The following is a 99697-nucleotide window of genomic DNA, read 5'->3' on the forward strand; positions in this document are numbered from 1 at the left end:
AAATATATATAGGGAAGCAGCTACTATCGTTACTATATGTTTTGCCCAATATAGGCCGGCCACATCTTCCCATACATATATATTAGATATTACAAATATAAGTGTATATAAATTCAAAATATTTAAGCTCGGGAACTGAATGCCTTTTTGAGCCGGCAGAATTTCCCCAACTTCGCTTATTCGGTTATACTCAAGTCTATCGTTAAGCAACGCAAATACTCCTGATATAAACGAATAAGCTATCGCGAGCACTGCAAGTTATGGCGCGCAAACGCATGGCTAGACGTCATGCAGATTGACGAATTTTACGTTTGGAAGCGTAATGTATCTTTCCACACTGCTGTCGTGGTGGTATACATCTATTTCGCGATACAAACCGGCCAAATTGATTAATAGCAATTCGGCCGGGATGGTGGATGGCACCAATATACTATCCGAGTCTAAAAAACTTGTATCGCACTCCCTTATATGCGGATGCAACTTAATGTATCGCAAACTATATCGACTTAGAGCTTCAATCGCATCTTGATAGACCTTCCAGCTAGATAGATAAACCACGCAGCTTACATTGCTATCTTTAGCTAAATTCTTTTTGCCTATAAAATATTTATCGCAGAAAATCTCTTCTAGCAACGCTGCGTATTCGCATATGAATTCTGCAAGCCCTTTTTCTACTCTATGAACCTTACCGCGTGTAGCAGGAAATTTATGATTGTATTCCTCTGGTTCGTAAACCCATATCGAACTGACGTACCGAGAACCACCGAGTCGGTCGCCTACACCTAATAGACGCAAAATGGCGGCCTTGAATTTTGAATAATAATCGTCTTGATAGGTACCGCAGCCCTCTTCGTAAATGGCAAATCTGACATTCGGCCTCGTACGCCGTACGTTATATAACGAATGGCATATACGGACACCCACATCCGAGTCGATGAAAATCGTATCGAAAGCCTCCCTCTGACATGCATTCAAGGCTTCCTTACGACTTTCATAAGAGCGCACGCATGACCAATGCCGATCGTTTTGTTTTATTCGCTCAAAAACCTCATCAGCTCCACTAAAGTCTTTGACCAGCAACAATTGCGCTTCATCCTGTATTCTTAGCTGGTCTCTTAATGTCATCGCGACCATAAGCTGCAGGGGTTTGGTTACAATAAACGCGGCCTTATCGACTTTTGCCATAGTTTCCTCTGCGACACGCAGGGTTAAGCTGACAGTATTTTTATTTTCGCATGCCCAACCCTGCATACGAATAATTGTAATAGCCGTAACCATAGGCTGTGGCCGCTTTACGTTCCATTGCATTGAGTACCGCGCCCTTGACAACTACCCCCCCCGTTTCGAGCCGCCTTATGGCTAGCTTTACCTCTTTTGGTGGGTTTAGTTGAAAGCGTGCCACTAGTAGTGAAGTACCAACATTCTTTCCGATAATAGTAGCATCGGTGACGGCTAGCACAGGAGGGGAATCAACGATGACCAAGTCGTATTGATTGCTGGCGTCTTCCAGCAAGTCCTTAAATGTTTTAGTGACCAATAACTCAGAGGGATTGGGTGGCGCGACGCCTCTTGATAGATAATACAGGTTTTCAATGCTTTCGACTGGACGTATGGAATCCTCTAACATTATTCTTCCTGCCAGCACTTCACTTAAGCCTCCCTCCGAGGACTCCCCAAAAACAGTGTGGATATGCCCTTTGCGCATATCCCCATCGATAATAAGCACCCGCTGTCCTGCCTGCGCACATACGGCTGCCAAGTTTACGCAAATAAAGCTTTTGCCAATCGCAGGACTTGGCCCGGTTATCATTAACCGGTTATCGTTACCTTCCAGCATGGCGAAATGTAGACTGGTACGTAGCCCTCGCAACGCCTCAATAGAAGTATCAGCCGGATTCCGCTCAGCCAAGAGGCCCGTCGCAATGGAATGTGCACGCCCATTGGTACGCTTGACGCGACGATTTAATTTAGCTTGTTCTTCGGATAGCGGCACCGTAGCGTAGACAGGCAAACCGAGCTGCTCGAGTTGATCTGGCGCCTCGACGCCACGATTGAAAGCCGCACGCAACAATACTAGCCCAACAGCCAGCATCGCACCGAACAGAGCTGCCAGGACGACTATCAGCTTCTTGTTGGGCTTCACTGGATTCGGAAGAACCTTGGCTTCATCCAGTATGCGAACATTGCCGACAGTACTGGCTTCAGCAATTTGCATTTCCTGTACTTTGTTACGAAGCTGCACATAGATTTGTTGGTTAACCGCGACATCTCTCTGCAGGCGCAGCACTTCTTGCTGAGTCTCCGGCAATTTTTTTATCTGGCTTTCAAGCTTTTCACGTTCGCTTTGTAGCTGTCGTTTCTTCTCGAGAAGCGCAGCGTAGGTTGGATGACTCGGAGTAAAACGACGAGATATTTCAGCTTCGGAAAATTCCAATTCATTGAGTTGGGACTCTAAATTAACCAAGCGCTCGAGTATGGATTCTGTTTCCAACGACAGATCGACGCTGTCTTTATCCGTGCGATACGTATTGAGGCTATCTTCTGCGCGGCGCAATTCATCCCGCACGGCTGGCACCTGGCTATCTAGAAAATTCAGGCTATTGCGCGCTTCCTGCGATTGGCGCTGAATATTCTGTGAAACGTATATGTCAGCGATCGTTGCCAGAGTTTTCTCCGCAAGCAACGGATCAGGGCTGGTTAAACCCCAGTTGAGTATCCCAGTCTCTTGGCCTTGTTCATTGATAGTCAGTTTTTTTCTCAAATCGTTAATGGCCATCAAACGTGGTATATGGGTAAGTTCATAGGTGGCTCCTGGAGGAGCGTTTATTGAACCAATCAGAACACTTATGTCGCCATCGAGAAAATCGCTTGAAACGCCAACCTTGCCTTCACCTAGAACTCTATCTTCATAACTTAAAATATAATTACTTTCATCACGCACTTTAACGGTGAAGGTTTCATTCAAGTACGCATCCGCTACTGGCATCGATTTGACATCAATTGTTTCGCCTGCCCAAGTATATTTCCAACCTTCTGTGGCCGAATTGGATTGATAAAGCCCCACATCACTCAGCAAATTGGTAACGAATGAGTCCGGCCTTTCAACGCCTATGCGCGTCAAGAAATCGCCGATGACTGGAAATCGTACCGGTTCAACCAAGAGGTCGAGATTAAGTATATCTACTGCCCGCCCTAACACCATACGCGAGCGAATAATTTCAATCTCCGATTCCGAGGGTGGTTCTTGGCCTAACAGACTAGTCACATCGGATAATGGATTAGTAGATGAGGCATTTTCAATCTGTACTAAGGCATCCGCTCGGTAGATAGGATCCGTCAATAGTGCATAGCCCGCCCCCGCAATGGCAAATATCGCTGTAATACTGGCGATTGTCCCTTTATGGTCTACGAGAATTCCATACAGACGACCCAAGTCGATCTCGTCATTGTCTTGTATAGCGCGGGAAGAGTGTGAATTTTGAGACATCGCTAGTTACCTGCAGCAGTGGGCAAGCTCACCGGTCAATTTCAGCCTAGTTTCTTTTGCCAAGCATCGGCGGCGCGTACCAATTGTCCATGTACATATTCGAAAACTTCGTGGCTTTTACGATAAGGGTCAGGGATTTCCTGACCCTTGTCGCTTGTACCCGACCAGCGCCCCAGCAAGAAGGTCTTGCCGATCGATGCAGGGTCCAGCTTGCCGATGGCGAGCCGTTGGCTCTCGCTCATCACCAGAACCAGGTCGGCCCACTGAATCATTTCCTGGGTCACTTGGCGGGCTCGATGTGACTCGACATTCAACCCTTCCCTTTCAGCCAATTCACGAGACGTCGGCTCGACGCCGTGTCCCACTAGGGCCCCCAGCCCAGCAGATTCGATCGTCAGAGCCGGTAGACGAGCCCGGAGCAGCGCTGCTGCCACCGGGCTGCGGCAGGTATTGCCCGTACAAACCACGAGGAGGCGGGAGAATTGGATCATTCTAAGTTTTCTTTGATTTCCGTGGCTTGATAAAGCGTCGTGAGCGACGGAAGAATCTGGTTGAGCACACGGTTCCAGAGTGAGACCGGTGCGGCCGTGACATAGACCACATCGGCGGGCTGGAGCATGAACTGCGCGCCGAGTACCAATGCGGCTGCATTCTTGGCATTCAATTGATAGACAGTCGCGAAAGTATCGCTTGACTCCGGATTGCCACGAATGACGAATATCCCCGAAGCGTCGGCACTCTCTTCTCGAATACCGCCCGCCCTTGCAATGGCGTTGGTCAATGAGAACTGGCCGTTGGCCATGGGGAAGGCGGCCGGTTCATTGACCTCGCCCATGACGTATATCTGCTGATTGCCAATATCCGGCACATGCAGGACATCGCCATCGCGGAGCTGAACGTTCTGGGTTATATCGCCATTCGACAACATATCGAATACTGAAATATGCGTGTCGCCACCATCGCGGCTCAGTATGACGTCATGCCAGTTGGCCGTAGAGGTCAGGCCTCCCGCCTCGCTGAGCACATCGAGCACACGCAAGGGCACGTTGGTCACCGGAAATACCCCAGGCTCGGTAACCTGTCCGGTTACGTAGACTTTTTGGGCGTTAAACGCGGCGACTTTGACATCGACCTGTGGCTCGGCGATATAGCCCGACAGACGACGCTGTATCTCCGAACGCACCTCTTTTACAGTGCGCCCCGCAACCTTGATCTGACCGACATAGGGATAAAAGATGGTGCCGTCGGAATGAACCACGTTGCCCGACTCTTCGGCGCTCCGCTCGCTACCGGCAGGAATGGTCAGTTCAGGGTGGTCGTAGACGATCACGTTCAGCACATCGCCGCGGCCGATACGATAATCGTACTCGACCGGCACGCTCGGGCTATCTTCGGCAAGCGCCGTCAGCGAAGCGACGTCAGGCCTGGCAGTCGGACGCATCGCCTTGACCAGATCGATAGTGATTGGCTCCACGCTGACGGCGTCGTGAAGCGGATCCACTTCCGCGTCGTAAGGGATTTTGCCACCGGGGGCCATGGCGCATGCGGAAAGCCACATCACAACTGCTATGCTTAGCAGCGGCATCCCCCACTGCCTTGGCAGGCGCTTTTTTGTCGAAACCATTTTTGTACTCCTGCTGATTATCTACAGTTAAGGCTCATTCGGGCATTGGCTGCTTGACTGTGCATCCGGATTTACAACCAATGCATAGAGGAATGCGGCGCAACCAGGCACATCAATCCACCGCAGCACACCGGTGGGCGTAACAAGTGAAAAAAGAAGATATTTTGACCACGCTACCGCCCTGGCGGTCACAAAGCTCTCCTGCCATCGTTTTTTCTTTTAATTTTCAATAAGCTGAGTGCAGAAATCCTGTGTTATGCAAGATTTCCGTTGTGTAAAGAAACGTATACTCACGCTTTCAATGTAGGCCATGCTAGTTTTTTTTAAAGACAATTACAGGGTTATTTTGCTTATAACGATCTTTTACGAGATTCTTAATGCAAGGCTTTAAACAACCATAGGCGCCGACTTATAAAACAATATTACCGTTTCTAAAAACCATGACTGGACGGCTAATAAAAACACTCATGTTAAATATTAAATAAGTCATTACAGGACAGCTCATGGCGACCTAATACCCTAGGCGCGGGTATAAAAATCGTAATGAAGATAGGGTGTTGCGGATAAAGTGCAGGCGGAAGCTTGGCCGCTACAAAGAAAAAGGGCGCCCGATGGGCGCCCTTGCTACTTGCGGAAGGCCAGGCTTACCAGCCGGTGGCTTCCTTGAGTGCGTCGCCAATTTCGGCCAGCGAACGCACGGTCTTGACGCCTGCGGCCTCGAGCGCCGCGAACTTCTCGTCCGCCGTACCCTTGCCACCGGCAATGATCGCCCCTGCGTGCCCCATGCGCTTGCCTGGAGGCGCCGTCACACCGGCAATATAGGCCACGACCGGCTTGCTGACGTTGGCCTTGATATACGTCGCGGCCTCTTCTTCGGCAGTGCCACCGATCTCGCCGATCATGACGATCGCTTCGGTCTGAGGATCCTTCTCGAACAGCTCGAGAATGTCGATGAAGTTGGAGCCCGGGATCGGGTCGCCGCCGATACCCACGCAGCTGGACTGACCGAAGCCATGATCGGTCGTCTGCTTGACCGCTTCGTACGTCAAGGTGCCGGAGCGCGACACGATGCCCACCCGACCCGGCTGGTGGATGTGCCCCGGCATGATGCCGATCTTGGACTCGCCCGGCGTGATCACACCGGGGCAGTTCGGCCCGATCAGGCGCACGCCCAGCTCGTCGCACTTGACCTTGACGTCGAGCATGTCGAGCGTGGGAATGCCTTCGGTGATGCATACGATCAACTTGATGCCGGCATTGGCAGCCTCGAGGATCGAGTCCTTGCAGAACGGTGCCGGGACGTAGATGACCGAGGCTTCGGCACCGGTCTTGTCGACGGCTTCCTTGACGGTATTGAACACCGGCAGGCCCAGATGCTCCTGGCCGCCCTTGCCCGGCGTCACGCCGCCGACCATCTGCGTGCCGTAGGCGATCGCCTGTTCGGAGTGGAAGGTCCCCTGGCCACCGGTAAAGCCCTGGCAGATGACCTTGGTGTTCTTGTCGATCAGAATACTCATTACTTGCCCTCCGCTGCTTTGACGACTTGCTGGGCCGCGTCGGTCAGGCTTTTAGCAGCGATGATGTTCAGTCCGCTGGAGGCCAGTTTCTCGGCACCCAACTCGGCGTTGTTACCTTCGAGACGCACGACGACAGGCACGTTGACCCCGACCTGCTCGACGGCTCCGATGATGCCTTCGGCAATCATGTCGCAGCGCACGATCCCGCCGAAGATGTTGACCAGAACGGCCTTCACGGAGGTATCGGAGAGGATGATCTTGAACGCTTCGGCAACGCGCTCCTTGGTCGCACCACCGCCAACATCCAGGAAGTTCGCCGGCTGCCCGCCGCTGAGCTTGATGATGTCCATGGTGCCCATGGCCAGGCCGGCACCGTTGACCATACAGCCGATGTTGCCTTCCAGGGCTACGTAGTTGAGTTCCCATTTCTGGGCATTGGCTTCGCGCTCGTCTTCCTGTGAAGGATCGCGCATCGCCTGCAGATCGGGGTGACGGTAGAGGGCGTTGCCATCGAGGTTGATCTTGGCATCCAGGCAGTGCAGGTTGCCTTCCTCGGTGATCACCAGGGGGTTGATCTCGAGCAGTGCCAGATCCTTGTCATGGAACAGCTTGGATAGGCCCAGGAAGATCTTGGTGAACTGCTTGATCTGGTCGCCCTTGAGACCCAGCGCAAAAGCCAGTTCGCGCGCCTGGTACGGCTGCGCGCCGACCAGCGGATCGATCTCGGCCTTGAGGATCTTCTCGGGCGTTTCCTCGGCGACCTTCTCGATCTCGACGCCGCCCTCGGTCGAGGCCATGAACACCACGCGCTGGGTGCCACGGTCGACGACAGCACCCAGGTACAGTTCGGTGGCGATGTCGGTGAGGTTCTCGACCAGGATCTTGGCGACCGGCTGGCCTTTCTCGTCGGTCTGGTAGGTCACCAGGTTCTTGCCCAGCCACTGCTCGGCGAAGGCCTGGGCCTCTTCCGGGCTCTTGATCAGCTTGACACCACCGGCCTTACCGCGGCCACCGGCATGGACCTGGGCCTTGACGACCCATTTGTCGCCGCCGATCTTCTTGCACGCCTCAGCAGCTTCCTTGGGGGTGTCCACGGCGAAGCCCTTGGACACCGGCAAACCGTAATCGGCAAACAGCTGTTTGCCCTGATATTCATGAAGGTTCATCGTGTCATGCCATTGGTTGCATGTGACTCGAACGGTGACCCGGTCGCTCATAAGGAGCTACCGGACCACCCCTTTTCGCCCGACGATTGCCGGAGCGACGCGCCTTTGGATACTCGCCAGACGCCTGCGGCAGTACGCGATCTGCTTACTTGCGCTTCTTGCGGTTGGCCATGTGAATCGCGTGGCCATCCACCGCCAGGGCGGCTTCGTGGATCGCCTCCGAGGTGGTCGGGTGCGCATAGCAGGTCAATGCCAGGTCTTCGGCGCTGGAGCCGAATTCCATGGCGATCACACCCTGAGCGATCAGCTCGCCGGCGTGCTGGCTGACGATATGCACGCCGAGGATGCGATCGGTTTCGGCATCCGCAATGACCTTGGCCATGCCTTCGGAAGCGTTGTTGGCGAGTGCCCGGCCATTGGCCGAGAACGGGAAGGAACCCGTCTTGACCTCGATGCCTTCGGCCTTGGCCTGCTGCTCGTTCATGCCGACCCAGGCGACTTCCGGAGAGGTGTAGATGACGGACGGGATGGCGTCGTAGTTCATCTCGGCCTTATGGCCGGCGATGATGTCGGCCACCATGACACCCTCTTCGGAAGCCTTGTGGGCGAGCATCTGGCCGCGTACGCAGTCACCGATCGCGTAGACGTTGGGCACGCTGGTACGGCACTGATCGTCGACGAAGATGAAGCCCCGCTCATCGAGCTTGACTCCGGCGTCGTCGTCGAGAATGCCCTGGGTGTACGGGCGGCGGCCGACACAGACGATCACCTTGTCGAAGGTCTGCTCCTGCTCGCCTTCGCTGTCGGTGTACTTGATGACGACTTCGTCATCCTTGATCTCGGAGCCGGTGACGCGTGCGCTCAGCTTGATGTCCAGCCCCTGCTTGACGAGCAGCTTCTGGGTCTCCTTGGCGATCGCCTGATCGACCATCGGCAGGAAACTGTCCATCGCCTCGAGCATGGTGACTTCGCTGCCCATGCGGCTCCACACGCTGCCCAGCTCGAGCCCGATGACACCGGCCCCGATCACGCCCAGACGCTTGGGCGCCTCGGTGAATTCCAGCGCACCGGCGGAATCGACGATCAACCCTTCGGTCAGCGGCGTCGGCGGAATCTCGACCGGCACGGAGCCGGAAGCGATGACGATATTGTCGGCCTCATAGGTCGACTTCTCGCCATCTTGGCCGGTCACTTCGACCTTGCTGTTGGAAAGCACCTTGCCGGTGCCTTCCAGGGCCGTCACGCCATTGGCCTTGAACAGCGCACTGATGCCGCCGACGTTCTTGGCGATGACGCTTTCCTTGAACTCGAGCATCTTGGTGATGTTGGCGGAAACATCGCCCACTTCGATGCCGATTTCGGCGTAATGGTCGCGGGCCTCGACGAACTTGTGCGAAGTCTCGAGCAGCGCCTTGGAAGGAATGCAGCCCACATTCAGGCAGGTACCGCCGTGCACGGTCTTGCCTTGCTTGTTGACCCACTTCTCGACACAGGCGGTCTTGAGGCCCAGTTGGGCGGCACGGATGGCGGCCACGTAGCCCCCGGGGCCCGCACCGATGACGATCACATCAAATTTATCGGCCATGTACTCTTCCTGTTCGGTCTACGGTTTTCTGAAATCTGGCTGAACAGCGCGCACCGTCCGTCAGATAAACCTGTTGGCTTGGCGGCGAATCACACGTCCAATAGCAGGCGTGCCGGATCCTCGAGCAGTTCCTTGATGGTCACCAGGAACTGCACCGCATCCTTGCCGTCGATCATACGGTGGTCGTAGGACACGGCCAGGTACATCATCGGACGTATCTCGACCTTGCCATTGACCGCCATGGGGCGCTCCTGGATCTTGTGCATGCCCAGGATCGCGGTCTGCGGCGGATTGATGATTGGCGTCGACATCAGTGAGCCGAAGATACCGCCGTTGGTGATGGTGAACGTACCACCCTGCATTTCATCGATGCCGAGCTTGCCAGCCCGCGCACGCTTGCCGAAGTCGACGATGGTCTTCTCGACGTCGGCGATCTTCATGCTGTCGGTGTCGCGCAGCACCGGCACTACCAGGCCGCGGTCGGTGGATACCGCCACGCCGATGTCCTGATAGCCGTGATAGACGATGTCGGTTCCGTCGATCGAGGCATTGACGTCCGGGAAGCGCTTGAGCGCTTCGCTCGCCGCTTTGACGAAGAAGCCCATGAAGCCGAGCTTGGTGTCATGTGCCTTGAGGAAGGTGTCCTTGTACTGGGCGCGCAGAGCCATCACCGCGCTCATGTCCACCTCGTTGTAGGTGGTCAGCATGGCCGCCGTCTGCTGGGCCTGGACCAGACGCTTGGCGATGGTCTGACGCAGCCGGCTCATCGGTACGCGCTTCTCGGGGCGCTCGCCTTCCACGGCCGGAGCCGCAGCGGTCGCCGCTGCCTTGGTGGTGTCACCGCCGGCCGGCTTGTCGGCGGCCTTCTTGGCGCTGCCTTCCTTGACGGCCTTCTGAACGTCTTCCTTGAGGATGCGTCCGCCCTTGCCGGTGCCTTCGATCTTGTTGGCGTCGAGATCGTGCTCGGCGACCAGCTTGCGCGCCGCCGGGGCTAGAATCTTGTCGCCGACCTTCTCGTCGCTGTCCGTCTCGTCCTTCGACTCGCTCGACTCGGTCTTGGCTTCGCCGCCGTTGTCTCCCTCGCCGCCGGCGCCTTCGGCAAAGATCGCCAGCAGGGCCTCGGATTCGACCTGCTCGCCTTCCTCGGCCTTGATTTCGGAAAGCGCGCCATCGGCCGGAGCGACCACTTCGAGCACCACCTTGTCGGTCTCGATGTCGACCAGCACCTCGTCACGCTTGACCGCTTCGCCGACCTTCTTGTGCCAGGTCGCCACGGTGCCTTCCTGTACGGACTCGGGGAAGGACGGGGCCTTGACGTCATGCTTCTTGCCCGAGGCGGCCGGCTTGTCGGCCTTCTTCTCGGACTTGCCCTCGTCCTGCTTCTCTGCCTTGGCGTCCGCCTGCTTCTCCTCGGACTTGGCATCCGCCTTGTCGTCGGCGGCTTTTTCCTGAGCCTCGCCGAGCATGCCCAGAACCTGCTCGGAATCGCAGGTCTCGCCTTCTTCGACCTTGATCTCTGACAGCGTGCCGGCTTCCGGCGCCACCACCTCGAGGACGACCTTGTCGGTCTCGATTTCGACGATCAGTTCGTCACGCTCGACACTGTCGCCGGGCTTCTTGTGCCAGGTGGCAACCGTGCCTTCGGCAACGGATTCCGGAAAACTGGGCGCTTTGATCTCGGTAGCCATTTGGTTTCCTTAGTGTGTTCTCTCTCGTCCCGGTGACGATGCCTCAGGCATTGAAGGCGTCGTTCACCAGCTGGCGCTGTTGTTCAACGTGCACGGACATGTAGCCGGCAGCCGGGGCGGCGGATGCCGGCCGTCCGGCAAACTTGAGCTCGCGCCCCAGCCCTTCACCGATCATGTCGGCGACCACGCGCATGTGATGCTGGCTCTGGTACCAGGCGCCCTGGTTGAGCGGCTCTTCCTGGCACCAGATGACCTGCTCGAGGTTGCCGTAGCCCTTGAGTGCCTCGTAGAGCTCCTCCTTGGGGAAGGGATAGAGCTGTTCGATGCGCACGACGGCCGTATCTTCGCGCTCGTTCTCGCTGCGATAGGCGGCCAGATCGTAGTAGACCTTGCCGGCACACAGCACCACTCGCTTGACCTTGTCGGCCTCGAGCTTGCCCTGGTCGGCCAGCACCATGTTGAAGCGTCCGTTGGCCAGTTCCTCCAGCGTAGAAGTCGCTTCCTTGTGGCGCAGCAGACTCTTCGGTGACATCACGATCAACGGCTTGCGCAGCGGACGAATAACCTGGCGACGCAGCAGGTGGAAGATCTGCGCCGGCGTGGTCGGCACGCAGACCTGCATGTTGTGCTCGGCACACAGCTGCAGGAAGCGCTCGAGGCGAGCGGAGGAGTGCTCCGGGCCCTGGCCCTCGTAGCCGTGCGGCAGCAGCATGGTCAACCCGCACAACCGGCCCCACTTCGATTCGCCCGACGAGATGAACTGGTCGACCACGACCTGCGCACCGTTGAAGAAGTCGCCGAACTGGGCTTCCCAGATCACCAGCGCATTGGGCATGGTCGTGGCGTAGCCGTACTCGAAGGCCACCACCGCCTCTTCCGAGAGATAGGAATCGCGGATGGTGAAACGTGGCTGCCCGTCGCGAATATGCTCGAGCGGCACATAGGTGGTGCCATCCTTCTGGTTGTGCACCACCGCATGGCGGTGTGAGAAGGTGCCGCGTCCACTGTCCTGACCGGTCAGACGTACCGGATGGCCCTGATCAAGCAGCGTGGCATAAGCCAGCGTCTCGGCGAAGCCCCAGTTGAGCGCCATGCCGCCGGCCAGCATCTTGCGCCGGTCCTCGTATATCTTCGCCACCTGGCGCTGCATCTGCACGCCATCGGGCACTTCGCACATGCGCGCGGCAAGTTGCTGCATGTGCTTCATGTCCATCGAGGTGTCGGCATCGCCGGTCCACTCGTGGCCCAGGTACGGCGTCCAGTCGACGAACAGCTCCTTGTTGGGCTGCTTGACCAGCGCGTTGGCCACATGGTTGCCGGCCGCCAGATCCTCGCGATATTTCTCGGAAAGCGCCTTGGCCTGGTCCTCGTCGAGCAGCCCCTCCTCGATCAAGCGCTGCGCGTAGAGCGCCCGCGATGTCTTATGCGACTTGATCTTGTGATACATCATCGGCTGGGTACCGGACGGCTCGTCGGCCTCGTTGTGGCCGCGGCGGCGATAGCAGACCAGATCGATGACGACATCCTTGTGGAACTGCTGACGATAGTCGAGCGCCACCTGGGTGGCGTGAATGACCGCGTCGGCGTCGTCGCCGTTGACGTGGAAGATCGGCGCCTGAACCATCTTGGCGATATCGGTGCAGTACTCGGTCGAACGCGTGTCCTGCGGATGCGAGGTCGTGAAGCCAACCTGGTTGTTGATCACGATGTGCAGCGTGCCACCGGTCTTGTAGGCACGGGTCTGCGACATCTGGAAGGTTTCCATGACCACGCCCTGCCCGGCCATGGCCGCATCGCCGTGGACGTTGATCGGCAGCACCTTGTCGCCCTCAACATCGTTGCGACGGTCTTGGCGGGCGCGTACCGAGCCCTCGACCACCGGCGCGACGATCTCCAGGTGCGACGGGTTGAAAGCCAGTGCCAGATGCACCTCGCCGCCCGGGGTCATCACGTTGGAACTGAAGCCCTGATGATACTTGACGTCGCCGGAGCCCTTCTCGATGACCTTCTTGCCGTCAAATTCGTCGATCAGCTCCGAGGGACTCTTGCCGAGGATATTGACCAACAGGTTGAGGCGGCCACGGTGGGCCATGCCGATGACCATTTCCTTGGTACCGTAACCACCGCCACGCTGAATGATCTCGTCCATCATCGGGATGAACGTCTCGCCCCCCTCCAGGCCGAAGCGCTTGGTGCCCGGGTACTTGGACGCCAGGTAGTTTTCCAGTCCTTCGGCGGCGGTCAGGCGCTCGAGCATGTGCATGCGTACGTCGTCGCTGAACTTCGGCTTGGAGCGTACCGACTCGAAACGCTGCTGCAGCCAGCGCTTCTCTTCCGTGTCGACGATGTGCATGAACTCGCAGCCGATGCTGCGGCAGTAGGTCTTCTCCAGCGCATCGACGATTTCCTTGAGCGGCGCCGTATCCTTGCCCAGAAACAGCGACCCGGTCTGGAACTCGGTGTCCATGTCGGCCTGGGACAGCTGATGGAAGGACAGCTCGAGATCGGGCACCGGGGTAGGATTGCGCAGTCCGAGCGGATCGATATCGGCTTTCTGATGACCGCGAAAGCGATAGGCGTTGATCAACTGCAGGACCTTGACCTGCTTCTTGTTCTCGCCACTGTCGACGGCGGCGACAGGCGCTGCGCCGCGTCGGCTTTGCGCCAACTGGTAGAACTGGTCGCGGATCGGACTGAGGGGAATATCTTGAGAGGGACTGCCTTCCGGGCGCGGTAACTTGTCGAAGTAGTTACGCCATTCATCCGGAACTGCATTGGGATCGACGAGGTACTGTTCGTAGAGCGCTTCAACATAGTGAGCGTTGCCGCCGCTCACATGCGAAGTGCGCCACATCAACTCCATAATGCCTTCTTGCATCTCTAGGTCACCCTGCGCTGATGGGGTGTTGTCGGCGCCGCATGCGATAACGCTCCGGCGTCACTCATTGCTCACTACTCATTACTTAGGGTAGCCGGGGCGGCGCCCACGCAATTCGGCGGCCGTGATCGTCAAGAGCCGGTGCCCCAGGGCACCGGCTCTTGACGCTTGGGCCGGCTCTACCCGCGGCACGCAACCCCGGGTAGGAACGGGGACCAATGATAACAAGTCACCCGTTCCGATTTAAGTGGCATTCGCCAACAGCAGCTCGCGAATCTTGCCGATCGCCCGGGTCGGATTGAGTCCCTTGGGACACACCGCGACGCAGTTCATGATGCCGCGGCAGCGGAACACGCTGAACGGATCCTCGAGCTCGGACAGCCGCTCGCGGGTCGCGGTGTCACGCGAATCGGCGAGGAAGCGGTAGGCCTGCAGCAGACCCGCCGGGCCGACGAACTTGTCCGGGTTCCACCAGAACGACGGGCACGAGGTCGAACAGCAGGCGCACAGAATGCACTCGTAGAGGCCGTCGAGCTTGTCGCGCTCTTCCGGCGACTGCAGGCGTTCGATGGCCGGCGCGGTATTCTCGTTTTGCAGGTACGGCTGAATACGCTCGTACTGCTTGTAGAAAATCCCCATGTCGACCACCAGGTCGCGGATGACCGGCAGCCCCGGCAGCGGGCGCAACACCAGCTTGCCGTTCTTGATGACGTCGGAAATCGCCGTGACGCAGGCCAGGCCGTTGGTGCCGTTCATGTTCATCCCGTCGGAGCCGCACACACCCTCGCGGCAGCTACGACGATAGGCCATCGAGCTGTCCTGCTGCTTGATGATCTCGAGGACGTTCAGGACCATTAAGTCGCGGCCCTGGGTGTCCACCTGGAACTCCTGCATGTACGGCGCGGAGTCGGCTTCCGGGTTGTAGCGGTAGACGGATACCTGAAGCATGGACATCGTGGTCCCCCTCAATAAGTACGGACTTTCGGCTCGAAGGTATCGAGCGTCTTCGGCTGGAAATTCACATCACGCTTGCCCAGCTTCTTGTCGAGCGGGTGGTAGATGGAATGCTTCAGCCAGTTGACGTCGTCCCGGTCCGGGTAGTCGTAACGGGAATGGGCGCCGCGGCTTTCCTTGCGCTCCAGCGCGGAAATGGCGGTGGCTTCGGCCACTTCCAGCAGGTTATCGAGCTCCAGGGCTTCGACGCGCGCGGTGTTGAAGGCGTTGGACTTGTCGCCCAGATGCGCGTTGGCGATCCGCTCGCGCAGGTCGGCCAGCTTCTTGACCCCTTCCTGCATGTGGTCTTCCTGGCGGAACACGCCGAACGAGGTCTGCATGGTTTCCTGCAATTCGGCACGCAGTGCCGGTATCGCCTCGCCACCGCTGGTGTCGTTCCAGCGGTTCATGCGTGCCAGCGCGCTGTCGATGTCCGACTGCGTCGCATCCAGGTATTCGACGCCTTCGTTGAGCGCGCTCTCGATGAAGATACCTGCGGCACGGCCGAACACCACCAGGTCGAGCAAGGAGTTGCCACCCAGGCGGTTGGCGCCGTGCACCGAGACGCAGGCCGCTTCGCCGCAGGCGAACAGGCCATTGATGATCTGGTCGTTGCCGTCGGCGTCCTGCATCAGCGCCTGACCGTGCACGTTGGTAGGCAGGCCACCCATCATGTAGTGGCAGGTCGGCACGACCGGAATCGGCTCCTTGGCCGGGTCCACCGAGGCGAAGGTCTTGGCCAGCTCGACGATGCCCGGCAAGCGCTTATGCAGCACCTCCTCGCCCAGGTGATCGAGCTTGAGCATCACGTGATCGCCGTTCTCGCCGCAACCGCGTCCTTCGAGGATCTCCATGACCATCGAACGGGCGACGACGTCGCGACCCGCCAGGTCCTTGGCGTTGGGCGCATAGCGCTCCATGAAGCGCTCGCCATCCTTGTTGACCAGGTAGCCGCCCTCGCCACGACAGCCTTCGGTGACCAGTACGCCGGCGCCGTAGATGCCGGTCGGGTGGAACTGCCACATCTCGATGTCCTGAACCGGGAAACCCGCACGCAGGGCCATGCCGATGCCATCGCCGGTATTGATCAGGGCATTGGTGGTCGACGAGAAGATGCGCCCGGCCCCGCCGGTCGCCAGCACCGTGGCCTTGGCCTTGATGTGCACGACTTCACCGGTCTCGATGCACAGCGCGATACAGCCGACCACGTCGCCGCTGGCGTTCTTGACCAGGTCCACCGCATACCACTCGTTGAGGAACACCGTGTCATTCTTCAGGTTGTTCTGATAGAGAGTATGAAGCAGGGCGTGGCCGGTACGGTCGGCCGCCGCGCAAGTGCGCGCCGCCTGGCCGCCCTTGCCGAAATCCTTGGACTGGCCGCCGAACGGACGCTGATAGATGCGCCCGTTGTCGAAACGCGAGAACGGCAGCCCCATGTGCTCGAGCTCGAAGACCGCCTTGGGGCCCTCGGAGCACATGTACTCGATCGCTTCCTGGTCGCCGATATAATCCGACCCCTTGACGGTGTCGTACATGTGCCAGCGCCAATCGTCGTTGGGGTCGGCTGAAGCGATGGCACAGGTAATCCCGCCCTGCGCGGACACGGTGTGCGAACGTGTCGGAAAGACCTTCGAGAGTACCGCGGTCTTCTTGCCGGACTTGGCCAGCTCGAGCGCGGCACGCAGGCCGGAGCCGCCGCCACCGATGATGATTGCATCGAACGTCAGGCTACGCATATTGGACATGGATCAGGCTCCCCAGAGAACTTGTACGCCCCACACCAGAAAGATGAAGATGGCGAGAATGATGGCGATTTGGACGACAAAGCGGATACCGGTCGGCTTGATGTAGTCGGTGATCACGATCCACAGGCCGATCCAGGCATGAGCCGCCAGCGACACGAAGGCCAGCAGGGAGAAGATTCGCATCCAGGTCTGCGCGAACAAGCCGTTCCAGGTCGCGTAGTCGAGTCCCGGATGGAGCAGCAGGTAGCCGACCATAAACAGCGTATACAGGGCGAGGATAATCGCCGACACTCGCTGAATCAGCCAGTCGGACAGGCCGCTACGGCCGAAATTGGTGATGTTGGTTACCATACCCATACTCCTGCCAGTACCACGAGCACCGCGCTTGCCACGATGGTGATTTGCGCCTTCCGGTAGGCTTTTTCCAACTCGATGCCGTAGCCCATGTCCATGAACAGGTGGTTGACGCCGGCAACGAAGTGAATGGCTAGCGCCGACAGCAGCCCCCAGGCCACCAGCTTGGCCAGGAAGTTATGCTCGAGGGCATTGCGAACGGCTTCGAATCCTTCGGGAGACGACAGCGAGGCATCGAGCGCCCAGAAGCCGAAGATCAGGCCAATGAACAGAATGACGCCGGTAATACGATGAGTAATCGAGGTTAATGCAGGTAGTGGAAAGGATATGGTCGAAAGATCTAGGTTTACGGGTCTTTTGCTATTCACGGCTCTCTACACACTCTCTTGGCCCGCTCATGCTCCGGTCAGGCTCGGTGGAACGGGCGGTGGTTTGAGGATCAGGCAATGGCGGCCGGCAAAACCACGCTTATCGCCTGCTCCCGCCAATCGCGCGGGTTAAGATTATAGGGACTGGCCACAGGCATGACAAATCGTTACCGCTGAATTGCGACCTCGGTGTTACCCTTGGTAACAAGTGACATTAGTCATGAATGCCGCTCCGGCAGCAGCCACGCGGCTTCCGGGGCTTTTGCAGGCTTTCGGACCCGCCGCATGCGCACTATCGGCGAATTGACATCGGCTTGGACATTTCTATAGTGGGCAAACATTTTTTTGCCCGCCCGCCAAGCAGGACAACGAGTTACGTTCCGTATCGAGAATACTGAGAGGAGGCCGTCATGGCTGACAGGAAAGCGCAGTTGACAGTGGATGGGCTGGACAAGCCCCTCGAACTCCCGATCTATTCAGGCACTGCCGGGCCCGATGTCGTCGACGTCCGCGGCCTCACCGCCGAAGGCCTCTTTACCTACGATCCGGGTTTCGTGGCGACCGCCGCCACCGAATCCGCCATCACTTATATCGACGGCGCGGAGGGCGTGCTGCTGCATCGCGGTTATCCGATCGGCGAACTGGCCCAGCACTCGAATCACGTCGAGATGTGCTACCTGCTGCTGTTCGGCGAACTGCCCACGGACGAGGAGTACGAGGAGTTCGCGAAGACCATCCGCAACCACACCATGGTCCATGAGCAGTTGGCCAACTTCTACAAGGGCTTCCGGCGCGACGCCCACCCGATGGCCATTCTGTGTGGCGTGGTCGGCGGCTTGGCGGCCTTCTATCACGACAACCTGGACATCACCAAGGAAGAGGAACGCCGCGTCAGCGCCGTACGCCTGATCGCCAAGATGCCGACGCTGGCGGCAATGTGCCACAAGTACAACATCGGCCAACCGTTCAACTATCCGCGCAACGATCTGGATTACGCCGAGAACTTCCTCTACATGATGTTCGGCAATCCATGCGAGCCCTACGAAACCAATCCGGTATTCGCCAAGGCCATGGACCGCATCTTCATGCTGCATGCCGACCATGAGCAGAATGCCTCGACGTCGACGGTGCGCCTGGCCGGCTCGACCGGCGCCAATCCATTCGCCTGCATCAGTGCCGGCATCGCCGCGCTATGGGGCCCGGCACATGGGGGCGCCAACGAAGCGGTACTCAACATGCTCGACGAGATCGGCGACGAGTCCGAGGAAAACATCCAGCGCTACATCGATCGCGCCAAGGACAAGGACGACCCGTTCAAGCTGATGGGCTTCGGTCACCGCGTCTACCGCAACTTCGACCCGCGCGCCAAGGTCATGAAGGAAACTTGTGATGAAGTGCTCGCGGAGCTGGGCATGGCCGATGACCCCAAGCTCAAGATCGCCAAACGCCTCGAGCAGATCGCCCTGGAAGACGAGTACTTCATCGAGCGCAAGCTCTACCCCAATGTCGACTTCTATTCCGGCATCATCCTCAAGGCCATCGGCATCCCCACCAACATGTTCACGGTGATCTTTGCCGTGTCGCGGACCATCGGCTGGATTTCGCACTGGAACGAGATGATCACCAACGGCTACCGCATCGGCCGCCCGCGTCAGCTCTATACCGGCTACACGCAACGCAACTACCCCACCAAGTGATCGAAAGGCCGCCGCAAGGCGGCCTTTCTCTTTCCATGCCAACTGTGCAAATAACGACTCCGTGTAAATAGAGCGGCTCACTTGGCCTAGGCTGGAAACGTGACACCACGCCGCCACCGCTCACCTGCCTGAGGAGCTTGATCATGAGCCAGCAGATTCGTACCGCCGCCTTCATCGGACTGGGCGTCATGGGCTATCCCATGGCCGGCCACCTGGCCCGCGCCGGTATCGACGTACGCGTCTATAACCGCACCGCCGCCAAGGCCGAAACCTGGGTCGCCGAATATGGCGGCAGCCACCATCCGACCCCCGGCGAGGCCGCCCAGGGCGCCGATCTGGTACTGGTCTGCGTGGGCAACGACGACGACGTGCGCGAAGTCGTCACCGGCCCCGAGGGGGTCATGACCGGCATAAACGAGGCAGCGGTGCTGATCGATCACACCACCGCCTCCGCCGATCTGGCCCAGGAACTCGCCGTGGCCTGCCGCGAGCATGGCTGCCAGTTCATCGATGCGCCGGTGTCGGGCGGCCAACAGGGCGCCGAGAACGGCGCCCTGACCATCATGTGCGGGGGCGAGGAAGCCGCCTTCCAGCGCATACGCCCCGCCCTCGCCCAATATGGCCGTGCCGTGACCCTGATGGGCGAGGCCGGAGCGGGCCAGATGACCAAGATGGTCAATCAAATCTGTATTGCCGGACTGGTGCAGGGGCTCGCCGAAGGCTTGCACTTCGCCGAACGAGCCGGCCTCGATCGCGAACGCGTCGTCGAAGTGATCTCTCAGGGTGCAGCCGGTTCCTGGCAGATGGCCAATCGCCATCGGACGATGATTGCCGGCGAATACGAACATGGCTTTGCGGTCAATTGGATGCGCAAGGACCTGAACATATGCCTGAGCGAGGCTCGCAAGCTCAGTGCCCGTCTTCCGGTGACCGCACTAGTCGATCAATTCTACGGCGACGTCCAGGCGATGGGCGGTGGACGCTGGGACACCTCGTCATTGCTCAAGCGCCTGGAGCAGGCCGGCTAGCCATTCCCTTCAGATCCCGGTTGTTCCTGTCGGGCTTGAGTCCTTTCGAGCTCGCCAGGAGCATCCTTCTACAGCCATCGTTTCGCAACTTTTGCACCCTTTTCGCTTTTCCACACTTTCTGTGGATAAGCTTGTTTATAAGCTCTAGAAAAGGTCTCGCAATCGCCATGACATGCGGGTTGCCTACAAATCGGCTATTTTTTAACCATCCATAACTTGCTGTTTAATAAAGGATTTTACAATCAGAAGCACAACCATGGGCCTGAGCGACAAACTGTGCACAAGCTAACATGGAGCAATAGGCGATGGGGAAAACTCGGTCGGCTTGTCAAGCCTTCGCGCGTTAAAAGTCAGTCGTGGGGGTGAACGCGCTCATATTGACATGCCCAGCGAATAGTCCCTTTTGATGGGCTGGCTAAACGGATGGGGAACAGCAAAAGAAGTGGCGTCCCATAGGGGGTTCGAACCCCTGTTACCGCCGTGAAAGGGCGGTGTCCTGGACCACTAGACGAATGGGACGCAAAGAGGACGTTTCGCGAAATGGTGGAGCCTAGCGGGATCGAACCGCTGACCTCGACACTGCCAGTGTCGCGCTCTCCCAGCTGAGCTAAGGCCCCTGAACCAACTGCTTAGTTCGCGAGAACGGGGCGTATATTACTGATCAGCCCCGGATTAGTCAACCCTCGTGCTTCGCACGAAGCTTTAAGCTTTAAGCTGTAAGCCTGAAGCTGGAAGATAAAGACCGCCCATATCGCTACTCCCAGCACGCTTCGGCAATCCCGGTACCGCAGGTCCTGCCGAGGTCTTCTTAAAGCTTACAGCTTATGGCTTACAGCTCCCGATACTCCTTCTCGAGTTTCTTGGCCTGCTTCTTGGAGACACCGCCCAGCACCTCGATGGCATGACGCAACCGGGCCCGGGTCATGTCGGACCCCAGAATCGCCATGGCGTCCATTACCGAGGTCGAGGTCGACGAGCCGGTAATGGCGATGAACACCGGTGCCAGGAGAACCTTCATCTTGAGATCGAAGTGCTCGCACAGGCGCTTGACCTCGGCCAGCAGGCTTTCCTTGTCCCAACGCGATACCCCTTCGAGGCGCCACACCAACAGCTGCAGCAAGCGCAGGAGATCCTCCCTCTCGAGCTTGACCTCGTCAAAGCTGCGCGCGTCGATCGCCGGCAGCCCCGCAAAGAAATGACCGGCCAACGGCATGACATCAGATAGCGTCTCGATGCGTGGACGCACCTGCGGCAATATCTGCCCCGCGTACTCATCATTGAAGGCCCATTCGCGCAGCGCCTGGAGCAAAGCCGCATCGTCAAGGTCCTCGCGGATATATACGCCATTCAGCCAAGTCAGCTTCTGCAGATCAAACACCGGCCCGCCCAGCGACACACGCTGGATGTCGAAGTGCGCCATCATCTCGTCGAGGGTGAACTTTTCACGATCATCGGGCATCGACCAGCCCATCCGCCCGAGGTAGTTGGTCACCGCCTGGGCGAGAAACCCCATGCGCCGATAGTAGTTGATCGAGGTGGGATTCTTGCGTTTGGAAAGCTTCGACTTGTCCGGATTGCGCAACAGCGGCATATGGCAGAGCCGGGGCATTTCCCAACCGAAGTATTCGTAAAGCAACTGATGCTTGGGCGCCGAGTTGATCCACTCCTCACCGCGCAGCACGTGGGTGATCCCCATCAGATGATCATCGACGACGTTGGCCAGATGATAGGTCGGCATGCCATCGGACTTGAGCAGGATCTGGGCATCGACCTGCGCCCAATCGACTTCGATGCGCCCGCGTAGCATGTCCTCGACGACGCAGGTACCGGATTCGGGCACCTGCATGCGCACCACATAGGGCCACCCTTCGTTCTCGCGCCGCTTGGCCTCGTCGCCCGGCAGAGCCAGGTCAGCGGGCTTGAGCGCCAACTGCAGGCCTTGCGCCTTGCGCGACTCGCGCAATTCGTCGAGTTCTTCGCTGGTCCGATAACACTTGAAGGCGTGCCCCTTGTCCAGCAACTGACGGGCCATCTCGGCATAGATGTCGCCACGCTCGCTCTGGCGATAGGGCCCGTGCGGCCCACCGACATCCGGCCCTTCGTCCCACTCCAGGCCCAGCCAGCGCAGCGAATCGAGGATCATCTGTTCCGATTCGGGGGTCGAGCGCTGACGGTCGGTGTCCTCGATGCGCAGTATGAATTGGCCACCGTGCTGGCGGGCGAAGCATAAGTTGAACAGCGCAATATAGGCGGTACCCACGTGCGGGTCGCCGGTGGGAGACGGGGCAATGCGTGTGCGTACGGTGGTCATCTCGTCCGTTTCCGTTGGCTCGGGTTGATGGCGGCATTATACGCACCTGGTATCCCTCCATCAGCCATGGATGAAACGAGCACCGGAAGAGGCACTCAAGGCGCCGCATGCCGGCCTTAGCTAAAGCGCCAAGTGCTCGCGAAACCAGTCGGTGATGAAGTCGAGATAGGCGCGGGTCTTGTCGGGCAGATACTTGCGTGAGCGAAACAGCACCAGCATGCTGCCATGCTCGTTCCAGTAGGGCTGAAGCAACGGTACCAGTTCGCCGTCGGCAACCGCCGCCCGTGCCGCGAAAGTCGGAAGATAAGCGAGTCCGAATCCGGCCTTGGCCGCTTCCACGACCCCCAGCAGATTGTTGATGACCAGCCGCGAGTTAGGCTCGATGTCGAGTGGTTGACCGTTGAGCGAAAAGCGCCAGTGCGCGCCAAGGTCGTAGTTGCCGTAGAAGATGCTGTCGTGCTGCTCGATATCGCGCGGATGCATCGGCCGCTCGGCGCGCGCCAAGTACTCGGGCGCGGCATAAAGCCCATAGACCACCTTGCACAATGGACGCGAGACCAGGCTCGACGGCGGCATCGGGCCCATGCGTATGGCCAGGTCGACGGAGTCGTCGATCGGCTCGAAGCGCTGGTCCTCGAGCAGAATCTCCACCGCCACGTCGGGATAACGGCGCATGAAAGCCGTCGTCGGTGGTGCCAGATACATGAAGCCGAAGCTGACCTGGGCGCTGACCTTGAGTTGGCCGCGAGGACGCGACGTCACCGATTGAACCTGGGCTTCGGCCGCGGCCAATTCCTCGCGAATACGCAGGCCATGCTCGAAGTAGATCTGGCCGGCCTCGGTCAGGTGCAACGAACGCGTCGAGCGGTTCAGCAGGCTAACGCCCAGCTCTTCTTCCAGTGCCGCTATTCGCTTGGAAGCCAGTGACTTGGAAATACCCAGGCGACGCGCCGCCGCCGTGAAGCTCCCGGCCCTCACGACTTCAACGAAGACTTTCAATGCATCGAGAGTGGCCAAACCGGGTCCTTGAAAGCGTGACGAAGCCTAAAGTTTCCATTTCGGAAACACTGGATTTCGATTGTACCCACTTATTCCGCAAACGACGACTCCGTATACTGCCCGCTCCGATCGTAGCCGCGATCGGAGCACCAGCGGCTCGCTCTGGGCGAGTGGCTGGAGCCTTCAGTGCAATACTTTCTGCGCCACCGGGCTGTCCGTTCGGGCAGCCGGCGCATTTTTCTCACCGCCCCTCCTGCTTGCTCATTAAGCCGAATGACTGGATATTTGGCGTCGATTACAGTGAATTACGGTGACGCTCCTTAGCACGCTCATCGCTGGAACACTGGCGCAGCATAGCGATCCAAGCCATAAATACTGAGGAAAAAGTCGTCGTTGCCCGCCTGTTCCAATATCTGAGACGGCGAATTGTCATGCGGCTAAGTGTCATGTTTTAACCCGAAACATACTTCGGTAGCGACTGGCTATGCTAGGCGTTCATGTCACGGTGAGATGCACTCGATGGTTGACCTGGGTTCCCATATAAAAGCACTAAGAATGAAGGCTAATCTGAGCAAGGCTGCCTTGGCCCGGCGGGTGGGTGTCTCGGACGTTACGATTTCCTATTGGGAATCAGGCACCATCAAGCAGATCGGTCATGAGCGACTAGTGGCCCTGGCTGAAGCCCTGGACTGCAATTTGAGCGACCTGCTGCAAGGTACGCCTGCGACGCAGATACCTTATGGCGTTCTGCCCCTTCGCGTTCTCCAGCCGCCGCCCTGGATGACCACCAGCGGTCAATTGGTGCCCTCGTCGATTGGCCTGCCCAGTTCGGAAATCACGGAAGGCTGCCATTTGGTGACGCCGGCGCCGGGGGAGCGATTCGACTTTCTGACCGAGGGTGATCTTGCCGCGATACGCCCGCTCGATACTTTCGACGATGATGGCCTATACCTGCTGGAGTGCGACGATGCGTTGCAGGTGCGCCATATATCGCGCAACGCGCAAGGCAAGTTGCGCATTCGCGACGAACGAAGCGAGCTCGACAATGTGCTGATCAGCGCACTGCCCTTTAGAGTGCTGGCCCAGGTACGTGTCCATTGGCGCCCCTACGCGATCACTGAAGAAAAACGCTGAAGCGCCCCCGGAGCAAGCGTGATTGCACGATGGCGACGAGCCATCTATGTTGCAGCAAAAGGCCAGACAAGGAGTCGATGATGGCGAGGCTTTTCGACAGCTACGAAGCAGCTAGCGAATGGTATTCCACCAGCGATTACAAGGATATGGCATGGTATGACGGGTTCGAGGAAGAGCAATTGATAGAGTTCGCCTACGCTCACGGCTCGGACCACGATGGCGAAGATGATCTGATAGCGGCCTTTCTTCGCGAACAGGGTGAAGATCCTGACGATTATGGGCTCTAGGCTCTCCCGATGAGGCTCGTCAATGACGCTGTCGGCAGCCCGTAACTGACAGCCACGACCGGCACAGGCCGGGCGTGGCTTGTCTGTGCTGGTTCATTCCCCAGCCTTGAGTACCCCGCGGCGAATCTGATCTTCTTCGATGGATTCGAAAAGCGCCTTGAAGTTGCCTTCGCCAAAGCCCTTGTTGCCCTTGCGCTGAATGATTTCGAAGAAGATCGGCCCGATCACCGTGTCGGTGAATATCTGCAGAAGAATCCCCTCCTCCGGCGCGCCATCGATCAACAGATTGAGCGACTGCAGTTCCTCGACCGATTCCTGGTGATCGGGTACCCGCTCGGCGATCTTTTCATAGTAGGTAGCCGGCGTGGACATGAAGGTCACGCCGTTGTCGCGCAACGCTCTGACAGTGGCATAGATATCGTCGGTAGCCAGCGCCAGGTGCTGGATACCCTCGCCGTTGTACTCGCGCAGGAATTCGGCGATCTGCGAAGTATCGTCGGCCGATTCATTGATCGGAATGTGCATCTTGCCGCAGGGCGCCGTCATCGCCTGGGAGTGCAGCCCGGTCATCTTGCCTTCGATGTCGAAATAGCGAATTTCGCGAAAATTGGCGATCCGCGTATAGAAGTCGGCCCAGACGTTCATCTGGCCGCGGTCGACATTGTGGGTCAGGTGATCGAGCACCTTGAGCCCCACACTCGCCGCGTTTCGATCGGCCCCCGGAATCGGTTCGAAATCGATGTCGTAAAGCGTGCGTCCCTGCTCGTCGGTACGTCCATCGACGAAATACAGCAGTGAGCCGCCGATCCCCTTGATCGCCGGTATTCCCACCTCACCGGGGCCGACCGGGTTATCCACCGCTTCGGCGCCATTCGCCACGGCGTGTTCCAGCGCCTGATGCGCATCGGCCACCCTCCAGGCCATCGCGCAAGCACTCGGGCCATGCTGACGGGCGAATTCCGCCGCATGCCCGCCCGGCTCGCCATTGATCACGAAATTGATGCCCTCCTGCTGGAAAAGCGTCACGTTCTTCGAGCGGTGCTTGCGCGTCCGAGTGAAGCCCATCCGCTCGAACAGGCGAGCCATGGCCTCGCGCTGCTCGGCATTCGGCGCGGTGAATTCGACGAACTCGAAACCATCGGTACCCAGAGGGTTGTACTGGTTATCGGAAACAGTCGCGGTTGCTGGTGCGGTCATGTCCCTCTCCTGCTGCGGCTAACGGATCATCGTCGAGGCGATGTTGCTTACAGCTTATAGCGCCGTCGCGGACTCGTGGATGCCTTCGCCGCCGGCATTGAGGGCCTCGCTTCCCGACTGCGCCCGCCAGTCTGGCAAGCATTCCTTACACAGTGCCCGCTCCGGCATGACAGCGAGCTGCCATGGTGCAGCATCCTGACACTGCGTAAATATATCCTTACAGTCACTGAAGCCCGGCGACCAGCCCCGCCGCCACCATCAACAGCACCACGCCGATAACACCGTCGATGACTCGCCACACCCAGCGACTCGCCAACTTCGGCGCCAGCCAACCGGCCGCAGCGACCAGCGAGAAGAACCATAGGCAGGAAGCCAGTATGGCGCCTGCGTAGAAAGCCGTCGGCTCGGCCTGCACGGCACCGATCGCGCCGAGCATGATCAGCGTGTCCAGGTAGACCTGCGGATTGAGCAGCGTCACTGCCAACGTCGTGGCTATCACGCCGCGACGCGAGGCCCCGCCACGCCCGGCCCGCAGGGCCTCGGGCGAAAAGACCCGGCGCCAGGCCAATCCGGCCTGCCACACCAGGAACAGCGCACCGCCGAGCCTGGCCAACATCATCAACGTTGCCTGGGAGGCGATCAATTGGCCGACGCCCAACCCGCCCAGGACGATCAGCAGTACGTCACACGCCGTGCAAATGAGCGCCACCAGCCAGGGGTGCTCGCGTCGCAGCCCCTGACCGAGGACGAAAGCATTCTGCGCGCCGATTGCGATGATCAGCCCGGCACCGGTTACCAGCCCCTGGGCGGCAGAACCCCACATGGCAATCTCCTGGCGTCTACATAAGGAAATCCAGGTTATACTCGGCGCTAAAATAAGTTAAATTAATTGAAAGAATGGATGATTAACTTGGCTGATGCTTGATTACAAACTTCTCCAGGCCCTGGCGGCGGTGGTCGACCAATCCGGCTTCGAGCGTGGCGCAAAGCACCTGGGACTGACCCAATCCGCGGTCTCCCAGCGCATCAAACTGCTCGAGGCCCGGCTCGGCCAGCCGGTGCTCGTGCGCACCCCCAAGCTGGCACCGACTCCGCTGGGCCGACGCCTGCTCAATCACGTCCAACAGGTGCGTCTGCTCGAGCACGACCTGCTCGATCAGATCCCGGCCCTAGGCGAGCGCGAGCAACGCCTGCGCCTGGCGATCAATGCCGATAGCCTGGCCACTTGGTGGACGCCGGTCACCGGCGGCTTCTGCCGCGAACATGATGTGCTGCTCGACCTGGTGGTGGAGGACCAGGACGTCGCTCTCAAGCGCATGCGCGACGGCGAGGTCGCCGGCTGCATATGCGCCACATCGCGCCCGGTGCAGGGTGCGCGCACCCATCCCCTGGGCAGCATGCGTTACCGCGCCCTGGCGAGTCCCGATTACGTGGCCCGGCATTTTCCCCGTGGGTTGAATCACGATGCCCTGCGCGAGGCCCCGGCGATCGTCTTCGGCCCCGACGATCGCCTGCAGCACCGCTATCTGGAAATGCGCGGTTATCAGGAACCCTTTCCACACCACCTGTGCCCCTCTTCCGAGGGATTCATTCAGCTAGCTCAGTCGGGCATGGGGTACGGCTTGATACCCGAGCGCCAGGTATCCCGGGAATTACAGGAAGGCAGCCTCGTCGATCTGGATAGCGACAGTTTCATCGACGTGCCGCTCTACTGGCACCATTGGCGGCATGGCGGCAGCACCCTCGACGCCCTGACCGCGCACCTGCTGGCCCAGTGCAATCGCTGGCTGACGCCGTTCGATGCCTCGCAGGAATTCTTCTGACGACTCGACGGCCGAGCGTCATGGCCGACTACAATGCAGACAGGCAACGAACGACGGCAATTCGACAAGGCCTAGAGACTCATCAACGATAGGGAGCCCGTAATGGCAGGCAGGCGGCGATCGCTCAATTTCACGGCCCTGGGAATGGCGCTGTGGCTGGCGGGCTGCGCCGGGTCATCGCCGCCACCGCAGCCACCGTTCCTGCGTCTGGAAGCCCATGGTGACACGCTCTCGGAGGCTCGCCAGGCTGCGATGCAGCACGCCGAAGAGCAATGCCAGGACGGCCATCCCGTGGTCATCGAAAGCCAGCAACACGATACGCCGCCACGCTTTCGTAGCGAATCCGCGCTACCCCTGGCGCAAAGCGAGCTCGGCACATATGCCGCCACCACCCATGAAGGCGAAGCGCCCTCGATCGTCTGGCGCTATCACTGTCGTGGCGATTGAACCCTCAACGCTGCAAGTGCGTGGCGACACTTGCCACCTTGTCATCCATGCTCTGTTCGCGATCGGTACGGGTGCCGACCTTGAGGGTCGTGGTGATACGCGGCGCGCCCATCTCATGGACACGCTCATGACACCGCCTCACCGTTTCGAAAACCGTTTCCCACGGTCCTTCGATGTTGGTGCCGTAGGCATGCATGCGATAGACCAGACCGGCGTCTTCGATCACCTCCTGGCACGCTGCCACGTAACGCGAAACCGAGACTCCGACGCCCAACGGCACGATGCAAAAATCGACGATGACCTGCATGAAGCACCCTCCTTCATTGGATTTTTCTCATCACTACGACGATAGACTATGCTGCAGTAACAGTCGTGGTCAGCACTCTTGCTAGCACTATCAATGCCATAGCCTGGAGCAGTTGCATCCCGCGGCTACAGTTAGCAAACTAAATAGAGTTTGGTTGTGGCAAGGGATTGCCTTGCCCGGACCGTATCGCATTCGCAACCTGCATACCGGAGTTCGGCATGACCAGTGATACCCGCATCGGCCCCGTCGCCCTACCCGATACCCGCTCACGACGCATCGTCGAAGACTTGCTCGAAGGTTCCGGAGTCAGCCTCAACGGTTCCACGCCGTGGGATATCCAAGTCCTGCATCCCGACTTCTTCTCGCGCATCTTGCGTCAGGGCACGCTGGGTCTCGGCGAAGCCTACATGGATGGCTGGTGGGACTGCGAACGGATCGACGAAATGGCCCATCGGCTGCTTCGTCACGGGCTCGGCGAACGCGCTCATACCTCTTCCGAGCGGCTGATGTACCGCCTCCAGGCGGGTTTCTTCAACCTCCAGAGCAAGACCCGGGCCTATATCGTCGGCGAGGCGCACTATGATCTCGGCAACGATCTTTTCGAGCGCATGCTCGATCCGACCATGTGCTACTCCTGTGGCTACTGGAAGGAAGCCCAAACGCTCCACGAGGCGCAGGTTGCCAAGCTCGACCTGGCGGCGCGCAAGCTGGGCATCGAGCCCGGCATGAAGGTGCTCGACATCGGCTGCGGCTGGGGCAGCTTCGCCGAACATGCCGCCCGCCGTTACGGCGCCGAAGTGACCGGCATCACTATCTCCAAGGAGCAGGCCGTACTGGCCCGTCAGCGCTGCGAGGGGCTGCCGGTTGAGATCCTGCTCGAGGATTATCGCGACCTGGAAGGCCGCTTCGACCGCATCGTCTCGATCGGCATGTTCGAGCACGTCGGCCATCGCAACTACCGCACCTATTTCGACACCGTCGAGCGACTGCTCGCCGATGACGGCCTGTTCGTGCTGCACACCATCGGCTCCAACAATTCCGAGATCAGTGCCGATCCCTGGATCAACAAGTACATCTTCCCCAACGGCATCCTGCCCTCCATCAAGCATATCGCGCAGGCCAGCGAAGGCAGATTGCTCATGGAAGACTGGCAGAATTTCGGCGCCGACTACGATCGTACCCTGATGGCCTGGAACGAAAACTTCGATACCCACTGGCATGAGGTCGCCCACAACTACAACGAGCGTACGCGCCGCATGTTCCGCTATTACCTCGGCGTTTGTGCCGGCGCCTTCCGTGCGCGGGACATCCAGTTATGGCAGGTCGTCTATTCCAAGGGGCGTCCCGGCCGTTATGACAGCCCCCGCTGAGCCAGCGACAGCGGCTCATTGATGGGTCCGCAGCGAGACGTGTAGGAAAATGGCTCGGTTTACTGTCGTAGATCACCTACGACTATACTTTTGTGACATTATGTTACTTTTGTTCGTATAGTGTTGCGCTTCGCGCTTACTGTCGTTTCCAGCGACGCATCCCTATCGAATGCCGGGAGCCAACGATGTCACTGCCTTCTGCCTCGCCGCCCGCCGGTGCATCGAACGGCGCACCGGACAGCACCCAAGGCGAGCCCCGGGACAGCGGCAGTGGGCAACTGGCCCTGCTCGGCGAGCGCATCCCCGGCCTGGTGTTTCAACTGCTTCGCGATACGCGCGGGCAGCTGCGCTTCCCGCTGCTGGCCGGCGACGAGCGCATGCTTCAGGGCGCCGACCGCCAGAAGCTGGCGCAAAGCGCCGAACCGGCCCTCGAGCGCATCGCCCGCAGTGATTACATCAAGCTGATGAGCGCCCTCGAACATTCGGCGCTGGCACTCACCACCCTGGCAATCCAGCTGCGCATCCTGCGCCTCGACGGTGCCACCCGCTGGGTCACGGTGCGCGCGCGCCCGGAAAGAACCAGCGATGGCAGCACCCTATGGCACGGCGTACTGATCGATGTCAGCGAACAGGTCGTGCAGCAGCGCCACCTGAGAAAGCTCTCGGATACCGATGAACTCACCGGCCTGGCCAATCGCCGCCGGCTGATGCAGCGGCTCAGGGAAGAGATGTCGAGCGCTAGACGCCATGCACGTCCATTATCCCTGCTGCTGCTCGATCTCGATCACTTCAAGCGCATCAACGATACCTGGGGCCATCTCAAGGGCGACCAGGTACTCAAACAGCTCGCCGAACTCTGCTGCAACGCCCTACGCGGCGAAGATCTGGTGGCGCGCCTGGGCGGCGAGGAATTGGCCATCCTGCTGCCATGCACACCGATCGAAGCCGCCGTGCAGCTGGCCGAGCGCTTGCGCGAGGCGATCGCCGGCCATGATTTCGGCATCACCCAAGGGCGGGTCACCGCCAGTCTCGGAGCCGCCGAGTATCAGGACAACGACACTATCGATGAGCTCATCGAACGCGCCGATCGCGGTCTCTACGCCGCCAAGCACGCGGGTCGCAACCGGGTCTTGCGCGCTTAAACAGAGGCGCGTTGCCTGCCAACGGTTGCGCAGCGCCATCAGGTGGCTGGCAAGCAGGTCGGCCGGACCCAGGCTCGGGTAGCTGGGGGCGCTGCTCCGGTATCTTCGCTCAAGCGGATGGACTAGCGGTCGGCGGGGCCCAGCCAGCGGCCGGCGTTGATCTCGATGCGCCGCAAGGCGCGTTGCAGCGTCTCGCGTTCGGCTTCGTCGAGCCCGGCGAGAAGCAGCGCCCGCGCCTCGTCGGCCCGAGCGTCCAGCGCGGCCAGTATTCGCACCCCTTCGGCGGTGAACGACACCTGGCGCACCCGGCGGTCGTCGGCACGGATGCGTCGCTTTATCAGCCCCTGACGCTCGAGTTGCGCGAGTGTGCGCGTCAGCGAGGGCAGTTCGATACCCAGCGTTTCGGCCAGTTGCTTCTGCGTGGCGCCGTCACCGAGATGGCGCAGCGCCACCAGGGCCGTCCAGCGCGGCTGGGTCAGTCCCAGCGGTGCCACCGTGCGCCCCACCACCGTGCACCACAGGCGATGAACGTGACCGAGCCGCATGCCGAGCGCGGCATCGCCTTGTGACAAGAAGTTAGTTCGCATGCGAGGTATGCTAGCATAAATTAGCAAGCAAACGAACTATTTGGACAGGGTAAGCGGGCCAGCCGCACCCTTGAGCGATTCAGCGGGTGCGGCACATCTCGGCGGGATGCCTCAACTGGGCCAGCAGATAGACCTTGAGCTCGGCCTCGACGCCCATCTCGTCGAGTGCCGTACGCATGCATAGCAGCCAGGCATCGCGCTCCTCGGGACCGATCGCCAAGTGGCGGTGCGCGGCGGGAATGGCGATCGGCCCGAAGCGCGCGCGGTAGCGGCTCGGTCCGCCCATCCAGCCGATCAGAAACGTCGCCAGCTTGTCCCGCGACAGGCTCAGCTCGGCGGGATGCAACGCCAGAATACCCTGCGCCTCGGGCAGGCGCTGCATGGCGGCATAGAAACGCTCGGCCAGTTCGTACACGGCAGTTTCGCCGCCCAGGGCCTGCAGGGTAGTATCGCCAATCCCGTAGACCGGCATCAGTGCTCCTCCTCGTCCATGCCCTTTATCAGCGTCAGCCAGGCCTCGGCCAGCGCATCATCGAGCGATCTGCCCCCTAGCTCAGCCATCACCGTATCGTCGAGCGCCTCCTGGTCGAGCCCCCGCGCCCAGCCAATCCCCGGGCGCTGGCCGTGCTTGCCGGTCAGCCGGTGCAGCGGATGGCCGCCTTCGCGCTCGAACCGCTCGATCATCGGCGCGTAGAGCGCCGAAAGGCGCAATGTCGGTACGCTCCGACGTAGCCGGCGGAAGATTCTCAGGCCCTCGGGGTCGAGATCGCCCCAGTAGTTTGCGCGCTCGAGTGTCAAAAGGTCGGCCAACGATTGCCGCGGATCGACGTCGCCGATCAGCCGCACCCGCTCGGGCGCCTTGAGCGCTTCGCTCAGCGACAGCCCGTAACCGAAGCTGCAGAGCAGAGCCAAGCGCTCGGCAAGGCCCGTGCGACGTGCCTGCTCGAAGCTCTGCGGATTCTCGATCAGCAGCACCCCCTGCGGTTCGGCCGGCACCGCCGCCAGCACCCAGACGCTTGGCATGCGAAAAGCCGCGCGTTCGATGCCGAAGGCACGCACCAGCTCACGCGGCAAGGCATCCAGCAACTTGCTGCTACCCAGCAGATAGCGTGCGCTGGCCTCGAACGAACTGAGCGCATGGGCGCCGGGCAGATCCGCGGCCAGCCGGTTGAGCCCCTCGACGAGACGCCGCTGATCGGCCAGGCTCCAGGCCTCGAGCACACCGTCCAGCGCATGGCGCCAGACGGCGGCCTGAGCGGCGTCCAGCGGCAGCGAGGCATCGACCCGGGCGAACTCGGATTCCAGCCGATGGCGCAGCGCCTCGGACAACTGCACGCGAACGTTGAGCCGCTGGTGCGCCGAAACCGGTTGCGCGGTCTCGATGAGCCCCGCCTCGGCCAGCTCGCGCAGCGCCTCCCAGCCATCCAGCTCGGTACCGCAATGCCCCGCCTGGCTCAGCATGTTCACCAGCGGCTGGCTGCGCCAGGCCTTGTAACGCCCTTTCAGGTGGTGCTTGCCCCACTCGCCTTCCAGATAGTGCTGCGCCACCTCGGCGCGCTCGCTGAGCAGTTTCATGGCGTCGGCTCCGTGACGTGAATGCCGAACAGGCTGGCCTCGCCCTGACCGCGACCGATCGCTTCGGGCTCGACCACCCGGCCGTCGCGGACCACCACGTGGCCGCCCTGGCCCTGGGCGCCGCCGATCACACTGCCCACCAGGTAGGTGGGGAAGATCGCCGCGTCATTCTCGTAGTTGGGATTATGGATCAAGCCGATCATCTGGAAACGTCCGCGGGTGTTGCGCAGCGACTCCAGCGAATCCTGGATCAGTCGCCGATGCGAGAGCTTGGAGAACAGCCCATCGAGCAGGATCACGCTCTCGCGACCGGCCCGGGCGCGGCGCTTGTGATGACCCGGCAGTTCGCGCAGCTCGCGCTCGATGGCGAATTCCGAGAGCTTGACCAGCCACATCAGCGACACCGCCTCGCGCTGGCCTTCCGACATGTCCTCGTTGAGCGAGAACAGCCGGCCATGGGGACGGATCGCGTCGTGCTTGAGGCGAATGGTCACGTCGCGGAACAGCCCGCGGTAGATGCGCCGGCGAATCTGGCGGGTCAACTCGTCGTCGCGGCGGCGCTGGTCGCCCTGCGCCGCCGCGCCGTCCTGCTGCAGCCGGCGCCGCTGGGCGAGCTGGTGCTCGTCGATATCGGCGAGCAACTGCTGGATCAATTCACGAACCGCCTCGTCGCCGATCAGCGCCGCCTTGACCTCGAAATAGGCCCCGCCCTCGCTGCCGCGTCGGGCGACGCGCTTCAGGCTGTCCAGGTTGCCGGCGGCATCGGTGATGATCGAGCCCAGCCGCTCGACCAGATTGCCCTCGATATGCTCGCGCGAGGCGTTGAGCGTGGCGACGCGCTGTCGATGCTCGTCGAGCTGGCCGGTCAACTGGCCATAGAGCGCGCGCAGCTCGTCGAGCGAAGCCGCGGTGGCGCCGTCCAGCGTCGCCAGCCGGGCACGCTCGGTATCGTTGAACAGGCGACTCTCGACGGCCTCGCGCAACGCCTGGCCGAGTTTCTGCTCGAAGCGCTCCGCCTCGCGCGCCTGACGCTCGCGGTCCCGCGAGCGCTCGCCGAGGTTGAGATCGCCCAGCGCCTCGAGCAATGCCTGCTGACAGCCCTGCAGCGACTGAAGGAAGCGCTGATGCGCCTCGTCCGACGCGCCCTCACCGGTCTCGCGGTCGCCGCCGGCCAGGCCTCGCCACTCGCCGAGCGTGGCGTCCAGCGCCTCGGCCCGCGGATCATCGAGCGGCCAACGGCTAGCCTCACGCAGATCGTCGAGCACCGCCAGGCGCTGCAGCCAACCGCCCGGCAGGCCGCGAACCCGCTCCAGCCAGGCGATGGCCAGTTGATCGGTGTCGAGCATCGCCTGATGGTTGCAGGCCAGGCGCGCCTCGACGCTGTCCTGCTCGCGGCGCTTGGCCTTGCCCGCGGCATGCGCCGCGTCGCGCTCGCGCTTGAGTCGGGCGATCTCGCGCTCGAGCTTCTGGCCGCCGCCGCTGTCGTCGCGCACCTCGAGAAAGGCACGGATGCGCGCGAAATCGAAATCCGCGCGCCGACTGGCGCTGGCCAACGCCACCTCGAGCTCGGCCTCCCGCGCCTCGGCGGCCGCCATGAAGTCGACCCCGCCCTCACGCTCGAAGGCGTCGAGGGTGCGCAGCCGTTCGCGCTCGCCATCGGCGAACAGCGCCCGCGAGCGGCCGTCCAGATCATCGCGCTGTCGGCGCAGCGCTTCGTGACGTTCGCTGGCCTGGGCCAGACGCTCGTCGGTCAACGCCTGGGTCTCGACCAGTTCGGCGAGACGCGCCTCAAGGGCTTCGAGCCGCTCGACGCCACCCGCCGCGGCGAACTTCTCCGCGGCCAGCCAGGTCGCGCCATGCCGCTCCAGCGCCCGTTCGGCGGCATCGACCTGTGGACCCAGCTCGGCCAGGCGGCGCTCGGCGTCGGCCAGCGTCTCGCTAGCCTCTTCGAGGGCCCTGTCGCCCCCTTCGAGCAGATAGCGCTGAAAGTCGTCGATGCATGTCAGCGCCGCATCGCTCAGCCGCGGCGCGAGCTCCTCGCGCCGCGCCGCGAGTTCGCGCTGGTCGCGTTCCAGGCCGTCGAGCGCCTCCTCGACCCGTGCCTCGACGGCATCGAGGGCCCGTAGCGCCAGGGCGAAGCGTTCGCCGTGCGGGTCGAGGCGCGCGATCTCGGCCGCCAGCGCGTCGCGGCGCTGACGATCGATGGCCAGGCGCTGCTGGGTCTCCTCGCGCAGCGCGATCAGGTACTGGGGATCGAGCGCCGCCTTAACCGCCAGGGTCTCGACGCCGCACACCGCGCCCAGCGGTGGCCGGCCGTCAGCGAGGCACGCCGCGAGCCGGCCGGCCTCGAACACCGGCACGCCCAGGCCATGTTCGATCAGCAGCGCGGCGGCCTCGCCGGCCCGCGACTCGCCGGCGACAACCGGGGCGAACAGCTGGCCGGCGGCCTGCGACAACCATTCACGGCGCGCCTCGAGGGCATGTTCGTCGTCCGCATTGAGCACGTCGTGCAACGCGGTCCAGGCGATCCCCGCCTGATCGAGCAGACGATGCGCCTCGCGCTCGGCGACCTGGCGCGCCAGCGGATCGCCGGCAAGGCTCTCGAGATAGCGCTCGCGGGCTTCGATCCGCTCGTCCAGGCCCTCGGCCTCGCTGAGCAGGCGCGGGTAGCGGAACTTGGCATCCTTGAGCCATTGCGCCGGCGACTGCTCGCTGATATCGCCAAAGCTCAGCCAGGCCTGGTGCAGCTCGCGCAGGCGTTGCTCTTCCCGTTCCAGCCGATGCGCCGCATCGTCGAGTTCGCGCGAGCGCCGATAGAGGCGATCGCGCAGGTGCACCGGATCGTCGTCGCCATGCACCTCGGCATAGCGCCGCGCCGACTCGGCCAGCGGCGTCAGGCGCTCACCACGCGCCTGCGCCTCCTGCTGACGCTGACGCTGTGCGCGCTGCGCCTGCTGCCAGTCGGCCAGCTCGGCCTTGCGCCGCGCCCAGAACTCCTCGACGGCGGCGTCGGGCCAGCCCTCGACGAAGGCCCGCCAGGCCTCCTGGCCGTGCTTGAGCGGGCCGCGCTCGCCCTCCAGGCGCGCGCGCTCGCCATTGAGCCGGTCGCGCGCGTCACGGGCCTCGTCACGCTGGGCGCCGACGTCGTCCAGTTCGGCCTCGACGGTTTCGCGTTCGAGATCCAGCGCCTCCTGCTGCGCGCTCTTCAGCGCCAGCCACTCGCCCGGTGAGGTATCCGGATGGGCCGCCTGGAACTCGGCGTGCCAGCGTGCACTGTCCTCGAGCTTGGCGACACGCCCGATATGCGCGTTGAGCGCCTGGCGAGCCGTGTCGGCGGCGGCGATGGCGGTCTCGCGGGTCGCCTCGGGCGCCTCGAGCTCGGCTTCGCTGAACAGCCCCTCGCCCAGCGCCTGGGTATAGAAGCTCTGGTTGTCGGTGAATTCGCGCTGGCGCGATTCGAGCTGTTCACGCTCGCGCTCGAGGCGCTCCCACTCGGCCTCGAAGCCCCCGGCGTCCGCCTTGAGCTCCTTCAGGTAACGGCGATCGGCGATCACCTCTTCGCGAAAGCGGTTGCCGTCGAGCGCCTCGAAGGTATCGGCGGCCTCGTCGAGCCGCGCGAGCGCCCGGTAGCGTGCGCTGTCGTCGGCGAAGCCATGGCTGTCGGCCAGCCAGTCGCGGGCCGAGGCGAATGCGACATGGTGGGCCTCGCGGGCGCTCGCCCAAGCCGCTTCGGGCAGATGAATCAGTTGGCGATGCGAGTCGACCCGCGCGCCACGCTCCGCCAGCGACTCACGCACGCTGCGCTCGGGCTGGCCGCCGAGCCGGGCGAGCAGCCAGACCGATACCCGCGGGCGCTCGCTGTCGCCCTTGCTCCAGGCCAGCCCGGTGACCTCGTCGGTCCCGGCCGCACCTGCTAGCGCATCCTCCGTCGCATCGGCCGCGGGCCGCCGCGGCAGGCCCGGCAGCGCCAGCAACGCCTGGCCGCCCAGCAGCCGTTCGCTGGCCGCCAGGCCCTCGTCGAGCTCGGCGAGACGCTCGCGCGCGCCGAGCAGCGCCTCGCCCTGCTCGTTGAGATCGGCGAGCCGGGCGACCTTGTCGTCGGCGCGCTTCTGGTCGGTCTCGGCCTCGCTCAGGCGGTGGCGCAGTTCGGTGACCTTGCTGCCCGAGTTGAGGATCACGTCCTCGATCAGCTCCTCGCCCTCGTCGGTCTCGCCTCGGGTCGCCCCGGAAAGAATCTGCGGCGCCAGTACCTCGAAGAAGAACGCTTGGTCGGCCTTCTCGCCGGCGCGCGGCTTGATGGCGTTGAATATCTGACTCTTGTCGGCGCCGCCCTCCTTCTGGAAGGCGGCCATCTGCGCCAGTTCCCGGCGCGAGATGTGCGAGCCCACCGCGTCCAGCCACTCCTCGCGGTTGGCGCTGCGGGTCACGCCGTGGCTGCGCATTGCCGCCTGGACATCGCTGTTGGCGTACAGCGCCAGCTTGGCGTCGCGAGTCAGGTGATGGACGGGGATATCCTCGAGACGTCCGGCATAGTGATAGAAGGACAGCCCGCTGCCGTCGCTGTAGCCATACAAGCCGAACACGAAGGTCTCGCCGGCGACCTCCTCGCCGGCGGCGGCGAGCATGTCGGATTGCCCCGCCGCGCCATCGCCGCTGCGAAATTCCACTCGCAGGTGCGACCAGCTGCGGCCCTGGCCGCCGACGCTGGCCGGCGAGCACTTGCGGCGGGTACGCGCCAGCAGGGTGCGATCGCGCGACAGCAGGCCGATCAACGCCTCGGCGAGCGTCGTCTTGCCGAAGCCGTTTTCCATGCTGATGGCGCTCGACTGGCCGCGCAGATCGAGCAGCAGATGACGCATTTTGGCGTCCCAGGGCGAGGCGATGTCGCCGTGCTTGTTGAGCAGGTTGGCGACTTCGATACGGTTGATCACGCTCATGAACGGTCTCCACTGTCCTGCGCCTGGCCGGCATCCGAGTCGGCGAACAGGTCGTCGGATCGTGCCGCCTCGTCGTCCTCGCGCTCGGCGGGCGCCGTTTCGGCCGCTTCGTCGGCCGCACGGGTAGGCGTCGCGGCCGGCGTCCCCAGATCGTCGCGCGCCTGGCCCGAGATCAGTTCGACCAGGTGCGAGAGGTGATGCACGCCGACCTGCTCGGCTTCCAGCGCGCCGAGCAGGGTCTGTTGCCAGATGTCGCCACCGTCGTCGGTGGTTTCGCGGGCCGCTTCGAGCTGACCGCCGCGCACCTGAAGGTCGATGAATGCCTTGGCCCGGCGGGCCAGGTCCTCGCCGCGCTCGTCGAGCAGGCTACGGCTGGTCTCGGGAATGGCCTCGCCGAGCGCGCGCAACTCCTCGAGCCGCTCGCGCAGCAGCTCGATCAGCTCGGCGCTGGCGAAGGTCGCCTCCTGGTAGCGGCTGACATCCGACAGTGCGCGATTGAGCCGGGTATACAGGAGCGCGTGCAGCAGCAGCCACAGCTGCAGGTACCACTGCGCCAGCTCGGCACGGCTCTCCTGACGCAGGCGCAGGGCATCGAAGACCGGATCGCGGGTGTAGAGCGGCGGCTGTTCGAGTTCGGGGTCGGGCAGCAGCGCGTAGAGTCGCGAACCCGGGGCGATGCCCGGATAGTCGCCGGGTTCGAAGACCCGCAGGCGCAGGCCCTGGCCGGCCAGGAAATCGCGCAACGCCTCGCGTTCGGTGTCCAGTGCATCGTCGATCAGCGCGCACACGTCGCGCTCGGCGAGCTGGCCTTCGCGGGCGGCGCGGCGCTTGCGCCCGCCACTCGGCTGGCGCTCGGCGGTGCGGTAGCGCAGCAGGTAGGCGACCACCTCGCCCATCTCGGTCATGTTCATGAGTCGTTATCCTGCACGGCAACGTCCGTAGCCGCGTTTGAAGGTTCGATAGCGGATTGCGGCGCGCGGGCCGCCGGCGCGTCCTCCGGCTCCCCCGAGGAAGACGCAGCCCCGGGGGTATCGGAGCGCCACAGCGAGGGCGTGACCGCGCCTTCGACCCGCCGCCCGTCGGCCAGGCGCACGGCGAACGGTTCGGCCTCGATGCCCACCGTCAGCCGGGCGTCGAGTAGCTGGGTGTCGACGAAGGTGTTGAGCAACTGGGCCAGGCAGTCGTCGTCCTCGAAACGATGCCAGCCCTCGTCCAGCGCCTCGGGCAGCGATAGCGGCGCTTGCCGCAGGCGTTCGCGCAATGCCGGGCCGCGCCGCTGGAGAAAGCGCGCCAGCAGCGGATCCTCAGGCGCCGCATCGTGCTGCTCGTCGAACACCAGGGCCGTGGCGCTGTGTTCGGCGCGGCGCGTCTCGAGCAGCGGTATCAGCGGCTCGACCCGTGGCATCGCGGCGGCCAGGCCGAACGGCATCATGCGCTTGACCAGCGCATCGCGCAGCGCGTCGGGCAACGGCTCGCCGAGCGTGCGCCGCGACAGGTCGGCGAAATCGATCACCCCCATCGACTGGATGCGCCCTTCGGCGATGTCCGAAAGCAGCTCCGAAAGCCGCCGCGAGAGGTTCTCGATGGCGTTGAGCACGCGACCGATGGCGCCGGTCAGCATGCGTAGGTCCCAGTCCTGTTGCTGAGTGTCGCGCCAGGCCTCGAAGCGCTGCATGAGTTCCGGCGTGACCAGCTGCGAGCGGGCGCTGAGCAGGGTGTTCTGAATCGTCGACAGGGCGTTGTGATAATGGCGTTCGTTGTCGAGAAAGGCGCTGAGCTTGCCCTCGCGGGTGGGGTTCTCGCGCACCCGGCGCAGCTCCTGGGTCAGCGCGCGGATCGCCATCAGGATCTGGTTGGTGATGTCGGGGATTCGCGAGAAATCGCTGCGCGCCAGGGCCGCGAGTATCTTGGCGGCATCGTATTCCGAATACAGCAGGTCCTCGACCTGGCTGGCCAGGGTCACCGCCTGGCGGCCGCTCGGCGTCAGCCGCACCTGGCCGGTCTGACCCTGCTTCTCGATCAGCGCGGTGCGCTTGGTGCTGCGCGCGCCCCGGCGATCGCTGGCCTGTGCGTCACCGATGTCCGCGGAACCAGCCGCATCTCGAAAATGCAGCTCGCTGGGCGTGGACAGCAGATTGATGACGAAGGCCAGATCGTCGGCCGACAGCGCCGGGTAGTCCTCGCGCAGCTGCGCCAGGCAGCGCCGTTGCGAGACGAAGGCGCTGTTGGTGGCAAAATCCAGCTCGAGCAGGTAATCGAGCAGCAGACAGCCCAGATCCAGCCAGTAACCGTCACGCAGGCCACGGCGCTGTTCCTGGCTGACCTGGACGAACGCCGAACCCGGCTCGTGAGCGCTGTCGTGAAGATCGATCAGCCGCGTGGTGGCGACGAGCAGCTTGCTCCAGGCGGTCATGGGTCATCCCCGATGGACAAAAGCCGCCATTATGCCAAGGGACTCGCCACACTCATACGCTTGTCGGCGCCTTGCCCTTGCCGTCAGGTCCGCCCGCGGCTTTCTCCGCTCGCCACGCCGCCGGCGATCAGGTGCGCGGTGCGCAGCGGTTCGGGAATGGCGCCGTTGATGGCGGTCTCGCGCAGCACGCGCTCGGCCTCCTGCCGACTGAGCCCCACGCGCTGCACGTGGACGCCCGCCAACGGCTCCATCGGCCCGAGGCGTTCGACCCTAGCCCACTTGGCAGCGCCACCGGGGACCCGCTCGAGCAGGGCGCGGCGCATCGCCTCCGGACGCGGCGCGTGACGGGCCACCACCAGCACCGGCACCCCCAGCGCCGCCTGCAACTTCACCGCATCGACGACGTTGAACCCGGCCAGGGCGACGCCCTGTAGCATGACGAGTTGCAGGTGAGCGCCGAACTTGCTGTCGCGCACCAGCTCGATCAGTACCCGCGTGCCGTTCGCGCCGTCGCGGCGCACCCGGCCCGAAACGACCCCCTCCAGGCGCAAGCCGGAATAGATCGCGCCGACGACGGTGACGTCGCCACGATGCGTGCGGGCGAAGGGACAGTCGTCGAAGCCGACGATATGCGAGAATGCGCGCAGCTGGCGCGTCGTCATCGATGGACCCCATACGTAGCGAACAAACGTTATCCCAGCCCCGCCACCCTACCGCTCAGGAGCGCGCATGATCGAGCAGACCCTGCAAAACGTCTTCGGCTATCCCGAGTTCCGCGCGGGCCAGCGCGCGGTGATCGAGGCGCTGGTCGAGGGCCGCTCGGCGGCGGCGATCTTCCCCACCGGTTCCGGCAAGTCGCTATGCTATCAACTACCGGCCCTGCATCTGCCGCACCTGACGCTGGTGGTCTCGCCGCTGCTGGCGCTGATGCAGGACCAGCTCGACTTCCTGGCCCGCCACGGGATCGCCGCGGCGAGCATCGACTCGCGCCAGAGCCGCGAGGAGGCCAGCGCGGTGATGGACGGCGTGCGTCGCGGCGAGATCCGCATCCTGATGATCTCGGTGGAGCGGCTCAAGAACGAGCGCTTTCGCGCCTTCCTGCGCCAGGTGCCGGTCTCGCTGCTGGTGGTCGACGAGGCCCATTGCCTCTCGGAATGGGGCCATAACTTTCGCCCCGACTACCTCAAGCTGCCCGACTACCAGCGCGAATTCGCCATTCCCCAGGCACTGCTGCTCACCGCCACCGCCACGCCGCGGGTGATCGAGGACATGCGCGCAAGCTTCGCCATCGAGGCCCGCGACGTCACGCTGACCGGCTTCTACCGCGCCAACCTCAACCTGCTGGTGCAGCCCGTCGAGGCCGAGCAGCGCGTCCGGGCGCTGCGCGATTGGCTGCGCCCGCGCCTTGCCGGGGCGACGCCCCAGCCGAGCATCGTCTACGTCACCCTGCAAAAGCGCGCCGAGCAGCTCGCCGCCTATCTCGACAAGGCGGGCATCCCCGCCCGCGCCTATCACGCCGGGCTCAAGAGCGACGCCCGCGACGCCCTGCAGCGCGCCTTCATGAGCGGCGAGGTCAACTGCATCGTCGCCACCATCGCCTTCGGCATGGGCATCGACAAGGCCGACATTCGCAACGTCGTCCACGTCGACCTGCCCAAGTCGATCGAGAACTACAGCCAGGAGATCGGCCGCGCCGGGCGCGACGGCCAGCCCGCGGACTGCCTGATGCTGGGTGGCCGCGACACCCTGGCCGCGCTGGAGAACTTCGTCTACGGCGACACCCCGGAGCGCGACGGCATCGAACGGGTGCTGCGGACGATTGGCGAGGCGGCGCCGCAGGGCCAGTGGGAACTGACGCTCAACACGCTCTCCCAGTACAGCAACATCCGTCCGCTACCGCTCAAGACGCTGCTGGTACAGCTCGAGTTGCGCGGCGTGATCGCGCCGCGTTACGCCTACTTCGCCGAGTACCGTTTCCAGTATCTGATCGAGCCCGAGGCGCTGGTCGATCGCTTTACCGGCGAGCGCGGCGATTTCGTCGCCGCCATCGTCGCCGCTTCGCCACGCGCCAAGACCTGGTGCACGCTGGATCTCGACGCGCTGGCGCGGCTGGGCGACGAGCGCGGCCTCGACGTTTCCCGCGCGCGGGTGATCCGCGCCCTGGAATACTTCAACGACCAGGGCTTGATAGCGCTGGAAAGCAAGCAGATGACCGAGGTCTATGCGATCCGCCAGCCGGATCTCGACGTCCAGGCCCTCGCCGACGACCTGCATGGCTACTTCAGGACCAAGGAACGCGCCGAGATCGCCCGTCTCGAGGCGATGCTGTCGCTGTTCGAGTCCGAGACCTGTCTCAGCCGCCGGCTGGCCGAGTACTTCGGCGACGCCAACGCCCCGCAGCGCTGCGGACACTGCTCGGTGTGCCGGGGCCAGGTGGCGCGGCTGCCCGCCGGCGAGTCGCTGCCCGCGCTCGAGGGCGAACGTGTCGGAGCGCTCTGCGAGCCGCTGCTCGTGCGGCTGAGCGAGACCGGCGACGTTCCGCCGCCCAGCGCCGACCTGCTGACACGTTTTCTGACCGGGCTGGCCACGCCGCTGCTGACCCGCCTGAAGGCCCGCCAGCTCGACGGCTACGCGGCCCTGGAGGCCTGGCCCTACGCCGAGGTGCGCGACGCCGTCGCGGCTCACCTGGAGCAGGATCGGTACTGAACGGGACTAGCCAGGCCGGCGGCCTGCCGCTCACTCCGCGCCGATGCCGTGACGCTTGAGCTTGTTGGCGATGGTGGTGTGCGAAACGCCGAGCCGGCGCCCCAGCAGCCGGCTGGAGGGGTACTCGGCATAGAGCGTGGCCAGTACGCGCTTTTCGACCTCGCCGAGAATGTCGCCCAGCGAGCCCTTGAGATCGACCCCGGCGAGCCCCGGCGCCGCGCCGACATCGGGCATGCGCAGATGGCTGGCCTGAAGCGCGCCGCCCTCGCACAGCGAGACCGCCTGGAACAGCACGTTCTCGAGCTGGCGCACGTTGCCCGGCCAGTGGTAATTGACCAACCGCGCCCGCGCGGCTTCGGAGAGCGCCGGCAGCGGACAGCCGATCTGGCGCGCGGCGCGGTCGATGAAATGTTCGGCGAGTTCGCCGATACCATCCAGGCATTCGCGCAGCGGCGGAATATGCACCGCCAGCACGTTGAGGCGATGATAGAGATCCTGACGAAACAGCCCATCGGCGCATAGCCGCGGCAGGTCCTGCTGGGTGGCACAGATCACTCGCACGTCGAGATAGGTCTCCTCGTCGCTGCCCACGCGGCGAAACCCGCCGTCCTGCAAAAAGCGCAGCAACTTGACCTGCAGCCGCGGGCTCATCTCGCCGACCTCGTCGAGGAAGATGGTGCCGCCGGCGGTCAGTTCGAGCAGCCCCAGCTTGCCCTCGGGGCGGGCGCCTTCGAAGGCGCCCGGCGCATAACCGAACAGCTCGGTCTCGGCCATCGACTCGGGCAGCCCGGCGCAGCTCAACGCCATGAACGGCGCCTGGCCACGCGGACTGGCCAGGTGGCAGGCGCGCGCCAGCAACTCCTTGCCGGTACCGGTCTCGCCCTCGATCAGCAGCGGCGCGTCGAGCGGTGCCATGCGCCGCGCTTCGCGCACCACGCCGGCCAGCCGCGGGCTGGCCTGGAAGATCGCCTCGAAACCGCGCAGCTCCTGGCGCTGGACGTGATAGATGCGCTCGCCGACGCGATCGGCGCGGTGCAGCGTCACCACCGCGCCGGCCAGCGAGGCGACGTCGTCCTTCTCGCCGTGCAGCGGCGCGATGTCGGCCAGGTAGATCGCCTCGTTGAGCTTGAGCCGCAAGCCGTTGACCCGCGCATTGTTGCGACGCACCAGCTCGGGCAGGTCGAGATCGTGGATGTAACGATCCAGCGACAGCCCCGGCACCTCGTCGACGCGCACCCCGAGCATCTGCCCGGCGGCACGGTTGGCGGCGACGATGCGCCCCTCCATGTCGATCGACATCACCGGGTCGGACAGCGACGACAGCAACGCGTCGAGTTCCAGGTGCCGGCGCTCGCTGGGCATCAGGCTGACCCGCTTGACGCTGAATACCCCGGGTACCGCCTCGAGCACCGGGCGCAGCGTGGCGAGTTGGGCATACAGCAGATTGGGTACGTGCAGATAGATGGCGTTGCCCTGGTCGCCGCCCACCTCGCCGCGGGCGACGTTGAGGCCGTAGTCGGCGAACGGCGAGACGATGTCGCGCAGTATGCCGATGCGGTTCTGGCAGTGGAGCTTGAGGCGCATGAGACGAATCCTGAACGGGCGATGAGCGATTCTCGTCACGGCGACGTGACTCGGCTGTAACGCTAGCCTGACAGCCGGAGCGCGCTCAATGCGTCCGATAGGGTCCATTGGTCGAGAACGGGCGCGTTCGATGGGTATCTGTAAATAAAATCTTACACCGCATCGCTCCATACCTCGCCGGCCACGCCCCAAAAGCACTCGCCACCAATGCCGCGCGCCCTATGCTGGAAGCACAACCATGACAACGACAAGCCCGACGGGAGCCCGCCATGGCCAAGCAAACCCAGTATCAGGCCCATCAGCCGAATGCCGACGGCTTCATCGACTACAGTGCAACCGAGCACCGCACCTGGCAGGCGCTGATGGAGCGCCAACTGGCAATCATCGAGGGCCGCGTCTGCCGGGAGTATCTCGATGGCCTCGAGCGCCTGGCATTGCCCAGCGACCGAATCCCCCAACTCGGCGACGTCGATCGGGTACTACAGGCGACGACCGGCTGGCAGACCGCCGCGGTGCCCGCGCTGATCCCGTTCGATACCTTCTTCGAGCTGCTCGCCAATCGTCGTTTCCCGGTCGCCACCTTCATTCGCACCCCCGAGGAGATGGACTATCTGCAGGAGCCGGACATCTTCCACGAGATCTTCGGCCATTGCCCGATGCTCACCAACCCGGATTTCGCCGAGTTCACCGAGACCTACGGCAAGCTCGGCCTGGCCGCCAGCAAGCAGGAGCGCGTCTATCTTGCCCGGCTGTACTGGATGACCGTCGAGTTCGGCCTGGTCGACACGCCCGAAGGCCGGCGCATCTATGGCGGTGGAATCATCTCCTCGCCCAAGGAAACCTTCCATGCGCTCTCGGACGTCCCGGCCCATCACCCCTTCGACCCGGTCGATGCCCTGCGCACGCCTTATCGCATCGATATCCTGCAACCGCTTTACTACGTGATTGACGATCTCGCCACGCTGCACGACCTTGCGGGACAGGACATCATGGCGCTGGTCCGCGAAGCCATGCGGCTGGGTCTCTACGCGCCGACCTTCGAGCCCAAGCCCAAGGCCGCCGAGGCCTGAGTGGCGCTCCCCGACAGACCGACACGCCCCTTAACAACCCCAAGGAGCCTCCATGAGCGAGTCATCCCAAGAACTGTCCCAGCAGCAATGCGAAGCCTGCAGTTTCGACGCTCCACGCGTCACCGACAGCGAGATCGATCGCTTCAAGGCCGCAATCCCCGACTGGCAGATCGTCGAGCGCGATGGCATCATGCAGTTGGAACGCCTTTTCAAGTTCCGCAACTTCAAGCAGGCCCTGGCGTTCACCAACCGCATCGGTGAGCTGGCCGAGGAAGCCGGCCATCACCCGGCGCTGCTCACCGAGTGGGGCAAGGTCACCGTGACCTGGTGGTCCCATGCGATCAAGGGTCTGCACAAGAACGACTTCATTCTGGCCGCCAGAACCGACGAGGTAGCAGAGTCCAATGTTCGAGCAGATTGAGCGGGTACCCGGGGACGCCATCCTCGGGCTGATCGAGGCCTTCAACAAGGACCCCAATCCGCAGAAGGTCGACCTGGGTGTCGGCGTCTATCGTGACGCCCAGGGCGTGACCCCGATCATGCGCGCGGTCAAGGAGGCCGAAGCGCTGCTGCTGAAGAACGAGACCACCAAGAGCTACATCGGCTCGCACGGCGATCCGCGCTACGCCAAGGTCGTGCTGCCGCTGGTACTCGGCGCCGAATCGCCGGTGCTCGCCGCCGACCGTGCCAGCGCCACTCAGTCGCCGGGCGGCACCGGGGCGCTGCGCCTGGCCGCCGACTTCATCAAGACCAACCTGCCCGGCAAGGGCATCTGGGTGTCGGATCCGACCTGGCCCAACCATCTGGGGATCTTCCATGCCGCCGGCATCGAGCTGCACAAGTACCCCTACGTCGACGCCGACAACCGTCTCGACTTCGACGGCATGCTGGCAGCCCTCAAGCAGATCCCCCACGGCGACGTGGTCGTGCTGCATGCCTGCTGTCACAACCCGTCGGGCTTCGACCTGAGCCGCGAGCAGTGGCTGCAGGTGCTCGAGACGGTGCGCGAACGCGACCTGCTGCCGCTGGTCGACTTCGCCTACCAGGGCTTCGGCGACGGCCTCGACGAAGATGCCTACGGCGCCCGGTTGATGGCCGAGAACCTCGACGAAGTGTTGATCACCAGTTCCTGCTCGAAGAACTTCGGCATCTACCGCGAGCGCACCGGCTGCCTGATCGCCATCGCCAAGAATCACGAGCAGATGCAGAACGTGCGCTCGCAGCTGGCCATCGTCGCCCGCGAGAACTATTCCAACCCGCCGGCGCATGGTGGATCGATCGTCTACGAGATCCTCGAATCCGCCGAACTGGCCGCCGTGTGGCGCGAGGAGCTCACCGAGATGCGCAACCGCATCAACGGTCTGCGCCGCGAATTCGTCGATTCGCTCAAGCCCTATGGCCTCGACGGACAGTTCGCCCACGTCGCCGAGCAGCGCGGCATGTTCTCGTATACCGGCCTCAAGCCCGAGCATGTCGACCAGTTGCGCGACGACTACGGCATCTACATGGTCCGTTCCGGACGCGCCAACGTCGCCGGGCTGGCCAGCGAGAACCTTCCCTACGTCGCCAAGGCGATCGCCGCCGTCGTCAAGTAATAACGCACTCGTTAAGCACGTTCGATCGACGCCCGGGCCCGCCCCGGGCGTTTTCAGTTGAAGGATGGCCATCATGAACCGAGCGCCCGTCACCGTCGTCGGCGCCGGCGTCACCGGGCTGACTACCGCACTGGCGCTGCATGAAGCCGGCTACCCGGTTCGCGTGGTCGACCCGGCCGAGCCCGGCAGCGGCACCAGCGCCGCCAACGGCGCGCAACTCTCGTGGGCGTTCGTCGCCCCACTCGCCGAGCCCGCGGTGTTGCCCAAGCTGCCCGGCTGGCTGCTCAGGACCGACAGTCCGATCCGCTGGATGCCGCGCCCCGATCCCGCCCTGCCCGGCTGGGGACTGGCGTTCCTGCGGGCCTGCACACGTCGGCGCGTCCGAGCCACCACCACGGCGCTGCTCGAGCTGGCCGCCTTGGGCCGCCCCCAGCTCGACGACTGGCGCAGGCGACACGCGCTCGATTTCGACTGGCGCGCCAACGGCAAGCTGCTGGTCTATCGCGACGACGAGGCACTGACCGGGGCCCGCCGCCAGGTCGACTTCCAGCGCCGACTGGGCGTCGAGCAGCGGCTCATCGACCGTGACGCCCTGCTCGAACGCGAGCCGGCGCTGAGCCATCTGCGCGATCGACTCGCCGGCGCGCTGTGGACGCCCAGCGAAGCGGTCGGCGACTGCCGACGCTTCTGCGAGGCCGTCGCCGCGCATCTCGACGACCAGGGCGTCGCCTTCTCAAGGCGTCGCGTCGAGCGCCTGGAAACCCGCCATGGCCGGCTCGTCGCCTGGCACGACGACCGGGGCGAGCGCCATGGCCAGGCCCCGGGCGAGACGCTGATCGTGGCCGCCGGGCTTGCCAGCCGCCGCTTGCTGGCACCGACGGGGATCCGGCTACCGCTCTACCCGCTCAAGGGCTACAGCCTGACCCTGCCGCTCGGTACCGACGACCCGGCGTTCGACGCCAGCATCACCGACACCGCCCACAAGATGGTCTATGCCCGCCTCGGCCAGGACGAATCACGTCGACTGCGCATCGCCGGGATCGCCGATCTCGACGGCTGGCAGACCAGCCCCCATGCCTCGCGAGTCGACCTGCTCAGACGTCGGGCACGCGAGTTCCTGCCGGCGCTGACCGGACGCATTGCCGCCGCCGAGGCCTGGACCGGCCTGCGCCCGGCGACACCCGACGGACGCCCACGGCTCGGCCCCACCGTCATCGACGGCTTGTGGGTCAACGCCGGCCAGGGTGCGCTCGGCTGGACCCTCGCCCCGGGCTCGGCGCTGGCCTTGCGCGCGGCACTCGACGGAGACGACACCGCCATCGCCCCCTTTCGCGGCAAGCCCAGGCGCTGATCGGTTCGGCCAGACCGGTTCGGCCGAGCCGCGCCGTCAGCGCAGCGAATCTGACTATACTCAGCGCTTTAGGCGCTCTCTTAGCACAGGTTAGATACGCACAGACCATCCGCGGCCTAGGCTGGACATAGGCGACCGGGAATTCTGACGGCTCCGGAAACGAAGGCGCTGACAAGGAAAGACACAGGAGAAACGGCAATGGAATTGCTCGAAAGCGTCAGTCAGTACCTGATCGACCATGAACTCAAGATAGCCACGGCGGAATCCTGCACGGCCGGGCTGATCATCTCCGAACTTACCCGCGTCCCGGGCAGCGGCCAGTCGGTCGATTGCGGCCTGGCGGTGTACTCGCCCGAGGCCAAGAATCGCTATCTGGGAGTCAGCTTCGAATTGATCGAGCAGCACGGCCTGACCAGCGAAGAGACCTCACGCGCCATGGCGCTGGGCGCGCTCGACAACAACGATGCCAATGTCGCCGTGGCCAATACCGGCATCGCCGGGCCCGAGCCGCATGACGGCATCCCCGTGGGCACGGTCTGCTTCGCCTGGGCCTTTCGCCATGAAGGCAAGGTTTATCTCTATACCGCGACCCGGCGTTTCTCGGGAGACCGCGAGCAGGTTCGCCTGGCCGCTGCGCATCATGCGCTCGAGCGCATCCCCACACACCACCGCGCGGTGCTCGAAGGCAAGGCACCGCCGCTATGAGGCTCGTCCCGACGGGCAGTGCAAGCACCACGCTTAAGCAAGGAGGCAGCTATGGCCACACCGAATCACACCGATAGCCAGCAACGCATCGCCGAAGCGCTTGAAGTGCAAGCGACGATCGATCCCCAGCGGGAAATCGAACGGCGTGTCGATTTCCTCTGCGATCAACTGCGCGAGACCGGTCAGCAGGCGCTGGTGCTGGGCATCAGCGGCGGTGTCGACTCCACCGTAGGCGGTCGACTGGCGCAGCTGGCCGTCGAGAAGGCCCGCGATCAGGGCCTCGAGGCGCGTTTTTACGCCATGCGACTGCCGTATGGCGAGCAGAAGGACGAAGACGAAGCGCAGAGCGCCCTTCGCTTCATCGCCCCCGACGAATCCCTGACGACCAACGTCAAGCCGGCCAGCGATGCCATGCTCGACGCCCTGGAACAGGGCGGACTGGTCTTCGACGATGCCGGTCATCGCGACTTCGTGCTCGGCAACATCAAGGCGCGCCAGCGCATGATCGCCCAGTATGCCGTCGCCGGCGCCAAGCGTGGCCTGGTCGTGGGCACCGATCAGGCAGCGGAGGCGCTGATGGGCTTCTTCACCAAGTATGGCGACGGTGCCTGCGATCTCGCTCCGCTGACCGGGCTGACCAAGGGCCAGGTGCGCGAACTCGGGCGCGCCCTGGATGCCCCGAGCCATCTCATCGAGAAGGCGCCCACGGCGGACCTGGAATCCCTCAAGCCGCAGCTTACCGACGAGGATGCGCTGGGTGTGACTTACCTGCAGATCGATGCCTTCCTCAGCGGAGAGTCGATCGACAAGCAGGCGCGCACGATCATTACCGACACCTACCGGCGTACCGAACACAAGCGTCAGTTGCCCAAGACGCCATAGCCGAATGCCCCATGCCGAACCGACGAGGCGCCCCCAGAGGCGCCTCGTCGGCTTCAAGGGCTGCTAGGCCGCCGCATAGCGGCGAATGTCCAGCCCCTGGGGGTCGATCGCCGGTGAGCGACCGCTCATCAGGTCGGCGAGCAGCTGAGCGCTACCGCAACTCATCGTCCAGCCCAGCGTGCCGTGGCCGGTGTTGAGCCACAGGTTGGCGTATTGGGTGGCGCCGATGATCGGCGTCGAGTCGGGGGTCATCGGGCGCAGCCCGGTCCAGAATTCGGCCTTCTCGACATCGCCGCCCTCGGGGAACACATCGCGCACCACCATGCTGATGGTGGCGCGACGCTTTTCCAGCAGGCTCAGGTCGTAGGAGGCGAGCTCGGCGGTACCGCCCACGCGGATCCGATCGTCGAAGCGCGAGATCGCCACCTTGAAGGTTTCGTCCATCACCGTCGACTGCGGCGCCCCGCCGTCATCGATGACCGGCACGGTGAGGCTGTAACCCTTGACCGGGTAGATCGGCAGGCGCAGGTCGAGATCCCTGACCAGAAACGGCGAGTAACTGCCCAGGCACACGACGTAACCATCCGCGCTCAGCTCGCCGGCCGAGGTCACGACGCCCTCGACCTGCCCGGCCCGGCGCCTGATGCGCTCGATGGTGGTATTGAAACGAAACTCGACGCCCAGCCGTTCGCGGCAATACTCGGCCAAGCGCTTGGTGAACAGGTGACAATCGCCGGTCTGGTCGTCGGGCAGATGCAGGCCACCCACGAACTTGCCCGGCACCCGCGCCAGGGCCGGCTCCACGGCGGCGATCTCGCGGGCCTCGAGCAACCGGTGGCGCACGCCGCACTGCTCGAGCACCTGCATGTCCTTGGCCACCGCCGCGACCTGACTGTCGTTACGGAACAGTTGCAGCAGGCCGCGCTGACGATCTTCGTAGCGAATGCCGGTCTCGTCGCGCAATGCGTTGATGCAGGTGCGGCTGTACTCGGCCACCCGTACCATGCGCTCCTTGTTGACGGCGTAGCGTTCGGCGCTGCAGTTGTTGAACATCTGCAGCATGAAACGCGCCATGGTCGGGTCCATTCTGGGCTGAATGCGCAGCGGGGCGTGTTCCTGGAACATCCACTTCAGCGCCTTCTGCGGTATGCCCGGAGCCGCCCAGGGCGACGAGAAACCGAACGACACCTGCCCGGCGTTGGCGTAGCTGGTTTCCATCGCCGCCGAGGGCTGGCGATCGACGACCGTAACCTCATGCCCTTGCCGGGCCAGGTAATAGGCGCTGGTCACCCCGACCACGCCACTGCCCAAGACCAGTACCTTCATAGCTCCCCCGAATCGCGCCTGTGCGCCTGATCGTGAAAACGGGAGTCTAACGGATACCTTCCAGACGATTATCTCGTATTGTTTGTCTTATGATTTCAAAACCAACGAAAAAACGACCAAAAATAGTGTCAATCAAATATAAAAACGCGGATATCAGGCGATTCCACTAGAATGCTTTCCACGCTCGACGATCGAGCGTCTGAACGTCAGGTAGGCCAGCCCACCGGCCAGGCCATTGCCGATCGCCGCACCCAGTGCCGTGCCGGCAATGCCGCCCCATTGCGTGCCCAGCCACAGGCAAGGCAGGTAACAGACGAATAGTCGCGCGCAGGACAGCAGCATGGCTCGCAGCGGCCAGCCCAGCGCATTCGAGGCCGAGACCACCAGCATGCACAGCCCCAGCAATGCATAGCTCGGCAACAGACCGCGTATCAATAGGCTCAGCTCGCCCCGCACCTCGAGATTGCCCGAAAGTACCATCGCCACCCACGGTGCCAGCAGCGCCAGCGCACAGCCCAGTGCTAGTTGCCAGAGCACGGCCACCTTGAACGCCAGGGTCGTCAAGCGGCGAATCTGCTGCCAATCGCCGGCGCCATAACAGCGTCCCAGCCAGGGCGGCAGCGACATGGTCAGCGCCAATACCACCATCAGCGAGACGGTTTCCAGGCGACTCGCCATGCCCCAGGCAGCCACGCTGGTCTCGCCCAGCGAGGCGACGATCGCCGTCGCCAGCATCGCCGCCAGCGGCGGCATCAGTTGGCTGACCATGGCCGGCCCGGCGATCGCCGCGAAAGGACCCAGCGAACGCCCGGCCTCCTCGGCCAACCCCTTCCGCGCCAGCCAATCGGTCTTGCCCAGTCGGCGCCCCAGGATCACCAGGCCGGCGCCGAATGCCAGCGTCGTGGCCCAGGCAGCACCGGGCAAGCCCAGCCCCGGCCAGCCGCCGATACCGAAGATCAGCAGTGGATCGAGCAGCAGGTTGATCAGGCTGGTGATCACCATCAGCTTGCCGGGCAACCGGGTGTCGCCATGCGCGCGGAACAGGCTGTAGCCGAAGTACAGCGCCGCTCCCAGCCAGGCGGCCAGCAGTTGCGGCGCCCAGTAGCTGCGGATCAGCGGCAATAGCGCCGGCTCGGCGCCGAGTTGGCGAAACAGCGGCTCCTGTATGGCGAGCAGCAGCAACGCCAAGAGCGCGATGAGCGCCCCGCCGCCCAGCAGCACCAGGCTGCCCAGACGTCGTGCGCGCGCGTTTTCCCGCGCCCCCAGGGCACGCGAGACCAGTGCGGCGATGGCGATGCCTAGCCCCACCTGCACGCCGATGATCAAGAACGACAAGGGGAAGGTGAACGACTGCGCGGCCAGCGGTGCCGTGCCCAGCCGGGCGATGAAGGCGCTGTCGACCAGTTGGAAGCCGAGCAGCGACAATACGCCCAACGCCATGGGCCAGGTCTGTTGCCAGAGTTGTCGGGGCAGAGTCGTGGCCACTGAAGCTCCTTGCGAGTGAAAGGACGCGCATTCTGGCACGGGAGCCAGGGCTTATCGATCTCGCTGCAATGACCACGCCTTCAGGCGGGCTGGCGCGAAAAAGCCAGCCGGCGTTCGCCGACCGGCCTCTTGCAGGCGGCTCCTGGCGCTAGTCGGGCGACGGGCCGATGCGTTTGGCCACGCTCGCCCGCTGCTGCCTCAGGCATCCCACTTGGGGGCGAAACCCGGATTGGCGATGCGCTCGCCTACGTCCAGGCGCTCGATGCGCGTCATCTCGTCCTCACTCAGGATCAGCTCGAGCGCCGCCAGGTTGGATCGCTGATGCTCGGGCTTGGTGGATGAGGGAATCACTGCTATATCGCGCGCCGCAACCCAGGCCAGCGCGACCTGGGCCGGCGTTGCGTCATGATCGTCGGCGATCTGCCGAAGCACCGGTTCGTTCATCACCTTGCCGACGGCGAGCGGCATGTAGCCGGTGACCTGCAGTCCCTGGGCCTGGCTATGCTCGACCAGTCGGCGATTGGCCAGGAACGGATGCACTTCGATCTGGTTGGTGATCAGGTGCTCGCCACCCGGCACCGACAGCGCCTCGTCGAGATGTGCCATGGTGAAGTTCGAGACGCCGATGTGCCGGGTCAGCCCCTTCTCGCGTGCCGCATTGAGTGCGCCGATGTATTCCGCCATGGGGACTTCATCGTTGGGCGACGGCCAATGGATCAATGCCAGATCGAGCCGATCGACACCGAGCTTGCGGCAGCTCTCCTCGAGGCTGGCAATCAGGTCGTCATGGCGAAAACGATCCCACCATACCTTGGTGGTCAGGAAAATCTCGTCACGCGGCACGCCGCTTTGCTTGATGGCCTCGCCGACCGGCTGCTCGTTGTCGTAGATCTGAGCGGTATCGATATGACGATAGCCCAGTTCGAGGGCCGATTTGACCGAGTCGATGACCTGTTGGTCCTTGAGGCGATAGGTACCCAGACCGATACGCGGAATGATGCTTGTCATGCTTGCCGCCCTCCTTGTTCGCCGAAGCATTCGCCGGCCACCAGGCCGGTGCTATCCCTACCTGAATAGGGACCTGAGGCTGACCGCCGGGCATTTCAAGGCCGTTAGGCCTCTAACGGACAGAATCCGACTCGGCAACCCACTGCCAACTCGCGCCCGGGGGCATTAGACTGGTTTTTCTTGTCTGGCGGGGGTGACGATGACCGAGACCACGAATGTCGTGTTGGTGGGTGCCGGGCATGCCCATCTGCACGTCGCTGCCCATGCCCAGCGTTTGATCGAGCACGGCGCGCACGTGACGCTGATATCCCCCGGCGACTTCTGGTACTCCGGCATGGCCACCGGCATGCTGGGCGGCGACTACGAGGCCAGCCAGGACCGGCTCGATCCGGCCTCCTTGATCGAGGCCCACGGCGGCGAGTTCGTCGCCGACCGGGTGATTGGCATCGACCGTCACCAGCGCCTGGTGCGGCTTGCCGATTCGCCGCCGCTCGCCTATGACCTGCTGTCGTTGAACCTCGGCAGCCGTGTCGACCCGTCATCGATCTTCGGCCTGTCGAGCGCTGACAACGTCTGGCCGGTGAAGCCGCTCTCGGGCCTGTGGCGGCTGCGCCAGCAACTGGAATCGGCACTCGCCGGCGACGCCGAGGCGCCGAGTCTGGCGGTCATCGGCGGCGGGCCCACCGGGGTCGAGCTGACCGCCAACCTGGTGGCGCTCTACGCCCGCTATGGGCGCGAACCGAACATCGCCCTGGTCAGCGCCAGCGAGCGGCTGCTGCCGAATGCGCCGCGCGCTGCCGGCGCCTGGATCGAACGGCGCCTGGAGCGATGTGGGGTGCGTCTCGAACTGGCCGCCTCGGCCGTGGGCCACCAGGCCGGCGAACTGCGCCTCGACGACGGCATGCGCCTGAACGTCGAGCACGTCGTGCTTGCCAACGGCCTGATCGCCCCAGAGTTGACCGGCGAGTTGGGCCTTTGCTGCGATTCACGACAAGGGCTGGCCATCACCGCGGCGCTGCACAGCCCCGACGATTCGCGCATCTTCGCCGTCGGCGACTGCGCCTGGCTCCGTCAGGCCCCCTACCCCAAGCTCGGCGTGTTCGGGGTCCGTCAGGCCCCGGTGCTGCTCGACAATCTCTGCGCCTGGCTCGCGGGCGAGGCGCTGCGCGACTACCGGCCCCAGCGGCGCTACCTGTCGGTGCTCAATCTCGGCGACGGGCGCGGCCTGGCACTCTGGGACCGCTGGTGGTGGAAAGGCCGCCTGGCGCTAAAGCTCAAGCGGCGCCTGGACCGGCGCTTCATGGCGCAATACGGCGTATGAAGAACGAGCCCGGCGCATGCAGGCATGGCCGGGCTCGGGTGAACGGCCAGTTCGTGGCTAGCCCGGGGTCATGCCGCGCAGCCGCTCGCTGCGCCGGCGCAGCAGTTCCAGCGTGGTCAGCAGCAGCATCGACAGCAGCACCAGCATCGTCGCCACCGCGAGGATGGTCGGGCTGATCTGCTCGCGGATCCCCGACCACATCTGGATCGGCATGGTGCGCTGCTCGGGACCGGCGATGAACAGCACCACCACCACCTCGTCGAACGAGGTGATGAAGGCGAACAGCGCGCCCGATACCACGCCCGGGGTGACCAGCGGCAAGACCACCTTGAAGAAGGTCCGGGTGGGGTTGGCGCCCAGGCTGTGCGCGGCACGGATCAGGGTGGTGTCGAAGCTCGACAGCGTCGCGGTGACCGTGATCACCACGAAGGGAATGCCCAATGCCGTGTGCGCGAGGATCACCCCCAGGTAGGTCTGCGCCAGATGGACCTTGGAGAAGAAGAAGAACATCGCCGCCGCCGAGATGATCAACGGCACGATCATCGGCGAGATCAGCAAGGCCATCACCGCGCCACGAGCCGGCATGTGCCGGCTCGACAGCCCCAGCGCGGCGATCGTGCCGAGCACCGTGGCCAGAAACGTCGCGGCGATGCCGACGATGAAGCTGTTCTTGATCGAGTTGAGCCACTCGCTGGAGGTGAAGAAATCCTGATACCAGCGCAGCGAATAACCGTCGGGATCCAGCTGCAGCATCGCCTTGGTGAAGGTGAAATAGGGCTCGACATTGAACGACAAGGGAATGATCAGCAACAACGGGCCGATCAGGAACAGGAAGACCAGCCCGCACAATCCCAGGAAGACGTAGTGCCAGATACGCTCGCCGCGCGTGGCGTAGGATGGAAGCGCCATAGCGTTACCCCAGTTTGACTTTGTCGACGCCGATCAGGCGGTTGAAGACCAGGTAGCAGACCACCACCACGAACAGCAGGATCGAGGCGATCGCCGCCGCCAGCCCCCAATTAAGCGAGGTCTGCATATGGTAGGCGATGTAGTTGGTGATGAAGCGCCCCGATTGCCCACCGACCAGCGCCGGTGTGATGTAGTAGCCGATCGACAGGATGAACACCAGAATCCCGCCGGCGGCAATCCCCGGGATCGTCAGCGGAAAATACACCCGCCGGAAGCACAGGAAGGGTTTCCCGCCCAGCGAGCGCGCGGCGTGCATGTAACTCGGCGGGATCGTCTTCATCACCGAGTACAGCGGCAGGATCATGAACGGCAGCAGGATATGCGTCATGGCGATGATCGTGCCCATCTTGTTGTGGATCATCTGCCATCGCGCCTCGTCGGCGATGATGCCCAGCGCCACCATCATGTCGTTGAGCACGCCCTGGGATTGCAGGATGGCAATCCAGGTGGTGGTACGCACCAGCAGCGAGGTCCAGAATGGCAGCAGCACCAGGATCATCAGCAGGTTGGAATGGCGCAGCGGCAGATTGGCGAGCAGAAAAGCGACCGGGTAACCGAGCACCAGGGTCATCAGCATGATGACGCCGCTCATCCAGAAGGTTCGCCAGAACAGCGTCACGTAAACCTGCATGTAGTCGGGTACCGCGACGATCTCGCCGTCGGGGGAATACTGGCGGTCGACGGCCGCCAGGTAGTAGGACAGCGTGTAGGGTGACGACTCGCGCTTGATCACCCGCCAGGTCGCGAGCTCGCCCCAGTCGTCGTTGATATCGATCAAGGCAGCCTTGTAGGGCGCCTCGAGCTTGGCGACACGCCGCGCGCTGCCCATCAGCGCCGAACGCATGCCGGATTTCTCATAGTTGAGACGGCTCGCCACCAACCCCAGGCTGCGCGCCTTGGCACCCGCCTCGAGATCGGCGGCCAGCGCGGCGAAGACCGGCTCGTCGGGCAGCGATTCGCCATCCCAGTCGGCCAGTGCCTGGCTGGTCCGCGGCAGGGCGGTGGAGACTTCGGGGTTGTCGACGCTGCGCCACAGCATGTCGAACAGCGGCATGACGAAGGCGATTATCAAGAACGCCAGCAATGGCGACACCAGCAGCAGCGCCTTGAGCTTCGAGCGCCGCACGGCACGCCGCAGGCTGGTCTTCAGCGGTACGCCGTCGGCGGTCTTCAGGGGAGCGGTGGGAGATTCGGACACGCGGGCCTCTCCGGAAAGAATTCGAGCCTACCAACAAAACACGCCACCCCGGCCGGGGTGGCGTGGCGGGACTTACTGGGCCAGCCAGGCGTTGAAGCGCTGGGTCAGTTCGTCGTTATTGTCGGCCCAGAACTCGTTGTCCTTAGGAATAGCCGTCGCGAAGTTGGGGCCGTAGGTGGGCATGTGCGGCTTCATCTCGATATCGGTGCCGGCCAGGGTGGTCACCATCTTGGCCGACGATTTGCGCGCCGGACCATAGGAGATGTACTTGGCCTGATCGGCCAGCCGCTGGGTATCGGTGGCGAAGTACAGGTAATCCTTGACCTTGTCGAGCTTGCCGGTGGGCACTACCCAGCCATCGAGTTCGAAGACCTGGGCGTCCCAGATGATCTCGAACGGCTGGCCCTCGTTGGCCGCGGCGTTGAAGATCCGGCCGTTGTACGCCGAGCCGAAGGCGACTTCCTGGTCGGCCAGCAGTTGCGGCGGCTGGGCGCCCTCTTCCCACCAGATCACCTGGTCCTTGATGGTGTCGAGCTTGGCGAATGCGCGCGCCACGCCCTCTTCGGTCTCAAGCACGTCGTAGACGTCTTCCGGCGCCACGCCGTCGGCGACCAGTGCCCACTCGAGGTTGTTGATCGGCTTGCGCATCAGCGTACGCTTGCCCGGGTAGTTCTCGAGATCGAAGACGTCGGCGATGGTGCTCGGCTGCTTGTCTTCGGGGAACATCTCCGTGTTGAAGGCGACGATGTTGGAATAGACGATCGAGGGCACGAAACACTCGTCCAGCGAGCCTTCGATGAAGTCTTCGGTGGGCGGCGTGCCGTCGGGAGCATCGGCCAGCAGCGCATCGTGATCGAGCGGTTCGATCAGCCCTTCTGCGCAGGCGATCAAGGCGTCCGCCGGCAGCATGTCGACCAGATCCCAGGTCACGTTGCCCGCCTGCGACTGGGCGCGCAGCCCGGCCAGGGCGTTGCCGCTACGGTCGATGTTGACGATCTCGTCGCCGGACTTTTTCATCCACGGCTCGTTATAGGCCTTCTGCTGGCTCATGCTGTAGGCCCCGCCCCAGGAGACGATGTTCAGCGTCTCGGCCTGCGCGGATACCGCCAGCGCCAACGTGGATAGCCCCAAGGCGCCCGTTACGGCACCCTTGATCAACGTTTCCTTGAAGAGTCTCGTGTTGTTCATTTTTGTTTCTCCAGTTGTTGTTATCACGCGATCCTGCAATGTCCGACGAGCGGTACCGCCGCGGCGCCTTGCGACATCGCTTTCGGGTGCCCAGCCTCGACGAAGGGTTCGCCTCAGGCATCCAAAGCCCGGCAATCGGCGCTCGACCAGCCGATCTCGACCGTTTCCCCGGGGCGCAGCACGGTGTGACCGTCGGCGTTGGGGGTCTTGATGATGAACTCGTCGTCGCCGCAGACCGATAGCCGGGTGCGCAGATGGTCACCGAGATAGATCACTTCCTCGACCTTCGCCGAGAAGCGGTTCTCGAAATCGTGACTGCTCCCACGCACCAGGCTGACCCGCTCGGGACGTAGCGACAACGTGGTCCGGACGCCGGCCTCGGCGACCGCGACCGGCTTGGCGATCACCGTCTCGCCGCTGTCCAGGCGTACCTTGCAGCGTTCGCCGGCAAGCTCGGTCACCTCGCCGCGCAGGCGGTTGTTCTCGCCGATGAAATAGGCGACGAAGGCGTTTTCGGGTTGCTCGTAGAGGGTATCTGGCGAGGCCAGTTGCTGGACCACGCCGTCGTTGAACACGGCGATGCGGTCCGACATGGTCAACGCTTCGGTCTGATCGTGGGTGACGTAGATCATGGTCACCCCCAGTTCGGCATGGATGCGCTTGATCTCGTACTGCATCTCTTCGCGCAGGTTCTTGTCCAACGCCCCTAGCGGCTCGTCCATCAGTACCAGCTCGGGCTCGAAGACCAGCGCGCGCGCCAGCGCGACACGCTGCTGCTGGCCACCGGACAGCTGCGCCGGGCGGCGGTCGCCGAACTCATCGAGCCGGACCATCGCCAAGGCGCGTTGGACTTTCTGCCTGATTTCGGCCTTGCTCAGGTGGCGCACCTCGAGGGGAAAGGCGAGATTCTCGGCAACCGTCATGTGCGGAAACAGCGCATAGTTCTGAAAGACCATGCCGATGCCGCGCTTGTGTGGCGGCAGGCCGTTGATCGGCTCGCCCTTGAGCAGGATCTCGCCATGGGTCGGCGTCTCGAACCCCGCCATCATCATCAGGCAGGTGGTCTTACCCGAGCCGGACGGCCCCAGCAGGGTGACGAACTCGCCCTGGCGAACGTCCAGGTTGAAATCCTTGACCACCAACTCGACGCCGTCATAGCTCTTCTGGACATTGCGGAAGCGGGCAAAACACGTATTGTCGGTCGCCGCTTGCGTTTGCGGCGCAGCTTCGAGGGTCTGGGTCATGCAGCATTACCTATGCGTAGCCATTGTTTTGGTTGTCGTTTTTGTCGCTTGGCGTGCGGCCCGAGGCGGGTATCATTTTGTTACTGTTATTGTGGCTTCGACAGTAGAGGCAACACCGCCACTTCTACAACCCCGGCAGGGGACAATAAGCGTTGAAAATGGTTTTTAGTAGCGATTGCAGAAATGACAAGGGCGCCCGTAGGCGCCCTTGTTTTTGGCCAGCGATCGACCACTATTGACGAACGCCCTCGAAGGTCATGTACAGCTCGAGCTGGCGCATCGCCTCGGGGAATTTGCTCATGTCGATCCCGTAATCGGCCAGCTCCAGCGTGGTGGAACCTTCGAACCCCTGGCGATAGCCACCCCAGGGATCCTCGCCGCCGCCGATATGCTCGACATCGACGGTGATCGGCTGGGTCTGGCCGTGCAGGGTCAGTTCGCCGCTCAACTCACCCTCACCTTCGCCGGTGGTTTCGAAGCCGGTGGACTTGAAGGTCGCTTGCGGATACTCGGAAGCGTTGAGGAAATCGGCGCTGAGGATGTGCTTGTCACGCTCGGCGTGCGCCGTGTCCAGGCTGGTCACGTCGACCGTGACATTGGCGCTGGAATCCTCGGGACTTTCCGGGTCGTAGCTGAACGAACCGGTGAAGTCATCGAAGGTGCCCAGGATATAGGAATAGCCCAGGTGGCTGATCTTGAACTGAATGAAGGCGTGCTGGTTCTCGCTGTCGATCTTATAGTCCGCGGCCTGGGCCGCCGCCAACGGCAACAGCGTGGTGGCGCTGACCAGGGCAATGGCAGTCTTCTTCAACATGATCGAACACTCCTGCAGTGGGACGATGGCACCTAGGATGCCGTTACTTGGGTGGACGTTGCGCGAATCGCGGACTGAGCATGCGCGCCAGAGTGTCCTGGCGGTCCACGAGGTGATGCTTGAAAGCCGCCAGGGTATGCCCCAGCACCAGGACCATCAGCGTCCAGGCAGCGTACCAGTGGATATCGCCGGCTATGCTGGCCTGATTGGGTAGCCCAGTGACCAGCGCCGGCACACTGAACCAACCGAAGATGCTGACCGACTGTCCTTCGGCGGTGGAAATCAGATAACCGCTGATGAAGATCACGAACATCACGGCATAGATCAGCCCATGGCCTACATGGGCAGCCAAGCGCTCAAGGCGCTGGCCATGAGCGTTCGGCGTGGCGGGCAGGAGCCGCCACAGAACCCGCGCAATCGACACACCCAACACCAGCATGCCGACCGACTTGTGGACCCACGGTGCCCGGTGGTACCAGTCGTCGTAATATCCTAGCCCGGTCATCCACCAGCCGAGGGCGAACAGGCCGATGATGGCCAGCGCGCTCAGCCAGTGGATAACGATACTGACCAGTCCCCACCCCGAACGGGTATTACGCCACATGCGCCGTCTCCGTGATAACTGCGTCCAGCATAGAGAGTGTAACGACGAGTGGCAGCCCGCAAAGGGTTAAAGCATCATTTCCTAATAGGAAACAATCTTCCAGGATACCGCCTTGATCATCTTCATGTGGCCATCATTTAGAGAGCACCTGCAGCAGCAATTTGGCGGTCGATGCGCTGGACGCCGGATTCTGGCCGGTGATCAGCAGGCCGTCGCGCAATTCGAAAGGCGCGAAATCGTCTGCGCTGCGTTCATAGGTCGCGCCGCGTTTGACCAACTCGTCCTGCAGCAGGTGAGGCACCGCTTCGCTCAAGCCGACCGCTTCCTCCTCGCTATTGGCAAAACCGGTGACCCGCCGCCCGGCGACGATCGGCTTGCCGTCATCGCCGACCACATTGAGCAGTACCGTGGGCGCATGGCAGACCGTGGCCACCGGCTTGTCGGCGCTCAGAAAGGCCTGGATCAGTCGCTTCGAATCGGCGTTGTCGGTGAGATCCCATAGCGGCCCATGGCCGCCCGGGTAGAAGACGGCATCGAAATCCTCGGCGTTGATCGTCGACAGCGCCACGGTGTTGGCCAACTGCCGCTGGGCCTCGGGATCGTCGTCAAAGCGTCGGGTGGCCTCGGTCAACGCATCCGGCTGGGTCGAGTTGGGATCGACGGGAGGCTGCCCGCCGGCCGGCGAGGCCAGCGTCAGCTCGGCCCCGGCATCCTTGAACACGTAATACGGCGCGGCGAATTCCTCGAGCCAGAAGCCGGTCTTGTTGCCGGTATCGCCCAGGGCGTCATGCGAGGTCAGCACCATCAATAATTTCACGGTTCCACTCCTTGGCAGGAAATTGCACTCATCAAGCATAGATGGCGATGAGCCGCGCGGCTTCAAGGGGAGCAAGAGGAGCGCACGGACAAAAAAACGCTCCGCGTGGCGGAGCGTCGGCGTTCAGGTAAGCGGCAGTAGAAAGGTTTGGCTAGGCGAGCCTATCGAGGCCGCGCGCCAGGTCTCTCTTGAGATCGGCCAGTCCTTCCAGGCCCACGGCGATGCGTATCAACCCTTCGCTGATTCCCGCGGCAGCCTTTTGCTCGTCGGAAAGACGCCCATGGGTGGTGGTCGCCGGATGGGTAATGGTGGTCTTGGCATCACCCAGGTTGCCGGTGATCGACATCAGCTGCGTGGCATCGATCACCGACCAGGCGCCCTCGCGGCCGCCCTTGATCTCGACCCCGAGTACCGCGCCGAAAGCCGACTGCTGCGCCCGGGCCAGTGCGTGTTGGGGGTGGCTCTCCAGGCCGCTGTAGTGCACCCGGGCGACCGCCGGGTGCGCCTCGAGCCACTGTGCCAACGCCAGGGCACTCTCGCAGTGCGCCCGCATGCGCAGGCCGAGCGTCTCCAGCCCCTTGAGGAAGATCCAGGCGTTGAACGGGCTCATGCAGGGCCCGCAGGTGCGCACCACCCCGAACAGCTCCTCGAGCTCCTTGTCGCGCCCCACCACGGCGCCGCCGATCGCCCGGCCCTGGCCATCCAGGTATTTGGTGGCGGAGTGAATCACCAGGTCGGCGCCTAGATCCAGCGGGCGCTGCAGGGCCGGCGTCAAAAAGCAGTTGTCGATCGCCAGCCAGGCACCGTGCCGGTGGGCGATATCGGCCAGCGCGGCGATATCGACCACTTCGGAGAGCGGATTGGAAGGCGTCTCGGCGAACAGCAGCTTGGTGTCGGGGGTGATCGCCGCCCGCCACTCCTCGAGGTTGCCCAGCTCCACGTAGCGCGTGGTGATGCCGAACTTGCCCAGATATTTGCTGAACAGGCTGACCGTGGAGCCGAACAGCGAGCGCGAGGCGACGATCTCGTCGCCGGCCTCGAGCAGCGCCAGCGCGGTCGAGAGAATCGCCGCCATCCCCGAGCTGGTCGCCACGCAGCGCTCGCCGCCTTCCAGCGCCGCCAGGCGCTGCTCGAAGACGCGCACGGTGGGATTGGTGAAGCGCGAGTAGATGTTGCCCGGCTCCTCGCCACCGAACTTGCGCGCCGCCTCGGCGGCGCTGCCGTAGACGAAGCTCGAGGTCGCGAAGATCGGTTCGCTGTGCTCCTGCTCGGCGCTGCGCACATGGCCGGCGCGTACCGCCAGGGTATCCAGCGACAGGGCGTCGCCGTCGAAATCGTGCTCGTGCATGGGGCCCCCGTTAGCCGTAATCCTCGACATCGTTGTGCAGGTCGACCACCGAGTGTGCCGAACCGCTCTGCTGCTTGACGGCATCGCTTCGCGCGGCTTCCAGCGCATTGAGATAATCGGCGTCGATATCGCCGGTGATGTATACCCCATCGAATACCGAGCAGTCGAAGCGCTCGAGCTGGGGGTTGACCTCGCGGCAGGCCGTCTTGAGATCCTCGAGATCCTGGTAGAAGATCCGGTCGGCGCCGATCAGCTCGCCGACTTCCGCCTCGCTGCGGCCGTGGGCGATCAACTCCCCGGCCACCGGCATGTCGATGCCGTAGACGTTGGGGTAGCGCACCGGCGGTGCCGCCGAGGCGAAGTAGACCTTGTTGGCGCCGGCCTCGCGGGCCATCTGGATGATCTGCTTGCAGGTCGTGCCGCGGACGATCGAGTCGTCGACCAGCAGCACGTTCTTGCCGGCGAACTCGACGTCGATGGCGTTGAGCTTCTGGCGCACCGACTTCTTGCGCTGAGTCTGCCCCGGCATGATGAAGGTGCGCCCGATATAGCGGTTCTTCATGAAGCCTTCGCGGTACGTCACGCCCAGGTGCTGGGCCAGTTCCAGCGCCGAGGTCCGCGAGGTGTCGGGAATCGGGATGACCACGTCGATGTCATGTTCCGGCCACTCCTTAAGGATGCGATCGCCGAGCTTGCGGCCCATCTGCATGCGCGTGCCGTAGACGTAGGCGCCGTCGAGGATCGAGTCGGGCCGCGCCAGGTAGACGTGCTCGAAGATGCACGGCGCCAGCACCGGCCGGTCGGCGCACAGCTGCGTGTGCACCGTGCCCTGCAGGTCGACGAAGATCGCCTCGCCCGGGGCCAGGTCGCGGGCCAGTTCGAAGCCGCCGACGTCCAGCGCCACCGACTCGGAGGCGATCATCACGTCCTGGCCTTCCGGCGTCTGGCGGGAACCGAACACCACCGGACGGATGCCCTGGGGATCGCGGAATGCCACCATGCCGAAGCCGTTGATCATCGCTACCGCGGCATAGCCGCCGCGACAGCGCCGATGCACGCGACGCACCGCGTCGAAGATGTCCTCGGGGTTGAGGTGATGCCCCTGCTTGCCCAGCTCGTGGGCGAAGACGTTGAGCAACACCTCGGAATCCGAACTGGTGTTGATGTGGCGCAGGTCGGTGGTGTACAGCTCCTGCTTGAGCTGGTCCGAGTTGGTCAGGTTGCCGTTGTGCGCCAGCGCCAGGCCATACGGCGAATTGACGTAGAACGGCTGCGACTCGGCCTCGCTCGACGAGCCCGCGGTCGGGTAGCGCACATGGCCGATGCCCAGATTGCCCTTGAGGCGCGTCATGTGCCGGGTGTGGAATACGTCGCGCACCAGTCCATTGCTCTTGCGCAGCAGGAAGCGTCCTTCATGCCAGGTCATCATTCCGGCGGCGTCTTGCCCCCGGTGCTGAAGCACTGTCAGTGCATCATAAAGCGCCTGATTGACCGGCTGGGTGGCCATGAGGCCCACGATACCGCACATTCCGCCTTACCTCGTTTGCAATGGACCCGCAGCACTCGAACGCTCGGGTATCTGTGAAAAAGCGCCGGAATCCGGCAACCCCGGATTCGGCACGTCGACCGGCAGCGACAGCGAACGAATCCCGTCGAGCTTCTCCGGGTTGCGCTGCTGCCAGTCGACGAAGCGCGCCACCGCCCAGTCGCGCAGACTCTCGAAGGTCGGTCGCAACTGTGCCTGCTGCCAGGATTGCAGTTGCATCAACGGCGTCAGGCTGATCAACACCGTCGCCAGCACCAGGATCGCGCCGCCGCGCAGGATGCCGAAACCGGCCCCGGCGAGGCGATTGAAGAAACCCATGCCGACCCACTCGATGGCCGCCTGCACGCCGCGGATTATCAACCCGCAAAGCAGGATCACCACGAAGATCACCGCCACGAACGCCACCACCAGCCGCACGTCGGGGCTATCGATCCAGCCGCCGAGCCGCTCGGCCAGCGGCGGCGCCAGCCACCGTGAGGCCAACAGCGCGACGATCCAGGCCCCCAGGCCGAGCGCCTCGCGGACCAGCCCGCGCAGGAAACCCGCCAGCATCGACGCAGCCAGAACGGCCAGAAACAGCCAGTCCAGCCAGGTGAAGGTCATTCGCCCTCCTGCACCCGGATCAGCAGTCCCTGGATATTGACCTGCTCCTTGAGCGCGGTGCGGGCCTTCTCGCCGTCATCCGAACTGGCGAAGGGGCCGACGTAGACCGTCGTCAGGTTGTTGTCGCGCGGGCGGCTGTAGGCCTCGAAGCCCTGCTCGTCGAGCTGTTTCTCGAGGCGTGCCGCGTTATCCGGCTTGCCGAAGCTGCCCACCTGCACCGCCCAATTGCCGTTCTCGGCGACCGCCGGCGCGCTGGTCGTCGCACTTTTCGCCGCACCTTCACCGGTCGCTGGCTTAGATGATTCGCCCTGCGGGCTCGGCTGGCCGCCCTGCCCGGCACGCTGGGCCAGCTCGGCTATGGGGTCGGGACGCGAGGCATCCGCCGTCCCGGCTGGCGAGGACGGATTGCCGGCGACCTGCTCGGCCGTATTCCCGGCGGACTCTGCATCGTCGGGCTCGGTGGCCTGGGTGGCGTCGGGCTGGGCTTGGCCCGCAGGCTGGCTCGGCGCCTGCGGCGATTGGATCTGCCCCAGGCTCGCGGGCGGTTCGGGCGCCTCGACGGGAGTCTGTTTGACATCGATCGGTTGTTCGATGGTGAGCACCGGCTCGGGGCGGTCTTCGCGCGACGGCGGATCGTCGAACAACATGGGGATGAAGATCACCCCCAGAGCCAGAAGAATCACGGCGCCGCTGACGCGTTCGCGCATTCCGTACTTCATGTCACTCTCCTAGCGAATCTCTCGGAACCTGTCTGAAAAGTGCCTGCGTTCACCGACTTTTCGACACGACCTGGCGGCCATGCTGAGCGGTTCCGGCCTCGCCGTCGCTCACCTGGGCGGCATGCCAGCCGAGCACCTCGGCCACGGTGAAGAAGGAACCGCAGACCAGCACTTCGTCGTCGGCCGCGAGCCTTTCCGTCAGCCAGGCGGCACCGGCCGCCGGCGAATCGGCGCGATGCAGAACCGTCGCCCCATGCGCGGTCAACTGCCGCGCCAACTCGTCGGCGCTGCGCGCGCGCGGGCCTTCAAGACTGACCGTGACCCAGGCGTCCACCTGCGAGGATAGCGCCTCCAACACGCCCTGCGCATCCTTGTCGCGCAGCATGCCGAGCAGCGCGATCCGGCGTGTCGGACGCGGCCTTTCGGCGAGCCGGGCCGCCAGGTAGTTGGCGGCATGGGGGTTGTGCGCGACGTCCAGGCACCAGTTGCCGAGCCACTGCATGCGCCCGGCCAGCGTTACCTCGGCCAGGGCCCGGCGACAGGCCGCAGGCTCCAGTTCGACACCCGCCAGTGCCAACGCCTGAAGCGCCAGCGCCGCGTTGTCCAGCGGCAGGCCCGGAACCGGCAGGTCGTCCAGTTGGCACGCCCGCGTGTGACGATCGACGCCCCGCCACTGCCAGCCGCCAGTATCGGGTGCATGGCGATGGGGCGTTCGCTGAAAGTCATGCCCCAGGCGCCAGGCCTGTGCCCCGCAGGCTTCGGCGACTTCGAACACGCTGGCCGGCAGGTCGTGGCCCAGCACCGCCGGCCGGGAATTACGCAGGATGCCGGCCTTCTCGCGGCCGATGGCCTGCAGGTCGGTGCCTAGATAATCGGCATGATCGAGCGCCACGCTGGTAACCACGGCTACGTCGGGGTCGACCACGTTGACCGCATCCAGCCGTCCGCCCAGACCAACCTCGAGGATCGCCACGTCGGGGCGACGCTGGGCGATCGCCCACAGCGCGGCCAGCGTGCCGACCTCGAAATAGGTCAGGCTCACCGGCTCGGGCGTCAGGCGGGCGGCCTCGACGCGTTCGAAACCGGCGACCAGCAGTGCATCGTCGGCCTCGCGACCGTCGAGGCGCAGGCGTTCGTTGTAACGCAGCAGATGAGGCGAGGTGTAGGCCGCCGTCGAGCGTCCGTGAGCGCCGGCCAGCGCCTCGAGCATGGCCACTGTCGAACCCTTGCCGTTGGTGCCGGCGACGGTGATCAGCGCACCGCCGATCGGCGACCCGGCCAGGCCCAGACGCTCAGCGACGACGGCGACGCGCTCGAGGCCCAGGTCAATGGCGACCGGGTGCTGACGCTCGAGCTGCGCCAGCCAGGCCTCGAGAGCAGTCCCTTGGCCAGGTGCGCTGGCCGGATCAGGCGCAGTCCGGCTCATTCAGCGACGGTCTTCCAGCGAGTCGTCGTCGACCAGCGAGTCGACTTCGACATCGGCTTCGTGCTCGCTAGCGACCGGCTCCTCCTCGCGCGGCGGCAAGGAGTGATGGGTCAGCTTGCGCAACACACCGACCAGCCGCTCGCGCATCTCCGTGCGATGCACGATCATGTCGACGGTGCCGTGCTCGAGCAGGAATTCGCTGCGCTGGAAACCCTCCGGCAACTGTTCGCGCACGGTCTGCTCGATGACCCGCGGCCCGGCGAAGCCGATCAGCGCGTTGGGCTCGGCCACGTTGAGATCGCCGAGCATTGCCAGCGATGCCGAGACCCCGCCGAAAACCGGATCGGTGAGCACCGAGATGTAGGGGACGCCGGCCTGCTTCAAGCGTTCGAGCGCGGCCGAGGTCTTGGCCATCTGCATCAGCGAGAACAGCGCTTCCTGCATGCGCGCCCCGCCGGAGGCGGCGAAGCACACCAGCGGCATGCCCTCCTCGAGCGCTACGGTGGCGGCGCGGACGAACTTCTCGCCGACCACCGCGCCCATCGAGCCGCCCATGAACGTGAACTCGAAGGCCACGGCCACCACCGGCAGGCCATCGAGCGACCCGCGCATGGCGATCAGCGCATCGTTCTCGTTGGTCTCCTTCTGGGCCGCTGCCAGGCGGTCCTTGTACTTCTTGGAGTCACGGAACTTGAGGCGATCGACGGGCTGCAAATCGACGGCGATCTCCTCGCGGCCCTCGCCGTCGAGAAACCAGTCGAGGCGCTTGCGGGCCGTCAGGCGCAAGTGATGGTCACACTTGGGACAGACGTTGTGGTGTTTTTCCAGCTCGGGGAGGTAGAGCACCCCATCACACTTGGGACACTTGCGCCACAGACCGTCGGGCACGCTGGTGCGACGATCCTTGCGCTGAACGCGTCCCATGGACGGCACGATCTTGTCTAGCCAGCTCATGGTCGGAAGGTATCCATTCTGCTGCGGTCACTGGGCCCGGCGTTACACCGGACCCGACGAATGCGCGTGAAGGGCCGCTACGGCTCAGTCATCGAGCGCCTGACGCATCTCCCCGAGCACGCCCTTGAGCGCGTCGGCGATGGTCTCGGGCCGCTCGGCACGCTCGGCGATACGCGAAACCAGGGCGCTACCGACGATCACGCCGTCGGCGATGCGTCCCACGGCGGCGGCCGATGCACCATCGCGAATGCCGAAGCCGACGCACAGCGGCAGCTCGGTCAACTCGCGCAGGCCGCGCAACTGGCGCTCGACGCCCTCGACGTCGAGCGTGGCGGCACCGGTCACCCCCTTGAGGGAAACGTAGTACAGGTACCCTTCACCGTGGGCGCATATTGTAGCGGCACGCGCCTGTGAGGTGGTAGGGGCGACCAGAAAGATCGACTGAAGGCCGTGGGTCTTGAACAGCGGCGCGAGTTCGTCGCTCTCTTCCGGCGGCATGTCGACGACCAGCACGCCGTCGACGCCGGCGGCGGCGGCCTGTTCGGCGAAGCCGGCATAGCCGAGACGCTCGATCGGGTTGAGATAACCCATCAGCACTACCGGCGTCTCGGCGTCGTCGCGGCGGAACTCGGCGACCATCGAAAAGATGTCGGCCAGCCGGGTACGGGCCTTGAGTGCACGCTCGCAGGCCTTCTGGATCACCGGGCCATCGGCCATCGGGTCGGAGAACGGCATGCCCAGCTCGATGACGTCGGCGCCCGCCGCCACCAGCGCGTGCATGAAGCCCACCGTGTGCTGCGGCCCGGGGTCGCCGGCCGTGATGTAGGGAATCAGCGCGGTGCGGCCCTGCGTCTTGAGGGCGGCGAAACGTTGGTCGATACGGTTCATTAACTTTTTTCCCTCAAAGGCGGAAGTGCAAAGCAGCGAACGAAGGCCAGACAAGGCGAAAACATCCGAAAATGCGCAGTGTACAAAGGGGTACATGAGCAATTTGAGGATGTTTTCAACGCCGTATGGTCGAGTGCAGCCATTTGAACTCCGCCTTTAGAATTCGACGCCATCGATCTTGGCCACCGTCAGGATATCCTTGTCGCCACGCCCTGACAGGTTGACGACGATGTGCTGGTCGGGGCTCAGGGTCGGCGCCAGGACCTTGGCGTAGGCCAGCGCATGCGCCGACTCCAGCGCCGGCATGATGCCCTCCATGTGGGTGAGCTCACGAAACGCCTCGAGCACCTTGTCGTCGTTGGCGGCCACGTACTTGACGCGCCCGACGTCCTTCCACAAGGCATGCTCCGGACCCACGCCCGGATAGTCGAGCCCCGCCGAGATCGAATGCGTATCGAGCACCTGGCCGCTGTCGTCCGACATCAGGTAGGTGCGATTGCCGTGCAGCACGCCCGTCGGCGCATTGGCGGTCAGCGGCGCCGCATGGCGTCCGGTCTCGACCCCATCGCCGCCGGCCTCGACGCCGTACATCGCCACCTCGGCGTCCTCCACGAACGGGTAGAACAGCCCCATGGCGTTGGAACCGCCGCCGACACAGGCTATGAGCGCGTCGGGCAGCCGACCGATCTGCTCGAGTGATTGCGCGCGCGCCTCGCGGCCGACCACCGCGTTGAAGTCGCGCACCAGCATCGGGTACGGGTGCGGCCCGGCCACGGTACCGATGATGTAGAAGGTGTCGTCGACATTGGTCACCCAGTCGCGCAGCGCCTCGTTCATGGCGTCCTTGAGGGTCCGCGAGCCGGACTCGACCGGAATCACGTTGGCGCCGAGCAGGTGCATCCGATAGACGTTGAGCTTCTGGCGCTGCACGTCCTCGGCACCCATGTAGACGTCGCACTGCAGGCCCAGCCGCGCGGCGACCGTGGCCGTGGCGACGCCATGCTGGCCGGCGCCGGTCTCGGCGATCACCCGCGGCTTGCCGCTCTTCTTGGCGAGCAGCGCCTGGCCGATGGTGTTGTTCACCTTGTGCGCGCCGGTGTGGTTGAGATCCTCGCGCTTGAGCCAGATCTGCGCGCCGCCGAGCTGGCGGGACCATCGTTCAGCGTGATACAGCGGAGACGGGCGGCCGACGTAGGTCGCCAGGTCACGATCGAATTCCGCCTGGAAATCGGGATCGTCGCGAAGGCTCGCATAGGCCTTCTCGAGATCCTCCAGCGCGAAGCTCAAGGTCTCCGAAACGAACCGGCCGCCGTACGGGCCGAAATGGCCGCGGGCATCGGGCAGTCGGGTCAGGTCGCTGAACGTGGTCACGAAAGACACCTCACAGGGTCGCTTGGCTTAGGATTCTGGGATCAGGTTCACGTGCTCGATGAAGGCGCGCAGCTTGGCGGGATCCTTGATGCCGCGGGCGGCCTCGATGCCGCCTGAAACGTCGACGGCAAAGGGCCGGACGCGGCGCACCGCCTCGCCGACATTGTCGGGCGTCAGACCTCCGGCGAGGATAACAGGTTTTGCCAGGTTTGCGGGGATCCGCGACCAGTCGAAGACCTCGCCGGTACCGCCCGGCACGCCCGGCCGGTAGGCATCGAGCAGCAGTGCGCGCGCATCGCGATAGGCTTCGGCGGCAGCATGCAGGTCGATGTCCTCGCGCATGCGCAGCGCCTTGATCCAGGCGCACGGCGCCTGGCGACAAGCCTCCGGTGATTCATCGCCGTGAAACTGAATCAGGTCCAGGTACGGCGCGCAGCGACGAACGAACTCGGGATCCTGATCGACGAACAGCCCGACCCGAGTGACGAAGGCCGGCACCCGCGCGCTCAATTCGGCCAGACGGTCGAGATCGAGCGCCCGCTCACTGCCCGGCCAGAGCACGAAACCCAGCGCATCGGCGCCCGCCGCCACGGCGGCGTCGATATCCTCTTCCCGCGTCAGGCCACAGAATTTAACCCGCGTGCGCATGATTGATCTCCTGGGATGCCTAGGGCCAGACGCCTCGGCGTCGGCCGGGCCCGGTTGTCGCGTACTCAGCCGTTGGCGGCATCGGTGCTGGCCGGGTGCCGCGCGCCCGGCAGGCCACGCCGATAGCGCACCATCGGCGAATCCGGCAGTCCGCGCTCGCCGCTCCATTCGCCGAGAAAACCCAGCATGCTGGGGCCCAGCGGCTCGCGGGGCAGCGCAAAGCGTTCATCGTAGATCGAGTCGACGAAATGCAGCCCGCACCCTGGCGCGGTGACATTGCCCTGGGCGCGATCGCGCAACGTCAGCAGGTGCGCCAGATAGCCTGAGTCTTCCTCGCCGCGCCCCACCGCGACCAGCGCTCCGGCGATGTTGCGAATCATGTGATGGAGGAAAGCGTTGGCCTGGACATCTATGACCACCAGCGTGCCGTAACGTTTTACCTCGATGAAGTGCACGTGGCGTGTCGCCGACTTCGATTGACAGCCGGCCGCGCGAAAGCTCGAGAAATCGTGCTCGCCGACCAGCGCTTGGGCGGCTTCGTGCATGCGCTCGGCGTCCAGGGGCTCGCGGCACCAGGTCGCGTTGGCGCGCTCGAGCACCGGACGGCTGGGCTGGTTGAGAATCACGTAGCGATAACGGCGCGCCAGCGCCAAAAACCGGGCGTGGAAGTCCGCGGCTACCGGCGTCACCCAGCGCACCGCGATATCGCGCGGCAAGTTGGCATTGGCGCCGTAGACCCATGCCTTGGTCGAGCGCGGCGACGGTGCATCGAAGTGCACGATCTGGCGCGTGGCATGCACGCCGCTGTCGGTACGCCCGCTGCAGTGCACCTGCACGGGCGCCGCCGCGACCCGGCCGAGCGCCGTTTCCAGCGCCGCCTGGACCGAGGGCGCCTGCTTCAGGCGCTGCCAGCCGCAATAATGCGTGCCATCGTATTCGATCGCCATGGCCAGGCGGCCTTCGAGGCGCTGATGATCATCGAGAAACTCGAAAAGGGGCATCGACTTCCGTCAAGTTATGCCACCCGGACCACTAACTACAGGCGGTGGCGTTCGATCAACACCCGCGCTTCATCTGCGACCAGCGTTCCTTCCTCTTCCAGCAGCGGATCGAGCAGCTCGCGAGCCGCCTCGCGCTCGCCGCGGTCGAGACGCTGGCGGGCATGATCCAATAGCTCTGCAGCGTTGGCGGGAGCCGAACCTACCGGTGAAGCGTGGGTCGTGGAGCGCTCATTATCCAGATCGAGCGGATCGAACGCCACCTCTTCGACGATCCAGCCACTCGTATCGGTGCTTGACGACGACTCTCCGCGAACCACGGGGTCGGCATCGGCGAGCGTGGCATGGTCGTCATCGATATCCGCCAGCGTATAATCCAGTCCCAGCGGATCGTCGGGAAACTCGACCACCGGCTGGCCCAGTTCAGGCTCGCGCCGTTCGGGCTCGATATCGAGACTCGGCGGTTGGTAATCGATGACGCGACCATCATCCAGATCCACGCCGCTGGCCACGGCCGCATCGGCCAGCCCCGACAGTGCTTCGCCCTCACCCTGTACCTCGGCATGAGTCTCGGCCCGGGCGTGGGCCGGCTGAGGATCGCCGGAGCCCGGCGCATTCGCTGCGCTGACGACGGGCGCCGCCTCGCTGGAAGGAACGGTGGCTTCCGTCGCTGTCGGCTTCGGCGACTCGGCCGGCGCAGCACTTGCCGCCGGAATCGGCGCCCTCGCCGTCGATGTATCGGGCATCAGGCGCGCGAGGGTCTCGCGCGCCTCGGCACGCTGCTGTTCGTCGCCGTGCGCATCGAGATAGGCGGCTTCCCGCTCGGCCGCGTCGTGATCGCCCAGCGCCACGCAGGCAGTGAGCAGCTTGAGACGCAGATCGTGCCGCTCGGGGTCAACGGCGAGGCTCTGCACCAAGCGTTCGCGGGCCTGGTCGTAGCGGCCATAGGCGAGATAGATCTCGGCTTCGCTGATGGTTTCCGCTTCGGGGGCCGAGTCGAGTGACGCCCCCGTTGCCAGCGCGCTTGCCGGTGCCGGTTCGGACGAGGCTACAGGAGCCGCCGGGGCGCGCTCGGTCGGCGTCTGGCGAATGGCCGAGGTCTCGGCCATCGACGGCTCGCTGCGCCCCGGCGCCGCCCCGCCCACACCGCCCATGGCGGTGTAGCGAGACGCCGGGTCGGTGGTCTCCTCGGTGCGCCGGGCACGCCGCCGCACGACTACCCATAGCGCCAGCAGCAGTGCCAGTGCCGCGCCGGCCAGCAGCGTCAGGTTATCGTTGAACCAGCGCCATGCAGCCTGCCCGAACGATTCGGCGGGCGGCTTTCCAGCCTGCACCCGTTGCGCCGGCGCCGTCTGAGCCTGTGCGGATTGCGTCGGTTCCGACTGGGCCCGGGCGGCGCTCTGCCGGCTCGCCAACAGCCCGTCCAGTTGCGCGCGCAGGCTCTGGATCTCTTCGCGCAGCATGCCGACCTGGTCGGCCAACTGGTCGCGTTGCTCGTTCGCCTGGGCCAACGTCTGACGAGTGTCGTCGAGTTGCGCCTCGAGCGCGGCCAGCCGTTCACGGGCCGCGACCGGCAGCGCCGCCGGGGCCGTATCGGGCTCGCCCGCAGCCTGCGTCGCGTCGAGAACCGTGTCGTTGAGCAGGGTCAGCCGAGACTGGCCGTCTTCGGGGCTGCCCTCGCCAGCTACTGCCGTCTCGGGTCGGGTGGCCGCATCGCCAGCGCCAGCCGTAGCCACACGCTCACCGGCCTCGCCGCCGCGCTGGGCCTGCCATTGACGATTCTGGGCCTGAACGCGCTGATCGGCATTCTCGCCGCTGGCGAGGATGGCCTGACGGTCAGGCACCTCGAGCGTCGCACCGGCACTCAGCCGGTTGATGTTGCCGCCGGGAAACGCCTCGGGGTTGGCCTGCTGCAGGGCAAGCATCATGTGCTCGATGCTCACCCCGTCGGGGCGCACGCGATCGGCCAGCACCCATAGCGTATCGCCACTGGATACCCTGATCTGCCCCGGTGCAGCGCGTTCGCGCCGTGCGGTCGCCTGCGGTGTCGCCGACTGCACCGTTTCGACCGCTTCACCCTGGCGCAGCGGTCGAGTCGCCCCCGGTTGCAACGCCGGCATCTGCGCATAGCCCGGCGGATCGAGCAGCAGGTTGACCTCCTGGCGCTGCTGACCACCCGGCCACTCCAACGTCAGCAGCAGGCTGATATAGGGTTCATGCACGGCCTGGGAAGTGCTCAACACCACCGTCAAGCCACCGGGTCCGCGGGAGACCGTGGCGTTCACGCTTTCCACCAGCGAGGTACGCGGGATGCCCGCCTGGGCGAAGGCATCGGCCGTGGCGAGGCGCGCCTTGATCAGCGCCGGGTCGAGCTCGCCGATGTCGGTGAGTGGCAACCTGGCCTGCAACGGCGCGCCGAGGGTGGATTCGACCCGGGGCGCCGCCAGCCCCAGGGCCAGCGCCATGGGGCTGGCCGTCAGCAACGACAATAGCGTGCCCCAGGATAGTGTGCGTCTCATCGATGCTCCCCGCGCTAAGCGCCGCGCTACCTCTGCATGAGAAGTAGTGTCATTTGTTTGTCTCAATTACCGCTCATTCCTAATTACCATACATTTGCCCAGTTCGGCAGAACATGGGGCAAGCGGCAGCGCAATCGTCCGTCCCGACACGACGACGCCTCCCGAAGGAGGCGTCGCGGCATGGCTCACCGGCAGCGGTAGCGGTAGCTTAGCGTTCGCGCAGAATCGCCAGCATTCGCTTGAGCGGTTCGGCGGCTCCCCATAGCAATTGGTCGCCGACCGAGAAGGCGGTCAGGTACTCGCCGCCCATCGCCAGCTTGCGCAGGCGCCCCACCGGCACGTTCATGGTGCCGGTGACCGCCGCCGGCGTCAGCTCGCGCAGCGTGGCTTCCTTCTCGTTGGGAACGACCTTGACCCAATCGTTGTGCTTGGCGATGCGATCCTCTATCTCATCCATCGGCACATCGCGCTTCAACTTGATAGTGAACGCCTGACTGTGCGAGCGCATCGCGCCGATCCGTACACACAAACCGTCGATGGGGATCGGGTTGGCGCCGTGACCGAGAATCTTGTTGGTCTCGACACCGCCCTTCCACTCTTCCTTGCTCTGGCCGTTGTCCATCGCCTTGTCTATCCACGGCAGCAGGCCGCCGGCCAGCGGTGCCCCGAAGTTCTCGATCGGGAAGCCGTCGCCGCGCATCGCCGCGGAGACCTTGCGGTCGATATCGAGGATCGCGCTGGCGGGATCGTCGAGCTCGTGCTGCACGCTGTCGCGCAGCGAGCCCATCTGGCTGAGCAGCTCACGCATGTGCTTGGCGCCGGAGCCGGAGGCCGCCTGGTAGGTCATCGAGGTCATCCACTCGATCAGGTCGGCCTCGAACAGCCCGCCCAGGCCCATCAGCATCAGGCTGACGGTGCAGTTGCCACCGACGAAGGTCCGCGTGCCACGGTCGAGCTGAGCATCGATCACATGACGGTTGACCGGATCGAGAACGATGGTCGCATCGTCGCTCATGCGTAGCGTGCTCGCGGCGTCGAGCCAATAGCCCTTCCAGCCGGACTCGCGCAGCGGCTGGTAGACCTCGCCGGTATAATCGCCGCCCTGACAGGTGACGACGACGTCGAGCGCCTTGAGCGCATCGAGATCGAAGGCGTCCTTGAGCGGCGGTACGTCGACACCGACGTCGGGGCCGGGCTTGCCGACCTGCGAAGTGGTGAAAAACACCGGCTCGATGCCGGTGAAGTCATCGGTCTCGCGCATGCGATGCATGAGCACGGAGCCGACCATGCCCCGCCATCCCACAAATCCGACTTTCAACATGAAAACTGTCCTCCTGGTGTGCGGTGACTTACCCGGGATTCCGGACAAAACGGCTGATGAATGGATCCATTCTAACAAATCAGCCCAACACCTGCTCCGCCGACCCGCTAGCCTTCGTGAAAGGCCGTGACCACGGCGTCGCCCATTTCGGCGGTCGTCACCTGGCGAGTGCCCGGGTAGGCGATGTCGGCGGTCCGCAGGCCCTGGTCGAGCACCCGCCCCACGGCGCGCTCGATACGCAGCGCCAGGGCGTTCTCGTCGAGGCTGTAGCGCAGCAGCATGGCCACCGAGAGGATCGTCGCCAGCGGGTTGGCCAGCCCCTGACCGGCGATGTCCGGCGCGCTGCCGTGGCAGGGTTCGTACATGCCCTGGCCGCGCTCGTTGAGCGACGCCGAGGGCAGCATGCCGATCGAGCCGGTGAGCATCGCCGCGGCATCGGAGAGGATGTCGCCGAACATGTTTCCGGTGACGATCACGTCGAACTGCTTGGGCGCGCGCACCAGCTGCATGGCGGCGTTATCGACGTACATGTGCGACAGCTCGACATCCGGGTACTCCGGCGCCAGGCGATTGATCACCTCGCGCCACAGCATGGTGACCTCGAGCACGTTGGCCTTGTCGACGCTGCACAGCTTCTTGCCACGCTTGCTCGCCATCTCGAAGGCCACGCGGCCGATGCGCTCGATCTCGGTCTCGGAATAGACATAGGTGTTGAAGCCCACGCGCTGGCCGTCGCGCTCTTCGATGCCGCGCGGCTGACCGAAGTAGATGCCACCGGTGAGTTCGCGCACGATCATGATGTCGAGCCCCGAGACGATCTCGGGCTTGAGGCTCGAGGCCTCGGCCAGTTGCGGGTAGAGAATCGCCGGGCGCAGGTTGCCGAACAGGTTGAGTTCCTTGCGCAGCCCCAGCAGGCCCTTCTCGGGGCGCTTGGCGATATCCTCCAGGCCGTCCCACTTGGGGCCGCCGACGGCGCCCAGCAGCACCGCATCGGCCGCCCTGGCCTTGTCGAGGGTCGCCGCCGGCAGCGGCTCGCCGAAGGAGTCGTAGCCGGCACCGCCGACCAGTCCCTCATCGAGGGTCACGTCGAGGCCCTGCACGCGGCAGGTATCGAGCACCTTGACCGCCTCGGCGGTAATTTCCGGACCGATGCCGTCCCCCGGCAGAACGAGAATCTTGCGACTCATGAGCGTTTCCTAGCGTGTCCCGGCTGCCTGGCGGCCGGGCGTTCGTGAAAGAGGCGCTGTCCCTGCGCGACCGTCGTGGTGACGGTGTCCCTCTTGCGTCCAGCGTTGTGGTTATGCGTCGTTGCAGGCCGTTATGAAAAATCAGCCGGCCTGGCGGAACAGCCAAGGGCGCTTCTGGCGATGACGCTGCTCGAAGTCGCGGATGGCGTCCTCGTGCTCGAGCGTCAGGCCGATGTCATCGAGCCCGTTGAGCAGGCAATGCTTGCGAAAGGCATCGATTTCGAAGTTCAACACCTCGCCGTCCGGCGTGGTCACGCTCTGCGCCTCGAGGTCGACGGCCAGCCGGTAACCCTCGTTGGCCTCGACGGCCTGGAACAGCCGTTCGACCGTGGCCTCGTCGAGGACGATCAGCAGGATGCCGTTCTTGAAGGCGTTGTTGTAGAAGATATCGGCGAAGCTCGGCGCGATGATCACCCGGAACCCGAAGTCTTCGAGCGCCCAGGGCGCGTGCTCACGGGAACTGCCGCAACCGAAGTTGCGACGACCCAGCAACACGCTGGCGCCCTGGTAACGGGGCTGGTTGAGAACGAAATCCGGATTGAGCGGGCGGCTTGCGACATCCTGCCCCGGATAGCCCTCGTCCAGGTAGCGCAGCTCGTCGAACAGGTTGGGGCCGAAACCGGTGCGCTTGATCGATTTCAGGAATTGCTTGGGAATGATCAGGTCGGTATCGACGTTGGCGCGATCGAGCGCCACCACCAGGCCCTGGTGCTGTTTCAGTGCGTGCATGGCTCAGGCCTCCTGCGGCTGGGCGTTGAATTCGCGGACATCGACGAAATGCCCGGCCAATGCGGCGGCGGCGGCCATCGCCGGGCTGACCAGGTGCGTGCGCCCGCCGTAGCCCTGGCGTCCCTCGAAGTTGCGGTTTGAAGTCGATGCGCAATGCTCGCCGGGCTCGAGCTTGTCGGCGTTCATCGCCAGGCACATCGAGCAGCCCGGCTCACGCCATTCGAAACCGGCCTCGATGAATATCTTGTCGAGCCCCTCGGCCTCGGCCTGGCGCTTGACCAGCCCCGAACCCGGCACGACCATCGCCAGCTTGATCGAGTCGGCGATGCGCCCGCCGCGGGCGACCTTGGCCGCCTCGCGCAGGTCCTCGATGCGCGAATTGGTGCACGAGCCGATGAACACCTTGTCGAGGCGGATGTCGGCTATCTTCTGCTGCGGCGCCAGCCCCATGTAGGCGAGCGCGCGACGGATGCCGCCCTGCACGGTCTCGTCGGCCTCGACGTCGGGATCGGGGACCGCACCGGTGATCGGTGCGACCATCTCGGGGCTGGTGCCCCAGGTAACCTGCGGGGCTATCTCGGCGGCGTCGAGCACCACCTCCTTGTCGAACACGGCATCGTCGTCCGAAACCAGCGTGCGCCAGTCGGCCACCGCGGCGTCCCAGACATCGCCCGCGGGGGCATAGGGACGCTCGCGCAGGTACTCGATGGTGGTCTCGTCGACCCCCACCAGGCCGACCCGTGCGCCGGCCTCGATGGCCATGTTGCAGATGGTCATGCGGCCTTCCATCGACAGCTCGCGGATCGCGCTGCCGGCGAATTCGATGGCGTAGCCAGTGCCGCCGGCGGTGCCGATACGCCCGATCACCGCGAGCACGATGTCCTTGGCGGTCACCCCGGTACCCAACTGGCCGTCGACACGCACGCGCAGGTTCTTCATCTTCTGCGCCAGCAGGCACTGGGTCGCCAGCACGTGCTCGACCTCGGAGGTGCCGATACCGTGGGCCAGCGCCGCAAAGGCGCCGTGGGTGGCGGTGTGCGAATCGCCGCAGACCACGGTCATCCCCGGCAGCGTGGCGCCCTGCTCGGGGCCGACCACGTGGACGATGCCCTGGCGGGCGTCGTTGATGCGGAATTCCTCGATGCCGAACGCCTGGCAGTTGTCGTCGAGGGTCTGGACCTGGATCAGCGACACCGGGTCCTTGATGCCGGCGTTGCCTTCGGCACGTTCGAGCAGGGTGGTCGGCACGTTATGATCCGGCGTCGCCAGGTTGGCGTCCAGCCGCCACGGCTTGCGCTTGGCCAGGCGCAGCCCCTCGAAGGCCTGCGGCGAGGTCACCTCGTGCAGCAGATGGCGGTCGATGTAGATCAGTGCGCTGCCGTCGTCGCGCTGCTTGACCAAGTGCTGCGACCACAACTTGTCGTAAAGGGTCTGGCCTGCCATGGGTCTCCTCCAGCGTGCTCTTCGAGCCCCGGCGCCGCGGCGCCGTTAGTCGGTCTGGTTATTAGTCGGTCGTGACTATCTAGTAGCGGCACTCTTGCTTGATGCACTTGATGTCTTCGTAGGGTGCGGTGCCTTGCTGTAACCAAGGTTAATGGCCCCTTACCCATGAAAGCAATTCATGTTATTTATTCTTTGAATTCCAAAATGGAATGAATGTATGGACACCCAGAGCCTGCAGGCATTCGTCGCGGTAGCCGACCATGGCTCCTTCTCCCTGGCCGCCGAGACGCTCTACCTGACCCAGCCGGCGGTCAGCAAGCGCATTGCCACCCTCGAGGATCAGCTCGGCGTGCGGTTGTTCGACCGGATCGCCCGGCGCGTCTCGCTGACCGAGGCCGGCCGACTGCTGCTGCCGCGGGCCCGCGAGATTCTGGTGATGGTCGACGACAGCCGCCGCGCCCTGGCCAACCTGGCCGGTGATATCGGCGGCAGCCTGACCATGGCCACCAGCCATCACATCGGTCTGCACCGCCTGCCGCCCCTGCTCAAGGCCTATACCCAGGCGCACCCCGACGTGCGCATGGACATGCGCTTTCTCGACTCGGAGCAGGCTTATCAGGGGGTACTGGATGGCGAGCTGGAGATTGCGGTGGTGACGCTGGCGCCCTCGCCGGATCCGCAGCTCACGGTAGTGCCGGTGTGGGTCGACCAGCTGCGCTTCGTGTGTGGCAACGATCACCCACTCGCCGGGCAGCGCACGCTCTCGCTATCGGCGCTGACCGGCTTCGATGCGGTGTTGCCGGGACATCTGACCTTCACCCGCGGAATCGTGATCGAGACCTTTGCCCGCGAGGGGCTGCGCGTCGATGTGGCGTTGTCGACCAACTATCTCGAGACGCTCAAGATGATGGTGGCCATCGGGCTGGGCTGGAGCGTCCTGCCGGAATCGCTGATCGACGACGAGATCACGGTACTGCCGATCACCCATCGGCCGATCGAGCGCCCGCTGGGTTACATCGTGCACAAGAGCCGTACGCTATCCAATGCCGCCCGCTCGATGCTGGCCATGCTCGATGAGGCGGCCGGCGGCTGACTCAACCCGTTCGGTTGGTCACTGCTTTTCCTGGCCGAGTTCGCCACCGCTGGATTCGGCGACGGCATCCTCGCCGCCCGGCGCCGTCTCGTCATGCCCTTCGGCGCCCGCAAGCATGCCCAGCACCTGGGGGATCGACTGGCGCACGTAACGCCCCGGCGCCGGTTCGATCGGCTTCAGCTCGCCATCGCCCGGCTTCCGGGCGGCCACCTTCTTGCTGGCATCGGCGTAACCGTTGTCGGTCATCCAGGCCTGCCAGTGCGGCCACCAGGAGCCCTCGTTCTGGGTAGCGCCGGCAAACCACTCCTCCGGGGTCGGCGGGAGTTCGTCGTTGGTCCAGTAGCCGTACTTGTTCTTGTGCGGCGGATTGACGATGCCGGCGATGTGCCCCGAGCCACCCAGCACGAAGGTGACCGGTCCCTTGGGATACTGAGTGCCGTAATAGGTCGAGTTCCACTTGGCGATATGGTCGTCGCGCGCCGAGACGAAGTAGCTCGGCGTGGAGATCTTGCGCAGATCGATCTTGACCCCGTCGAGCTCGATGCCGCCCGGTTCGACCAGGCGGTTTTCCAGGTACATGTTGCGCAGGTACCAGCCATGGGTCGCCGCCGGCAGGTTGGTGCCGTCGGTATTCCAGTACAGCAGGTCGAACGCCGCCGGCGCCTCGCCCTTGAGGTAGTTGTTGACGAAGAACGACCAGAACAGATCGTTCTCGCGCAGCAGGTTGAAGGAGAACGCCATGACCCGACCGTCGAGATAACCATCGGCCTCGAGCTGGCGTTCGATGCCCTGCAGTATCGGCTCGTTGATGAATACGCCGATCTCGCCGGGATCGCTGAAATCCTGCAGCGTCGCCAGATAGGAGACCGAGCGCACCTTGCGTGCGCGCCGGGTACTGGTCAGGTAGGCCACCGTCGAGGCGGCGAGCGTGCCACCGACGCAGTAGCTGAAGAGATTCACCGACTTCTCGCCACAGGCCTGCTCGATCGCTCCCATAGCGGCGATCGGGCCCAGTTGCATGTAATCGGCCCAGGTCAGGTCGCGCTGCTCGCGGCCGGGGTTGCGCCACGAAATCAGGAACACCGTGTGGCCCTGATCGACCAGCCAGCGCATCAGCGAGTTATCCGAGCGCAGATCGAGTATGTAGTACTTGTTGATCCACGGCGGGACCACCAATAGCGGTGTCTTGAACACCTGCTCGGTGGTGGGCGCGTACTGGATCAACTGGATCAGCTCGTTCTCGTAGATCACTTCGCCGGGAGTGACGGCGATGTTTTCGCCGATATGGAAGGCCTCGCGATCGGTCATCGCCACGTTCAGGCCTTCGGCGGAGTTGGACAGGTCATCGCGCAGCCGCTTGAGCCCATCGACCAGATTCTGGCCCTGGGTCTCGCGAGTGATACGCATCACCTCGGGGTTGGTGGTGATGTAGTTGCTCGGCGACATGGCGCTGACGTACTGCCGGGCGTAGAACGCCAGGTTCTGCTTCTGCTTGTCGTCGAGGCCGTCGATGCTGTCGACCAGCGACTCGACCCACCGGGCGAATACCAGATATTGCTGAAGCACGAAGCGGTAGAAGGGATCCTGTCGCCAGGCGTCATCCTTGAACCGGCGATCCTTGGGATCGGGCTCGATGACCAGTTCGCCACCATTGCCATCGCCGGCCACATCCCGCATGGCCTGTTGCCAGATCTGCCACTGGGTCTCGGCGGCGCGCAATTGTGCCTGGTGGAGCGCATCGGGCCTGCCGGCCAACGCTTCGGCGCCGGCACGAAGGCTCTGCTGCATGTCCTCATAGATGGCGGAGGCAGCCTCGCTCGGCCAGATTCGCTCGACCATCTCACCCATCAGAGTCTGGTATTCCAACCCGATCGCTTCCAACTGAGCAGTTAGCTCCGGGTCGGCCAGCGCTTTCCACTCACTCGGCCACTCTGACGCCATGCGTCCTCCTCGAGATCCCTGTACAGCGTTTCGATACAGGTGTGCGGAGCCGCCAGGCCGGCGACACCGCCACAATACGTCTTTAAACAGACGGGCCGGGTACGAAACCCGGCCCGCCGACAGCATCAGCTGGACTTGCGTGACGAACTGCTGCTGTTACTGCTATTGCTGCTGGAGGAACCGGTACTGGTCGACTTGGCCGACGCCGACTCGGTAGCCGACTTGGCCGACTCGCTCGCCGCCTTGGCGGTCTGGTTCGCCTGATCGGCGGCCTTCTGACCGGCTTCGCTGAGGCTCTGCTCCAGATCGTTCCTGAAGGACATGCTCAATTCGGTCATGGCCCGCGCGTCTTCGATCATCTGCTGGGAGAGCTCGTTCATCAACTCGGCCTGGCGCGTCGTGAAGTCGCGCAGGTCATCGGCACTCTGAATCTCCGAGGCAGCGCGCATACGCTCGGTACCCATCTGGGTATAGCGCTTCATCGACTCGAGCTGGTACTGGGTCATCTTTTCCATGTTATCCAGCATCATGCCGTTGATCTTGCGCATCGGCTCGAAGAAGCTCTTGGCCTGGTCGGCAAAGGTATTGAACATCTTGTCTTGCTGCATCTCGAATCCCTCCTGGAGGAACGGCGTAGACAGGTCGGCACGACTATATAGCACAAGCTATATGCTGCATCGCACAAAGCGTAGTCGGCCACATGCTCCCTTGCAATAGACGTGCGGTCATGACTTGCGGTTTTGGCGTGAAGTCGCCGATGCGCTGGTTGAAGAGCGACGGGCCGAACCGCCGGCCTGTTCGTCCATTTCCGCCTTCTCGGCGGAAGATGGGCTACCCGCCTTGCGCAACATGTCCAGCATCATCTGTTGATAATTACCGAAATGGGTCATGCCTTGGGTCATGCCCTGTTGCAGGAAGGGCTGCATCAGATTCCAGGGATCGTAACCTTCGGCGCCGGCATCCATCTGCTGCTGGATGCGCGACATCATTTCACGCTGAAAGGCATCGACATCGGGCAACCCCAGCGCCTGACGAAACTCGGCCGGGGTCATATCGAATTCGACGTTTATCTTCATGGCAAGACTCAAATCGGGACGTGTCGACTTGAGTGTAGCAGGCAATCCCACGTAACCGGTCGGCGAAAGACGCCACGGCGGGTTGCGCGCGGGAAGCGGTGAAAATGAGCGCTCAAGAGTGGCCATGCGCCGGCCGGAAGGCGTGGCCGGTCAGCGCAGTCGCGGCGTCGACACCGCGACGTCGGCATTCTGGGCCCGGTGGCGCAACAGGTGATCGATCAACGTCAGCGCCATCATCGCCTCGGCAATCGGCGTGGCACGGATGCCCACGCAGGGGTCGTGGCGCCCTTTGGTGACGACCTCGACGGGATTCCCATGGATATCGATGGAGCGTCCCGGCCGGGTGATGCTCGAGGTCGGCTTGAGCGCCAGATGGGCGATCAGCCTCTGTCCCGAGCTGATCCCCCCGAGCACGCCGCCGGCATGGTTGGAGAGGAAGCCCTGGGGGGTCATCTCGTCGCGATGTTCGCTGCCGCGCTGGGTGATGGCGGCAAAGCCGTCGCCGATCTCCACGCCCTTGACCGCATTGATACTCATCAAGCCATGCGCCAGGTCGGCATCCAGACGATCGAAGACCGGTTCGCCCAGGCCTACCGGCACGCCTTCGGCGACCACGCTGATCTTGGCGCCGACCGAATCCTGGTCGCGGCGCAACTGATCCATGAACGCCTCGAGCTCGGGCAGCTTGGCCGGGTCGGGGCAAAAGAAAGGATTGTCGTCGACGCCGTCCCAGGACTTGAAGTCGATGGCGATCGGGCCGAGCTGGCTCATGTAACCGCGCACCACGACGCCCTGGCTGGCCAGGTATTTCTTGGCGATCGCCCCGGCGGCGACGCGCATCGCGGTCTCGCGGGCGCTCGACCGGCCGCCGCCGCGATAGTCGCGACGTCCGTATTTGTGATGATAGGTGTAGTCGGCGTGCGCCGGGCGGAACTGCTCCTTGATGTTGGAGTAGTCCTTGGAACGCTGATCGGTATTCTCGATCAGCAGGCCGATCGGCGTGCCGGTGGTCTCGCCTTCGAACACCCCGGAGAGGATACGCACCTCATCGGACTCGCGGCGTTGGGTGGTATGCCGCGACGAACCCGGACGCCGACGGTCCAGGTCGCGCTGCAGGTCGGCTTCGCTCAGCGGCAATCCCGGCGGGCAGCCGTCGACGATGGCGCCCAGCGCCGGGCCATGGCTCTCGCCGAAGGTGGTTACGGTGAACAGCTTGCCGAAGGTATTGCCGGACATGCAGCGATCCTCGAAATGGAGTCAGGCGAAACGGGAATCAGACGAAACTGGCGGCATGTTCATCGAGCTCACCGGCGGTCAGCGCGAACACGCCGTGGCCACCGCGCTCGAATTCCAGCCACAGGAACGGCACCTCGGGATAGGCGGCTTCCAGATGACGGTCGGAGTTGCCGACCTCGACGATCAGCACGCCGTCGTCGTTGAGATGCCCACGCGCCTCGCGCAACAGGCGGCGCACGATGTCCAGGCCGTCGGCCCCGGCGCCCAGTGCCAGGGCCGGCTCGTGGCGGAACTCGGCGGGCATTCCCGCCAGGTCGCGCGCATCGACATACGGCGGGTTGGCGACGATCAAGTCGTAGCGCTGACCCTCGAGGCCGTCGAACAGGTCAGCGAGTACCGCCCTGACGCGATCGCCGACCTCGTGACGGGTGACGTTGATCTTGGCCACCGCCAGCGCCTCGGGGCTGACATCGGCCAGGTCGACCTCGGCCGTGGGCATGTGCAGTGCGCTGGCGATGCCGATGCAGCCGGAGCCGGTGCACAGATCGAGGATGCGTGCCGGCGGTGCGTCGGGAAACCAGGCGGCGAAGTCATGCTCGATCAGCTCGGCGATCGGCGAACGCGGAATCAGCACCCGCTCGTCGACCGTAAACGGCTGACCGGCGAAGAACGCCTCGCCGAGCAGGTAGGGCAACGGCTTGCGCGTCTCGATCCGCGCCCGTACCAGCGCGACGATCCGTGCGCGCTCGACGTCGAGCAGCCGCGCGTCGAGCACCGCCGGGTCGACGTCCCAGGGCAGGTGCAGCGCGCCGAGCACCAGCGCCACCGCCTCGTCCCAGGCGCTCGCCGTACCATGTCCGAAGTGCAGGCGTTGCACGTTGAATTCGCTGGTCGCCCAGCGCAGACAGTCGCGCAACGAGATCAGCTGCGCGGCGAGTTGCGCATCGTCGAGCGTCAGAGTGGTGTCGGCCGAACGGGTTGCGGCGGACGGGCTTTCGCCCGGATTGGGGGGAGCGGTACGGGGAGCGGTCACGCGTCGTCCTGTGCTGGTGCTGGGTAAGGCTGGCTTGGGCGATTGTACCTGCCCCGCGCCGCGCTTCACAGTCGCGCCTCAGCCGCTATACTGGGCGCTCGCTTCGTCCCATACCGTTACAACAGCCCGCTACGAGAAGAGAGTGCCGCATGAGCCGTCGGCGCAGCCCGCCCGAGGAGGAGGTCTCGCTGTTTCGCCAGGCCCTGAAAGAGGCCGGCGTTCAGCGCCTGGTCAACGATCGCGCCGATCCGGGCAAGCCGCGTCGCGACGACACCCAGCGCCTGGCGGCGAGACGCGAGGCGGCCATCTCGGCGGCGGCCGATGCCCCGCGAAGCCGCACCAGCGACGGGCGCGTCGAGCCGGTGCGCCCCAGTACGCCGCTGGACTTCGCCGTCGCCGACCTCCCTTACCGCACCCATAGCGCTCTCAAGCGCGGCCAGATCGATTGGCAGGCCGGGCTCGACCTGCACGGCTATACCCTCGACGAAGCCCGCGAGCACCTCGAACGCTTTCTGCATGACGCACGGGCCGATCGGTTGCGCTGCGTGCTGGTGGTGCACGGCAAGGCCTGGACCGGCATGGCCGACTACCCGGTGATCAAGAGCCACGTCAACGCCTGGCTGCGCGAGTGGCCGAGCGTGCTGGCCTTCTGCTCGGCGCGTGATGTCGATGGCGGCACCGGCGCGGTTTATGTCCTGCTGCGCCGGCGTGGCAAGGACGCCTGACGCCCGTCCAGCCAGCATTTCGCTACTTCGTCTTCCTGTCACCTGGAACGTCCGCGGGGCTCGAGTCCTTGGACGGCGCTGTCGAGGGCTCGTGCGTCACGCGCGGACGGCGTTGCGTAACGGGCGCCTCGCCGGTCGCCGCGGTCAGGTCGCGCTTGCCCTCGTAGCGGTCCAGGGCCTGGGCCGCCAGATGACGCCCCAGGCATATCAATGCCTCGGCACGGTGGAATTCGTAGGCGCCGCACACCGTCTTGGGAATTTCCACCAGTACGTCCGGCGGGTAGCCGGCGATCTTGTACTTGGCAAGCGCTGCCTGGGTGATCTCGAACGACGTCAGCATGATGTCGAGCTTGCCCCAGGCGCGCTCGGCCGCGCGGGTGCCGCCGTCGCTTTCGCTTGCGTTATCGCTCGTCGACTCGCTGGCGCCGACCCCGTTGTCGTTGACGAACATGCGCTGGGCCCGGCTGCGCATGCCATTTAGCCAGAACGAAAAGCCGCGCCCCGCGGCATCGCGCTCGGCCTCGCGCTCCTGTTCCTCGGCGGCCTCGGCAGCCGGCAGCAGCTCTTCAAGGGTCACCGGCTTATGGGTCTGGGCGGTGGCATTGACCGCCACGATCAGGTCGGCATGAGCGGAAACGGTGGGAATGATCGGTAACGGATTCAGCAGACCTCCATCGACCAGCACCTGATCGCCGATACGCACCGGGGTGATGAGGCCGGGCACGGCGATGGACGCGCGGATCGCGCGCAGCAGCGGCCCGCTCTGGAACCATACCTCGCGCTGCCGGCCGATGTCGGTGGCCACCGTGGTCAACGGGATCGGCAGGTCCTCGATCAGGGTATCGCCGACCAGTTTCGAGATGCGCATCATCACCTTACTGGCGCGCATCGCGCCCATCGGGTTCCACGTCACGTCGACCAGCCGCAGGACGTCGAAGTAATCGAGCTGGGTGACCCAGTCGCGATAGCCCTGGAGTTCGCCGGCGGCATACACGCCGCCGATCACCGCCCCCATCGAACAGCCGGCGATCGCCACCACCTCGTAGCCGCGCACCTCGAGTTCCTCGATGACTCCGATGTGCGCATAGCCCCGGGCACCGCCGCTGCCCAGTACCAGCGCAACCCGCTTGCTCATGACCGCCCCCTTCAGACCCTTTCGGCGCTGCCGGCCGTGTTCGGTTCCTCGATATACGCGCCGATCGCCTCGGCCACTGCGGCCACCGCGTCCGGCTCGAGATGTAAGTGGTGCCCACCGGCCAGGATGCGTCGCTCGAGTGTCGTCACAGCCTGCCGGGCACGGCGGGCGAAGCTGCGCTCGCCGAGAATGCCCTGCTCGCCTTCGATCAACAGCGTCGGCGCCCGGATGGCCCCGAGCAGCGCCAGGGTCTGCTCGGGGCAGAAACGCACCAGCGAAGGACGCAGCAACCGGCCATCGGTGCGCAACCGGCAGCCGCCCTGGGCGTCACGCTCCACGTTGCGAACCACCAGCGGCTCGGCGGTCGCCGCGTCGATGGGCGTCACGCCACCGCCGACCCGCGCGGCGATGGCGCTCTCGATGTCAGCATAGCGGGGCGACGAGGATGGCCGCCGCCGCTGGGCGACGAGCCCCTTGCGCAACTGGGAGGCGGTATCCTCGCTGGGCGTGGTCAACGTGCCCAGGCCATCGATGAGCACCAGCCGCTCGACCCGTTCGGGCATTGCCGCGGCCACCAGGCAGGCGACTCCCGCGCCCATCGAGTGGCCCAGCAGCGTAGCCCGCTCGAGGCCCTGCGAGGCGAGCGCGTCGAGCACGTCGAGCACGTCGTGGGTGTAATCCCAGATGGCGTAGTCGACGCCCGTCGGGTAGCGTGCCGAATGGCCGTGGCCGGCGAAATCGATCGCCACCAGGCGAATTCCCAGGGCCTCGACGAGACGCGGCGCCAGGCGCGAAAAGCTCGCCGCGTTGTCCAGCCAGCCGTGCAGCGCCAACCAGGTCGGCGCGCCGGCCTCGCCCCAGGCCAGCCCGGCCAGCCGCCCATCGGCCAATGAGATCTCCTCGGCTGCTTTCATCGTGTCCCCTTCAGCAAGTGATCGATGGTGGCGACAAGCGCCTCGCGTGCGGCCTGCGGTTCCTCCATGGGGAACATGTGCCCGCCCGGGGTCTCGCGCACCTCGATGCCGTGACGGCGCAAGCGCTGGCGCCGCGCCGGCGTCAGCAGGTCGGACTGCCGTCCGGCGAGCAGCGCCGACGGCACGGCGAGCCGCCGCGACAAACCGTGCAGACGGTCCGGCAGGTGGCGGAATATCGCCACCTCGACCGCCGTCTCGAAGACCAGCTCGACGCTGCCGTCGCCCAACCGGCGCGTCGCGCCATGGATGTAATCCTCCAGCGCATCGGGCGTGAAGCGCGAGAACAGACTGCGACGGCGCAGATAGTGGCCCATTGCGTCGTGATCGGGCCATGCCGTGCGCCGGCTCCGGCTGCGCCCCGCCGGGGTGACCCGATCCGCCAGCCCCAGACGCTTGGCGGCACGCAGGGCGATGGCGTCGCGACCCACCATCAGCGGCGAATCGAGCATCACTACGCAGCGAAACGCCTGCGGCTCGACCGCGGCGGCCATCAGCATCAACACCCCGCCCATCGAGTGGCCGACACCGATGACCGGCTCGTCGAAACGCCGCACCTGAACGAGCAATTCGTCACACAGCGCCGGCCAGTTGTCGGTGACCGGGAACGCCGGGTCATGGCCCAGGCGATCCAGCGGGAACAGCTCGAAGCGTCGCGCCAACGGCTCGAGGAAGCGACGATAGCTGGCCCCGGTAAAGCCGTTGGCGTGCGCGAACACCAGGCGCGGTCTTGTCATGTATCGGCTTCCCTCGAGGTGGCTGCAACGGTCGACGGCTGGGCCTAGCAGGCTAACGGGTTTATCATGCCACAGTTGTCGCGGCCAGCCAGCGCCGCCGTTCCGGCCCATTGTGCCGACAATCATGGTTTGTCGCCCAGCCCGGGCCATACCCGACAGGAGCTTTCGTGTCCCGATCCCCCCGCCCCCGCAACACCCGCCTGCGCAACAACCTGTTCTTCGCCACGGTGATCGCCGCGCTGATCGTCGGCTTTTGGCTGATTCGCTAGGGGATACCGGCTGCCATGAACCTGCTGGATGTCTTCCTTCATACCCTGAACGTCACGCTGCCCGTCTTCGCGATGGTCTTTCTGGGCATTCTCTTGAAGCGCATCGGCTGGATCGACGCGCACTTCATCACCACCGCCTCGATGCTGGTCTTCCGGGCGACCATGCCCACGCTGATCTTCCTGAGCATCGTCCGCGCCGATCTGGACGTCGCCCTGCAGCCCGCACTGATCGGTTATTTCCTGGGGTTCTCCGCGCTCAGCTTCTTCCTCGTCTGGGGCTGGGCGCAGTGGCGCTGTCCATTCGAGGATCGCGGCGTCTTCGCCCAGGGCGCGTTTCGAGGCAACTGCGGGATCGTCGGGCTGGCGTTGGCCGCCAGTCAGTATGGCGACTACGGATTGTCGCTCGGCGGGATCATGGTCGGCGGGATCATCATCATCTATAACGTGCTGTCGGCGGCGGTACTGGCCTACCACAGCGCCAGCGCCAAATCCGGAATGCTGTCGATAATCCGCCACGTCGCCAAGAATCCCCTGATCCTCAGCGTGCTGCTGGCCATTCCCTTCGCCTACTTCGCGATCGACTTGCCCGAGTGGGTGATGGCGTCGGGCAACTACTTCGGCGCCATGTCGTTGCCGCTGGCGCTGGTCTGCATCGGCGGCACGCTGTCGTTCAAGTCGGTCAAGCGCAGCAGCAAGCTGGCCCTCGACGCCAGCCTGTGGAAGATCGTCTGGCTGCCGATGCTCGGCGTGCTCGGCGGCTTCGCGCTGGGCTTTCGCGGCGCGGAACTCGGCATCCTGTTCCTGTTCCTCGGCAGTCCCGGCGCCGCCGCCAGCTTCATCATGACCCGGGCGGTCAACGGCAACGCCCAGCTGTCCGCCAACATCATCGTGATCACCACCTTCGCCTCGCTGTTCACGATCAGCGCGGGCGTGTTCATCCTCACTGCGCTCGGCTTGATCTGACGCCCGCTTTCTCCAATGCCCCATCCCGTTCATGTAACGACCGACACGTCGTTGCATGAATGGCATGTCGACGAATCGACCGCCTGCCTTGTATCGAATCGATAGGACCGAGCCTTCGGCCATGCCGCTGCATGCCTGACTAAAGTCGCATCGCGACATTCATAGCCATTCTACCATACTAGCCTACAAGACAAGCTTCGGGCCGATGCACCCATGACCACTTCACTACATGCGCTCTGGGAAGAAACCTCGCAGGACGTCAATGTTCGCCAGCGCCTCTACCAGGCACTGCGCCAGGCGATCATCCGCATGGTGCTGGCCCCCGGGCGGGCGTTATCCGAAAAGGAGATTGCCGACGCCTTCGAGGTGAGCCGGCAGCCGGTACGCGAGGCGTTTATCCGTCTTTCCGAGTCGGGGCTCCTGGAAGTACGCCCACAGCGGGGAACCTACGTGGTGCGCATCTCGGAGGGGGCGGTCATGGAGGCGCGCTTCGTCAGGGAAGCCGTCGAGGTCGCCGTCGCCAAGTCCGCCGCCGCAAACGGCTTGAACGAGAGCGTGCTCGGCGAACTCAACGAACTGATCGAGCGGCAGCGTCGCTGTGCCGCGCCGCAGGATTACAGCCGTTTCTTTCAGCTCGACGAGGCCTTTCATAGGGCCCTATCGCTGGGCGCGGGTCACACCTCGGCCTGGCGCGTCACCGAAGAGGTCAAGGCCCAGTTGGATCGGGTGCGCTATTTGAGCATTCCCGAGTCGACACCCATCCCCAAGCTCGTCGATCAGCATCAGATGATCGTCGATGCGATCACCCGGCAAGACCCCGACGCCGCAGAACAGGCCATGTGCACCCATCAGCGTGAAATCCTGCACTCCCTGCCTGAGCTGATGCGGCGATTTCCCGCGATGTTCGATGCCTCGGCCACACCGCGTACGACACGCAAGCACGAAACGGCATGACGCCGAGCTCGAACGCAAGGGGGCTCGTAGCAAGAGGTCCCTCATTCAAACAAGCACAACATGCATGTCAGGAGAAATCATGAAAGCACGCCTAGCCATACCCACCCTCGCCGTCGCACTTGCCAGTGGCCTGGCTCATGCCGATTACGAGCTGAACCTGTCCTCGGCCCTGAGCACGCAAGACCCCATCGTTCAGGCCATGCAAGACGCCAAGCAATCGATCGAGAAGCGCACCGATGGAGAACTGACGCTCAACGTCTTCCCCAACAGCCAGTTGGGCTCCGACGAAGACGTCGTCGAACAGATCCGCAGCGGCGCCAACATCGCCATCCTCATCGATGCCGGGCGCCTCTCGGAATACCAGCCGGAGCTGGGCATTCTCAGTGCGCCCTACCTGGTGGAAGACTATACCCAGTACGATGCCATTACCCAGTCCGACCTCTACAACCAATGGGTCGAAAGCCTCGCCGACAACAGCGGCCTGCGGCTGATGAATTACAACTGGTTCCAGGGCGCTCGCGAGATGCTGACCAAGGAGCCCGTCGAGAAACCCGAAGACCTGCAAGGCGTACGAATCCGCACCATCAACTCGCCGGTGTGGCTCAAGACCATCGAGGCCATGGGCGCCACCCCGACACCGCTGCCCTGGTCGGAGGTCTATTCCGCGTTGCAGCTGGGCTCGATCGATGGCGCCGAGGCGCAACTGACTGCGGCAGATGGCCAGCGCCTGCAGGAAGTCATCAACAATGTCGCCCTGACCCACCATATCCAGCTGATGAGCGGCATCGTGACCTCGGATCAGTGGTACCAGTCCCTGCCCGAGAACCTGCGCAGCATTCTCGACGAGGAACTCAAGAAGGCCGGCGCCGAGGCCAGCCAGGCGACCGTGGCGGCGCTGGACGAGACGCGCAAGCACATGGAAGAAGATGGCGTCACCTTCACCGAAGTGGATACCGAGCTGTTTCGCCAACGCGTCGACAGCGTCTACAAGGAGCTCGGCTACGACAAGTACCGCGACCAACTGGTTAACGGCACCTCCGACTGATAGCCAGTCACGCCAATGCCAGGCCGGCCCGTGCCGGCCTGCGCGCTTTCCGGCCTAGACAGCCCTGTGCAAACGCTGCGAGGAACCGATATGTGGCGCTGGTTCGACAAGCTCGAAGATATCCTGGCCATCGTGCTGCTAGGGTGTACCTCACTCACGATTCTGGCGAGTTCCACCATGCGTGCGATCGGTCATCCGTTCGCCGGCGGTGCCGAACTGGCCCAGTTCTTCTTCATCTGGACCGCCGTGTTCGGGGCCGACATCATGTTGCGCCGCGGCGGCCAGGTGCGCATCGATGCCCTGGTCGTGCACATGTCCGCCGGGGTATTGCGGGTCATCACCGCGGCCATTCTGGCGATGATGCTGGCATTTCTCGCGATGCTGGCGTGGTACGGGCTGCCGCTCGCTCTGTCCAACTGGCAGCGTCCGTTGGGCTTTGCCGGGTTGAGCTACGGCTACGTCACCCTGGCCCTTCCGGTGGGCGCCGCCCTCATGTTCATTTCCCTGATCCGGCGCGTTCTTGCCAAGGGCATCGTGCATAGCCTGGATCCCGACGACGATGTCGTGGAGGAAACGCTATGATCACCGCCCTGTTGCTGGTGTTCGGCCTGCTGTTGATGGCCGTCGGCATGCCCGTGGCCTTCGCGATCGGCATCGCCGGCTTTCTCTACTTCCTGCTGCCGGGAACGTTTCTTCCCGTCGGTATCGGCCCGCAGCGCATCGTCTCCGCCACGCAGTCGTTCCCCCTGTTGGCCGTTCCGCTGTTCATCTTCATCGGTCATCTGATGAACGCCAGCGGCATCACGCCTCGCCTGCTGCGACTCTCGACCCTGCTGGCAGGCTGGATGAGCGGCGGCCTGGCCCAGGCCAGCCTGGTGCTCAGCACGCTGATGGGCGGGGTTTCGGGCTCGGCCGTGGCGGACGCCGCCATGCAGTCGCGCGTGCTGGGCAAGGGCATGGTCGGCGAAGGCTATTCGCCCGGTTTCGCCGGGGCCGTGCTTTCCATCGGCGGGCTGATTACCGCCACCATCCCACCCAGCATCGGCCTGATCCTCTATGGCTACCTGGGCGAGGTCTCGATCGGCCGCCTGTTCATCGCGGGCATCGTGCCGGGCGTGCTGCTGATGGTGGCGCTGATGATCACCACCTGGCTGGTCTCCCGCCGGCGGGGCTATACCCCGGTCCGCGATAGCCTGCCCAAGTTCGCTGAAGTGGCCAGCGCCACCCGCAGCAGCATCTGGGCCCTGCTATTCCCGCTGTGGCTGTTGGTGGGCATCCGCTATGGCCTGTTCACGCCCTCCGAGGCCGGCGCCTTCGCCGTGGTCTACGCCCTCGTCGTGGGCTGCTTCATCCACCGCGAAATGGGCGTGCGGGAAATCATCGAGGCCATGCGTGCCAGCGTACGGGACATCGGCATGATCATGCTGATCATCATGTTCTCGGGAATCATCGGCTATGTGGTCTCCTTCGAGCGCGTGCCACAGACCATCGCCGAACTCACGCTGGGCGTATTCTCGAGCCAGACCGCCCTGCTGCTGACCCTGGCGGTGCTGCTGGTGTTCCTCGGCATGCTGCTCGAGGCGACTGTGGTGGTCATGCTGCTGGCCCCGATCCTGGTGCCGGTCATCAAGGCCGCCGGGATCGATCCCGTGCACTTCGGGCTGTTGATGATGACGCTGGTGACCTTCGGCGGCATGACCCCGCCGGTGGGGATCTCCATGTACACGGTGTGCGGCATCCTGCGTTGCCCCTTCACGGACTACAGCCGCGAACTCGTGCCCTTTGCCATTGCCGTCTTCGCCGTGGTGCTTGGCATCATCTTCTTTCCCAACATCGTGCTCTTCCTGCCCAACATGCTCATGGGCTAGGTAAGCCATTCAAGGGTGAGTAACATGACTTTCAACGACAAGATCGACTTCATGGGCCCCGATTTCCTGCTGGAAACCGAGTCCGCCCGGCGCCTTTACCACGACCATGCCGCGCAAATGCCGATCTGCGATTACCACTCGCACCTGAGTCCTGATGAAATCGCCGACAACCGCCGCTTCGACAACCTCACCGAACTGTGGCTGCAGGGCGATCACTACAAGTGGCGGGCCATGCGCTTCGCCGGCATCGACGAGCGCCGCATCACCGGCGATGCCGACGCCCGCGAACGTTTCCAGGCCTGGGCCGAAACCGTGCCCGACTGCCTCGGCAATCCGCTCTACCACTGGACCCATCTGGAACTGCGCTTTCCGCTGGGTATCGAGAATACGCTGCTCTCGCCGGCCACCGCCGAGGAGATCTGGTCGTTGTCGCGCCAGCGCCTGGCGGAACCCGAACTTCATGCCCAGGGGATTCTGGACAGCTTTCAGGTGCGCACCGTGTGCACCACCGACGACCCGTGCGACAGCCTCGACGCCCACCGCCGGCACGCCGGAAGCGACTCGCGACTCGCTCTGTTGCCGACGTTCCGCCCCGATGCCGCGCTCAAGATCGAGCAGGAGGGCTACGCCGATTACCTGAACGAGCTGGAAGCGGCCAGTGGCGTGGCCATACGGCGTTACGACGACCTGCTCGCGGCGCTGCACCAGCGCCTCGACTACTTTGCCGCCAACGGCTGCTGCCTGTCGGATCACAGCCTCGAGAAGCCGGCTTTCGTCGATCCCCCATCGAGTGCCGAGCTCGATCGCATTCTCGATCGGCGTCGCAGGGGCGAGCCCCTCAGCGAGGAAGAGTACACCGGCTTCACCACGGCGCTGCTGCTATGGCTGGGCCGTCAATACGCCGAGCGCGGCTGGGTCATGCAGCTGCATCTGGGGGCGGCGCGTAGCGTCAGCCGGCGCGGCCTGGCCGAGATCGGTCCCAATAGCGGCTTCGACGCCATCGGCGACGTCGTCTATGGCGAGCCGCTGGCGAGGATTCTCGATGCGCTGGATCGGGACCGCGCCCTGCCGCGCACCGTGCTCTACAACCTCAACCCGCGCGACAACGAGATGCTCGCTAGCCTGGTCGGCAGCTTCCAGGGCGACGGCATTCCCGGCAAGGTGCAGTTCGGCGCCGCCTGGTGGTTCAACGATCAGCGCGACGGCATCGAGCGCCAGTTGACCACGCAGATGCAGTACGGGCTATTGCGCCATTTCGTCGGCATGCTCACCGACTCGCGCAGCCTGCTGTCGTTCTCCCGTCACGACTATTTCCGACGCATCTTCTGCAACATGCTCGGCCAGCAGATCGCACGCGGCGAGCTGCCCAACGACATCGACCGCATCGGCCACCTGGTACGCAGCGTGTGCTACGACAATGTCCAGCGTTACCTTTTCGAGCGTTGAACGACGCGCCTCACTTCGTTTCACAGCAAGGGATCCGTCATGAAAATCAGTGATGCCTATCTCATCGTCACCTCCCCCGGGCGCAACTTCGTCACGCTGAAGATCGTTACCGAATCGGGCGTTTACGGCATCGGCGACGCCACGCTCAACGGCCGCGAAATGGCCGTGGTCGCCTATCTCGAGGAGCATGTCGTGCCGGCGCTGATCGGCCGCGATGCCGGCCGCATCGAGGACCTCTGGCAATACCTCTATCGTGGCGCCTACTGGCGTCGCGGTCCGGTGACCATGGCGGCCATCGGCGCCGTGGACATGGCCTTGTGGGACATCAAGGCCAAGGCGGCCGGCATGCCGCTCTATCAGCTGCTGGGCGGCAAGAGCCGCGAGCGGGTGATGACCTATGCCCACTGCACCGGCAAGGACATCGATGCCTGCCTGGACGAGGTCGACAAGCACCTCAAGCTCGGTTATCGCGCCGTCAGGGTCCAGACCGGGGTGCCCGGCATCGCCACCACCTACGGTGTCGCCAAGCGCGAAGGTGAACGCTACGAGCCGGCCGACTCGGAGTTGCCCGCGGAGCACGTATGGAGCACCGAGAAGTACCTCAACCACGTGCCCAGGCTGTTCGCCGCAGTCCGTGAGCGCTTCGGCGACGACATCCACGTGCTGCACGACGTCCACCACCGCCTGACCCCCATCGAGGCTGCACGCCTCGGCAAGATGGTCGAGCCCTATCATCTGTTCTGGCTGGAGGATTGCGTGCCGGCCGAGAACCAGCAGAGCCTCAAGCTGATCCGCGAGCACACCACCACGCCGCTGGCCATCGGCGAGGTCTTCAACTCGATCCACGATTACCGCGAGCTGATCGAGAATCAATGGATCGACTATATCCGCACTCCGCTCACCCACGGCGGCGGGATTACCCATCTGCGCCGGATCGCCGATCTGGCGGCGCTCTACCACATTCGCACCGGCTTTCACGGGCCCACCGACCTGTCGCCGGTGTGCCTGGGCGCCGCGGTTCATTTCGACACCTGGGTGCCCAACTTCGGCATTCAGGAACACATGCCGCACGAAGCGATCACCGACCAGGTCTTCCCCCACGACTACCGTTTCGAGGACGGCCACTTCATAGTCGGCGAAACGCCGGGACACGGCGTCAACATCGATGAAGAGCTGGCCAAACAGTATCCCTACAAGCGCGCCAGCCTGCCGGTCAACCGGCTGGAAGACGGCACGCTCTGGCATTGGTAGGAGGCGACACGATGACCCAAGTGACAACGCTGGCCAGCGACTATGCCGCTGCCCCGGTCGGCATCGTGCATATCGGCCTGGGCGCGTTCCACCGCGCCCATCAGGCGGTTTTCGTCGAGCGCAACCTGGCCCGCCACGGCGGCGGTGAGTGGGGTATCGCCAGCGCCAACATCCGCTCCAACCAGCGCCTGGTCGATCTGCTGCGCGACCGGAACCAGCGCTACCACGTCGCTGAATACACCGACAGCCGCACGCTGACCGTGCGCGAGATCGGCGCCATTCGCGAGGCGTTGTACGCCGGTGGGCACGGCGCCGATCGCGAGACGCTGCTCGCCAGGATGAGCGATCCCAAGGTGCGCATCGTCACCCTGACCGTCACCGAGAAAGGCTACTACCTGAGCCCCGCCGAGGGCACGCTGATGGTCGGCGATCCCGCCATCGCCCACGATATCGCCCAGCCGCACGCTCCCCGGACGGCACCGGGCCTGCTAGTCGAGGCACTGGCCCGGCGCCAGGCGGCGGGCGTTGCACCGTTTACGGTGCTGTGCTGCGACAACATGCCGGACAACGGCAACCGCACCCGCCAGGCGGTCGTCGAGCTGGCTCGCGAACGGGATCCGGCGCTTGCCGACTGGATCGCCGAGTCGGTCGCCTTCCCCTGCAGCATGGTGGATCGCATCGTGCCGGCCATGACCGAGGCCGACTTCGCGCGTCTGCGCGAGCTGGGCGTGGACGATCCCGCCGCGGTGATCTGCGAAGCCTTCGCGCAATGGGTCGTCGAGGACGACTTCCCGCAGGGCCGTCCCGACTGGGAGCACGAAGGCGTCGAGATGGTCGCCGACGTCGCGCCCTTCGAGACCATGAAGCTGCGCATGCTCAACGGCAGCCATTCGTTGCTGGCCTACCTGGGCGCGCTGGATGGCGTCGAGACGGTCTTCGATGCCGTCAGCCGTACCGACTTCTCGGCCCTGCTCAGGCACTACATGCGTCAGGAAGCGGCAGCGACGCTGGCCATGCCCGAAGGCACCGATCTGAAGGCCTATGCGGACAGCCTGTTGGCGCGCTTCGGCAACGACAGCCTGCGTCATCGCCTGCACCAGATCGCCATGGACGGCTCGCAGAAGATCCCGCAGCGCTGGCTCCAGGGGGCGCAGATTCGGCTCGAGGCGGACGGCGACATCGCCTGCACGGCGCTGGGCGTCGCGGCGTGGATCCGCTATACCGCGGGCAGCGACCTCCACGGCCATCGTCACGCGGTCGACGACCCACTGGCCGGCACCTTCGCCGCGCTGCATGACCGTCATGGCGACTCGCAGGAGAGCCTGGTCGGCGCCTTCCTGGCCGAGGAAGCGGTGTTCCCGCCCGCGCTGGCCAGCGACGCACGCTTCTCCCAGGCGGTGCTGGCGGCCTACCGCTCGCTGCAGGCGCAGGGTGTCACCGCCACCTTGGCCGCGCTGAACGACGGACAGGATTGAGCGAGCCAAGGCTCCGCATCAGTGGCGCTGTGCGGCGGGCACGCTTAAAGACAAGGCCACGAAAAAGGGCGACCCTCGGGTCGCCCTTCTCGCGTGGCGGTCATGGCTCGCGCCATTCAGCCCTCGCGCTGGCCGTCGACCAGGCGCTTGAGGTTGAGCGGGTTGGCCTCCTTGAGCGGCTCCGGACGCAGCG

The 99697-nt window shown here is 64.0% G+C and carries 85 protein-coding genes, 2 tRNA genes and 1 pseudogene (1 of these 88 only partly in view); 26 read left to right on the forward strand and 62 right to left on the reverse strand.

Annotated features, from left to right (window positions below; all coding sequences use genetic code 11):
* The 14 genes from R6258_RS08900 to sdhC form a co-directional block, all read right to left on the reverse strand.
* Positions 1–210 carry the start of a hypothetical protein gene (locus R6258_RS08900; RefSeq protein WP_318449316.1) on the reverse strand. It extends 984 nt beyond the left edge of the window, so only the first 210 of its 1194 coding nucleotides appear in the window; its start codon is at positions 208–210; the stop codon falls past the left edge of the window.
* 69 nt (positions 211–279) lie between these two features.
* Positions 280–1308: a hypothetical protein gene (locus R6258_RS08905; protein WP_318449469.1), complete on the reverse strand. Its 1029-nt coding sequence runs from the start codon at positions 1306–1308 to the stop codon at positions 280–282.
* Positions 1226–3487, reverse strand: a complete 2262-nt coding sequence (locus R6258_RS08910) for a polysaccharide biosynthesis tyrosine autokinase (protein ID WP_318449317.1) — start codon at positions 3485–3487, stop codon at positions 1226–1228. The genes R6258_RS08905 and R6258_RS08910 overlap by 83 nt, the downstream gene beginning before the upstream one ends.
* Before the next feature lie 41 nt (positions 3488–3528).
* Complete coding sequence (locus R6258_RS08915) at positions 3529–3978, reverse strand: low molecular weight protein-tyrosine-phosphatase (protein WP_318449318.1); 450 nt, start codon at positions 3976–3978, stop codon at positions 3529–3531.
* On the reverse strand, positions 3975–5111 hold the full coding sequence (locus tag R6258_RS08920) for a polysaccharide export protein (RefSeq protein WP_318449319.1): 1137 nt from the start codon (positions 5109–5111) through the stop codon (positions 3975–3977). The genes R6258_RS08915 and R6258_RS08920 overlap by 4 nt, the downstream gene beginning before the upstream one ends.
* A 644-nt stretch (positions 5112–5755) precedes the next feature.
* Positions 5756–6628: a succinate--CoA ligase subunit alpha gene (sucD, locus tag R6258_RS08925; RefSeq protein WP_318449320.1), complete on the reverse strand. Its 873-nt coding sequence runs from the start codon at positions 6626–6628 to the stop codon at positions 5756–5758.
* The gene (sucC, locus tag R6258_RS08930; protein ID WP_318449321.1) at positions 6628–7794 is read right to left on the reverse strand and encodes an ADP-forming succinate--CoA ligase subunit beta; all 1167 of its coding nucleotides are present in this window, start codon (positions 7792–7794) and stop codon (positions 6628–6630) included. Before sucC ends, sucD begins: the two co-directional genes overlap by 1 nt.
* A gap of 145 nt (positions 7795–7939) precedes the next feature.
* A complete protein-coding gene (gene lpdA / locus R6258_RS08935; protein WP_318449323.1) occupies positions 7940–9379 on the reverse strand; it encodes a dihydrolipoyl dehydrogenase in 1440 nt (479 codons plus the stop codon).
* A gap of 89 nt (positions 9380–9468) precedes the next feature.
* Positions 9469–11067: a 2-oxoglutarate dehydrogenase complex dihydrolipoyllysine-residue succinyltransferase gene (gene odhB, locus R6258_RS08940; protein ID WP_318449325.1), complete on the reverse strand. Its 1599-nt coding sequence runs from the start codon at positions 11065–11067 to the stop codon at positions 9469–9471.
* Positions 11068–11110: 43 nt separating this feature from the next.
* On the reverse strand, positions 11111–13945 hold the full coding sequence (locus R6258_RS08945) for a 2-oxoglutarate dehydrogenase E1 component (RefSeq protein WP_318449326.1): 2835 nt from the start codon (positions 13943–13945) through the stop codon (positions 11111–11113).
* A gap of 243 nt (positions 13946–14188) precedes the next feature.
* Positions 14189–14893, reverse strand: a complete 705-nt coding sequence (locus tag R6258_RS08950; RefSeq protein ID WP_318449463.1) for a succinate dehydrogenase iron-sulfur subunit — start codon at positions 14891–14893, stop codon at positions 14189–14191.
* Between the two features lie 17 nt (positions 14894–14910).
* Positions 14911–16683, reverse strand: a complete 1773-nt coding sequence (sdhA, locus tag R6258_RS08955; protein WP_318449328.1) for a succinate dehydrogenase flavoprotein subunit — start codon at positions 16681–16683, stop codon at positions 14911–14913.
* A 3-nt stretch (positions 16684–16686) separates the two neighbouring features.
* The gene (gene sdhD / locus R6258_RS08960) at positions 16687–17034 is read right to left on the reverse strand and encodes a succinate dehydrogenase, hydrophobic membrane anchor protein (RefSeq protein WP_318449330.1); all 348 of its coding nucleotides are present in this window, start codon (positions 17032–17034) and stop codon (positions 16687–16689) included.
* On the reverse strand, positions 17028–17405 hold the full coding sequence (sdhC, locus tag R6258_RS08965) for a succinate dehydrogenase, cytochrome b556 subunit (RefSeq protein ID WP_318449332.1): 378 nt from the start codon (positions 17403–17405) through the stop codon (positions 17028–17030). The genes sdhD and sdhC overlap by 7 nt, the downstream gene beginning before the upstream one ends.
* 410 nt (positions 17406–17815) lie before the next feature.
* Here sdhC and gltA point away from each other — a divergent pair, with 410 nt between their 5' ends.
* On the forward strand, positions 17816–19102 hold the full coding sequence (gene gltA / locus R6258_RS08970; RefSeq protein WP_318449334.1) for a citrate synthase: 1287 nt from the start codon (positions 17816–17818) through the stop codon (positions 19100–19102).
* A gap of 143 nt (positions 19103–19245) precedes the next feature.
* A complete protein-coding gene (locus R6258_RS08975) occupies positions 19246–20130 on the forward strand; it encodes an NAD(P)-dependent oxidoreductase (RefSeq protein ID WP_318449336.1) in 885 nt (294 codons plus the stop codon).
* A gap of 443 nt (positions 20131–20573) precedes the next feature.
* On the opposite strand, the gene R6258_RS08980 is transcribed toward R6258_RS08975, so the two are convergent.
* From R6258_RS08980 to R6258_RS08995, 4 genes are all read right to left on the reverse strand, one after another.
* Positions 20574–20649 (reverse strand) — tRNA-Glu (locus R6258_RS08980).
* Positions 20650–20671: 22 nt separating this feature from the next.
* Positions 20672–20747: transfer RNA gene (locus R6258_RS08985), tRNA-Ala, on the reverse strand.
* Positions 20748–20959: 212 nt separating this feature from the next.
* Positions 20960–22441 (reverse strand): glutamate--tRNA ligase, encoded by a 1482-nt coding sequence (gene gltX / locus R6258_RS08990; RefSeq protein WP_318449337.1) that lies wholly within the window; start codon positions 22439–22441, stop codon positions 20960–20962.
* A gap of 120 nt (positions 22442–22561) precedes the next feature.
* The gene (locus R6258_RS08995) at positions 22562–23458 is read right to left on the reverse strand and encodes a LysR family transcriptional regulator (RefSeq protein ID WP_318449338.1); all 897 of its coding nucleotides are present in this window, start codon (positions 23456–23458) and stop codon (positions 22562–22564) included.
* Positions 23459–23995: 537 nt separating this feature from the next.
* Between R6258_RS08995 and R6258_RS09000 the strand changes: the two genes are divergently transcribed.
* Both R6258_RS09000 and R6258_RS09005 read left to right on the forward strand, forming a co-directional pair.
* On the forward strand, positions 23996–24574 hold the full coding sequence (locus R6258_RS09000) for a helix-turn-helix domain-containing protein (protein WP_412176367.1): 579 nt from the start codon (positions 23996–23998) through the stop codon (positions 24572–24574).
* An 80-nt stretch (positions 24575–24654) separates the two neighbouring features.
* Entirely contained in the window at positions 24655–24861 is a 207-nt protein-coding gene (locus R6258_RS09005; protein WP_318449342.1) for a hypothetical protein, read from the forward strand.
* Between the two features lie 93 nt (positions 24862–24954).
* Here the strand turns inward: R6258_RS09005 and hppD are convergent, their stop codons facing one another.
* Entirely contained in the window at positions 24955–26058 is a 1104-nt protein-coding gene (hppD, locus tag R6258_RS09010; protein ID WP_318449343.1) for a 4-hydroxyphenylpyruvate dioxygenase, read from the reverse strand.
* A gap of 223 nt (positions 26059–26281) precedes the next feature.
* A complete protein-coding gene (locus tag R6258_RS09015; RefSeq protein ID WP_318449344.1) occupies positions 26282–26881 on the reverse strand; it encodes a LysE/ArgO family amino acid transporter in 600 nt (199 codons plus the stop codon).
* Positions 26882–26975: 94 nt separating this feature from the next.
* Here R6258_RS09015 and R6258_RS09020 point away from each other — a divergent pair, with 94 nt between their 5' ends.
* Together R6258_RS09020 and R6258_RS09025 are read left to right on the forward strand one after the other, a co-directional pair.
* A complete protein-coding gene (locus tag R6258_RS09020) occupies positions 26976–27881 on the forward strand; it encodes a LysR family transcriptional regulator ArgP (protein WP_318449347.1) in 906 nt (301 codons plus the stop codon).
* Positions 27882–27983: 102 nt separating this feature from the next.
* Positions 27984–28328 carry a hypothetical protein gene (locus tag R6258_RS09025; protein WP_318449349.1) on the forward strand — a complete coding sequence of 115 codons (345 nt, stop codon included), beginning with the start codon at positions 27984–27986 and terminating at the stop codon, positions 28326–28328.
* Between the two features lie 4 nt (positions 28329–28332).
* Here R6258_RS09025 and R6258_RS09030 read toward each other — a convergent pair whose 3' ends face one another.
* The gene (locus tag R6258_RS09030; protein ID WP_318449350.1) at positions 28333–28635 is read right to left on the reverse strand and encodes an MTH1187 family thiamine-binding protein; all 303 of its coding nucleotides are present in this window, start codon (positions 28633–28635) and stop codon (positions 28333–28335) included.
* 218 nt (positions 28636–28853) lie between these two features.
* Here R6258_RS09030 and cfa point away from each other — a divergent pair, with 218 nt between their 5' ends.
* Positions 28854–30005, forward strand: a complete 1152-nt coding sequence (cfa, locus tag R6258_RS09035; RefSeq protein ID WP_318449351.1) for a cyclopropane fatty acyl phospholipid synthase — start codon at positions 28854–28856, stop codon at positions 30003–30005.
* Positions 30006–30190: 185 nt separating this feature from the next.
* The gene (locus R6258_RS09040; RefSeq protein ID WP_318449353.1) at positions 30191–31147 is read left to right on the forward strand and encodes a GGDEF domain-containing protein; all 957 of its coding nucleotides are present in this window, start codon (positions 30191–30193) and stop codon (positions 31145–31147) included.
* 122 nt (positions 31148–31269) lie between these two features.
* Here R6258_RS09040 and R6258_RS09045 read toward each other — a convergent pair whose 3' ends face one another.
* From R6258_RS09045 to R6258_RS09075, 7 genes are all read right to left on the reverse strand, one after another.
* Positions 31270–31734, reverse strand: a complete 465-nt coding sequence (locus R6258_RS09045) for a MarR family transcriptional regulator (protein ID WP_318449354.1) — start codon at positions 31732–31734, stop codon at positions 31270–31272.
* A 79-nt stretch (positions 31735–31813) separates the two neighbouring features.
* Entirely contained in the window at positions 31814–32206 is a 393-nt protein-coding gene (locus R6258_RS09050; RefSeq protein WP_318449356.1) for a group II truncated hemoglobin, read from the reverse strand.
* The gene (locus tag R6258_RS09055; protein WP_318449358.1) at positions 32206–33309 is read right to left on the reverse strand and encodes a Wadjet anti-phage system protein JetD domain-containing protein; all 1104 of its coding nucleotides are present in this window, start codon (positions 33307–33309) and stop codon (positions 32206–32208) included. Before R6258_RS09055 ends, R6258_RS09050 begins: the two co-directional genes overlap by 1 nt.
* A complete protein-coding gene (locus R6258_RS09060; RefSeq protein ID WP_318449360.1) occupies positions 33306–38246 on the reverse strand; it encodes a hypothetical protein in 4941 nt (1646 codons plus the stop codon). The genes R6258_RS09055 and R6258_RS09060 overlap by 4 nt, the downstream gene beginning before the upstream one ends.
* Positions 38243–39157 carry a hypothetical protein gene (locus R6258_RS09065; RefSeq protein WP_318449362.1) on the reverse strand — a complete coding sequence of 305 codons (915 nt, stop codon included), beginning with the start codon at positions 39155–39157 and terminating at the stop codon, positions 38243–38245. The genes R6258_RS09060 and R6258_RS09065 overlap by 4 nt, the downstream gene beginning before the upstream one ends.
* Positions 39154–40659, reverse strand: coding sequence for a hypothetical protein (locus R6258_RS09070; RefSeq protein WP_318449364.1), 1506 nt, complete (start codon positions 40657–40659; stop codon positions 39154–39156). The genes R6258_RS09065 and R6258_RS09070 overlap by 4 nt, the downstream gene beginning before the upstream one ends.
* Positions 40660–40742: 83 nt before the next feature.
* The gene (locus R6258_RS09075) at positions 40743–41321 is read right to left on the reverse strand and encodes a DUF99 family protein (protein WP_318449365.1); all 579 of its coding nucleotides are present in this window, start codon (positions 41319–41321) and stop codon (positions 40743–40745) included.
* Positions 41322–41388: 67 nt separating this feature from the next.
* On the opposite strand from R6258_RS09075, the gene R6258_RS09080 reads away from it, so the two are divergent.
* Positions 41389–43365: a RecQ family ATP-dependent DNA helicase gene (locus tag R6258_RS09080; protein ID WP_318449367.1), complete on the forward strand. Its 1977-nt coding sequence runs from the start codon at positions 41389–41391 to the stop codon at positions 43363–43365.
* A gap of 30 nt (positions 43366–43395) precedes the next feature.
* Here R6258_RS09080 and R6258_RS09085 read toward each other — a convergent pair whose 3' ends face one another.
* Positions 43396–44949: a sigma-54-dependent transcriptional regulator gene (locus R6258_RS09085; RefSeq protein ID WP_318449369.1), complete on the reverse strand. Its 1554-nt coding sequence runs from the start codon at positions 44947–44949 to the stop codon at positions 43396–43398.
* 263 nt (positions 44950–45212) lie between these two features.
* On the opposite strand from R6258_RS09085, the pseudogene phhA reads away from it, so the two are divergent.
* The 6 genes and pseudogenes from phhA to nadE all read left to right on the forward strand — a co-directional run.
* Positions 45213–46019: pseudogene (phhA, locus tag R6258_RS09090) on the forward strand (phenylalanine 4-monooxygenase); the annotation flags it as partial.
* A 52-nt stretch (positions 46020–46071) separates the two neighbouring features.
* On the forward strand, positions 46072–46440 hold the full coding sequence (locus R6258_RS09095) for a 4a-hydroxytetrahydrobiopterin dehydratase (protein WP_318449371.1): 369 nt from the start codon (positions 46072–46074) through the stop codon (positions 46438–46440).
* Entirely contained in the window at positions 46424–47614 is a 1191-nt protein-coding gene (locus R6258_RS09100) for an amino acid aminotransferase (protein WP_318449373.1), read from the forward strand. The genes R6258_RS09095 and R6258_RS09100 overlap by 17 nt, the downstream gene beginning before the upstream one ends.
* Positions 47615–47687: 73 nt before the next feature.
* Entirely contained in the window at positions 47688–48965 is a 1278-nt protein-coding gene (locus R6258_RS09105; protein ID WP_318449375.1) for an FAD-dependent oxidoreductase, read from the forward strand.
* A gap of 198 nt (positions 48966–49163) precedes the next feature.
* Positions 49164–49670 carry a CinA family protein gene (locus R6258_RS09110; protein WP_318449377.1) on the forward strand — a complete coding sequence of 169 codons (507 nt, stop codon included), beginning with the start codon at positions 49164–49166 and terminating at the stop codon, positions 49668–49670.
* Between the two features lie 51 nt (positions 49671–49721).
* A complete protein-coding gene (gene nadE / locus R6258_RS09115) occupies positions 49722–50552 on the forward strand; it encodes an ammonia-dependent NAD(+) synthetase (protein ID WP_318449378.1) in 831 nt (276 codons plus the stop codon).
* Between the two features lie 63 nt (positions 50553–50615).
* On the opposite strand, the gene R6258_RS09120 is transcribed toward nadE, so the two are convergent.
* The 3 genes from R6258_RS09120 to dkgB form a co-directional block, all read right to left on the reverse strand.
* On the reverse strand, positions 50616–51878 hold the full coding sequence (locus R6258_RS09120) for a D-amino acid dehydrogenase (protein WP_318449380.1): 1263 nt from the start codon (positions 51876–51878) through the stop codon (positions 50616–50618).
* A gap of 153 nt (positions 51879–52031) precedes the next feature.
* Positions 52032–53318, reverse strand: coding sequence for an MATE family efflux transporter (locus R6258_RS09125; RefSeq protein WP_318449465.1), 1287 nt, complete (start codon positions 53316–53318; stop codon positions 52032–52034).
* A 243-nt stretch (positions 53319–53561) separates the two neighbouring features.
* Positions 53562–54371 (reverse strand): 2,5-didehydrogluconate reductase DkgB, encoded by an 810-nt coding sequence (gene dkgB, locus R6258_RS09130; protein WP_318449381.1) that lies wholly within the window; start codon positions 54369–54371, stop codon positions 53562–53564.
* A gap of 199 nt (positions 54372–54570) precedes the next feature.
* Here dkgB and R6258_RS09135 point away from each other — a divergent pair, with 199 nt between their 5' ends.
* Positions 54571–55692, forward strand: coding sequence for an FAD-dependent oxidoreductase (locus R6258_RS09135; RefSeq protein WP_318449383.1), 1122 nt, complete (start codon positions 54571–54573; stop codon positions 55690–55692).
* Between the two features lie 57 nt (positions 55693–55749).
* On the opposite strand, the gene R6258_RS09140 is transcribed toward R6258_RS09135, so the two are convergent.
* From R6258_RS09140 to leuC, 22 genes are all read right to left on the reverse strand, one after another.
* Entirely contained in the window at positions 55750–56601 is an 852-nt protein-coding gene (locus R6258_RS09140) for an ABC transporter permease (RefSeq protein WP_318449384.1), read from the reverse strand.
* Positions 56602–56605: 4 nt separating this feature from the next.
* Entirely contained in the window at positions 56606–57859 is a 1254-nt protein-coding gene (locus R6258_RS09145; protein ID WP_318449386.1) for an ABC transporter permease, read from the reverse strand.
* Positions 57860–57931: 72 nt separating this feature from the next.
* A complete protein-coding gene (locus tag R6258_RS09150; RefSeq protein ID WP_318449388.1) occupies positions 57932–59047 on the reverse strand; it encodes an extracellular solute-binding protein in 1116 nt (371 codons plus the stop codon).
* A 113-nt stretch (positions 59048–59160) separates the two neighbouring features.
* Positions 59161–60291: an ABC transporter ATP-binding protein gene (locus tag R6258_RS09155; RefSeq protein WP_318449390.1), complete on the reverse strand. Its 1131-nt coding sequence runs from the start codon at positions 60289–60291 to the stop codon at positions 59161–59163.
* Positions 60292–60523: 232 nt separating this feature from the next.
* Entirely contained in the window at positions 60524–61105 is a 582-nt protein-coding gene (locus R6258_RS09160; RefSeq protein ID WP_318449392.1) for a YceI family protein, read from the reverse strand.
* A gap of 43 nt (positions 61106–61148) precedes the next feature.
* Positions 61149–61709, reverse strand: a complete 561-nt coding sequence (locus R6258_RS09165; protein ID WP_318449393.1) for a cytochrome b — start codon at positions 61707–61709, stop codon at positions 61149–61151.
* Between the two features lie 133 nt (positions 61710–61842).
* Positions 61843–62526, reverse strand: a complete 684-nt coding sequence (locus R6258_RS09170) for a type 1 glutamine amidotransferase domain-containing protein (RefSeq protein WP_318449395.1) — start codon at positions 62524–62526, stop codon at positions 61843–61845.
* 151 nt (positions 62527–62677) lie between these two features.
* Positions 62678–63874: an O-succinylhomoserine sulfhydrylase gene (locus R6258_RS09175; protein ID WP_318449397.1), complete on the reverse strand. Its 1197-nt coding sequence runs from the start codon at positions 63872–63874 to the stop codon at positions 62678–62680.
* A 10-nt stretch (positions 63875–63884) separates the two neighbouring features.
* Entirely contained in the window at positions 63885–65402 is a 1518-nt protein-coding gene (gene purF / locus R6258_RS09180; protein ID WP_318449399.1) for an amidophosphoribosyltransferase, read from the reverse strand.
* Between the two features lie 6 nt (positions 65403–65408).
* The gene (locus R6258_RS09185; RefSeq protein WP_318449401.1) at positions 65409–66023 is read right to left on the reverse strand and encodes a CvpA family protein; all 615 of its coding nucleotides are present in this window, start codon (positions 66021–66023) and stop codon (positions 65409–65411) included.
* Complete coding sequence (locus tag R6258_RS09190; RefSeq protein WP_318449403.1) at positions 66020–66742, reverse strand: SPOR domain-containing protein; 723 nt, start codon at positions 66740–66742, stop codon at positions 66020–66022. The genes R6258_RS09185 and R6258_RS09190 overlap by 4 nt, the downstream gene beginning before the upstream one ends.
* 49 nt (positions 66743–66791) lie before the next feature.
* Positions 66792–68168, reverse strand: a complete 1377-nt coding sequence (folC, locus tag R6258_RS09195; RefSeq protein ID WP_318449405.1) for a bifunctional tetrahydrofolate synthase/dihydrofolate synthase — start codon at positions 68166–68168, stop codon at positions 66792–66794.
* Positions 68169–69122, reverse strand: a complete 954-nt coding sequence (accD, locus tag R6258_RS09200; protein WP_318449407.1) for an acetyl-CoA carboxylase, carboxyltransferase subunit beta — start codon at positions 69120–69122, stop codon at positions 68169–68171. It lies immediately after the preceding gene.
* 84 nt (positions 69123–69206) lie between these two features.
* Positions 69207–70010: a tryptophan synthase subunit alpha gene (gene trpA / locus R6258_RS09205; RefSeq protein WP_318449409.1), complete on the reverse strand. Its 804-nt coding sequence runs from the start codon at positions 70008–70010 to the stop codon at positions 69207–69209.
* 156 nt (positions 70011–70166) lie between these two features.
* A complete protein-coding gene (gene trpB / locus R6258_RS09210) occupies positions 70167–71381 on the reverse strand; it encodes a tryptophan synthase subunit beta (protein WP_318449410.1) in 1215 nt (404 codons plus the stop codon).
* Positions 71382–71408: 27 nt separating this feature from the next.
* On the reverse strand, positions 71409–72029 hold the full coding sequence (locus R6258_RS09215; protein ID WP_318449412.1) for a phosphoribosylanthranilate isomerase: 621 nt from the start codon (positions 72027–72029) through the stop codon (positions 71409–71411).
* Positions 72030–72094: 65 nt separating this feature from the next.
* Positions 72095–73030, reverse strand: a complete 936-nt coding sequence (gene truA / locus R6258_RS09220) for a tRNA pseudouridine(38-40) synthase TruA (protein WP_318449414.1) — start codon at positions 73028–73030, stop codon at positions 72095–72097.
* Between the two features lie 35 nt (positions 73031–73065).
* Positions 73066–75546, reverse strand: coding sequence for a FimV/HubP family polar landmark protein (locus R6258_RS09225; RefSeq protein ID WP_318449416.1), 2481 nt, complete (start codon positions 75544–75546; stop codon positions 73066–73068).
* A gap of 208 nt (positions 75547–75754) precedes the next feature.
* Entirely contained in the window at positions 75755–76867 is a 1113-nt protein-coding gene (gene asd / locus R6258_RS09230) for an aspartate-semialdehyde dehydrogenase (protein WP_318449418.1), read from the reverse strand.
* Positions 76868–76974: 107 nt separating this feature from the next.
* Positions 76975–78054 carry a 3-isopropylmalate dehydrogenase gene (leuB, locus tag R6258_RS09235; protein WP_318449420.1) on the reverse strand — a complete coding sequence of 360 codons (1080 nt, stop codon included), beginning with the start codon at positions 78052–78054 and terminating at the stop codon, positions 76975–76977.
* A 141-nt stretch (positions 78055–78195) separates the two neighbouring features.
* Positions 78196–78843 (reverse strand): 3-isopropylmalate dehydratase small subunit, encoded by a 648-nt coding sequence (gene leuD / locus R6258_RS09240; protein ID WP_318449422.1) that lies wholly within the window; start codon positions 78841–78843, stop codon positions 78196–78198.
* Positions 78844–78846: 3 nt separating this feature from the next.
* Positions 78847–80286, reverse strand: coding sequence for a 3-isopropylmalate dehydratase large subunit (gene leuC / locus R6258_RS09245; RefSeq protein ID WP_318449424.1), 1440 nt, complete (start codon positions 80284–80286; stop codon positions 78847–78849).
* 217 nt (positions 80287–80503) lie between these two features.
* On the opposite strand from leuC, the gene R6258_RS09250 reads away from it, so the two are divergent.
* Entirely contained in the window at positions 80504–81379 is an 876-nt protein-coding gene (locus R6258_RS09250; protein WP_318449426.1) for a LysR family transcriptional regulator, read from the forward strand.
* An 18-nt stretch (positions 81380–81397) separates the two neighbouring features.
* On the opposite strand, the gene phaC is transcribed toward R6258_RS09250, so the two are convergent.
* From phaC to prmB, 5 genes are all read right to left on the reverse strand, one after another.
* Positions 81398–83320, reverse strand: coding sequence for a class I poly(R)-hydroxyalkanoic acid synthase (gene phaC, locus R6258_RS09255; RefSeq protein ID WP_318449428.1), 1923 nt, complete (start codon positions 83318–83320; stop codon positions 81398–81400).
* Positions 83321–83445: 125 nt separating this feature from the next.
* On the reverse strand, positions 83446–83928 hold the full coding sequence (locus R6258_RS09260; protein WP_318449430.1) for a phasin family protein: 483 nt from the start codon (positions 83926–83928) through the stop codon (positions 83446–83448).
* Between the two features lie 117 nt (positions 83929–84045).
* Positions 84046–84396, reverse strand: a complete 351-nt coding sequence (locus R6258_RS09265; protein ID WP_318449432.1) for a hypothetical protein — start codon at positions 84394–84396, stop codon at positions 84046–84048.
* 150 nt (positions 84397–84546) lie between these two features.
* Positions 84547–85632 carry a chorismate synthase gene (gene aroC / locus R6258_RS09270; protein WP_318449434.1) on the reverse strand — a complete coding sequence of 362 codons (1086 nt, stop codon included), beginning with the start codon at positions 85630–85632 and terminating at the stop codon, positions 84547–84549.
* A gap of 37 nt (positions 85633–85669) precedes the next feature.
* Entirely contained in the window at positions 85670–86590 is a 921-nt protein-coding gene (gene prmB / locus R6258_RS09275; protein WP_318449467.1) for a 50S ribosomal protein L3 N(5)-glutamine methyltransferase, read from the reverse strand.
* Between the two features lie 224 nt (positions 86591–86814).
* Here prmB and R6258_RS09280 point away from each other — a divergent pair, with 224 nt between their 5' ends.
* Entirely contained in the window at positions 86815–87390 is a 576-nt protein-coding gene (locus R6258_RS09280) for a Smr/MutS family protein (protein WP_318449436.1), read from the forward strand.
* A gap of 22 nt (positions 87391–87412) precedes the next feature.
* Here the strand turns inward: R6258_RS09280 and R6258_RS09285 are convergent, their stop codons facing one another.
* From R6258_RS09285 to R6258_RS09295, 3 genes are read right to left on the reverse strand one after another with little or no spacing between them, the layout of a single operon-like run.
* Positions 87413–88525: a patatin-like phospholipase family protein gene (locus tag R6258_RS09285; RefSeq protein WP_318449438.1), complete on the reverse strand. Its 1113-nt coding sequence runs from the start codon at positions 88523–88525 to the stop codon at positions 87413–87415.
* Positions 88526–88536: 11 nt separating this feature from the next.
* The gene (locus tag R6258_RS09290) at positions 88537–89439 is read right to left on the reverse strand and encodes an alpha/beta hydrolase (protein WP_318449440.1); all 903 of its coding nucleotides are present in this window, start codon (positions 89437–89439) and stop codon (positions 88537–88539) included.
* The gene (locus R6258_RS09295) at positions 89436–90233 is read right to left on the reverse strand and encodes an alpha/beta hydrolase (protein WP_318449442.1); all 798 of its coding nucleotides are present in this window, start codon (positions 90231–90233) and stop codon (positions 89436–89438) included. Before R6258_RS09295 ends, R6258_RS09290 begins: the two co-directional genes overlap by 4 nt.
* Before the next feature lie 284 nt (positions 90234–90517).
* On the opposite strand from R6258_RS09295, the gene R6258_RS09300 reads away from it, so the two are divergent.
* From R6258_RS09300 to R6258_RS09335, 8 genes are all read left to right on the forward strand, one after another.
* Entirely contained in the window at positions 90518–91465 is a 948-nt protein-coding gene (locus R6258_RS09300) for an AEC family transporter (RefSeq protein WP_318449443.1), read from the forward strand.
* 213 nt (positions 91466–91678) lie between these two features.
* On the forward strand, positions 91679–92419 hold the full coding sequence (locus tag R6258_RS09305) for a GntR family transcriptional regulator (RefSeq protein WP_318449445.1): 741 nt from the start codon (positions 91679–91681) through the stop codon (positions 92417–92419).
* Between the two features lie 79 nt (positions 92420–92498).
* Complete coding sequence (locus R6258_RS09310; RefSeq protein ID WP_318449447.1) at positions 92499–93464, forward strand: C4-dicarboxylate TRAP transporter substrate-binding protein; 966 nt, start codon at positions 92499–92501, stop codon at positions 93462–93464.
* Between the two features lie 90 nt (positions 93465–93554).
* Positions 93555–94046: a TRAP transporter small permease gene (locus R6258_RS09315; RefSeq protein WP_318449449.1), complete on the forward strand. Its 492-nt coding sequence runs from the start codon at positions 93555–93557 to the stop codon at positions 94044–94046.
* The gene (locus R6258_RS09320; protein ID WP_318449451.1) at positions 94043–95332 is read left to right on the forward strand and encodes a TRAP transporter large permease subunit; all 1290 of its coding nucleotides are present in this window, start codon (positions 94043–94045) and stop codon (positions 95330–95332) included. Before R6258_RS09315 ends, R6258_RS09320 begins: the two co-directional genes overlap by 4 nt.
* A 24-nt stretch (positions 95333–95356) precedes the next feature.
* On the forward strand, positions 95357–96778 hold the full coding sequence (gene uxaC, locus R6258_RS09325) for a glucuronate isomerase (RefSeq protein WP_318449453.1): 1422 nt from the start codon (positions 95357–95359) through the stop codon (positions 96776–96778).
* Between the two features lie 39 nt (positions 96779–96817).
* Entirely contained in the window at positions 96818–98029 is a 1212-nt protein-coding gene (gene manD / locus R6258_RS09330; protein WP_318449455.1) for a D-mannonate dehydratase ManD, read from the forward strand.
* 11 nt (positions 98030–98040) lie between these two features.
* Positions 98041–99504 carry a mannitol dehydrogenase family protein gene (locus R6258_RS09335; RefSeq protein ID WP_318449456.1) on the forward strand — a complete coding sequence of 488 codons (1464 nt, stop codon included), beginning with the start codon at positions 98041–98043 and terminating at the stop codon, positions 99502–99504.
* The last annotated feature ends 193 nt before the right edge of the window (positions 99505–99697 follow it).

The sequence above is a fragment of the Halomonas sp. HP20-15 genome, from assembly GCF_033446685.1.
Taxonomy (GTDB): domain Bacteria; phylum Pseudomonadota; class Gammaproteobacteria; order Pseudomonadales; family Halomonadaceae; genus Modicisalibacter.

Coding starts and splice junctions, on each gene's coding strand:
- R6258_RS08905 (WP_318449469.1), bottom strand. CDS start 1,308: ATGCAATGGAACGTAAAGCGGCCACAGCCTATGGTTACGGCTATTACA.
- R6258_RS08910 (WP_318449317.1), bottom strand. CDS start 3,487: ATGTCTCAAAATTCACACTCTTCCCGCGCTATACAAGACAATGACGAG.
- R6258_RS08915 (WP_318449318.1), bottom strand. CDS start 3,978: ATGATCCAATTCTCCCGCCTCCTCGTGGTTTGTACGGGCAATACCTGC.
- R6258_RS08920 (WP_318449319.1), bottom strand. CDS start 5,111: ATGGTTTCGACAAAAAAGCGCCTGCCAAGGCAGTGGGGGATGCCGCTG.
- sucD (WP_318449320.1), bottom strand. CDS start 6,628: ATGAGTATTCTGATCGACAAGAACACCAAGGTCATCTGCCAGGGCTTT.
- sucC (WP_318449321.1), bottom strand. CDS start 7,794: ATGAACCTTCATGAATATCAGGGCAAACAGCTGTTTGCCGATTACGGT.
- lpdA (WP_318449323.1), bottom strand. CDS start 9,379: ATGGCCGATAAATTTGATGTGATCGTCATCGGTGCGGGCCCCGGGGGC.
- odhB (WP_318449325.1), bottom strand. CDS start 11,067: ATGGCTACCGAGATCAAAGCGCCCAGTTTTCCGGAATCCGTTGCCGAA.
- R6258_RS08945 (WP_318449326.1), bottom strand. CDS start 13,945: ATGCAAGAAGGCATTATGGAGTTGATGTGGCGCACTTCGCATGTGAGC.
- R6258_RS08950 (WP_318449463.1), bottom strand. CDS start 14,893: ATGCTTCAGGTATCCGTCTACCGCTACAACCCGGAAGCCGACTCCGCG.
- sdhA (WP_318449328.1), bottom strand. CDS start 16,683: ATGTCCAATATGCGTAGCCTGACGTTCGATGCAATCATCATCGGTGGC.
- sdhD (WP_318449330.1), bottom strand. CDS start 17,034: ATGGTAACCAACATCACCAATTTCGGCCGTAGCGGCCTGTCCGACTGG.
- gltA (WP_318449334.1), top strand. CDS start 17,816: ATGGCTGACAGGAAAGCGCAGTTGACAGTGGATGGGCTGGACAAGCCC.
- R6258_RS08975 (WP_318449336.1), top strand. CDS start 19,246: ATGAGCCAGCAGATTCGTACCGCCGCCTTCATCGGACTGGGCGTCATG.
- gltX (WP_318449337.1), bottom strand. CDS start 22,441: ATGACCACCGTACGCACACGCATTGCCCCGTCTCCCACCGGCGACCCG.
- R6258_RS09000 (WP_412176367.1), top strand. CDS start 23,996: ATGAAGGCTAATCTGAGCAAGGCTGCCTTGGCCCGGCGGGTGGGTGTC.
- R6258_RS09005 (WP_318449342.1), top strand. CDS start 24,655: ATGGCGAGGCTTTTCGACAGCTACGAAGCAGCTAGCGAATGGTATTCC.
- hppD (WP_318449343.1), bottom strand. CDS start 26,058: ATGACCGCACCAGCAACCGCGACTGTTTCCGATAACCAGTACAACCCT.
- R6258_RS09015 (WP_318449344.1), bottom strand. CDS start 26,881: ATGTGGGGTTCTGCCGCCCAGGGGCTGGTAACCGGTGCCGGGCTGATC.
- R6258_RS09020 (WP_318449347.1), top strand. CDS start 26,976: ATGCTTGATTACAAACTTCTCCAGGCCCTGGCGGCGGTGGTCGACCAA.
- R6258_RS09025 (WP_318449349.1), top strand. CDS start 27,984: ATGGCAGGCAGGCGGCGATCGCTCAATTTCACGGCCCTGGGAATGGCG.
- R6258_RS09030 (WP_318449350.1), bottom strand. CDS start 28,635: ATGCAGGTCATCGTCGATTTTTGCATCGTGCCGTTGGGCGTCGGAGTC.
- cfa (WP_318449351.1), top strand. CDS start 28,854: ATGACCAGTGATACCCGCATCGGCCCCGTCGCCCTACCCGATACCCGC.
- R6258_RS09040 (WP_318449353.1), top strand. CDS start 30,191: ATGTCACTGCCTTCTGCCTCGCCGCCCGCCGGTGCATCGAACGGCGCA.
- R6258_RS09045 (WP_318449354.1), bottom strand. CDS start 31,734: ATGCGAACTAACTTCTTGTCACAAGGCGATGCCGCGCTCGGCATGCGG.
- R6258_RS09050 (WP_318449356.1), bottom strand. CDS start 32,206: ATGCCGGTCTACGGGATTGGCGATACTACCCTGCAGGCCCTGGGCGGC.
- R6258_RS09055 (WP_318449358.1), bottom strand. CDS start 33,309: ATGAAACTGCTCAGCGAGCGCGCCGAGGTGGCGCAGCACTATCTGGAA.
- R6258_RS09060 (WP_318449360.1), bottom strand. CDS start 38,246: ATGAGCGTGATCAACCGTATCGAAGTCGCCAACCTGCTCAACAAGCAC.
- R6258_RS09065 (WP_318449362.1), bottom strand. CDS start 39,157: ATGAACATGACCGAGATGGGCGAGGTGGTCGCCTACCTGCTGCGCTAC.
- R6258_RS09070 (WP_318449364.1), bottom strand. CDS start 40,659: ATGACCGCCTGGAGCAAGCTGCTCGTCGCCACCACGCGGCTGATCGAT.
- R6258_RS09075 (WP_318449365.1), bottom strand. CDS start 41,321: ATGACGACGCGCCAGCTGCGCGCATTCTCGCATATCGTCGGCTTCGAC.
- R6258_RS09080 (WP_318449367.1), top strand. CDS start 41,389: ATGATCGAGCAGACCCTGCAAAACGTCTTCGGCTATCCCGAGTTCCGC.
- R6258_RS09085 (WP_318449369.1), bottom strand. CDS start 44,949: ATGCGCCTCAAGCTCCACTGCCAGAACCGCATCGGCATACTGCGCGAC.
- R6258_RS09095 (WP_318449371.1), top strand. CDS start 46,072: ATGAGCGAGTCATCCCAAGAACTGTCCCAGCAGCAATGCGAAGCCTGC.
- R6258_RS09100 (WP_318449373.1), top strand. CDS start 46,424: ATGTTCGAGCAGATTGAGCGGGTACCCGGGGACGCCATCCTCGGGCTG.
- R6258_RS09105 (WP_318449375.1), top strand. CDS start 47,688: ATGAACCGAGCGCCCGTCACCGTCGTCGGCGCCGGCGTCACCGGGCTG.
- R6258_RS09110 (WP_318449377.1), top strand. CDS start 49,164: ATGGAATTGCTCGAAAGCGTCAGTCAGTACCTGATCGACCATGAACTC.
- nadE (WP_318449378.1), top strand. CDS start 49,722: ATGGCCACACCGAATCACACCGATAGCCAGCAACGCATCGCCGAAGCG.
- R6258_RS09120 (WP_318449380.1), bottom strand. CDS start 51,878: ATGAAGGTACTGGTCTTGGGCAGTGGCGTGGTCGGGGTGACCAGCGCC.
- R6258_RS09125 (WP_318449465.1), bottom strand. CDS start 53,318: ATGGCGTTGGGCGTATTGTCGCTGCTCGGCTTCCAACTGGTCGACAGC.
- dkgB (WP_318449381.1), bottom strand. CDS start 54,371: ATGACAAGCATCATTCCGCGTATCGGTCTGGGTACCTATCGCCTCAAG.
- R6258_RS09135 (WP_318449383.1), top strand. CDS start 54,571: ATGACCGAGACCACGAATGTCGTGTTGGTGGGTGCCGGGCATGCCCAT.
- R6258_RS09140 (WP_318449384.1), bottom strand. CDS start 56,601: ATGGCGCTTCCATCCTACGCCACGCGCGGCGAGCGTATCTGGCACTAC.
- R6258_RS09150 (WP_318449388.1), bottom strand. CDS start 59,047: ATGAACAACACGAGACTCTTCAAGGAAACGTTGATCAAGGGTGCCGTA.
- R6258_RS09155 (WP_318449390.1), bottom strand. CDS start 60,291: ATGACCCAGACCCTCGAAGCTGCGCCGCAAACGCAAGCGGCGACCGAC.
- R6258_RS09160 (WP_318449392.1), bottom strand. CDS start 61,105: ATGTTGAAGAAGACTGCCATTGCCCTGGTCAGCGCCACCACGCTGTTG.
- R6258_RS09165 (WP_318449393.1), bottom strand. CDS start 61,709: ATGTGGCGTAATACCCGTTCGGGGTGGGGACTGGTCAGTATCGTTATC.
- R6258_RS09175 (WP_318449397.1), bottom strand. CDS start 63,874: ATGCACGAGCACGATTTCGACGGCGACGCCCTGTCGCTGGATACCCTG.
- purF (WP_318449399.1), bottom strand. CDS start 65,402: ATGTGCGGTATCGTGGGCCTCATGGCCACCCAGCCGGTCAATCAGGCG.
- R6258_RS09185 (WP_318449401.1), bottom strand. CDS start 66,023: ATGACCTTCACCTGGCTGGACTGGCTGTTTCTGGCCGTTCTGGCTGCG.
- R6258_RS09190 (WP_318449403.1), bottom strand. CDS start 66,742: ATGAAGTACGGAATGCGCGAACGCGTCAGCGGCGCCGTGATTCTTCTG.
- folC (WP_318449405.1), bottom strand. CDS start 68,168: ATGAGCCGGACTGCGCCTGATCCGGCCAGCGCACCTGGCCAAGGGACT.
- accD (WP_318449407.1), bottom strand. CDS start 69,122: ATGAGCTGGCTAGACAAGATCGTGCCGTCCATGGGACGCGTTCAGCGC.
- trpA (WP_318449409.1), bottom strand. CDS start 70,010: ATGAACCGTATCGACCAACGTTTCGCCGCCCTCAAGACGCAGGGCCGC.
- R6258_RS09215 (WP_318449412.1), bottom strand. CDS start 72,029: ATGCGCACGCGGGTTAAATTCTGTGGCCTGACGCGGGAAGAGGATATC.
- truA (WP_318449414.1), bottom strand. CDS start 73,030: ATGCCCCTTTTCGAGTTTCTCGATGATCATCAGCGCCTCGAAGGCCGC.
- R6258_RS09225 (WP_318449416.1), bottom strand. CDS start 75,546: ATGAGACGCACACTATCCTGGGGCACGCTATTGTCGTTGCTGACGGCC.
- asd (WP_318449418.1), bottom strand. CDS start 76,867: ATGTTGAAAGTCGGATTTGTGGGATGGCGGGGCATGGTCGGCTCCGTG.
- leuB (WP_318449420.1), bottom strand. CDS start 78,054: ATGAGTCGCAAGATTCTCGTTCTGCCGGGGGACGGCATCGGTCCGGAA.
- leuD (WP_318449422.1), bottom strand. CDS start 78,843: ATGCACGCACTGAAACAGCACCAGGGCCTGGTGGTGGCGCTCGATCGC.
- leuC (WP_318449424.1), bottom strand. CDS start 80,286: ATGGCAGGCCAGACCCTTTACGACAAGTTGTGGTCGCAGCACTTGGTC.
- R6258_RS09250 (WP_318449426.1), top strand. CDS start 80,504: ATGGACACCCAGAGCCTGCAGGCATTCGTCGCGGTAGCCGACCATGGC.
- phaC (WP_318449428.1), bottom strand. CDS start 83,320: ATGGCGTCAGAGTGGCCGAGTGAGTGGAAAGCGCTGGCCGACCCGGAG.
- R6258_RS09260 (WP_318449430.1), bottom strand. CDS start 83,928: ATGCAGCAAGACAAGATGTTCAATACCTTTGCCGACCAGGCCAAGAGC.
- R6258_RS09265 (WP_318449432.1), bottom strand. CDS start 84,396: ATGAAGATAAACGTCGAATTCGATATGACCCCGGCCGAGTTTCGTCAG.
- aroC (WP_318449434.1), bottom strand. CDS start 85,632: ATGTCCGGCAATACCTTCGGCAAGCTGTTCACCGTAACCACCTTCGGC.
- R6258_RS09280 (WP_318449436.1), top strand. CDS start 86,815: ATGAGCCGTCGGCGCAGCCCGCCCGAGGAGGAGGTCTCGCTGTTTCGC.
- R6258_RS09285 (WP_318449438.1), bottom strand. CDS start 88,525: ATGAGCAAGCGGGTTGCGCTGGTACTGGGCAGCGGCGGTGCCCGGGGC.
- R6258_RS09290 (WP_318449440.1), bottom strand. CDS start 89,439: ATGAAAGCAGCCGAGGAGATCTCATTGGCCGATGGGCGGCTGGCCGGG.
- R6258_RS09295 (WP_318449442.1), bottom strand. CDS start 90,233: ATGACAAGACCGCGCCTGGTGTTCGCGCACGCCAACGGCTTTACCGGG.
- R6258_RS09300 (WP_318449443.1), top strand. CDS start 90,518: ATGAACCTGCTGGATGTCTTCCTTCATACCCTGAACGTCACGCTGCCC.
- R6258_RS09305 (WP_318449445.1), top strand. CDS start 91,679: ATGACCACTTCACTACATGCGCTCTGGGAAGAAACCTCGCAGGACGTC.
- R6258_RS09310 (WP_318449447.1), top strand. CDS start 92,499: ATGAAAGCACGCCTAGCCATACCCACCCTCGCCGTCGCACTTGCCAGT.
- R6258_RS09315 (WP_318449449.1), top strand. CDS start 93,555: ATGTGGCGCTGGTTCGACAAGCTCGAAGATATCCTGGCCATCGTGCTG.
- R6258_RS09320 (WP_318449451.1), top strand. CDS start 94,043: ATGATCACCGCCCTGTTGCTGGTGTTCGGCCTGCTGTTGATGGCCGTC.
- uxaC (WP_318449453.1), top strand. CDS start 95,357: ATGACTTTCAACGACAAGATCGACTTCATGGGCCCCGATTTCCTGCTG.
- manD (WP_318449455.1), top strand. CDS start 96,818: ATGAAAATCAGTGATGCCTATCTCATCGTCACCTCCCCCGGGCGCAAC.
- R6258_RS09335 (WP_318449456.1), top strand. CDS start 98,041: ATGACCCAAGTGACAACGCTGGCCAGCGACTATGCCGCTGCCCCGGTC.